General features: G+C 30.6%; 109 protein-coding genes, 1 tRNA gene, 2 other RNA genes and 1 riboswitch (1 of these 113 running past the window's edge). Of the genes, 34 read left to right on the top strand and 78 right to left on the bottom strand.

Annotated features, from left to right (window positions below; translation table 11 throughout):
• A protein-coding gene (locus tag CLAU_RS05645; protein WP_013239917.1) for a sigma-54 interaction domain-containing protein crosses the window boundary here: on the bottom strand, window positions 1–294 show its beginning. 1,350 nt of this gene lie to the left of the window's left edge; the window shows 294 of its 1,644 coding nt (coding positions 1–294); the start codon lies at window positions 292–294; its stop codon lies off the left edge, out of view.
• Between the two features lie 567 nt (window positions 295–861).
• On the opposite strand from CLAU_RS05645, the gene CLAU_RS05650 reads away from it, so the two are divergent.
• Window positions 862–2,244: an aspartate kinase gene (locus CLAU_RS05650; RefSeq protein WP_013239918.1), complete on the top strand. Its 1,383-nt coding sequence runs from the start codon at window positions 862–864 to the stop codon at window positions 2,242–2,244.
• A 126-nt stretch (window positions 2,245–2,370) separates the two neighbouring features.
• On the opposite strand, the gene CLAU_RS05655 is transcribed toward CLAU_RS05650, so the two are convergent.
• From CLAU_RS05655 to CLAU_RS05695, 9 genes are all read right to left on the bottom strand, one after another.
• Window positions 2,371–2,985 (bottom strand): methyltransferase family protein, encoded by a 615-nt coding sequence (locus CLAU_RS05655; RefSeq protein ID WP_013239919.1) that lies wholly within the window; start codon window positions 2,983–2,985, stop codon window positions 2,371–2,373.
• A 54-nt stretch (window positions 2,986–3,039) separates the two neighbouring features.
• Window positions 3,040–3,999 (bottom strand): DUF4097 domain-containing protein, encoded by a 960-nt coding sequence (locus CLAU_RS05660; protein WP_013239920.1) that lies wholly within the window; start codon window positions 3,997–3,999, stop codon window positions 3,040–3,042.
• A gap of 4 nt (window positions 4,000–4,003) precedes the next feature.
• Window positions 4,004–4,660, bottom strand: a complete 657-nt coding sequence (locus CLAU_RS05665) for a permease prefix domain 1-containing protein (RefSeq protein WP_013239921.1) — start codon at window positions 4,658–4,660, stop codon at window positions 4,004–4,006.
• Complete coding sequence (locus CLAU_RS05670; RefSeq protein WP_023162167.1) at window positions 4,653–4,994, bottom strand: PadR family transcriptional regulator; 342 nt, start codon at window positions 4,992–4,994, stop codon at window positions 4,653–4,655. The genes CLAU_RS05665 and CLAU_RS05670 overlap by 8 nt, the downstream gene beginning before the upstream one ends.
• Window positions 4,995–5,187: 193 nt before the next feature.
• Complete coding sequence (gene clpP / locus CLAU_RS05675) at window positions 5,188–5,772, bottom strand: ATP-dependent Clp endopeptidase proteolytic subunit ClpP (RefSeq protein ID WP_013239923.1); 585 nt, start codon at window positions 5,770–5,772, stop codon at window positions 5,188–5,190.
• A 165-nt stretch (window positions 5,773–5,937) separates the two neighbouring features.
• Window positions 5,938–6,288, bottom strand: a complete 351-nt coding sequence (locus CLAU_RS05680) for a helix-turn-helix transcriptional regulator (RefSeq protein ID WP_013239924.1) — start codon at window positions 6,286–6,288, stop codon at window positions 5,938–5,940.
• A 35-nt stretch (window positions 6,289–6,323) separates the two neighbouring features.
• Entirely contained in the window at window positions 6,324–7,787 is a 1,464-nt protein-coding gene (locus CLAU_RS05685; protein WP_013239925.1) for a HAMP domain-containing sensor histidine kinase, read from the bottom strand.
• Entirely contained in the window at window positions 7,777–8,469 is a 693-nt protein-coding gene (locus CLAU_RS05690; protein ID WP_013239926.1) for a response regulator transcription factor, read from the bottom strand. The genes CLAU_RS05685 and CLAU_RS05690 overlap by 11 nt, the downstream gene beginning before the upstream one ends.
• 51 nt (window positions 8,470–8,520) lie before the next feature.
• Window positions 8,521–9,774: a membrane protein gene (locus tag CLAU_RS05695; RefSeq protein WP_013239927.1), complete on the bottom strand. Its 1,254-nt coding sequence runs from the start codon at window positions 9,772–9,774 to the stop codon at window positions 8,521–8,523.
• 177 nt (window positions 9,775–9,951) lie between these two features.
• On the opposite strand from CLAU_RS05695, the gene CLAU_RS05700 reads away from it, so the two are divergent.
• The gene (locus tag CLAU_RS05700; protein WP_013239928.1) at window positions 9,952–10,686 is read left to right on the top strand and encodes a DUF434 domain-containing protein; all 735 of its coding nucleotides are present in this window, start codon (window positions 9,952–9,954) and stop codon (window positions 10,684–10,686) included.
• On the opposite strand, the gene CLAU_RS05705 is transcribed toward CLAU_RS05700, so the two are convergent.
• From CLAU_RS05705 to CLAU_RS05720, 4 genes are all read right to left on the bottom strand, one after another.
• Window positions 10,681–11,742 carry an ABC transporter permease gene (locus tag CLAU_RS05705; protein WP_013239929.1) on the bottom strand — a complete coding sequence of 354 codons (1,062 nt, stop codon included), beginning with the start codon at window positions 11,740–11,742 and terminating at the stop codon, window positions 10,681–10,683. The genes CLAU_RS05700 and CLAU_RS05705 overlap by 6 nt on opposite strands.
• A gap of 4 nt (window positions 11,743–11,746) precedes the next feature.
• Complete coding sequence (locus tag CLAU_RS05710; RefSeq protein ID WP_013239930.1) at window positions 11,747–12,484, bottom strand: ABC transporter ATP-binding protein; 738 nt, start codon at window positions 12,482–12,484, stop codon at window positions 11,747–11,749.
• Window positions 12,485–12,501: 17 nt separating this feature from the next.
• Complete coding sequence (gene splB, locus CLAU_RS05715; RefSeq protein ID WP_023162168.1) at window positions 12,502–13,524, bottom strand: spore photoproduct lyase; 1,023 nt, start codon at window positions 13,522–13,524, stop codon at window positions 12,502–12,504.
• 211 nt (window positions 13,525–13,735) lie between these two features.
• Window positions 13,736–14,149 (bottom strand): universal stress protein, encoded by a 414-nt coding sequence (locus tag CLAU_RS05720; protein WP_013239932.1) that lies wholly within the window; start codon window positions 14,147–14,149, stop codon window positions 13,736–13,738.
• 222 nt (window positions 14,150–14,371) lie between these two features.
• Window positions 14,372–14,473, top strand: a riboswitch (TPP riboswitch).
• 128 nt (window positions 14,474–14,601) lie between these two features.
• Between CLAU_RS05720 and thiD the strand changes: the two genes are divergently transcribed.
• From thiD to CLAU_RS05740, 4 genes are read left to right on the top strand one after another with little or no spacing between them, the layout of a single operon-like run.
• Window positions 14,602–15,405 carry a bifunctional hydroxymethylpyrimidine kinase/phosphomethylpyrimidine kinase gene (gene thiD, locus CLAU_RS05725; protein ID WP_013239933.1) on the top strand — a complete coding sequence of 268 codons (804 nt, stop codon included), beginning with the start codon at window positions 14,602–14,604 and terminating at the stop codon, window positions 15,403–15,405.
• 30 nt (window positions 15,406–15,435) lie between these two features.
• Window positions 15,436–16,245: a hydroxyethylthiazole kinase gene (gene thiM, locus CLAU_RS05730; RefSeq protein WP_013239934.1), complete on the top strand. Its 810-nt coding sequence runs from the start codon at window positions 15,436–15,438 to the stop codon at window positions 16,243–16,245.
• Complete coding sequence (gene thiE / locus CLAU_RS05735; protein WP_013239935.1) at window positions 16,236–16,847, top strand: thiamine phosphate synthase; 612 nt, start codon at window positions 16,236–16,238, stop codon at window positions 16,845–16,847. The genes thiM and thiE overlap by 10 nt, the downstream gene beginning before the upstream one ends.
• Before the next feature lie 33 nt (window positions 16,848–16,880).
• A complete protein-coding gene (locus tag CLAU_RS05740; RefSeq protein WP_013239936.1) occupies window positions 16,881–18,125 on the top strand; it encodes an HAD-IIA family hydrolase in 1,245 nt (414 codons plus the stop codon).
• A gap of 140 nt (window positions 18,126–18,265) precedes the next feature.
• Here CLAU_RS05740 and CLAU_RS05745 read toward each other — a convergent pair whose 3' ends face one another.
• The 3 genes from CLAU_RS05745 to CLAU_RS05755 form a co-directional block, all read right to left on the bottom strand.
• Entirely contained in the window at window positions 18,266–18,958 is a 693-nt protein-coding gene (locus CLAU_RS05745; protein ID WP_013239937.1) for an LrgB family protein, read from the bottom strand.
• Window positions 18,955–19,314 (bottom strand): CidA/LrgA family protein, encoded by a 360-nt coding sequence (locus CLAU_RS05750; protein ID WP_013239938.1) that lies wholly within the window; start codon window positions 19,312–19,314, stop codon window positions 18,955–18,957. The genes CLAU_RS05745 and CLAU_RS05750 overlap by 4 nt, the downstream gene beginning before the upstream one ends.
• Window positions 19,315–19,491: 177 nt before the next feature.
• On the bottom strand, window positions 19,492–20,862 hold the full coding sequence (locus CLAU_RS05755) for an MATE family efflux transporter (RefSeq protein WP_013239939.1): 1,371 nt from the start codon (window positions 20,860–20,862) through the stop codon (window positions 19,492–19,494).
• A gap of 399 nt (window positions 20,863–21,261) precedes the next feature.
• On the opposite strand from CLAU_RS05755, the gene CLAU_RS05760 reads away from it, so the two are divergent.
• From CLAU_RS05760 to CLAU_RS05775, 5 genes are all read left to right on the top strand, one after another.
• On the top strand, window positions 21,262–21,696 hold the full coding sequence (locus CLAU_RS05760) for a MarR family winged helix-turn-helix transcriptional regulator (protein WP_242825683.1): 435 nt from the start codon (window positions 21,262–21,264) through the stop codon (window positions 21,694–21,696).
• Window positions 21,697–22,034: 338 nt separating this feature from the next.
• On the top strand, window positions 22,035–23,003 hold the full coding sequence (locus tag CLAU_RS05765) for a LysR family transcriptional regulator (RefSeq protein WP_406541669.1): 969 nt from the start codon (window positions 22,035–22,037) through the stop codon (window positions 23,001–23,003).
• Window positions 23,004–23,263: 260 nt separating this feature from the next.
• Window positions 23,264–23,401 carry a winged helix-turn-helix transcriptional regulator gene (locus CLAU_RS19960; RefSeq protein WP_242825684.1) on the top strand — a complete coding sequence of 46 codons (138 nt, stop codon included), beginning with the start codon at window positions 23,264–23,266 and terminating at the stop codon, window positions 23,399–23,401.
• Window positions 23,402–23,490: 89 nt separating this feature from the next.
• On the top strand, window positions 23,491–24,297 hold the full coding sequence (locus tag CLAU_RS05770; RefSeq protein WP_013239942.1) for an amino acid ABC transporter substrate-binding protein: 807 nt from the start codon (window positions 23,491–23,493) through the stop codon (window positions 24,295–24,297).
• Between the two features lie 20 nt (window positions 24,298–24,317).
• Window positions 24,318–24,956 carry an amino acid ABC transporter permease gene (locus CLAU_RS05775; protein ID WP_013239943.1) on the top strand — a complete coding sequence of 213 codons (639 nt, stop codon included), beginning with the start codon at window positions 24,318–24,320 and terminating at the stop codon, window positions 24,954–24,956.
• A gap of 18 nt (window positions 24,957–24,974) precedes the next feature.
• Here the strand turns inward: CLAU_RS05775 and CLAU_RS21315 are convergent, their stop codons facing one another.
• Window positions 24,975–25,097, bottom strand: a complete 123-nt coding sequence (locus CLAU_RS21315; protein ID WP_023162169.1) for a hypothetical protein — start codon at window positions 25,095–25,097, stop codon at window positions 24,975–24,977.
• A gap of 193 nt (window positions 25,098–25,290) precedes the next feature.
• Between CLAU_RS21315 and CLAU_RS05780 the strand changes: the two genes are divergently transcribed.
• On the top strand, window positions 25,291–27,003 hold the full coding sequence (locus CLAU_RS05780) for a methyl-accepting chemotaxis protein (RefSeq protein WP_013239944.1): 1,713 nt from the start codon (window positions 25,291–25,293) through the stop codon (window positions 27,001–27,003).
• A 417-nt stretch (window positions 27,004–27,420) separates the two neighbouring features.
• Here the strand turns inward: CLAU_RS05780 and addA are convergent, their stop codons facing one another.
• From addA to thrC, 3 genes are all read right to left on the bottom strand, one after another.
• Window positions 27,421–31,143, bottom strand: a complete 3,723-nt coding sequence (gene addA / locus CLAU_RS05785; protein WP_013239945.1) for a helicase-exonuclease AddAB subunit AddA — start codon at window positions 31,141–31,143, stop codon at window positions 27,421–27,423.
• A 115-nt stretch (window positions 31,144–31,258) separates the two neighbouring features.
• A complete protein-coding gene (locus CLAU_RS05790) occupies window positions 31,259–32,323 on the bottom strand; it encodes a sensor domain-containing diguanylate cyclase (protein ID WP_013239946.1) in 1,065 nt (354 codons plus the stop codon).
• Window positions 32,324–32,696: 373 nt separating this feature from the next.
• Complete coding sequence (thrC, locus tag CLAU_RS05795; protein WP_013239947.1) at window positions 32,697–34,187, bottom strand: threonine synthase; 1,491 nt, start codon at window positions 34,185–34,187, stop codon at window positions 32,697–32,699.
• Window positions 34,188–34,697: 510 nt separating this feature from the next.
• On the opposite strand from thrC, the gene CLAU_RS05800 reads away from it, so the two are divergent.
• A complete protein-coding gene (locus CLAU_RS05800) occupies window positions 34,698–35,849 on the top strand; it encodes an aminotransferase class V-fold PLP-dependent enzyme (protein WP_013239948.1) in 1,152 nt (383 codons plus the stop codon).
• A 278-nt stretch (window positions 35,850–36,127) separates the two neighbouring features.
• Here CLAU_RS05800 and cbiM read toward each other — a convergent pair whose 3' ends face one another.
• The 3 genes from cbiM to CLAU_RS05815 form a co-directional block, all read right to left on the bottom strand.
• Entirely contained in the window at window positions 36,128–37,126 is a 999-nt protein-coding gene (gene cbiM / locus CLAU_RS05805) for a cobalt transporter CbiM (protein ID WP_013239949.1), read from the bottom strand.
• 281 nt (window positions 37,127–37,407) lie between these two features.
• Window positions 37,408–38,259 carry a lipoyl synthase gene (lipA, locus tag CLAU_RS05810; RefSeq protein WP_013239950.1) on the bottom strand — a complete coding sequence of 284 codons (852 nt, stop codon included), beginning with the start codon at window positions 38,257–38,259 and terminating at the stop codon, window positions 37,408–37,410.
• Window positions 38,260–38,331: 72 nt separating this feature from the next.
• Window positions 38,332–39,315 (bottom strand): lipoate--protein ligase, encoded by a 984-nt coding sequence (locus tag CLAU_RS05815; protein WP_013239951.1) that lies wholly within the window; start codon window positions 39,313–39,315, stop codon window positions 38,332–38,334.
• A gap of 165 nt (window positions 39,316–39,480) precedes the next feature.
• Between CLAU_RS05815 and CLAU_RS05820 the strand changes: the two genes are divergently transcribed.
• Together CLAU_RS05820 and CLAU_RS05825 are read left to right on the top strand one after the other, a co-directional pair.
• Entirely contained in the window at window positions 39,481–39,999 is a 519-nt protein-coding gene (locus CLAU_RS05820; protein WP_013239952.1) for a hypothetical protein, read from the top strand.
• Between the two features lie 450 nt (window positions 40,000–40,449).
• Complete coding sequence (locus CLAU_RS05825) at window positions 40,450–40,653, top strand: cold-shock protein (protein WP_013239953.1); 204 nt, start codon at window positions 40,450–40,452, stop codon at window positions 40,651–40,653.
• Between the two features lie 129 nt (window positions 40,654–40,782).
• Here CLAU_RS05825 and sdaAA read toward each other — a convergent pair whose 3' ends face one another.
• Together sdaAA and sdaAB are read right to left on the bottom strand one after the other, a co-directional pair.
• Window positions 40,783–41,655 (bottom strand): L-serine ammonia-lyase, iron-sulfur-dependent, subunit alpha, encoded by an 873-nt coding sequence (sdaAA, locus tag CLAU_RS05830; protein ID WP_013239954.1) that lies wholly within the window; start codon window positions 41,653–41,655, stop codon window positions 40,783–40,785.
• Window positions 41,656–41,658: 3 nt separating this feature from the next.
• Window positions 41,659–42,342, bottom strand: coding sequence for an L-serine ammonia-lyase, iron-sulfur-dependent subunit beta (gene sdaAB, locus CLAU_RS05835; protein ID WP_013239955.1), 684 nt, complete (start codon window positions 42,340–42,342; stop codon window positions 41,659–41,661).
• Window positions 42,343–42,530: 188 nt separating this feature from the next.
• Between sdaAB and aspD the strand changes: the two genes are divergently transcribed.
• Together aspD and CLAU_RS05845 are read left to right on the top strand one after the other, a co-directional pair.
• Window positions 42,531–44,162: an aspartate 4-decarboxylase gene (gene aspD, locus CLAU_RS05840; protein WP_013239956.1), complete on the top strand. Its 1,632-nt coding sequence runs from the start codon at window positions 42,531–42,533 to the stop codon at window positions 44,160–44,162.
• Between the two features lie 125 nt (window positions 44,163–44,287).
• Window positions 44,288–45,595, top strand: coding sequence for an aminotransferase class V-fold PLP-dependent enzyme (locus tag CLAU_RS05845; RefSeq protein WP_013239957.1), 1,308 nt, complete (start codon window positions 44,288–44,290; stop codon window positions 45,593–45,595).
• A 70-nt stretch (window positions 45,596–45,665) separates the two neighbouring features.
• Here CLAU_RS05845 and CLAU_RS05850 read toward each other — a convergent pair whose 3' ends face one another.
• Together CLAU_RS05850 and CLAU_RS05855 are read right to left on the bottom strand one after the other, a co-directional pair.
• Window positions 45,666–46,097, bottom strand: a complete 432-nt coding sequence (locus tag CLAU_RS05850) for a hypothetical protein (RefSeq protein ID WP_013239958.1) — start codon at window positions 46,095–46,097, stop codon at window positions 45,666–45,668.
• Window positions 46,098–46,119: 22 nt separating this feature from the next.
• The gene (locus CLAU_RS05855; protein WP_013239959.1) at window positions 46,120–46,992 is read right to left on the bottom strand and encodes a LysR family transcriptional regulator; all 873 of its coding nucleotides are present in this window, start codon (window positions 46,990–46,992) and stop codon (window positions 46,120–46,122) included.
• Window positions 46,993–47,123: 131 nt separating this feature from the next.
• On the opposite strand from CLAU_RS05855, the gene CLAU_RS05860 reads away from it, so the two are divergent.
• The 3 genes from CLAU_RS05860 (at window position 47,124) to CLAU_RS05870 (ending at window position 50,821) form a co-directional block, all read left to right on the top strand.
• On the top strand, window positions 47,124–47,960 hold the full coding sequence (locus CLAU_RS05860; RefSeq protein WP_013239960.1) for a sulfite exporter TauE/SafE family protein: 837 nt from the start codon (window positions 47,124–47,126) through the stop codon (window positions 47,958–47,960).
• A gap of 3 nt (window positions 47,961–47,963) precedes the next feature.
• Complete coding sequence (locus CLAU_RS05865; RefSeq protein WP_013239961.1) at window positions 47,964–48,350, top strand: DUF1634 domain-containing protein; 387 nt, start codon at window positions 47,964–47,966, stop codon at window positions 48,348–48,350.
• A gap of 314 nt (window positions 48,351–48,664) precedes the next feature.
• Window positions 48,665–50,821, top strand: a complete 2,157-nt coding sequence (locus CLAU_RS05870) for a YhgE/Pip domain-containing protein (protein WP_013239962.1) — start codon at window positions 48,665–48,667, stop codon at window positions 50,819–50,821.
• Between the two features lie 204 nt (window positions 50,822–51,025).
• On the opposite strand, the gene CLAU_RS05875 is transcribed toward CLAU_RS05870, so the two are convergent.
• Both CLAU_RS05875 and CLAU_RS05880 read right to left on the bottom strand, forming a co-directional pair.
• A complete protein-coding gene (locus CLAU_RS05875) occupies window positions 51,026–51,388 on the bottom strand; it encodes a GerW family sporulation protein (protein ID WP_013239963.1) in 363 nt (120 codons plus the stop codon).
• 16 nt (window positions 51,389–51,404) lie between these two features.
• Complete coding sequence (locus CLAU_RS05880) at window positions 51,405–52,007, bottom strand: DUF2953 domain-containing protein (protein WP_013239964.1); 603 nt, start codon at window positions 52,005–52,007, stop codon at window positions 51,405–51,407.
• 147 nt (window positions 52,008–52,154) lie between these two features.
• Between CLAU_RS05880 and CLAU_RS05885 the strand changes: the two genes are divergently transcribed.
• Both CLAU_RS05885 and CLAU_RS05890 read left to right on the top strand, forming a co-directional pair.
• Window positions 52,155–52,514 carry a hypothetical protein gene (locus tag CLAU_RS05885; protein WP_013239965.1) on the top strand — a complete coding sequence of 120 codons (360 nt, stop codon included), beginning with the start codon at window positions 52,155–52,157 and terminating at the stop codon, window positions 52,512–52,514.
• A gap of 151 nt (window positions 52,515–52,665) precedes the next feature.
• Window positions 52,666–53,478 (top strand): lecithin retinol acyltransferase family protein, encoded by an 813-nt coding sequence (locus CLAU_RS05890; RefSeq protein ID WP_013239966.1) that lies wholly within the window; start codon window positions 52,666–52,668, stop codon window positions 53,476–53,478.
• Here the strand turns inward: CLAU_RS05890 and moaA are convergent, their stop codons facing one another.
• Both moaA and CLAU_RS05900 read right to left on the bottom strand, forming a co-directional pair.
• Complete coding sequence (gene moaA, locus CLAU_RS05895; protein ID WP_013239967.1) at window positions 53,479–54,447, bottom strand: GTP 3',8-cyclase MoaA; 969 nt, start codon at window positions 54,445–54,447, stop codon at window positions 53,479–53,481.
• A 244-nt stretch (window positions 54,448–54,691) separates the two neighbouring features.
• The gene (locus CLAU_RS05900; RefSeq protein WP_013239968.1) at window positions 54,692–55,168 is read right to left on the bottom strand and encodes a spore coat protein; all 477 of its coding nucleotides are present in this window, start codon (window positions 55,166–55,168) and stop codon (window positions 54,692–54,694) included.
• Window positions 55,169–55,566: 398 nt separating this feature from the next.
• On the opposite strand from CLAU_RS05900, the gene CLAU_RS05905 reads away from it, so the two are divergent.
• From CLAU_RS05905 to CLAU_RS05915, 3 genes are read left to right on the top strand one after another with little or no spacing between them, the layout of a single operon-like run.
• Window positions 55,567–55,764, top strand: a complete 198-nt coding sequence (locus CLAU_RS05905; RefSeq protein ID WP_013239969.1) for a spore coat associated protein CotJA — start codon at window positions 55,567–55,569, stop codon at window positions 55,762–55,764.
• Between the two features lie 50 nt (window positions 55,765–55,814).
• Window positions 55,815–56,069: a spore coat protein CotJB gene (locus CLAU_RS05910; protein ID WP_013239970.1), complete on the top strand. Its 255-nt coding sequence runs from the start codon at window positions 55,815–55,817 to the stop codon at window positions 56,067–56,069.
• A 12-nt stretch (window positions 56,070–56,081) separates the two neighbouring features.
• The gene (locus CLAU_RS05915) at window positions 56,082–56,654 is read left to right on the top strand and encodes a manganese catalase family protein (protein ID WP_013239971.1); all 573 of its coding nucleotides are present in this window, start codon (window positions 56,082–56,084) and stop codon (window positions 56,652–56,654) included.
• Window positions 56,655–56,922: 268 nt separating this feature from the next.
• Here CLAU_RS05915 and CLAU_RS05920 read toward each other — a convergent pair whose 3' ends face one another.
• The 4 genes from CLAU_RS05920 to CLAU_RS05935 all read right to left on the bottom strand — a co-directional run bounded on the left by CLAU_RS05920 (window position 56,923) and on the right by CLAU_RS05935 (window position 60,819).
• On the bottom strand, window positions 56,923–57,897 hold the full coding sequence (locus tag CLAU_RS05920) for a D-2-hydroxyacid dehydrogenase (protein ID WP_013239972.1): 975 nt from the start codon (window positions 57,895–57,897) through the stop codon (window positions 56,923–56,925).
• A 305-nt stretch (window positions 57,898–58,202) separates the two neighbouring features.
• Window positions 58,203–58,655, bottom strand: coding sequence for a hypothetical protein (locus tag CLAU_RS05925; RefSeq protein WP_013239973.1), 453 nt, complete (start codon window positions 58,653–58,655; stop codon window positions 58,203–58,205).
• 1 nt (window position 58,656) lies between these two features.
• Window positions 58,657–59,460, bottom strand: a complete 804-nt coding sequence (locus CLAU_RS05930) for a DUF3100 domain-containing protein (RefSeq protein ID WP_023162172.1) — start codon at window positions 59,458–59,460, stop codon at window positions 58,657–58,659.
• 42 nt (window positions 59,461–59,502) lie between these two features.
• On the bottom strand, window positions 59,503–60,819 hold the full coding sequence (locus CLAU_RS05935; RefSeq protein WP_013239976.1) for a M20/M25/M40 family metallo-hydrolase: 1,317 nt from the start codon (window positions 60,817–60,819) through the stop codon (window positions 59,503–59,505).
• Window positions 60,820–61,099: 280 nt separating this feature from the next.
• Here CLAU_RS05935 and CLAU_RS05940 point away from each other — a divergent pair, with 280 nt between their 5' ends.
• Complete coding sequence (locus CLAU_RS05940; RefSeq protein WP_013239977.1) at window positions 61,100–63,103, top strand: oxidoreductase; 2,004 nt, start codon at window positions 61,100–61,102, stop codon at window positions 63,101–63,103.
• A 64-nt stretch (window positions 63,104–63,167) separates the two neighbouring features.
• On the opposite strand, the gene CLAU_RS05945 is transcribed toward CLAU_RS05940, so the two are convergent.
• Together CLAU_RS05945 and CLAU_RS05950 are read right to left on the bottom strand one after the other, a co-directional pair.
• On the bottom strand, window positions 63,168–64,862 hold the full coding sequence (locus CLAU_RS05945; protein ID WP_013239978.1) for a methyl-accepting chemotaxis protein: 1,695 nt from the start codon (window positions 64,860–64,862) through the stop codon (window positions 63,168–63,170).
• Window positions 64,863–65,116: 254 nt separating this feature from the next.
• Window positions 65,117–66,427, bottom strand: a complete 1,311-nt coding sequence (locus tag CLAU_RS05950) for a VanW family protein (protein ID WP_013239979.1) — start codon at window positions 66,425–66,427, stop codon at window positions 65,117–65,119.
• A gap of 270 nt (window positions 66,428–66,697) precedes the next feature.
• On the opposite strand from CLAU_RS05950, the gene CLAU_RS05955 reads away from it, so the two are divergent.
• On the top strand, window positions 66,698–67,423 hold the full coding sequence (locus CLAU_RS05955; RefSeq protein WP_013239980.1) for a phosphatase: 726 nt from the start codon (window positions 66,698–66,700) through the stop codon (window positions 67,421–67,423).
• A 60-nt stretch (window positions 67,424–67,483) separates the two neighbouring features.
• Here CLAU_RS05955 and CLAU_RS05960 read toward each other — a convergent pair whose 3' ends face one another.
• The 5 genes from CLAU_RS05960 to CLAU_RS05975 all read right to left on the bottom strand — a co-directional run bounded on the left by CLAU_RS05960 (window position 67,484) and on the right by CLAU_RS05975 (window position 70,895).
• On the bottom strand, window positions 67,484–68,503 hold the full coding sequence (locus CLAU_RS05960; protein WP_013239981.1) for a glycosyltransferase family 2 protein: 1,020 nt from the start codon (window positions 68,501–68,503) through the stop codon (window positions 67,484–67,486).
• On the bottom strand, window positions 68,469–69,680 hold the full coding sequence (gene glf, locus CLAU_RS05965; RefSeq protein WP_013239982.1) for a UDP-galactopyranose mutase: 1,212 nt from the start codon (window positions 69,678–69,680) through the stop codon (window positions 68,469–68,471). The genes CLAU_RS05960 and glf overlap by 35 nt, the downstream gene beginning before the upstream one ends.
• Window positions 69,681–69,935: 255 nt before the next feature.
• Window positions 69,936–70,126, bottom strand: a non-coding RNA gene (ssrS, locus tag CLAU_RS19965) — 6S RNA.
• A gap of 281 nt (window positions 70,127–70,407) precedes the next feature.
• Window positions 70,408–70,668, bottom strand: coding sequence for a spore coat protein (locus CLAU_RS05970; RefSeq protein WP_013239983.1), 261 nt, complete (start codon window positions 70,666–70,668; stop codon window positions 70,408–70,410).
• Between the two features lie 20 nt (window positions 70,669–70,688).
• Window positions 70,689–70,895 carry a hypothetical protein gene (locus tag CLAU_RS05975; RefSeq protein ID WP_013239984.1) on the bottom strand — a complete coding sequence of 69 codons (207 nt, stop codon included), beginning with the start codon at window positions 70,893–70,895 and terminating at the stop codon, window positions 70,689–70,691.
• A 216-nt stretch (window positions 70,896–71,111) separates the two neighbouring features.
• Between CLAU_RS05975 and CLAU_RS05980 the strand changes: the two genes are divergently transcribed.
• A complete protein-coding gene (locus tag CLAU_RS05980) occupies window positions 71,112–72,677 on the top strand; it encodes an FAD-dependent oxidoreductase (RefSeq protein ID WP_013239985.1) in 1,566 nt (521 codons plus the stop codon).
• Window positions 72,678–72,741: 64 nt separating this feature from the next.
• Complete coding sequence (locus CLAU_RS05985; protein ID WP_013239986.1) at window positions 72,742–73,779, top strand: alpha/beta hydrolase; 1,038 nt, start codon at window positions 72,742–72,744, stop codon at window positions 73,777–73,779.
• Between the two features lie 175 nt (window positions 73,780–73,954).
• Here CLAU_RS05985 and CLAU_RS05990 read toward each other — a convergent pair.
• The 4 genes from CLAU_RS05990 to polA all read right to left on the bottom strand — a co-directional run bounded on the left by CLAU_RS05990 (window position 73,955) and on the right by polA (window position 77,979).
• Window positions 73,955–74,039: transfer RNA gene (locus tag CLAU_RS05990), tRNA-Leu, on the bottom strand.
• 54 nt (window positions 74,040–74,093) lie between these two features.
• Complete coding sequence (locus CLAU_RS05995; RefSeq protein WP_023162173.1) at window positions 74,094–74,681, bottom strand: lytic transglycosylase domain-containing protein; 588 nt, start codon at window positions 74,679–74,681, stop codon at window positions 74,094–74,096.
• A 19-nt stretch (window positions 74,682–74,700) separates the two neighbouring features.
• The gene (gene coaE, locus CLAU_RS06000) at window positions 74,701–75,324 is read right to left on the bottom strand and encodes a dephospho-CoA kinase (protein ID WP_013239988.1); all 624 of its coding nucleotides are present in this window, start codon (window positions 75,322–75,324) and stop codon (window positions 74,701–74,703) included.
• A 24-nt stretch (window positions 75,325–75,348) separates the two neighbouring features.
• Window positions 75,349–77,979 carry a DNA polymerase I gene (gene polA, locus CLAU_RS06005; protein WP_013239989.1) on the bottom strand — a complete coding sequence of 877 codons (2,631 nt, stop codon included), beginning with the start codon at window positions 77,977–77,979 and terminating at the stop codon, window positions 75,349–75,351.
• Between the two features lie 325 nt (window positions 77,980–78,304).
• Here polA and CLAU_RS06010 point away from each other — a divergent pair, with 325 nt between their 5' ends.
• Window positions 78,305–78,955, top strand: a complete 651-nt coding sequence (locus CLAU_RS06010) for a hypothetical protein (protein WP_013239990.1) — start codon at window positions 78,305–78,307, stop codon at window positions 78,953–78,955.
• Between the two features lie 112 nt (window positions 78,956–79,067).
• Here the strand turns inward: CLAU_RS06010 and CLAU_RS06015 are convergent, their stop codons facing one another.
• Both CLAU_RS06015 and trhA read right to left on the bottom strand, forming a co-directional pair.
• Window positions 79,068–79,604 (bottom strand): MEDS domain-containing protein, encoded by a 537-nt coding sequence (locus CLAU_RS06015; RefSeq protein ID WP_013239991.1) that lies wholly within the window; start codon window positions 79,602–79,604, stop codon window positions 79,068–79,070.
• Between the two features lie 394 nt (window positions 79,605–79,998).
• Window positions 79,999–80,637: a PAQR family membrane homeostasis protein TrhA gene (gene trhA, locus CLAU_RS06020; RefSeq protein ID WP_013239992.1), complete on the bottom strand. Its 639-nt coding sequence runs from the start codon at window positions 80,635–80,637 to the stop codon at window positions 79,999–80,001.
• Window positions 80,638–80,830: 193 nt separating this feature from the next.
• Between trhA and CLAU_RS06025 the strand changes: the two genes are divergently transcribed.
• Window positions 80,831–81,499, top strand: a complete 669-nt coding sequence (locus CLAU_RS06025) for a DUF6483 family protein (RefSeq protein ID WP_013239993.1) — start codon at window positions 80,831–80,833, stop codon at window positions 81,497–81,499.
• Here the strand turns inward: CLAU_RS06025 and ssrS (CLAU_RS19970) are convergent.
• The 21 genes from ssrS (CLAU_RS19970) to CLAU_RS06125 all read right to left on the bottom strand — a co-directional run bounded on the left by ssrS (CLAU_RS19970) (window position 81,497) and on the right by CLAU_RS06125 (window position 102,127).
• Window positions 81,497–81,673, bottom strand: a non-coding RNA gene (gene ssrS / locus CLAU_RS19970) — 6S RNA. The genes CLAU_RS06025 and ssrS (CLAU_RS19970) overlap by 3 nt on opposite strands.
• A 59-nt stretch (window positions 81,674–81,732) precedes the next feature.
• On the bottom strand, window positions 81,733–83,505 hold the full coding sequence (gene aspS / locus CLAU_RS06030; RefSeq protein WP_013239994.1) for an aspartate--tRNA ligase: 1,773 nt from the start codon (window positions 83,503–83,505) through the stop codon (window positions 81,733–81,735).
• Between the two features lie 15 nt (window positions 83,506–83,520).
• The gene (gene hisS / locus CLAU_RS06035) at window positions 83,521–84,771 is read right to left on the bottom strand and encodes a histidine--tRNA ligase (protein ID WP_013239995.1); all 1,251 of its coding nucleotides are present in this window, start codon (window positions 84,769–84,771) and stop codon (window positions 83,521–83,523) included.
• A 78-nt stretch (window positions 84,772–84,849) separates the two neighbouring features.
• Window positions 84,850–86,280 (bottom strand): coproporphyrinogen III oxidase, encoded by a 1,431-nt coding sequence (locus tag CLAU_RS06040; protein ID WP_013239996.1) that lies wholly within the window; start codon window positions 86,278–86,280, stop codon window positions 84,850–84,852.
• Between the two features lie 535 nt (window positions 86,281–86,815).
• The gene (locus CLAU_RS06045; protein ID WP_013239997.1) at window positions 86,816–87,415 is read right to left on the bottom strand and encodes an MBL fold metallo-hydrolase; all 600 of its coding nucleotides are present in this window, start codon (window positions 87,413–87,415) and stop codon (window positions 86,816–86,818) included.
• 36 nt (window positions 87,416–87,451) lie between these two features.
• Window positions 87,452–87,901 (bottom strand): D-aminoacyl-tRNA deacylase, encoded by a 450-nt coding sequence (dtd, locus tag CLAU_RS06050; protein ID WP_023162175.1) that lies wholly within the window; start codon window positions 87,899–87,901, stop codon window positions 87,452–87,454.
• 14 nt (window positions 87,902–87,915) lie between these two features.
• Window positions 87,916–90,093: a RelA/SpoT family protein gene (locus CLAU_RS06055; protein WP_013239999.1), complete on the bottom strand. Its 2,178-nt coding sequence runs from the start codon at window positions 90,091–90,093 to the stop codon at window positions 87,916–87,918.
• A gap of 106 nt (window positions 90,094–90,199) precedes the next feature.
• Window positions 90,200–90,718 carry an adenine phosphoribosyltransferase gene (locus tag CLAU_RS06060; RefSeq protein WP_013240000.1) on the bottom strand — a complete coding sequence of 173 codons (519 nt, stop codon included), beginning with the start codon at window positions 90,716–90,718 and terminating at the stop codon, window positions 90,200–90,202.
• A 101-nt stretch (window positions 90,719–90,819) separates the two neighbouring features.
• Window positions 90,820–91,668 (bottom strand): DHH family phosphoesterase, encoded by an 849-nt coding sequence (locus CLAU_RS06065; RefSeq protein ID WP_013240001.1) that lies wholly within the window; start codon window positions 91,666–91,668, stop codon window positions 90,820–90,822.
• 158 nt (window positions 91,669–91,826) lie between these two features.
• A complete protein-coding gene (gene secF / locus CLAU_RS06070; RefSeq protein ID WP_013240002.1) occupies window positions 91,827–92,702 on the bottom strand; it encodes a protein translocase subunit SecF in 876 nt (291 codons plus the stop codon).
• 1 nt (window position 92,703) lies between these two features.
• Window positions 92,704–93,978 (bottom strand): protein translocase subunit SecD, encoded by a 1,275-nt coding sequence (secD, locus tag CLAU_RS06075; RefSeq protein ID WP_013240003.1) that lies wholly within the window; start codon window positions 93,976–93,978, stop codon window positions 92,704–92,706.
• Between the two features lie 142 nt (window positions 93,979–94,120).
• On the bottom strand, window positions 94,121–95,488 hold the full coding sequence (gene scfB / locus CLAU_RS06080; RefSeq protein ID WP_023162177.1) for a thioether cross-link-forming SCIFF peptide maturase: 1,368 nt from the start codon (window positions 95,486–95,488) through the stop codon (window positions 94,121–94,123).
• An 85-nt stretch (window positions 95,489–95,573) separates the two neighbouring features.
• Window positions 95,574–95,711 (bottom strand): six-cysteine ranthipeptide SCIFF, encoded by a 138-nt coding sequence (scfA, locus tag CLAU_RS06085; RefSeq protein ID WP_013240005.1) that lies wholly within the window; start codon window positions 95,709–95,711, stop codon window positions 95,574–95,576.
• Between the two features lie 98 nt (window positions 95,712–95,809).
• A complete protein-coding gene (locus CLAU_RS06090; RefSeq protein WP_023162178.1) occupies window positions 95,810–96,178 on the bottom strand; it encodes a TIGR04086 family membrane protein in 369 nt (122 codons plus the stop codon).
• Window positions 96,179–96,238: 60 nt separating this feature from the next.
• Window positions 96,239–96,565, bottom strand: a complete 327-nt coding sequence (yajC, locus tag CLAU_RS06095; RefSeq protein WP_029169891.1) for a preprotein translocase subunit YajC — start codon at window positions 96,563–96,565, stop codon at window positions 96,239–96,241.
• A 35-nt stretch (window positions 96,566–96,600) separates the two neighbouring features.
• Window positions 96,601–97,725: a tRNA guanosine(34) transglycosylase Tgt gene (gene tgt, locus CLAU_RS06100; RefSeq protein WP_013240008.1), complete on the bottom strand. Its 1,125-nt coding sequence runs from the start codon at window positions 97,723–97,725 to the stop codon at window positions 96,601–96,603.
• A 15-nt stretch (window positions 97,726–97,740) separates the two neighbouring features.
• Entirely contained in the window at window positions 97,741–98,766 is a 1,026-nt protein-coding gene (gene queA, locus CLAU_RS06105) for a tRNA preQ1(34) S-adenosylmethionine ribosyltransferase-isomerase QueA (protein WP_023162180.1), read from the bottom strand.
• 28 nt (window positions 98,767–98,794) lie between these two features.
• Complete coding sequence (gene ruvB, locus CLAU_RS06110) at window positions 98,795–99,841, bottom strand: Holliday junction branch migration DNA helicase RuvB (protein ID WP_013240010.1); 1,047 nt, start codon at window positions 99,839–99,841, stop codon at window positions 98,795–98,797.
• Between the two features lie 13 nt (window positions 99,842–99,854).
• On the bottom strand, window positions 99,855–100,451 hold the full coding sequence (gene ruvA / locus CLAU_RS06115; protein ID WP_023162181.1) for a Holliday junction branch migration protein RuvA: 597 nt from the start codon (window positions 100,449–100,451) through the stop codon (window positions 99,855–99,857).
• 188 nt (window positions 100,452–100,639) lie between these two features.
• A complete protein-coding gene (locus CLAU_RS06120) occupies window positions 100,640–101,242 on the bottom strand; it encodes a hypothetical protein (RefSeq protein ID WP_023162182.1) in 603 nt (200 codons plus the stop codon).
• A gap of 60 nt (window positions 101,243–101,302) precedes the next feature.
• Window positions 101,303–102,127, bottom strand: a complete 825-nt coding sequence (locus CLAU_RS06125) for a ComEC/Rec2 family competence protein (RefSeq protein ID WP_023162183.1) — start codon at window positions 102,125–102,127, stop codon at window positions 101,303–101,305.
• Between the two features lie 316 nt (window positions 102,128–102,443).
• Here CLAU_RS06125 and mltG point away from each other — a divergent pair, with 316 nt between their 5' ends.
• The gene (gene mltG / locus CLAU_RS06130) at window positions 102,444–103,238 is read left to right on the top strand and encodes an endolytic transglycosylase MltG (RefSeq protein ID WP_242825685.1); all 795 of its coding nucleotides are present in this window, start codon (window positions 102,444–102,446) and stop codon (window positions 103,236–103,238) included.
• A 476-nt stretch (window positions 103,239–103,714) separates the two neighbouring features.
• On the opposite strand, the gene CLAU_RS06135 is transcribed toward mltG, so the two are convergent.
• The 5 genes from CLAU_RS06135 to hflX all read right to left on the bottom strand — a co-directional run bounded on the left by CLAU_RS06135 (window position 103,715) and on the right by hflX (window position 110,039).
• Window positions 103,715–104,455 carry a YebC/PmpR family DNA-binding transcriptional regulator gene (locus CLAU_RS06135; protein ID WP_013240015.1) on the bottom strand — a complete coding sequence of 247 codons (741 nt, stop codon included), beginning with the start codon at window positions 104,453–104,455 and terminating at the stop codon, window positions 103,715–103,717.
• A 252-nt stretch (window positions 104,456–104,707) separates the two neighbouring features.
• Window positions 104,708–105,352: a YigZ family protein gene (locus CLAU_RS06140; RefSeq protein WP_013240016.1), complete on the bottom strand. Its 645-nt coding sequence runs from the start codon at window positions 105,350–105,352 to the stop codon at window positions 104,708–104,710.
• A gap of 283 nt (window positions 105,353–105,635) precedes the next feature.
• Window positions 105,636–107,057 carry a MocR-like pyridoxine biosynthesis transcription factor PdxR gene (pdxR, locus tag CLAU_RS06145; protein WP_023162185.1) on the bottom strand — a complete coding sequence of 474 codons (1,422 nt, stop codon included), beginning with the start codon at window positions 107,055–107,057 and terminating at the stop codon, window positions 105,636–105,638.
• 142 nt (window positions 107,058–107,199) lie between these two features.
• Window positions 107,200–108,096, bottom strand: coding sequence for a nucleotidyltransferase domain-containing protein (locus CLAU_RS06150; protein WP_013240018.1), 897 nt, complete (start codon window positions 108,094–108,096; stop codon window positions 107,200–107,202).
• 155 nt (window positions 108,097–108,251) lie between these two features.
• Window positions 108,252–110,039 (bottom strand): GTPase HflX, encoded by a 1,788-nt coding sequence (hflX, locus tag CLAU_RS06155; RefSeq protein ID WP_013240019.1) that lies wholly within the window; start codon window positions 110,037–110,039, stop codon window positions 108,252–108,254.
• Between the two features lie 308 nt (window positions 110,040–110,347).
• On the opposite strand from hflX, the gene hpt reads away from it, so the two are divergent.
• The gene (gene hpt, locus CLAU_RS06160; RefSeq protein ID WP_013240020.1) at window positions 110,348–110,869 is read left to right on the top strand and encodes a hypoxanthine phosphoribosyltransferase; all 522 of its coding nucleotides are present in this window, start codon (window positions 110,348–110,350) and stop codon (window positions 110,867–110,869) included.
• Between the two features lie 51 nt (window positions 110,870–110,920).
• Here the strand turns inward: hpt and yunB are convergent, their stop codons facing one another.
• The gene (yunB, locus tag CLAU_RS06165) at window positions 110,921–111,634 is read right to left on the bottom strand and encodes a sporulation protein YunB (protein WP_023162186.1); all 714 of its coding nucleotides are present in this window, start codon (window positions 111,632–111,634) and stop codon (window positions 110,921–110,923) included.
• An 81-nt stretch (window positions 111,635–111,715) separates the two neighbouring features.
• Between yunB and CLAU_RS06170 the strand changes: the two genes are divergently transcribed.
• A complete protein-coding gene (locus CLAU_RS06170; RefSeq protein WP_013240022.1) occupies window positions 111,716–114,067 on the top strand; it encodes a transglycosylase domain-containing protein in 2,352 nt (783 codons plus the stop codon).
• A gap of 77 nt (window positions 114,068–114,144) precedes the next feature.
• Here CLAU_RS06170 and sigF read toward each other — a convergent pair whose 3' ends face one another.
• Window positions 114,145–114,900 (bottom strand): RNA polymerase sporulation sigma factor SigF, encoded by a 756-nt coding sequence (sigF, locus tag CLAU_RS06175; protein WP_013240023.1) that lies wholly within the window; start codon window positions 114,898–114,900, stop codon window positions 114,145–114,147.
• A 9-nt stretch (window positions 114,901–114,909) separates the two neighbouring features.
• The gene (gene spoIIAB, locus CLAU_RS06180; RefSeq protein ID WP_013240024.1) at window positions 114,910–115,338 is read right to left on the bottom strand and encodes an anti-sigma F factor; all 429 of its coding nucleotides are present in this window, start codon (window positions 115,336–115,338) and stop codon (window positions 114,910–114,912) included.
• Window positions 115,339–115,343: the final 5 nt, after the last annotated feature.

Below are 115,343 nucleotides of genomic sequence, written 5' to 3' on the forward strand. Positions count from 1 at the left end.
TAAGCAGTCAAAAGCCGCCCTATATAGATCTTCATCACTTTCTGCCTGAGTTATGTATAAAATGTATCCTTTGCCTGTAAAATTCTCGGTTTTAAAATATCTAAGAAATAGCTCCCCCCATTTTATATAACCACTATCTATTTTCAAATCTACATCTAAAAAACTAGTGATTTCATTTCCTATATATTTTTTTAAAATATATATCCTCTTATCTGTTCTCGTTAAATCTCCAAATTTGACATGTCTTAGAACATTATCATTATCAATAAATAACATAATATCAATGGAAATCATACCTTTACCCCCTTAAAGTTGATTTCATATTTAGTAATTCTAAAAATCAATAATTATTGCATTTTTAGTTAAATGCATATTGTCTTCAATTTTTATATGATTATATCATTTTTACTAATATAAAACCACTTTAAGACACATTATTTATAGTTTGTAATTCATATTTTTTAAATATGCCTCTAGATTAATAATAATTTCATAAAATTATAAAGTAAATTTTGTCAAATTATTAACAAAATTTTATAAAGTCCTTGTATACCTTTTCATAATATCATATTCTATTAACAAATATAAAATAATCATTCTTACCTAAAAAGCGCGCACATACTGTAAAATGTTGTAATTGATAACATTTTACAATATAAATGAAAATAACCAATTGAATTTTTACAGATACCTTCTGCCTTTAAATTGCATAAAATATTATAGTACTTTATTCAAAAGCATTTTTAGCAATATTTCTAGCATTAAAAGCAATAAAAAGTGTAAAATTCTAAACTATAATATAATAAAGCTATAATAAAAAAATCTGATTTAATAAATTATAATTCATAGGAGACCTTAAAAATGAATAAATTAATAGTTGCTAAATTTGGAGGAAGCTCACTAGCTAATGATAAACAATTTAAAAAAGTAAAGGAAATCGTTTTGCAAGATAAAAGGAGACGATATATCATAGTTTCTGCTCCAGGAAAAACTTTTGAAAAAGATTATAAAGTCACAGATCTTCTATATAAATGCTATTGTTGTGTTGACAATAAAAATCTATTTGAAAATTATTTCAATATAATCGAAGGAAAATATGTTTCTATATGTAATAATTTAAAATTAGATTTAGATATAAAAAAATTCTTATATGGTATAAAAAATGATTTTTTTAACGGTGCCTCTAAGGACTATATTTTAAGCCGTGGAGAATATCTGAATGGTTTAATTTTTTCAAAATTTATGAATTTTACGTTTATAGATCCTTCAGATATAATCTCATTTAAGCAAAATGGCCAGTTAGATAAAGAAGCTACTAAAATGTTAATTTTGAGTAAACTTTCCCATATAGAAAAAGCTGTAATACCCGGTTTTTATGGTTCTAATAAAGATGGATCGATTAAAACTTTTCCAAGAGGAGGATCAGACATAACTGGTTCCATAATATCAAGTGTTATGAATGCTTCTATATATGAAAACTGGACTGATGTATCCGGCGTGTTAATGGCAAATCCAAAGATTGTAAAAGACCCTAAAAATATAAGAAACATGACATATAAAGAAATAAAAAATCTTTCTCATATGGGAGCAAATGTTCTTAATGAAGATTCAATTATTCCAGCTGAGGAAAGTAAAATTCCAATAAATATAAGAAACACCAATAATCCAGACGACATTGGTACTCTTATATCTGATAATTTACCCGATGAAGATTATAAAAATACTATTGCTGGAATATCCGGCAAAGAAAATTTTTCAATAGTAACATTGGAAAAGCTCAATTTGATAAATGATGGTTTGCATAATCTATTTTCCATTATAAACACTAATAATATTTCTATAGAACATTTATCTTTTAATTCAGATTCTGTATCATTAATTGTACCAGATTTCCAATTACGTAAATGTGAAAGTTCTTTTATTAGTAAAATAGAAACTCAGCTTAATCCAGGTTCCATAACTATAAATCATAATATATCTTTAGTCGGAATAATTATAAGAAATATAAATAAATTTAGGCAAATTATCCATAGGATTTTTCAAAATTTATCTAACCAAAATGTTAAAATAAAAATAATTATACAGCCATCTTGTGAATCCAATATTATTTTTGGAGTAGAGGACGCTGATCTTTCTAAGACAATTAAACTAATTTATGAATCAATTAATAATCCTGTATTAATTGAAAAGTCAAATACGGAAAATGAATCCCTTCCTATTTATTTTAATGTATTAAGTAAATAAATTTTTCAAACTTATTCAAAGCATGTACTCATTCTAATACTAAAAAGTTACCTGTACTGATAATACACTTAGAGGACTTGATTAGTTTGCAAAACAATTTTTGTAAACTAATCAAGTCCTCATATCTTACCACACAAATGGAAATAAACAATACGTACGCTTACAGTAATCTTCAAATTCTTTTTTAAATTGTTCCCTTAATGCCTTTTCTTCAACTTTTATTCTAATCCCATAACATAATACACAAATGACTAAAACAACTATAGGTGCCAATATATTTCTCAATGAAAATGCTATTCCCAAAAGACTTAGTATACTTCCTGTATAAGCAGGATTTCTTACATATCGATAAAACCCTTTTTGTATTAAATGTTGGTCAGATGTTGTTTGTACTGATAATGTAAATGCTTTTTTTAATGTCCACACAGAATAAGCCCTGATTATAGTACCTGCTATTATTAGGAAAATACCTAAATAATAAAATATGTGTGGGAATACAAGATTTCTTATAAATTCACTTACTTCTGAACCTGTGAAATAATAGCTTACATAAATACTTAACCAATATCCTAAAACTATTAACCAAATTGAACCTCTATCAGATTTTTTCCTATTTTTTTTATTTCCACTTGAAGCAAATATCCATATTATAAATTCACATAGAAACATAAATCCAATTGCAAAAATATATATATTATATTCAAACATATTTGAAAATTTTGCGAAGTCACTAATATCCAAGCCTTTCCACCTCCAACATTTTATTTAATCCCTTTTCTTTATTTTCCATATTCATCACTTGCTTGAAATATCTATATCACCTGATACTGTACCTACATTTATTGTCTTATATGGTCCATTTCCTACTTGTGCAGATGCTTTGCTTTTTCTACTATTTTCATAGGTTAATGGAAAATCTCCTTTTATATCTCCAGAAGTACACTTTCCTTCAAATTTAAAACTCAAATTTTGAGGAAGTACCATCTTCACATCTCCAGAAGTAGAGCTTGCCTTAGCATACTCATCAATGGACTTGTAATTCATTTTTATATCTCCTGATACAATTTTTGCATTTCCAGAGCCTGAAATAGACTTTACGAATATATCCCCTGATATAGCTTGTATATTATAATATTTAGAATCCAGGCTAGTTATACCTATATCTCCTGAATTTGTTTTTATATCGACATTATTTGCAGTAATACTACCATCCATCTTAAAATCTCCAGAACTTTGTATACAATTTATATCATTCAATTTCATGTCAGAGTTAAATAAGATATCTCCTGAAGTTGTACTTATATCTAAATCTTTAGCATAGCTTTTAGGTACATACAATTCTATTTTCTCATTTGTATTGAATCCATCGAATATATTAATAAATTTATTGTGAAAAACTTTATTTTCATCTCTCCTTCTAATTTCAATGTCATTTCCCTGTTTTTCTATTACAAACTTATCTCCATCTTTTAACTTTCTAGATGCACTTTGTACAACTTTTAAGTTTGATTCATCTGTTGCCTGTACAATCACATCTCCTCTAAAAAATCTCAAGCTTATCTTACTACAATTATTTACAGATGTGCTTTCACTTTTCTGTACAACATACCTAGCACCTGTTATTTTATTTCCATATTCAAATATTGGGAAACCCTCTCCGTGAGAAAATCCATATATTAAGAAAGATATGCCTGCTGCTGCAATGACAGCCCACATTACAATTAATACTTTTATTAGGCTTCTATTTCTATTCATATTTCTACTCCTTCAACTTAAAGCTCAAAGTTATAATTTTTTCTACGGCAGCACCTATTATAAATATAACCCAGGAATATCCCCAAGCATCAAAAACAAAACTCAATATAAAATATAGGGCAACTATAATTAGCCATGCTATAGATTTAATTGATTTAATAATTTCCATTTGGCTGTCATTAGAAGATTTCCACTGTTTGAATTCTTCCACGATAGTATCATCTCCTTTTACATATTTAGGCTTTGAAGCATGATTGTAGACTATAAGACATGTTGCAATAGCATCTATTGTAAGCATAAGACTTACGGATACAACATTATTTACCATAAAAACTTGATTTAACAGCATTAAAAGCACTACACTCATAATATATAATCCTACAGACACAGACAATACAAGTGCATTTTTCCTGCGATATTTTTGCTCCTCATCATAATCAAACATATTTTTATCTTTTAACCCCTCTAAGAGTTCATCCACATCACCTATACTTGAAATAGCTATTTTAAAGGCTTCTTCTTCACCTTTTCCTGAAGATACCAAATCATCATATTTATCTATAAGATTAGCTAAAAGCTCTTCTTTAAGCTCTGTTGCTCTATGAGTTTTAGGTGCATTTTCAAATAATTCTTCTACACTATTTCTCAATCTTTCATGCATTTTCATTACCTCCATTAATTAACTTATCTATTAATTCCTTTGATTCATTCCAATCTAGCCTATTTTGATTTAGTACTTCTTTTCCCAATTCTGTTATAGAATAATATCTCCTTCTTGCTCCTGTATTTTGATCTCCCCAATAAGAAGTTATAAGAGAAGCTTTTTCCAGCCTTCTGAAAGCAGAATAAAGAGTTGCTTCTTTAAGTTCATATTTATTATCCGTCTTTTCCTTTATAAATTTATTGATTTCATAACCATAGCTGTCCTTTTCAATTAAGTGCGCCAAAATTATGGTTTCTGTATGCCCCCTTATAACATTTGAAGTTATAGACATCTACTCACTCCTTACAACATATTAAATTGTAAACTAAATTACTTTAATAATTTAGTTATATTATATAAAATCATACCTCACCTGTCAAGGTATATTTTATTTGGACATATATATAATGTGAATATATGTCCAAATAAAAAAGCAGCAGCTGCATAATGAAGTTTTCTTCATTATGCAGCTGCTGTTTAAAAAACTATTTTGAAAGTATTTTATCCACTAATCCATAATCTAAAGCTTCTTTAGCTGACATAAAATAATCTCTCTCAACGTCCTTTTCTATCTTTTCAATAGGTTTACCTGTCATTTCACTGTATAATCTATTCATCTTTTTCTTTATTCCTAAAAGCCATTTTGTGTGAATTTCTATGTCTGTGGCCTGACCCTGCATTCCACCGTATACAGAGGGCTGATGTATTAAAATTTCACTGTTTGGGAGAGCAAATCTCTTTCCTTTTGCCCCTGCTGCAAGCAAAAATGAGCCCATGCTGGCAGCCATACCAACACATATTGTGGATACATCGGATCTTATATACTGCATTGTATCATATATTGCCATTCCAGCAGTAATAGATCCTCCTGGACTATTTATATAAAAATTGATATCACTGTCAGGATTATCTGATTCCAAAAATAAAAGCTGTGCCACAATTGAACTTGCAGCTTCATCTGTTACCTGACCATTTAACATTACTATCCTATCTTTTAAAAGCCTTGAAAATATATCGTAAGAACGTTCTCCTGCATTTGTATGATCAATTACTACTGGTACATAACTCATTATTCAAATCACCTCGTAAAAATATTGTCTTAATAAACAAAGTTCTTGGCATCAGATGGAGTTTTAACTCCACCTGATGCTTAGAAATCGTTATCCAGGGACGTAGCTGCTCTAATACTCCCACTTGGAGATGGAGTATTAGAGCAGGTAGTCATCGGATAAATATTAAGCTGCCATAGAAATACTACTTGCAGTTCTATTTCTTCTGAATTCCCTTGGAGGCATTCCATAAAGTTTTTTGAAGGCCTTTGTAAAAGATTCCTGAGAACTAAACTGATACTTTAATGCTATATCTACAATTTTATTACGTGTATTTAAAAGCTCATTTGCAGCTTCTTTAAGTCTTCTCCTTCTTATATATTCAGCTACAGGTTCTCCAACAACAGAATGAAAAATTCTATGAAAATGATATTTTGACAGGAAGACTTTGTGAGCAATATCTTCAAGTTCTATTTTATTTTCTAAATTATGCTCTATATATTCAATAGACTTCCTAATACAAGCATTGTAATTCATTTTAGAATACCTACCTCCTTAAACCTTTTCCTATATTATATATTAGCCTTTGATGTAAATCCTGTCTTTTTTTGCTCATTTATCCCATCGGTACCATTGCTAACAGTAAGTTTAGATGAATTATTCTTTAACTTAATATACATTTTAAAAATATTATCATTTTCTTCCGCCCAAACTTCTCCACCGTGCAGATCCACAATATTTTTAACTATGGCAAGCCCTAAACCAGAGTTGTTTTTATGAGAATTTCTAGACTTATCCCCCATATAGAATCTATCAAATATTTTATTCATATCTTCAGAGGACAACTCTCTACTTGATAAGTTTTGGAAACTAATTATAGTGTCATTTACATTATGGACAATATCTATATAGACTTCACTATTTTTTACACTGTACTTTATAGCATTTGATAAAATATTTTGAAATACCCTGCTGATGAGATATGGATCAATATTTAAATTCAACTTTGTAATACTATACTTTTTTACAAAACTTATTTGAGACTTGCTGGCAATTATAGAAAGCTCCCCTATGATTTGTTCTATAATTTCAATTATATTAACATTACATATTTCAAGACTTATTGCTCCACTTTCCAGTTTTGAATATTCAAATAAGTTCTCTATTAAAACTTTTAGTTTTTCCGCTCTCTCCATAGATTTTTTGCTGTATACCTCCTTATCTTCTATAGAAACATTCTTATCATTTATCAAATACAAATACCCCATTAATGAGGCAAGAGGTGTCCTCAAATCGTGTGATATATTGGTTATAAGCTCATCTTTAAACTTTTGGACAGACTTTTCACGATTTATCATATTATTTAAATTAAGTGACATGCTATTTATCTCATCTGCCAACGTTCCAAGTTCATCTGTGCCCTTTTTCTCCAACCTATAATTTAAATCCTCATGGGAAATTTTCACTATTCCATTACAGATGTACTTTATATACCTGGTCTTTCTATATGAAACTAAATATACAACTGCCAGTGAAATAATTATTGGAATTAGTATCATTGACGTATACCTAAAAATATTATGATACATACCTGTGCCTTTCCATGTAACAAGTATGTATTTAGTACCTGATATATTTATATTATACACCTGATATACTACATCTCCATCCCTTGGAGTAGTAGTAAGTATAATATTTTTTATATTATTCAGATCAATATACTTGCCTTCTACTTCACTTGATTTAAAAATTATACAGCCTTTGGTATCTGTAATAGCTATATTTACATTGTTTTCGTCAGCCAAATTATTTATATAACTTTGAACTTCAGTATTTGTAGATTGCACATATCTATTTACCTGAACATAAATGTCATTTGATGCATTTTCAATATTTTGAGGGTTATTTGTATCCTGCATTATAACACTAAGAGCACTAGTTATACCAATTATAAGTATAACAAAGCTAAGTATATTTATAATCAAAAATTCCCTTGATATGCTCTTAAATGCAAGCTTCTTTATTTTATTTATCAATTTTATAACCTACCCCCCAAACAACTTTTATATATTTGGGGTCCTTTGAATTTATTTCTATCTTTTCTCTTATATTTCTTATATGTACTGCAACTGTATTTTTAGCATTGTAAAAAGGTTCTTTCCAAACACTTTCATAAATACTTTCCGTGCTTAAAACCCTTCCCCTATTATTTGCAAGTACTTCCAAGATTGAAAATTCAATTGGTGTAAGTTCTATTAACTTTTCTCCAATAAATACTTCTCTAGATGCTGTATTTATTATCATATCATCTATAACAATTTCTTCTTTACTTTGTGGTCTTTCCATATTGAATTGAGAATACCTTCTAATTTGTGATTTGACTCTGGCAACTAGCTCCAGCGGATTAAAAGGCTTAGTAACATAATCATCTGCTCCAACATTTAATCCTAATATCTTGCTGCTTGAATCATCTTTAGCTGAAAGCATTATTATAGGTATTTTTTCTTTTTTTCTAATTTCAAGACATGCATGTATACCATCTAAGTTTGGCATCATTATATCGAGTATTATTAAATCTATATTATTTTTTTCAAGCTTGTCCATTGCTATTAAACCATCTTGGGCAGTAATCACATTGAAGTTATCATTTTTTAGATAAATTTCTATTATATCTAAAATATCCTTATCATCATCCACTACTAGTATAGTACTATCCATAAAAAATATCTCCTCTTAATGCTATATAAACTATTTTTATTATACACCACTTTAGTTGCCTAAACTTTTGCTTTTTTTAACAAATGGTATACTTATTTTCTCTCCAAAATATGAGAAAAAATAAACAACTATAAATATAGATGGAAATGAATAACGCGGCTGTCCCTCTGTTATAAAGTAAACACAAGAAAACATGTAAAAGCAAATTAAATTATATAGAGAGTATGAATCAATTTCTCTTTTTTTAATCAAATTTCTAATTACTTTTACACTGTACAAAGGCATTAAAATTATTGCGGGAATAAATATTACATACCTTGCTATATAAGTATAAACTGCAAATAATATTTTAAAGAACAAATTTAAATTTGTTCCATTTAAACTGTAAAATAAATCACCTCCATCAAGATAGGTCTTAAATAATCTTGTAAAACCTAACTTTACAAAGGATAATGGATGACTTAATATCCATTTTTTAGCTGCTTTAGACAGCATTTTATTTTTTTCTGTAGCATTTGCATTTATGTATTCTTTAGTATTGACAATAGAATTCTCAACATTTTTAGCATCCATCCAAACACCAGATTTATTTTGAGAATTGTTATTTATATAAAGTACTATTCCAGAGTTGTTTGATATAGATGTAAACTCACCAATTAACTTAGTATTTCTATATATCCATGGAGATATAGAAACACAGCTAACTATGAGTACTACAGCTGTATGTTTTAAAACATCTTTAAATTTCATCCTTAAACATATCTCCAATATGAATATAGCAAAAAAGAACACCATAAAAAATGGTTTTACCATAGCATCAGCAGCTGTTAAAATACCAATTATTACATATTTGTACTTAATATCGTAAAAATATATTAGTGTTATAAAAAGTAATACAGTGGTAAATAATATTTCCGTTGCCAAAACACTGTTATAGAAAATATTGCTTGGGAAAAATACAAATAACCCATAAATAATTTTACGCCTTTTCTCATTTAAATTTGCTTTTTGTAGTATAATATAAAACATTCCATAATTTAAAAATGTCAAAACCAAATTAAAAACTTTTGCTGAAGCTAAGCTGTTCCCAAAGATTTTATATATAAATCCAAGAACAATGGAATACCCGACAGAGGTATAAGTATCTCCCCATTGACCGCCACTTGCCACTTGATTTGCAATCCTATTGTAGTATGCAAAATCTGAAAATGGCTGGGTATTTACTAAAATAACCCACAATATGCTAATTAACATTGCTGCAAGTGTCATGTTTCTGTAATATCTGCTCATATGTATATCTTCCATTATAATCCTCCTGTACTGAATGCATACAAATTTTTGAATTAAATTCTAATTTATACACATAAATAAATTATCTGTAATTCTTAACTTTCAATTTGATTTTACAAGATATTTTTTAAGAATTGCCTATTAATTTTATGAAGATTTTATGAAGATTAATCTCAAAAGGAGGTTTTAAAAATGAACTATAATTTGAGAACAGTTAGGAGAGGAAGTGATCCCAGTGACAATAGATGGTTTTCAAAAGAATCCGTTTTGAAACTTCAAAAAGCACAGGTAGAAGTATCCTGGTTACTTGATAGAGGTTACAAAATGCATTCAATTATAGAGATGGTAGGTAATCATTACCAGTTTTCACTAAGACAGAGAAATGCTCTTCAGCGTTCAACCTCTTCTAAAGTAAGCTGCGAAAAAAGGAAATCAAAATGTCTGCCTTTTTCATGCATATCTGAGGACTGCATATACATAGACGGATTTAACCTTATAATAACTTTAGAAGTTGCCCTTTCAAAAGGAATATTAATATTATGCAGTGATAGTACCATAAGGGATATAGCAGGACTTAGGGGAACTTATAGTATTGTAGATAAAACCCACCTAGCCTTAAATTTAATTGGCCAGGAATTTATCACTTTAGGTATACCAAAGGTTAAATTTTTTCTTGATTCTGGAGTTTCAAATTCGGGCAGACTTAAAAATTTTATACTTGAACATTCAATTAAATGGAATATTCCTGTTGAAATAGAATTAATACCAAATGCAGACCCTCTTCTCTCCAAAATGGGCAGAATTGTAACAAGTGACTCCATAGTCCTTGACAGCTGTTTAAGTTGGTTTAATATAGCAAGAAAAATAATAGAAGACTATGTACCTGATGCTAACATAATAAATTTAAGTAGAGCAATTTCTTTATAACCGTCTGTATTTTTTTAGTGCCAATGAGTTTAATACTATAAACAATAGTGCATAACCAAAAAGTATTAAGATATCCATATAAACTTTCGAAAGTCCATACCCTCTAAGCACAATTCCCTTTAGGGCATCTGCACCATATGTTAGTGGAAATATTTTAGAAAGTATATTTACCCATATTGGCGTTTCTCTAAGGGGAAATAATCCACAAAACAATATTTGAGGTACTATGACTATAGGAATAAATTGAAATAATTGAAATTCATTTTTAGCAAATGCAGAAAGTAAAGTTCCAAGAGTCAATGATCCTGCTGCCAGCAGCACATTTACAAGTAAAACTAAAATTGGACTTCCTTTTATGATAATGCCAAGACCATATACCATAAACAGTTGAATCACTAGAGTTTGAAACATAACAAATATACCAAACCCTAAAAAGTATCCTAATACAATTTCTATTCTCTTAACAGGTGTTGCCATAAGTCTATCCAATGTACCGCTAATTCTTTCCCTTAAGAAAGATACCCCTGCCATAAGAAATACAAAAAAGAATATAAAAAATCCCATCATCAGCGGAGCAACCGTATCAAAAGTTGTCATATTCTCAGAACCGTTTATATATTTATACTCACTATCAATCATTCTAAAACCCAGCTGCTTCAGCATTGGATTTGATGCAATACTAGTATGCATATATTGGTTAAAAGCTTTTGAAACTGCTTTTTTAACTGAATTTGAAACTGCCATATCACTTCCTTCAACAGTCACTATAATTTTATCATTTTCAAATTTAACTAGTCCATCTATAACATTATTTTTTACTCTGTCAAGAGCCTTATTTTCATCTTTAACCTCCACTATATTTGTCTCATTTTTAAGTGATTCCATAAGTGTTTGTGGTAAATTTATTCCTTCTAAATTGGGCTTATCTATACCTGAATTCAACATTATACTTAGCAAATACAGAACAAATATTGGTGCCACAAATAATAATGCAAGAGATCGTCTATCTCCTAAGATTTGTTTTATAACTCTTTTTGCTACAGAAAAAGTATTCATATAACTACACCTCTTCCTTTAAAGAACTAAAGTATAGAAAAGCATCTTCAATAGTTTTTCCACCAGAACTTTTTATTACTTTATCTGGACTTCCTTCTGCTATTACAATTCCATTTCTTATTAGAAAAAGTCTATCACACTTATATGCTTCATCCATTACATGTGTAGTTATAATTATAGTTCCCTTATCTCGTTTTATTTTATAAAATTCATCCCAGAATTTTTTCCTAAGAACAGGATCTATGCCAACTGTAGGTTCATCTAAAATGAGCAATCTAGGTCTGTGTACTAGTGCTATAGCCAATGATAATCTCCTCTTCATTCCACCTGAAAAGTTTTTAACTGGATACTTATACTGCTCTTCCAAATTAACAAGTTTTAAAACATCCTTAGCTCTTTTTCTTATAATACTTTTTTTAATATTGTAGAGTTCTCCAAAAAACAATATATTATCAATTGCACTTAAATCATCATACAGTGCATCACTTTGTGCCATATATCCTATTTTTGAAGTTACACCAAGGGACGGCATTTTTTCACCAAGCACTTCAATAAATCCTTTAGATAATTCTTTCATTCCAATAATAGATTTTACAATAGTGGTCTTTCCTGAACCAGAAGGTCCTAAAAGTCCAACTATTTCTCCCCTTTTTATATCCATATTAATGCTTCTTAATACAACTTTTTTATCATATCTAACTTCTGCATCCTTTATTTTAACTACATTTTCTAATTCCTGCACGATTAAAATTCTCCTGTTTATATAATGTATTTTATATCTTCTTTTGAGAATCTACTTGAAAGTTCTCTTTCAAAAAAGGTTTTAATTTCTTCCACTTGCTCTTTCGTGTACAAAAATTTACCGTATCCAAATTGACCATACTTGAATTTTCTTTCACTATCCTCCATTGGCAGCGTCGTTTTAGGAAATACCTGTAGTATGATATTTTTAGCTTTAGTTGTATATCTATGCGATATGACTTCAAATCCAATAGGATTCTTTAAATTTTTAGGCATTCTATCATATAACATGTCTAAAACTTTTTCATATTCCTGCTTCCAATTTTCATATATGAATACAGGTGCTATTATAAAACCTATAGGGTAACCTGCTTCAGCAAGTTTAAAAGCAGATTCTATTCTTTTTTCTATTGAAGCTGTATAATGCTCATATTGTTTTATTATCTTATCTGTATTTAAACTAAATCTTATTTCCGTATGACCATTATGATTTATGTTTAAAAATCCATCTATATCATTGTACTTTGTTACGAATCTAAATCTTGCAAGCTTTTGATCTCCAAAGTATTCTATACTCTTTTTAAGTGAATTGGTATAAGGCTCCACAGGAACTGGATCGGAGGTTGCAGCACCTTCAAATACAGTTATTTCAGGATTTCTTTCATCTATATATTTTTGAGCCTGTTTTAAGATGTCATCAACATTGACATGAACTCTCACAAAAGGTTTTTCCCCTAATTGTGTATTTAAATAGCAGTACTCACACTGTCCAATACATCCACTAACTAAGGGCATTTGATAATGTTCCGAAGGCTTACAACTTTGAAATTTCAAGCTTTTTTTTACACCCACAACTAAAGTTTTTTTACCTTCCCTGTACTTTTCATATATATCTTTTCCTGGCACAGCTGACATAATTCTATTTGAAGACAATTTTATTATCTCAACCTTGTCATCATTTTTAAATCTATTATATATCTCATTTCCCAGAGAATATTCTAGGGTACCTTTTTCAAAAATAACTCTATGTGGAACAAACATTAATTACACACCTTCCTGATATAGAGTTTCTAAACAAAACTCAACTTATACCTCAAGCAATTCATAGGATGCTCATTAAAGTATGTGAAAAAATCAATAAAAATATTCTAAATAAAATCATCTATAATTCCAAGTCCCAGACAAATATTTTAATATGCAGATAAAAATAGCCATAATGCTTGTACAACATTATGGCTATTTTAAACCATTTTTATTCTGGAACAATCATAACTAAAACCTGTGAATTTTTTAATACTTTACTTGTTACAGATCCGATCATTCTAGCCAAACCCTTTTTATTAGATTTAGTCATAATTATCATATCAAATTCATCACAATTTGCCTTTTTCAGTATTTCATCTGCTACACGTCCAAAAACACAATATTTTTCAGGTTTATATTCTTGAATCTTTCTTTCAGCTCTATCTAAGATGTTTTCACCTTTTTTCCTTGCCATATCTACCATGCTATTTGATACACCCGTTTCATTTACTATAACTATTTCAGATACATACATAAGAGTTAACTGTACTTCATCTCTGGAAAACAATTTTTTTAAACAGTCAAGTGAATGCATACTTCTCTCTGTTTCATCTAATGGGACTAAAATTCTTTTCTTTTCCATATCAACACATCCTATCATTTTTATTAATTTGTTTTGTAACAAAAATCTTCAATTAATGCCATTATATCACACGTACTGCAAAAACTTTTATTTGGCTGCTATTGCTAACACCCTCCCACATTCCATTTATGTACATATGGGGAGACTTAGTCAATGAAGTAAATATTAAAATTTCATATTGCAAATTTTTATCACTGTAGTAAAATTAATGTATAAAACTTAATACTTTTGTGGGGGTGCTGCAAGGCTGAGAAGAGATCTTTCTCTAACCCTTTGAACCTGATCCAGATAAAACTGGCGTAGGGAAGCAACTTACATATTTTTGATTTTAAAGGTATATGCTTTTCTGCATATACCTTTTATTTTGACCTGATGGCTGCCTACTGTAATACTCCCACTAAGTAAAATTCAATTGATATTAATTTTAAAGTTACTAAATTAGGGGGGTAAAAATGAAAAAGGTATTAACAATTGCAGGTTCTGACAGCTGTGGTGGAGCTGGTATACAAGCTGATTTAAAAACTATGAGTGCCCTTGGCGTATATGGTATGAGTGTCATAACTGCTGTTACAGCTCAAAATAGCATAGGAGTACAGGACGTAATGGATGTAACTCCTGAAATTGTAGAAGCACAAATAAGATCTATATTTGATGACATACAAGTAGATGCAGTAAAAATTGGTATGGTTTCAAACAGCAAAACCATATCTGTAATAAAGAGGCTTTTAATAGAATACAAAACTAAAAACATAGTAATTGATCCTGTAATGGTATCAAAAAGTGGTTACTTTCTCTTAAAACCTGAAGCACAAACAGCTATAAAAGATCTGACAAGCATTGCAGACGTCGTAACTCCAAATATTCCAGAAGCTGAAGTTCTGACAGAAATGAAAATAAAAAGTAGCAGCGACATGGAAAAAGCAGCTTTTAGCATAAAAGAGCTAGGTGCTAAAAACGTGCTTGTAAAAGGAGGCCACAGATGCAATGATGCCAACGACGTTCTTCTTTATGAAAACAAAATATTAAACATAGACGGTCATAGAATAGATACTAAAAACACTCATGGAACAGGATGTACCTTATCTTCTGCCATAGCCTCCTTCTTGGCTAAAGGTGAAAGTACTGACAAATCCGTATATCTTGCAAAGCAATATATAACTAAGGCTATAGAAAATTCCTTTTCCATAGGAAGTGGCGTTGGTCCCGTGGGACATTTCATTGAATTATATAAAAAAGCTGATGTAGATTTCAAATAAACAGATTTCTAATATAAAGGAGTATGAAAAATGGATAATTTAAACTTAGACAGTGTGTCAAAAGTATTAACACAGGTAAGAAATAAAGTACCTCTTGTAGATTGTATTACAAACAGTGTCACTATAAATGACTGTGCAAACATTCTATTATCTTATGGAGCTTCTCCTGCCATGTGTGAAGCTTATGATGAAGTTTTTGATTTTGTAAAAATATCTTCTGCCCTATATATAAATTTAGGAACCCTCACAAAAGAACAGGAAGCTGCAGTAATCCTAGCAAGTACCTCTGCAAAAATCCACAATATACCTGTAATACTTGACCCTGTAGCTTGTGCTGCTATACCAAGGAAAGCTCAAGTTATAAATAGAATTATGCAAGTTGGTAAAGTAGATGTTATAAAAGGAAATGTAGGTGAAATTAAATTTCTTGCAGGACAATCTTCTAACGTAAGAGGAGTAGATTCCTTAGATAATGGAGAAGGAGCCTTGGATTCAGCTGTAGCTTTAGCCAAAAAGTACAACTGTGTAGTTGCTGCAACTGGCAAAGAAGATTTTATAACAGACGGTAAAAATAGTGTTGTAATTCAAAACGGGGTGGAAATGTTAACTAAAATAACTGGTTCGGGCTGCATGCTTGGAGCATTATGTGGTGCTGCCATAGGTGCCTATGAGGATAAATTTATAGCTACTGTAAGTGCTATATTTTCAATGAATATAGCTGGTGAAGAAGCCTATAAAGCAGCAAAAGCTCCTGGAACTTTTAGAGTTAAACTAATAGATTCTATATATGAATTAACTGAAGAAAAATTAAAGAAAGGAGGTAAAATAACTTGGAAGTAGATTATAGTTTATATCTTGTTACAGATAGAAGTTTTTTAAAAGACAAGTCTCTGCAGCAAGCCGTAGAGGAATCAATTTTAGGTGGAGTAACTCTTGTCCAACTTAGAGAAAAAGATGCGTCCACAAGAGAATTTTATGAAATTGCTAAGGAAGTTAAAAAAGTAACTGATCACTATAAAGTTCCTTTTTTAATAAATGACAGACTTGATATAGCCCAAGCTGTAGATGCAGATGGAGTTCACCTTGGTCAAAGCGATATGCCTATAAACACAGCTAGAAAAATATTAGGTAAGGATAAAATAATTGGAATATCTGCAGGCAATGTGGATGAAGCCTTAGAGGCAGAAAAAAATGGTGCAGATTACATTGGAATAGGTACAATTTTTTTCACAGGAACTAAAAAAGATATAGATACTCCTATAGGTATAGAAGGTCTCCGTAAAATATACAGTAGTATAAATATACCTGCTGTTGCCATAGGTGGAGTTAATGAAACTAACTTTAAAGAGGTATTTTCAACTGGAGTTGATGGTATTTCAGTTATATCTGCTATTTTAGGCAAAAGCGATATAACAGCTGCTAGTAAGGCTCTTTGCAAATAACTTTATAGGAATAAAATTTAAGGAGCGAATAATATGATATTTGATGCATTTGATGCATTTCTATTTGATTTAGATGGAGTAATTTATATAGGAAATAAGCCTCTTCCAGAAGCAGTAGAATCTCTTGAAATACTTCGTAAAAATCAGAAAGCAATTCGATTTTTAACAAATAATCCATGCACAACTCGTAAAAAAATAGCAAAACGATTAAATGCACTTGGAATAGAAGCAAATAGTAATGAAGTGATTACATCAGGCTGGGTGACCGCTCAGTATTTACAAAATAAGAATATAAATAATGTATTTGTTCTTGGTGATGAAAACTTAAAATGGGAATGTCATCAGGTAGGCATTAATACTAATGATATAGCTGATGCAGAAGCAGTTGTTATAGGTTGGGATGATGATTTACGCTTCCATGATATTAAAAAAGCAGTGCAATTAATTAATAACGGTGCAAAATTTATAGGCACAAACAGTGATAATAATTTTCCAAGTACAGATGGTCCATCACCTGCAGTTGGGTCAATTGTGAAAGCTGTTCAAGTAGCAGTAGAGAAAAAACCTTTAATTATAGGAAAGCCACATTCATATATGTTTAAAAAAGCTCTAGATAATTTAAAAACATCATCTAAAGTAGTAATGATAGGTGATAATCCCTATACAGATATTTTAGGGGCGCATCAGGCAGGAATATCAGCTATTTTAGTATCAAGTGAAAAAACAAACAAATTTCCATCTGCTAGGGATTTTCATAATGCTGATGCTACTATTGCAAACCTAAAAGGTTTATTTGACAATAATGTAACCATAAAAAAATGGAGTTCTCCTCATTTTCCATGGCCTAACGATGGTGTTAAGGCAGGAGTTGCCGGTATTATATTTGATAAATCTCAAAGGGTTCTTTTGATGAAACGTACTGACAATGGATTATGGGGAATCCCTTCAGGTCATGTTGAACCTGGAGAAACTGTAGAAGAAGCAATTATAAGAGAAATTAATGAAGAGACTGGTTTAAAAGTTAAAGTAAATCGATTAATTGGCATATATTCTGATCCTGTTTCACAAGTTTTTTCATATCCAAGTGGAAAAGTTAATCATTTTATTACAACTTGTTTTGAATGTGAAGTTGTAGGTGGTAAATTAATTAAAGAAGGAGAAGAAACCTTAGATGTAGATTACTTCGATTTTAATTATTTACCAAAAAATCTTTTACCAATGCATCCAAGATGGCTTAAAGATGCCTTAGAAAAAGAAAGAGTTTCATATATACGTTAATTAATGTTCTATACTCTATGTTAAAAAAATATATAAGGTACTTTATACTAAAGATGCAATTAAAAGCCTAAATATCATGCCAAAAGTACCATTTTTTAAAGGTATTTTTGACATGCTCATGTTTTTTATATGTATCATCTCTACATGAAATTAGCAAATATTGATGCACCAATTACTGTTAGCAAACCAGATACTACTATAGCCACACTACTCATGGCTCCTTCAACTTTTCCCATTTCCATTGCTTTTGATGTTCCAATAGCATGAGAAGCAGTTCCAATAGCAATTCCTTGGGCAATTGGTTCATTAATGCGAAATATCTTGCAAACTACTTCAGCAAGCATGCTTCCAAATATTCCTGTAATAATAATAACTGCTACTGTAATTGTTACATTTCCACCTAACTCCTCTGAAATACCCATACCAATTGCAGTAGTAATAGACTTTGGTAATAATGTTACATACTGTTCATGTGTAAATCGGAAAAGCATGGAAAACAAATATATACTCCCAAGACTTGATATTACTCCTGATAAAACTCCTACCATAATAGCTTTTATATTGCTTTTTAGTAATTCAAGTTGTTGATATAGTGGTATTGCCAGACATACCGTAGCGGGAGTTAACAAATAACTCAAATATTTTGCTTCATCATTATAACTTTTATAGTCTACTTTAAAAATAACTAAAATAGCCATTACAAATACAATCGAAATAAGTAATGGATTTAAAATTGGCTTACGAAACTTTTGATAAAGAAATAATCCTATTTCATACCCAATAATACTAACCAATACTCCAAAAAATGCCGAACTGCATAATAATTCTTTCAACTTTTGCTCCTTCTCTCAACTCTAATCATAAGCTGTGTAACTTTTCCTGCGATTACCATCACAATTACTGTAATTAATATCGTACTGACGATAACGGGAATACATATATCCTTTAGTGCTTTCCATGAAACTAATAAACCAGCCGCGGCAGGTATAAACATTAGCGGCATAATTTCTATTAAAAAATTTCCAGTTTCTTTTACTTCTTCAATGGGAATTATATTTTTCTTTAATGCAAAAAGCATAAGAATCAAACCATATATGCTTGCAGGAATAGGTAAAGGAATGATATATTTTAACACCTCTCCAATAAAGGTAACTGTCATAATAATTCCAAATTGCCAAATATACTTCATATAAACACCTCATCTAAATTGGTAATGACAATTCAGAATTGTACAACCTCTAACTTTCCATGTCAAGCAAATTTTAAAAATGGTACTAAAAAAAATATTTCACTAAATACACAGCACTTCTTGTAGTTCAAATTACAACTTTCAATTTGTAATCAAAATAAATTTAAATTTTGTACACTAATTCAAATATTCTTTTTGATTCATAAAATTATTCAATTTCTTGTTTACCCCAAGCATAAATAGTGCTGTTAAAATAACAGTTAGTAAATCTGCTGCAGGCTGTGCCCAAATTACGCCTTCAATCCCCAAAAATTGCGGCATAACCAAAATAGCCGGGATAAAAAACATTCCTTGACGGCTAATACTGAGAATTCCGCCTTCTTTTCCCATTCCAAGAGCAAGAAATAAGCACATATATACCTGTTCAAATCCAAACAAAATAAATATAATTCCATTTGCCCTAAGTGCCCTGCCTCCTATATTAATGAGCACTGCATCATTTTTAGAAAACAGTGACACGATCTGATCAGGAACCATAATCAGAATAAGTGCAATTACAGTACAGAATATCGTTGCCCACTTAAGTGATACTTTTGTGGCTTCATTTAACCGATCATAGTTTTTTGCACCATAATTGTATCCTGCAACCGGCTGATAGCCCTTCATAAATCCAAACACAACATAGCTTCCAAGTGCCATAATACGAGTTACCACTCCGATGGCTGCTACCGCTGAATCACCATAACTTCTTGCAGCAGTATTGGAAAGTCCCATTGAAGCACTTGATAGAAGTTGATAGACCAAAATTGGAATTCCCACTTTAAAAATTTGAATAAAAATCGTACTATCAAATCTAAAGTTGTATATAGAAAACCTCAGACTACCTTTTTTATTTAACATATACCAGATATATAAAATAGAAGCTAAAGCTTGTGATATAACAGTTGAGATAGCTGACCCCTTGATTCCAAAACCTAAAGAATATATTAAGATTGGGTTTAATATAATATTAAAAATACCACTGAGCAGCATAGAAGTCATTGTTAGTTTTGCCATTCCCTCAGATGTTACAATATTGTTCATAGTTACACTAAATATATTTAAAATTGAACCTGTAATGTATATAACTGCAAATTCTCTTGCATAGGGTAATATTGTTTTTGTAGCTCCAAGACCTATCAATATATTATCAAGAAAACACAGAGATACAGCTATGGAAATAATACCCACAATTAAACTGGAAACCAGTGCAGTAGAAGCTGTTTCATTTGCCTTAATTTCATTTTCCTCACCAAGAAGCCTGGAAATATAAGATGCAGCGCCATTACCAAATGTCATACCAAGTCCTACTATAACCTGCGCAATAGGAAATGTAATGGACACCGCCCCCATCTGGCTGGTTCCAAGGCCACCCACAAAGTAAGCGTCCACAACATTGTAAAGTGCAGAAACCATCATGCCTATCATGGTAGGTATACCCATTTTCAATAATACTTTAGAGATTTTCTCATCACGCATCATTTTAAGTTTTTCATTATTCAAATTCAAAATATCATATCCTTTCTTAAGTGTATATATGCTATACGATATATTTAAAAATATATCGTTGCTTCAATTTGCTGTTAAAGTAGCCAAGATTCAAAATTTAATTTTCATTACTTATAAGTATAGGTACTATACACTTTGTATAAGAAATTCCTTATTAAAAATAATAAAACCTACCCCCTTCATCTTTTCATTTCTCGATTATTTATTAAACAAATTGAAATTTTATATTTTCTATACAGATAGTGTATAGTACGTATACACTATTGTCAAGCAATACTTACCTTTTTTACTTGAAATTTCTCTTTCTTAATTAACCCCTATATTGACAAAAGTGTTTATATGCTATACGCTAATAATATGATGAATTTTAATTTTGATAATAAGTTAGAAATTAGCTACATGCTTTTAAGATTAGGTGTAAAGCTTTCTGAGCTTGATAAACAAACTAATTATTATGGAACAGATACTCCTCTTTTTTACGCTGAAATTCATATGATCAGAGCTATAAAAGAAAATGAAGGTATTCATGTTAGTGGTCTTGCAGAAAAACTGGGAGTGACAAAAGGAGCAGTTTCCCAAATAATCATGAGACTTCAAAAAAAGGGTATGATAATTAAAGAAGTTGATCCTCGTAATTCTTCAAGGTTGAATCTCCGTTTAACACCAAAAGGCGAAACAGCCAATATGTACCATAAAAAAATTCATAATAATTTTGATGACATTGTTAATGATATTTTAAAGGATGCTTCCGATACAGAAAAGTCTTTCTTGAAAAATTTTTTAAATTCTCTTGAAGAAAAGATTGATACTTTTGACAAAAGGAAAAAACAATAAAAAGATTTCTAAGCATGAGGTGGAGCAAAACTCCATCTGATGCTTAGAAATCTGCTTATGTTTTTAATTAGGCTATGTTAAAGAATAGTGTTGATAATGCAATATAAGGGAACTCCTAAAAAAGTTCCTTTAATAATAGTTAGTTTTTTTCATACATCCAAATTATTTTTAACGCAATCATCGCACCAAGTGGTGATTCTATCAATGATCATAGGATAATATACTGACTAATTTTCAATTCTCTTATAAACTTTACTAATAAATTGATATTATTATTTTTTTGATATATAATCAAATTTATATATTTTAGTTAATATATAAATTTCATTTATGCAGAGGTGAAGAAATTGTTTCAAATCATGAATTATGTTTATGAAGTATATAAGTGTGGAAGCTTCTCAAAGGCATCAAAAAACTTGCATATGACGCAACCAGCCTTGAGTATTGCAATTCGTAAACTGGAACAAGAAATTGGTCAACCTTTATTTCAGCGAAAAACATCACCACTTAAGTTAACTGATGCAGGACGCATATATATGGAGAAAGTGGAAAAAATTATATCAATGGAACAAGAATGCACTGATTACTTTCAAAACTTAAATGAGGTCAAAGTTGGAAAAGTTACAATTGGTGGTGCTATTATATCTATGACCTACTTACTTCCTGAACTTATTGTTGGTTTTTTTTATCAATATCCAGGAATTGAAATTGCTGCAAAAGAAGCATCTCTTCCAGTACTTAAAAGTATGCTAGCAGATGGAAACATTGATTTAATTTTAGACACTAATTGGTTTGAAGAAGACATCTTTCAATCCATTCCTTTATTTACAAACCAAGTTTTACTTGCCATACCTTTGAATCTTTCTGTAGATAGAAAAATTTTTGCTTGCGGCATGACATCCGAAGAAATCAGATCAAACAAACATCTTTCTCAGAATCAACCAGCCATTGACCTATATAATATGGGGAATCTTCCTTTTCTTTTGCTAGAGCCAACAAATGAAATTTTCGGAAGGTCAAAGGCAATTTTTAATTATTATCATATTGAACCATTAGTAAAGATGTCATTTAATCAACAGATGACTTCCTTTGAATTTGCTTCAAAGGGGCTTGGAGCCGTTTTTATTTCGGATACCCTTGTCAAGTGTTCCCCTAATGCACAAAATCTTCGCTTTTATAAACTTAACTGCCCCATGCCAAAACGGGAAGTCTCCATTGCCTATAGCAAAAAGATTTATGTTACCAAAGCAACTCAGCGTTTTATTGATTACACTACTGAATTTTATAAAAGGAAAATTAACCATTGAGCTAGTATTACTTTAGTAACTATTTTGTTGAGCCAGTGTTACCCGACTCAACAAAATAGTTACTAAAGTACAAAGAGAGTTTTAATTATACTTCTTGTATTGAGATAATACTCAATACCCCACTATAAATTGAAATTTATAAAAACGCTAACGGATGAAATTTGTGCAAGCGGATTTTTCTGTTGTAGGAATGTTAATACCTTGTTCCTTACCAAGTTGAATACACTTAAGAAGCCATTATCAATCGTGTTCTTTATCCTGTGGTTCCTCCTAAGACAGAATACTCACTTACTGAACTCGGTAAGACATTTGTTTCTATAGTAAAATCTCTTTGTAAATGGGGCGAAGACTACTTCAAATGCAATTACAGCATCATTATTAAACGTAATATTTTATAACTATAATTAATTTACTAGTTTACAAATTTAGCACGGTAAACTATAATATTTATTATAATTAATTTAATATAAATTGGGAGGTCTGTGAAATGAAAAAGAAATTAGGAATTTTAACTTTGGTAATATTTTTGCTTGGAATAATACTTACAGGATGTGGACAAGGCCAGAAATCAAGTGATAAATCCTGGGATGATATAAAATCAAAAGGTCAGTTTGTAGTTGGCCTAGATGATAGTTTTCCTCCAATGGGCTTTAGAGATGAAAAAGGTCAAATCGTAGGATTTGATATAGATATGGCCAAAGCAGCTGCACAAAAAATGGGGGTAAAGGTAGTTTTTAAACCAGTAGAATGGGATGGCATTATACTTAGCTTAAATAACAAAGACATAGATGTTATATGGAATGGTTTGACTATAACTGATAAGAGAAAAAAGCAAATAGCATTTTCAAAAGTATATCTTCAAAATAAGCAAATAATTGTAGTAAGAAATGATTCTAACATAAAGAACAAAAAAGACTTGTCGGGTAAAACAGTAGGTCTTCAAATGGGAAGCAGCAGTGAAACTGCATTGAATTCAGACGCTGCTACAGCAAAATCTCTAAAGAATATTAGAAAATATTCTAACAATACAGAAGCATTACTTGATTTAAACCAGGGTCGTATAGATGCAGTTGTTGTAGATGAAGTAGTAGGAAGATACTATTTACAAAAGAAACCTGGCTTATACAAAATACTTGAAGATAACTTTGGTAAAGAAGACTACGGTGTTGGTATAAGAAAAAGCGATGAAAGCTTTAAAGAAAAACTTGATGAAGCATTAGATTCAATGAAAAAAGATGGAACGGCAAATAAAATATCTCAAAAATGGTTTGGCAAAGATATAATTGCAAAATAATTGGTTAGGATGTGATTTATATGTCTGATATCATGGACATTACAGGATTTATACTAAGTGGAAGCTTAATAACTATACAACTATTTTTTATAACGGCTATTTTTTCTATCCCCTTAGGATGCCTAGTAGCCTTAGGGAAAATATCTAAAATCAAGCCCATAAAGGCTGTACTCAGCTTATACACCTGGGCTTTTAGGGGAACACCTTTACTTTTACAGTTGTTTTTCACCTATTTTGGTCTTCCTGTAATTGGCATAAGATTATCTCCCTTAGCAGCTGCAAGTATTGCTTTTACTATAAATTATGCCGCATACCTGGCAGAAATTTTTAGGTCAGGTATTGAATCAATAGACAAAGGACAATTTGAAGCTTCTAAAGTTCTAGGTATGAATTACTGTCAAACTATGATAAAGATAATAATTCCCCAAGCCATTAGAAATGTAATTCCTCCTGTTTGTAACGAAAGTATCAATTTAATAAAAGATTCTGCTTTAGTTGCAACTATAGGTGTGGGAGATCTTCTAAGGGCAGCAAAAGAAGTAGTTACTCGTGATTTTACAATTACTCCTTTTATAATAGCTGCTATACTATATCTTATTTTAACCTCAGTTTTAGTTATGGCCTTTAGAAAATTAGAAAAAAAATATTCTATTAATTAATATTTAAATCAAGTCCTGCTATTTGGTGCTAACAGGACTTGATTTTTCATTTTCTTTGTTTTCTTTGCTATTTTCCAAACATTCCTGTAAACATTCTTCTATTACTTCCATAGTAATCTCAAACTTATTATTATCCTCCAAATTTGGCCCTCCACATCAATTTAATATCATATTACTATAGTATTAACAATATCAAAAAGTGTTAATACTTATATTTAAATTATATTTATAAAATTTATCTTTATTTTAAGTTTATTTTAAGTTTCATGTTGGAAAATATACTCAACAAAATGTAACACAATAATTTATTGTAACTTAGAAAGGAAGATAAGAAATGAACTTTTTACAAAAATTAAATGTAAAATCCAGACTAATTATATCTTTTATAATCATTTCGATGTTTATTTTCATAGTTGGCATGGTAGGAACATCCAGCATTAAATTAATCAATACAAAAGGTCAAGATATGTATGATAAAAATTTTAAAAGTATTTACCTTCTTACTGATACAAAACAAAATTTAACAAAGATGAGTGCAGATCTTACAAAATTAGTTTATGAAACAAATGCTAATGAAAAAAGCTCTGCAATTAGCGATATGAAAAAAGCTAAAAATACTATAAATCAACATATGCAGGAATATAATAAATTGTCTTTAACATCTTCAGAAAAGAAAGAATGGTCATCTGTTCAAAATCAAGTTAAACAATATATGAGTGTTACTGAAATTGCAACTAATTTTGCAGTTAACTCAGATTATACTCATGCTAAATCAGGAGTTGAAAAAATGTCTACTCTTGAAACAAATACTTTTAAAAGCGTTGACAGCCTTATAAAGAGTACTGTCGAAACCTCAAGGATTACAAACGTTAATAACAATAATGTATCTAACTATGTAAATATATTAAGTATCGCATTATCTTTAATAGGCTTTATATTGTCCATATTAATAGGTTTATTTACAGCTAAATACATAAATGATCCATTATCCAGAATAGTAACTCTAGGCAAAAATCTTTGTAATTATGATTTATCACATGTGTATAATGTAAAAAGAAAAGATGAGTTTGGACAAGCTATTAATGAACTTGATAAAGCTCAAAGAAATGTAAAAGATCTTATATTAAAAATTACAAATAATTCTGAAGAAATAGGCGCCTCAAGTGAAGAGCTTTCAGCATCAGTACAAGAAATAACAGCAAAATTTGAAAGTATAGAAAATGATACTAAAAATATACTAAATGAACTTGAAGAAAATAGTGCTTCTTGTGAAGAAATAAGTGCCTCCGTTCAGGAAGTAGATTCTAGTGTAAATGAATTAGCAAAAAATGCTGATGATAGCAGTAAAGCTTCTATTAATTCAAAAAATAAAGCTGCTAATTTCAAAAAACATATAAATGACTCCTTAATAGAAATAAATAATATATATCATGAAAAACAAGAAAATATAATTAGGGCCATTGAAGATGGAAAAGTAGTAGAAAACATTAATAACATGGCAGATACCATCGCTGCAATTGCAGAGCAAACTAATCTTCTAGCACTTAATGCAGCTATCGAAGCAGCAAGAGCTGGAGAACAGGGAAAAGGATTTGTGGTAGTTTCAGAAGAAGTTAAAAAGTTGGCTGAACAATCCTCAAAAGCAGTGGCAAATATTAAAGATACAATTTCTAAAGTTCAATATGCTTTCAGAAATCTTTCAAATAACAGCAATGATATATTGGACTTTGTACAAAGTAATATAGCTCTAGAATTTAAAAATTTTGAAGAAATGAGCAATGAATATTATAAAGATTCTGAATTTATAAGTTCTATATCTGAAAGGGTAGCTGCAATGTCAGAACAATTAAGTGCAACCACAGATCAAGTAAGCACTGCCATTCAAAGCATGACAGAAAATATATTAAAAACATCTAATAACACTGATTCTATAGAAAAAGGTACTCGTGAATCCTCAATAGGTATAAATCAGATTTCTCTTACGGCACAAAGCCAAGCAGAGATGGCTCAAAACTTAAATGAAATAGTTCAAAAGTTTAAATTATAATCACATACAGTCTCTAGATTGAAAGTTAACTTATACAAATCATGTAATGACAAATTTTAACATCATAAAAACTTTTCGCAAGTCTAAAGCTTAGCATTTTGAAAATCTAAGAACCTTAGCTAAACTCGTACCTCAAACATATCTAAGCTCCTAAGATTTTCTAAAATGCTAAGCTAAGACTTATGGAAAAGTTTTTAAAGGTGCTTTCAATTTTGTCATTACATTTTATGTATAAGTTTAAATTTGAATTAGAAACCCTATAGATTGTAGAGTTAACTATCTATAATACATAAAGCTAAAACTTTATGTAGAATGCCTACTGTTTCATATCTTAAAGCAAGAGTAAAGAGCAGATTATTTCATCTATTTTGGCTATAAGCTGTACCTCTTTTTACATAGCAAAAGGTAGGCATACATTTACATTTCAACTAAGCTGTTGTTAAAAAATAAGTAGAGATATTTATTTTTTACTTTCTTACCAGTTAATTTTTCAAGTGCCCTTGCATAATAATAAATTTGGTTTTTGTATTTATCTTTTATATCATCTATATCATCTACATAATCTGTCTTATAGTCTATAAGCACTAATTCTCCATTTTCTTCAAAATAGCAATCTATTATTCCTTGAATAATTATTTTTTCATCTTTATATATTTTATCTGGAAGCTCTTTATATAATTCATTACTTTCTATTTCCATATAAAATGGAGTTTCCCTATAGATATTCTCTGCCTCTTTCATTCTGCTTCCAATTTCAGAATTAAAGAACTTCAATATTTTACCTAGGGGTATTGACTTAACTTCCTCTTCCCTTATAAATTCCCTCTGGACCAGTTTACCTACCTGTTCTTTTATTTCATCGTAAGAATTAACTTTTTTTATATCAATATGCTGCAAGATTAAATGCAAAAGAGTTCCTCTTTCAGCAGCTGTCATACCTTTTTTCTCTCTTAAAAAAAGTGGTTTTTTTAATTGTACCAATTCTACCAAATTCGCACTATCTTCTATATCATTCAAATCAAACCTTCTCTTTAACTCTGATACAGAAAATTTAGCAGGTATCTTACAAGCTTCCTCATATTTATATTTCCAGTTAAGCCTTCTATCCACTTTATCCATATATTGTCCATCATATTCGGTTAAATTAAGTTCTTCAATTTTACCCAGTATATCTACATCTTCCTTTTCTTGAGATACAGTTTTAAAGTCATCTTTTTTATAAATATTTATCTTCCATCTAGAACTGTCCCCTATAACTAGATTTAAATTATCTTCAATTTTAGAAATTTCTCTTATAGACTTTCCACATGGATGCTTAGCCAGTGCAGCCCCTATCCAATCCAAAAAATTTCTAGCACTTATAAGTGAATACTCAGGAAGTTTATTTCCTTTATAAGAAGCACATTCACACCATTTTTGAGTTGTTTTTTCAATATTATTTACCATTCCAGTTATTATAAGTTTTTCTTTTGCTCTGGTAAAGGCAACATATAATATTCTCATTTCCTCTGAAAGAGTTTCTACTTTTAGCTTTTTTCTAAGTACCTGTTTCATAACAGTAGGATAACATATATGCCTTTTTACATTTACATAATCCGGCCCGAGACCTAACTTTTCATGAAAAAGTACTCCTTTACTCATATCCATCAAATTAAACTTTTTTCCTGTACCAGAAAGTATTACTACAGGAAATTCAAGCCCTTTGCTTTTGTGAACACTCATTATCCTGACTACATCTTCATTTTCTCCTAGTATTTTTGCACTTCCTAAATCCCCACTGCTATTTTTAAGTTTGTTCATAAAATTTATAAAATTAAAAAGTCCTTTGTAACTGCTCTTTTCATACTGTTTTGCTCTTTCAAATAACATCCTTAGGTTTGCCTGCCTCTGAATTCCCCCAGGCATAGCACCTATAAAACCGTAATAGCCCGTTTCAGTATAAAGATGCCATATAAATTCATCTATTGGCATATACTTTACTTTTTTTCTCCAGTTGTTAAGTCTTTTCAAGAATTCACTTACTTTATATTTCAAGCCATTTTCCACATACTTTAATGATATATCTGATTCAGGGTCATTTTCCGAAATTATCTTTAATATATCATAAAAATGCATTTTTCTATCTACCATTCTCAAATCTATAAGTTCCTCTGGAGAGAAGGATTCTATAGGAGACCTAAGCACAGCTACAAGTGGAATATCCTGAAGTGGATTATCTATTATTTCAAGTACTGATATTATTGTCTTTACTTCTATATTCTCAAAATATCCGGCAGATATATCTGCAAATACAGGCACTTCTAAACTATTAAGTTCTTCTACAAAAATAGGAGCCCAATTTTGCGTGGCACGCATTAATATTACTATGTCTTTATACATTACATTCCTATAGGACTTCGTATTTTTGTCATATACTTTTAGTGGCTCTACTTCTTCTTTACCATTTATGAGCTCACTTATTTTCTCTGCTACAAGCCGTGCTTCTACCTGAACATTATCTAAAACTTCTTCATTTTCTTGAATTTCTTCACTTTCTTCTTTTTTATCTATTATATTAACCTCTATATCTCTACTATAGTTTCCAGATGAGTTTTCATAATCTGCTGAACTTTTTAAGCTTTCCTCATCCGTATAATCTAATTCTCCTACTTCTCTACACATTATTTGTTTAAACAAATAATTAGTACCTTCTATTATTTCTTTTCTACTTCTAAAATTTTCAGATAATTTTATTTTTCTGTTTTCAGCCGTCTTTTTTTCAGAATAACTATTATATTTCTGCAAAAAAAGTTCAGGTTTAGATTGCCTAAATCTGTATATACTCTGCTTTACATCTCCTACCATAAACAAATTTGAGTCTTTTGATTTTCTACTTATCATATTCATTATAACTTCTTGAACTTCATTGCTATCCTGATATTCATCTATAAATATCTCCTCAAAATATCTCCTATATTCTAAAGCTGCCTCCGAAGGAACTATATTTCCCTCCTCATCTCTATCTGTTAATATTTCAAGACAAAAGTGCTCTATATCACTAAAATCCAGTATCCCTCTTTCCCTTTTTTTCAAGCTGTAATTTTTATCAAACTCTATTACAAGAGAAACCAGACACTTCATCATAGGATATACTTCCTGCATATTTTTATACATATTATCAGAACCTAAAAATATATCTTCTTTTATACTATTTAACTTCTTTTTAACTTCATCCCTTACATTCTTAGCCCTTTCCTTCACTTCTTTAACTTCATCTTTTACTCTTTTAGTGGAAAGCTTGTCAAAACTCAATTGTAAAAACTTTTCTTTTAGTTCTTCCCAAGAATTTAAAAGCAATAATTCCTTTATATTTTCATAATCTTTTTTAAAAGTATCTGCATAGTGCTCAAGTCCCTCTATTCTTTGGATTATGGTAAGTTCTCTTTCTATTCTATTCTTGCATCCCTTAACCTCTACCTCTAGGCTGTGCATAATTATTTTTGCCCAGTGGGTATGTCCAAAATCAAAGTTTTCTTTTACATTAAAATTTTCTACTGCTTGCCTTAACCACTTTTCAGGCCAAGGATTACTTTTTGAAAATTCATAGAGAGAAAGTACCATGTCTTTAAGCTTAATATCATTTTTACTTTTAAAACCGTCTACAAGTTTTAAAAATTCTGTATTTTCTATATCATATTTCTCATCGAAAAGTTCCTCAAGTACATCCTGTTTTAAAAGAACTGCTTCTGTACTGTCGCATATTCTAAAATTAGGGTCTAAATCTATTAAATGAAAATTACTTTTTATAACCTTAAGACAAAAAGCATGTATAGTAATTATATTAGCCTGATTTAAAAGTGTCAGTTGTTTTTGAAGATTTTTTGATCCATAATTTGATTCTAACAGTTTAGAAATTGCCTCCGCTATTCTCTCTTTCATTTCAGAAGCTGCCGCATTTGTAAAGGTAACAACTAATAATTTATCTATATCCACATCTTCATCAATGCTTGTTATCTCCTGTATTATTCTCTCCACTAGCACTGCTGTCTTACCAGTTCCCGCACCCGCTGATACTAATAAATTACACTTAGGAGTAAAAATAGCTTCTCTTTGAGATTCTGTCCAATTTGTATCCATATGTACCACCTTACTAAAATTCATTGACGGTTTCCCCCTAAAGGATAGCGCCTTTCTAAGTGCTTAAAGCACTAATCATCTTGTTAATAGGCATCAGGAGGGAGTTAAAACTCCCTCTGATGCCAATAACTATACTTATTTAATAAACCACTTTATTTTTTCCAGAATTTTTTGCTCTGTACAAGTTCATATCAGCCCTTCTTATTGTATCTTCAACATCTTTATTCTTATTTGTGCATACTGCTATACCCATTGAAACCGTTACATAAGACGAGACTTCATTATACTCTACAGCTTTCTTTTTTATAAGCTCTCCTATATTTATCATTCTCTCATATACAGACATGGAATCTGTAATATTATACATATATATTATAATTTCTTCTCCTCCATATCTAGCTACCATATCCTCGTCTCTTATACTATCTTTTATTATATCACTTACTTTTCTCAGCACCCTATCTCCATATTGATGCCCAAATCTATCATTAAAACTTTTAAAATCATCAATGTCAATCATTACAATAGCAAAACCTTTGCCACAGTCTTTTACCTTTTCTCTTATCACCGAAAAAAAATAATTTCTGTTAAATAGCCCTGTTAAAAAATCCTTTTGAGAATTTTGTTTTATCTTGTTATAAAGTTTATTATTTTCTATACATATAGCTATCTGATTGGTAAGTGCAGTCAATAACTTCATATGTTCGTTATTTAGATAGTTATATATATGATGTTCAACCACGATAACACCTAATAGATTATCTTTTAAATATATAGGCATGAGTATGGAAGAGTGAATTTGAATATTATCATATATATATATATTATCAATACAATTTACTATGCTAGCATTTAGATTACTTATATTTCCTTTATTGTAATCGTTAATACTATAGTGATGTTTTGTATTAGGCAAGTTTGTAGATTTTAATTGAAGTTTTCTATTCTCTAAAAGATATACGCTTGAATAAGTTACCCCTAGAATGCCTATCATTATATCATTTATTATAGAAACTATTTCTCCTCTACCTATTCGCTTGTTTATATACTGACTTATCTCAACTATCAAAGACAACATATCTAGTTTTTTATCTAACTCTATAATCTTTATACTTTGTTTTTGTATAATTCCTTCAGCCATCTTTTGATAAGCTTCATACTCATTTTTAAGTTGATTATATTCATCTGATAATGATGTCAACATAAAACTCTCCCCTATTAAAAATACATATCTAAGCCAAAATTTTCTCTATAAAAGTATATATTCACAAGAAAATTTTTCCTCATGAATATATACAACAATTCCTCATACTATATTATTATAAATTAATATAAACTGCTCATGCTATTTTATTAGTTTCTCTACAAAAAATAATTTTACACTAATTTTCAACTACCTTCTAATTTTATATTATACTACTGTTTATAAATACATCCTAGCATTTTCATACATTATATATCGAATATTTATAACTTTAATTTTCAATATTCGACTTACTATTGTACTTATATTGATGTATATTTTATGTTATTATATGTAAATTACTTTTTCGTAAAAAATGGAAAGTTATCTCCAATTATACTAAGAATTTTCTAATCTCATCTTTCATCTGTTGTTTTTCACATACAGTACTGTGAATAACTTCACTTTTCATTAGTTTCTCTATAGGTTTAGGAATTTCGAGAGAAGCAGTTTTGCTCATTACTTCTATAAGGTCAAAATCTTTTTGATTCTTATACTTATCGTCTAAAGCACTCATTACGGATTTTGTAAATTTAAAAGGACTTGCAGTAGAAACAATAATGGTTTTTGTGTCATCTCCTGTATCCTGAAAATACTTTCTATACACGGAATAAGCCACTGAAGTATGTGTGTCCATTAGGTATTTATAATCTTTGAAGACATCACTTATGGAGTGAAGTGTTTCCCCTTCGGTCGCAAATCCACCATAAAATGGTTTTAATTCTTCTTTCATATTTTCACTTACACTATACTTCCTATTTTTATTTAAATCTTTCATTAATCCCTGTACAACTGAAGAATCCTTCCCACTTATATCATATATGAATCTTTCAAGATTACTGGATATGAGTATATCCATAGAAGGAGATATAGTTACTATAAATTCTCTCTCAGCATCATAAATTCCACTTTTTAAAAAGTCATATAATACTTTATTATCATTTGAAGCACATAAAAGCTTATTTATAGGTAGGCCCATTTTTTTTGCATAATAAGCTGCAAGTATATTTCCAAAATTACCTGTAGGAACTACAAAATTTATTTTTTCTCCTAATTTTATTTGCCCTTTCCTTAAAAGTTCCATATATCCATGAAAATAATATACTACTTGAGGTATAAGTCTTCCTATATTTATGGAATTGGCAGAAGAAAACATATAAGACTTTTCATCCAATTCTTTTTTTAATTCTTCATCATTAAAAATTTTCTTAACTTCAGTCTGGGCATCATCAAAATTTCCCTTTATTCCTATAACTTTAGTATTTTTGCCTACCTGGGTAACCATCTGTCTTTTTTGTATATCACTTACCCCTTTTTCAGGGAAAAATACTACTATTCTTGTATCCTCTACATCTGCAAAGCCTTCTAGTGCTGCCTTTCCTGTATCTCCAGAAGTTGCTGTAAGTATAACTATCTTTTTATGTAAATTTTGTTTTTTTGCAGCAGTCTGCATTAGATGTGGTAGAAGACACAATGCCATGTCTTTAAAAGCTAAAGTTGGTCCATGAAACAACTCTAAATAAAACACATCCCCAACCTTCTTTAGTGGCACTATTTCATCTGATTCAAATTTATTGTCATAAGCTAGGTCTATGCACTTCTTCAACTCATCTTCAGTAAAATCGGTGAAAAACTTTCCGATTATGCATAAAGCTAATTCCTTATAAGTCATATTTTTGAATTTTTGTAATTCTTCTTCATTCACAGAAGGTATGCTGTCTGGAACAAACAATCCACCATCTTCTGATATTCCTTTTAGTATAGCTTGAGATGCAGTATAGTTTCCATTTAATCCTCTAGTACTGTTATAATGAATTTCTTTCAAGTGTATCTCTCCCTTTTCTATAATTTTTACTAAAATATTTATACCTATATAATAACATACGAAATATAACTTGAAAATTACAGTTATATTAATTTATAAATTTATAATAATTCTACATATCCTTTACATATCAAATTTCCCCCTTTTAACTCCGCATAATAAAGTTATAATATATTTATAGGAGTTAAAAACAAAGCTTCTTCGCAAGTTAAGAATTAATAATGAAAAATTAATAGTGAAAGACGATTTTTAGCTATCGCAAAAAATCTTTAATTTATATAAATCAGCAATGTTTCGCTTTAGCGAAACAAGTGATGAAAAGCTTAATCAAAGATTTTTTATAGTGTAACGGAAAAAAATCCACATTAACTATTAATTCTTCATTCTTAACTATTAATTTAAAAAATTACGTCGCAATATTTTTATATTAAGTCAAAATTTCGTATGTACAAAAGTTGACTTAATTATATTTTATAAATCTAGGGAACCTAAAGAAAGGAGATAATCATATTGGGAATTTATTTAGACAATGCTGCTACATCTTACCCCAAACCATCTATAGTTATAGACAAAATTTCAGATTTTATGAAGAACATAGGAGCCACTGCAGGAAGAGGGGCTTACAAATCAGCTATTGAAGCTGATAGACTTGTATTTAACTGCAGAGATAATATATGTAAGTTATTTAACGGTAAAGACCCATCTAACATAATCTTTACTTACAACATAACAGATTCACTTAATCTAATAATAAACGGAGTTTTAAATCAAGGAGATCATGTTATCACAAGTAGCTTGGAGCATAATTCTGTATGGAGACCTTTAAAAACTCTTGAACGGGACAGAAGTATAGAAATATCTACTCTTCCCTGCACAAATGAAGGAATATCAAAAGCCTGTGACATAGAAAAATTAATAAAAAAAAACACTAAGCTAATTGTATTCACTCATGCTTCTAACGTGCTTGGAACTATTCAACCTATAAGGGAAATAGGAGCTATAGCCAGGAAACATAAAATTCTATTTTTAGTAGACAGCGCCCAGACAGCCGGAGCTTACCCTATAGATGTACAAAAAGACAACATAGATATTCTTGCCTTCACAGGTCATAAAAGTCTTTTGGGACCTACTGGTACAGGAGGGCTTTTAATAAATTGTGACACTAATTGTATAAGGTCATTAAAATCTGGAGGAACCGGTGAAGATTCGAAAAATCCATACCAACCTGATTATTATCCTAATAAATTAGAAGCAGGAACCTTAAATGTAGCTGGAATAGTTGGTTTAGGAGAAGGAATTAGATACATATATGATCTAGGAGTACAAAAAATAAGAGATAAAGAAAATGAAATAATTGAATATGCCCTTAAGAGATTAGAGGAAGTTCCAGGAATCCATATATATGGTCCAAAAGATGCGAAAAAAATAGTAGGTGTCATTTCGTTTAATATAGAGAATATGTCTGGTGAAGATATTGCTTTTAAGCTGGATAAGGAATATGACATAATGATAAGAGTTGGATTTCATTGTGCTCCAACAGCCCACAGGATAATGGGAACTTATGAAATTGGTGCTATGAGAATAGGTATTGGATATTTTAATGAAAAGCAAGATATAGATGCATTAGTAAATGCTTTAAAAAATATAGTTTCTGAAAAATAAAAAAGCCCCCTTTTTAATTTGTTTATATGTAAAAAGGGGGGCTTCCCATTTATCCGATGACTACCTGCTCTAATACTTCCACGCACTCTGTGAAAGCGACTATCACCAAATCAAAGATTTGGGATATCTGCTTTTCTCCAAGTATGAGTAAAAAGCAGCTATATCCCTGGATAACGAATTTCCCTAAAGGATAACGTCTTCTAAGTGCTGAAGCACTAAGAATCCTGTTAATAAGCATCATGTGGAGTCAAAACTCCATCTGATGCTTAGAACTCTGTTTATTTATTTACTTTAACATTTTTATTATCTATATCCACCGCGTTTTTTCTTAAAGAAGATATTATTTTAAACACAATCATTATAAGTGCAACTCCCGCCACTGCTGAAATAATATAACCTACAACATCATTCATTCCTTTTACAGAATAGTCCGCTGCAATAGCATTAAAGTGTATGCCATTTTGAAATCCTTTAGGTATGTACCCTATAAGTGACTTCATACCTTCTGAATCCCATTCACCCCACGCGTCTCCAGCTGCTAAAAGTCCTAGAGGACATAAAACTATTAAAATTGCCAAAAGTCCATAAAGTGGTTTTTTATTTCCAATTTTGTCTTCATATACAACATCTGGTGACATTTTCTTCACATAAGCGTATACTGCTGCAGTTATTGCCCCCTCAAGTATACCTACTAAAAGATGAGTTCCTACCATTGCTGGTACAGCCACATTTAAACCATAAGGACAATAAAGTGCCTTTCCAGCTGCATCTGTAAATAATAAAGGCTGTAGGCCAAATTCAATGGATGCCATAAAAGATGCCGCCACAATTCCTACATATCCACCTATAAAAGCTGCAATATATTCTCCTTTAGGGCTCTTTACTCTATTTTTTATAATACTATATATGGTATACCCTACAAAAGGCATTATAAAAGCCATGTTAAAAGTATTAGCTCCAAATGCAAGTATTCCTCCATCTCCGAAGAAAAGTGCCTGTATAAGTAGTGCTATAGTAACTGCAATAGTTGCTGCATAAGGTCCAAGTAAAATTGCTATCAAAGTTGCCCCTACTGCATGAGCTGTTGTTCCTCCTGGTATAGGTACATTAAACATCATTATAAGAAAAGAAAATGCTCCGCAAACACCAAGCATAGGCATTTTCTTGGGACTTATTTCACTTTTTACCTTTTTTACGGCCTTTGCCCAAACTGGCAGCATTACCACTGCCATAACAGCACAGGTTGATGGACTTAAATAATTATCTGGAATATGCATAATAAAGACCTCCTAGAATTTTAAAAAAAATATACGAATTTATCTTTCTCTTATATATCTAGCAATTTATATGCCAATTTTCTATATATTTTTAATAATTTTTCACAACCTTCTCAAATAGATGTTAATAGTGGGATAAGCTTTAATATTTAGTTTTAATATTTTGTGCTAAGAAATTTTTCTAAGTCCATTGGTATCAAAATGATACCAAATTTATATCAAAATGAGATTATGTTTCAATTTTATCTCATTTCGATATAAGTAGAGTTTTTGGCATCAGATTAGCTTTCAATCATTTCTTCTGCATGATAGGAACTTCTTACTAGTGGGGAAGATGATACAAATTTAAAACCCAACTCTAAAGCTATTTCTTTATACTTTTTAAATAGATCAGGATGAACATACTCTACAACAGGATGATGTTTTGAAGAAGGTGGTAAGTACTGACCTATTGTAACAATGTCACAATCCGCCCTTCTTAAATCCTTTAATACTTCTATAATATCTTCTTCTTTTTCTCCAAGCCCCAACATAAATCCTGATTTTGTTAAAATTGAGTTATCCATAATCTTAACTCTTTTTAAAAGTTCCAGTGAACGCTTGTAAACTGCCATTGGTCTTACTTCTTTATATAGAGCAGGTGTAGTCTCTACATTGTGATTTATTACATTAGGTTTTGAATCCACTACCTTTTTAAGTGCAGTTTCATTTCCTTTAAAATCCGGTATTAAAACTTCTACTGTTATATTTTTATTAAGCTTTCTTATTTCTTCTACAACATTAGCAAAATGAGAAGCTCCTCCATCTTCTAAATCATCTCTTGTAACAGAAGTTATTACCGCATATTTCAATTCTAGTTTATCCACTGCTTGTGCCACATTAAAAGGTTCTTTTTTATCAACTTTTTCAGGTTTGCCTTTAGTTACATTACAAAAAGTACAATTTCTAGTACAATTTTTCCCAAGTATCATAAAAGTTGCCCTGCTTTTATTAAAACATTCCATTCTATTAGGACAATTTGCCTCACCACATACAGTATTTAAAGAATATTTTTTAAGTATATCCTTTACATCCTGGGAAACTTGTCCGCCTCTTATTTTTATTTTTAACCACTCAGGTTTTCTCTTATACATAAAATACAATCCCTCGCTTCTTCTTTAAAATATGCTAATTTTTTAACACATCTCCACAAAATTAGTATACTACTATTTAAACATAACCTCCATAATATCTTTTTTGTTTATATTATGCATATATCTTTCCATGTCTACGTTTTCAAGTGATTTCAGAATTTCTTCTTTTTCATACTTAATTCCTAGAAACTCATTTTCCAATTCACTAATCTCGCAACTGCTGAAAAAATCTCCAAAAAATTTTATATTGTCTATAATACCTTTTTTTACATATATATTAACCTGTACAATTCCTCCTGGAAATTTTTTCTGGTTGGAATAATTAAACTTTTTAAGATGTCCATAATTCCATTCCCACGTCTTATATTTATGATAACATATTTCTTTTATTTTTTTCCATTCCTCTTTTGAAAATATATATATTTTAGGATTTTCATCTTCACTTATAACTGATTTCATTAAAAATTCTTTGAATTCAATTATAGTCATATCACTTTTAATATAATCATATATATTCGTAACCCTGCTTCTTACAGATTTAACAGCTTTATCTGAAAATTTTATAGGGTTTACGTAAAGAGCATCATTCAAATTTTTCATATTAACAGAAAACAAAATACTTCCATGATGCAAAATTTTATTTCCATGTTTATATTGGGCATTTCCTGAAATTTTTTTACCATCTATAACCAAATCATTTCTACCAGAAAGCTCTGCGTTTATAGATAGCTTTTTCAATGCTCTTATTATAGGATACGTAAACTTACTAAAATCCGCAAAAGCATTGTTTTCGCCTACAGATATAAAGGTAAAATTTAAAGTTCCCAGGTCATTGAATATAGTTCCTCCCCCTGACATTCTTCTTACTACTGATAAATTATGCTTTTTTATATAGTCTATGTTTATTTCTGAAAGGGTATTTTGATTTTTGCCTATTAAAACACAGGGTCTGTTTCTCCAAAGGATAAAACAATCCTCATTGAATGTTTGCATTACATATTCTTCAATTGCATGGTTCATATATGGGTTCGTATTTTGGTGCTCAATAAATAACATTTTCATTACTCCTTTTTTAGAATAGACTTTTCACTAGCGTTTATCTACAAAGCTACCTAAAATGAATTATACACAATAAGTTTAATATTTAAAAGTAATTATTCAGTAATTAAATTATATTTCGATACTTGTAATATATAGATAAAAATGTAAGAAGGGGTTATTGTGGATTCAATTACAATTAGCAAATTAATTTCCTGTAAAGCCAAGTGTAATGTCAGTGAGCATAAAACTTCATCTAGTAACAATAATACTACAAATTTTAAAGGCAAAGATGATTCAAATATATCCAAAGATGGAACTGTACTCTGTAACTTTTTTAACCGCATTGAAAGCTCTAGTAAAGACAATGCTAAGCTTTCTTCACTATCAAAATATACTTCAGAATATAAAAAGATAAAAAAAGAAATTTTATCTGGTGCTTATGGAAGTGATACTCAAAAGTACATGAGCTTACTTGACAATGCATTTAAAGATACCTTAAATAATTTTTCAAATTCACTTATCAAATCACTTACTAAAAACATTGCCAAAAACACTACGAAGATGTCTTATTCATCACTAATTAAATTTCAAAAACAATACGAAACGGGTACAACCTTAACCTGGATGTTTAGAGAAGAAAATAAAGAGGTACTACGTAAAATAGATTATTATAAGAGAAAAAAAATAGCCAAATGGTAACTTCTTTGACTCAATTAAGCCATACTTATAAACATATAATAAGCAATATCTCAAATACAACAACTATGATAATGGACAATATAAATGACTCTTTTAATTCAAATAAGCTTACATAAGAGATCCCTTTAACGCCTAATGTCTAAAAGGATCAAGTAAAAATATTTTTAATACATTACCGTAAATTAACAATGTATTAAAAAGTATTAAATGTTAAATACTAATACTAATAAAAAAGTTTTTAATTGCAGCAAAATTATTTTAAAAATTACTTTGATTATAGAGTCAAATTAATGTATAATATGTTTATTAGGTAACATCAATATTTAATGTGAAATTTTAAGATTTGTTGTTAATTTTACATTTTTGTGTTATACTAATGTAATAATAAACACCGATATACAAAATCAAGCTATATCAATTATAAGTGTTTTATCTTTAGGAGGATAATAAATGAAAATAGGAACAGTAAAATGGTTTAACTCAGAAAAAGGATTTGGATTTATTGAAGTACCTGGCGAAAATGATGTTTTCGTACACTTCACTGCAATCCAAAGTGATGAACCAAGAAAAAATCTTGAAGAAGGTCAAAAAGTTCAATTTGATGTTGAAGAAGGACCAAAAGGTCTTCAAGCTGCTAACGTTGTAAAACTATAATTTATAGCTTACAATATTAGAATAAAACATCTTAACATAAATGAATAGAATGTTTTACCACCTCTGAATAAAAGGTGGTTTTTTATACCTTTGAAAAAAGGGATATACAACTATTTGTATATCCCTTTTTTAATTTCCAAGTACCTGCTTTTTTAATTTAAGGCCAGTTTCTGTAACTGCAAGTCCTCCAAGTGCTGTCTCCCTAAGTGCACAGGGAAGTTGTTTTCCAACCCTATACATTGCCGAAACAGTATCATCAAAAGGTATTCTACTGTATACACCTGCCATAACCATATCTGCTGTAGTTAGTGCGCTTACAGTTCCTGAAACGTTTCTCTTGGCACAAGGTACTTCTACAAGACCTGCTACAGGATCGCAAACTAATCCTAATACATTTTTTATCACTATAGCACTGGCATTTAAGGCTTGTTCTGGAGTACCGCCCATCATCTCAACTACTCCTCCTGCTGCCATAGCAGCTGCAGAACCACACTCTGCCTGACATCCACCTTCAGCTCCTGACATAGTGGCATTTCTAGCTATTATCATTCCAATTCCAGTTGCTGTGAAGAGCGCTTGAATCAATTCATCCTCACTCTTGTTTAGCTTTTCTCCTGCACTTATTATTGCCGCAGGTATTATTCCACAGGAGCCTGCTGTAGGTGCAGCCACTATCTTTCCCATAGCAGCATTAACTTCCGAACATGAAAGCGCCCTTGCCATTGCTTTTATCATAAAATCTCCAGTTAAACTTTTTCCTTCCCTACAATAATTATTTAATATGTAAGCATCCCCACCTATAAGTCCGCTTATAGATTTTACTTTGTTTTTCATACCATATTCTGCAGCATTTTGCATTACTTTAAGATTTTTTCTCATCTTCCCTAAAATTTCTTCCCTACTAGAATCTCCCCTTTTAATTTCTTCCTCAACTGTATATTCCCATATTTTCATACTTTTTTCTCTACATATTTTTATAAGTTCATTTCCGGTATTAGCCATCTATTATTCCTCCTCTGTTATAGGATTTATAGCTCTTATCTTTTTTATATTTGAAATTTCATTTATTTCATTTACAACATCCTCAGAAATTAAATCGTCCACTTCAAACACCATAGTTGCTCCAGAACCTCTAGTGCTTTTTCTATACACTCTCATAAAAGCTATGTTTATTTTATGCTTATAAAGTATATCAGATACCTTTGCAACCATACCCGGTACATCCATATGATTTATCAATATAGTAGGGTAACTTCCTGTAAATTCTATTTTGTCTCCATCTACTTCACTTATTACTACATTTCCTCCACCTATAGATGAGCCTACCATTTCACAAGTTTCCCCATTATCCTTTTCTATAATAAATTTGACTGTATTAGGATGAACGTCTCCTAAATCTATTTCTTTAAATTCAATTTTAATTCCCTCTTCCCTTGCCAAAATAATAGATTCTTTTAGATTTTCATCCCAGGGATCCATCCCCAGTATTCCAGCAACTAAAGCCTTGTCTGTACCATGTCCTTTATAAGTTTTAGCAAAAGATCCATGAAGCAGAAATTGTACCTTTAAAATTTTGCCTCCTGCTATAGTCTTTGCAATTTTACCCAGTCTTGCTGCCCCAGCAGTATGAGAGCTAGAGGGTCCTATCATTATGGGTCCTAGAATATCAAAAGCACTATATTCTCGCATATTAAGCACATCCTTTCATTTTAGTCTAAAATATAACAGCTTTTATTATATTATGGTCATTCAAGAACTAGTATATAATTAAACTAAAAAAATTGCACTAGGCTGGTACTTTTTATGTGCATATTTTTGTTTATATTTGCAGAATATAAATTTTATAATATATAAAATTTTTGGAGGAAGCACATAAAATGTATTCAGATAAAAATATTCAACTACTAGAACTAGAGCGCATTTACGGTAAAATAAGTCCTTTTGAATTAAAAAACAAACTAATTAGTCTTGCTAAAGGTCAAAAGGTAAAAAGTGCACATGCTCTTTTAGATGCAGGAAGAGGGAATCCTAACTGGATATCCACTTCTCCCCGAGAGGCCTTTTTTGCTTTTGGGCAATTTGCATTAGAAGAATCACGGCGAATATGGAATGAAAAAAACTTAGGCGGAATGCCTGAAAAGCAAAATATACATATACGTTTTTATGATTATATTGAAAGTCACAAAACCTGTCCAGGCATAGATATGTTAAAAAAATTTATAGATTATGGTATAAATTATCAAGGATTCAATGCTGAAGATTGGATTTATGAACTGACAGATGGAATTATAGGTGATAACTATCCAGACCCAAGCAGAATATTAATCCATGTAGAAAAAATAGTAACTCAGTATTTACTCAAGGAGATATATCACTTACAGGAGTTTGATTCTAAGTTCAAATTATTTGCTGTAGAAGGTGCTACTGCTGCCATATGTTATATATTTGATTCATTAATTGCCAATGAACTTCTAAAAAAAGGTGATAAAGTAGCAATTATGACTCCTATTTTTACTCCCTATTTAGAGATTCCAATTATTCCAAGATATAATTTTAATTTAGTTAAGATAATGGCCTCTGAAGATCCCGAAGAAGGAAGTAGTCCGTGGCAATATCCAAAATCAGAACTAAAAAAACTAGGTGACAAAACTATCAAGGCTTTATTTTTAGTAGACCCAAGCAACCCGCCTTCAGAAGCTATAGAACCTGAATCAATTAAATACCTTATAGAAACTATTAAGGATTCCAATCCAAATTTAATGATTATATCAGATGACGTATATGGTAGTTTTCCAGACAAATTTAATTCTATAGTATCAGCTCTCCCCTACAATTGTATAGGAGTTTATTCATTTTCAAAGTACTTTGGTGTAACAGGCTGGAGACTTGGGACTATAGCTATTCATGAAAACAATGTATTTGATAAGCTTTTAAAAGAGCTGCCAGAAGATAAAAAAAATACTATAAAAAAACGTTATGAATCCATTTCAACCGATCCAACGGAAATTAATTTTATAGATAGGATCGCAGCAGACAGCCGTCAGGTAGCACTTCACCATACTGCAGGTTTGTCAACGCCCCAGCAGGTTCAAATGGCCTTTTTTGCAATATTCTCACTGCTAGATACTAAAAGCGAATACAAAAACCTGATAAAGGGCATATGTAAAAGGCGAAAAAAGTTGCTATTTAAAAGTCTTGACATAAATATACCAGAAGATCCTTATGACGCAAGTTACTATGCAGAATTTGACCTATTAAAATGGGCAAATACTCATTACGGAAAAGCCTTTGGAGATTATTTAGACATGAGCTATAAACCAATAGATATACTCTTTAAATTAGCCGAAAAATCTTCTATTGTATTATTAGGAGGCTCCGGATTCTATGCCTCTAAGTGGTCTGTAAGAATTTCACTTGCAAATTTAAACGACAGTGCCTATTCTAAAATAGGAAATGTGCTCCATAACATTTTACAAGAATATAAAGATACTTGGGAAAGCAGCAAATAAGGATAGTGTAAATATAGTCTATGCTTATTCCTATGTTTATTTTATTGATAAACTTTTCACTTATTTGGTACATTTAAAATCATACTACATATTATATATAAGTACCTTATAGGAGTGATTTTAATATGTCCTATGATAAAACAAATCATAATTACAGAGAATTAATAACCGGTGTAGATACAAAAATACCTTTAAAAAATGGAAAGCTGGTAACTGCTATAAATTTTGATAATGCAGCTACTACACCTCCCTTTAATTATGTTATGGAAAAAGTAGTTAGTTTTTCACCCTATTATTCTTCTATTCATCGGGGAACCGGTTTTAAATCTACATTATCCTCTGAAATCTATGAAACATCGCGGCAACTTATATGCAACTTTGTTCACTGTGATTCCGAAAAAAATACAGTAATCTATGTAAAAAACACTACTGAAGCTATCAATAAATTATCTTATATTTTTAATTATCTATATAAGGATGCTGTTATATTAGCGACTAGAATGGAACATCATTCTAATGATTTACCCTGGAGGAACAAATTTAAAGTAGATTATTTGGAGGTGGATGAAACCGGTAAACTAATTATTTCAGATTTAAGACGTAAATTAGAAAAACATGATGGCAAAGTTAAGTTGGTATGTGTAACTGGTGCTTCTAATGTAACAGGATACAAAAACCCTATATATAAAATTGCAAAAATTGCCCACAATTATGGATCAGAAATTCTAGTAGATGGCGCCCAACTTGTACCTCATTATCCTATATACATGAAGCAGAATTATGAAGAGGAATCTATTGACTATTTAGCTTTCTCAGCACACAAAATGTATGCACCCTTTGGTATAGGTGTATTGATAGGTCCCAAGGAGACTTTCTGTAGTGTATCACCTGAATATAGCGGAGGAGGTACTATAAAATTAGTTACAGATAACAGTGTAATATGGAATGATCCACCTGAAAAAAATGAAGCTGGTACTCCCAATGTACTTGGAGTAATTGCCTTAACTGCTGCTATTGAGATGTTAAACAAATTGGGAATAAAAAATATAGACAAAAGTGAAATGAAAATATACAATTATGCTTTGAATAAAATTACTAGTCTCCCAAACATCACCTTATATTGTGATCCCAATCCAAATTGCGATAAGGTTGCAATACTTCCTTTTAACATAAAAGGACTTTATCATGGTATTACAGCAAAACTTCTTTCAGATTTATCTGGTATTTCAGTCAGAAGTGGCTGCTTTTGTGCTCAACCTTATGTACAAAGACTTCTTAGGCTTTCTCGTAAAGATATAACCTACTTAAAACACAATTACAATGACATCTCCCACCCGGGTCTCGTTCGGTTGAGCTTTGGTTTATACAATACTTATAGCGAAGTAGATATTCTAATTGATACCTTAAGGAAAATAATTAAAAATAAAACTTAAACAAAAATATTACAGAACAAAAACAATTAAGCTTTAGGTGTTCTATCCCAAAGTTTAATTGTTTTATTTACTATTTACTTAAAAGTCCTGCTGATAATACAAATACCATGAGTATAGGAAAACCGTCACATATGATCCAACCTAAAATTATAATTATAAGGCTTAATAAATTGTATTTAAAATACTTGTAGATAATTAAATTATATATAAAAAACAAATTAGTCACTATAAAAGCAATAATTATAGGAATTGGATTGGATACTCCATATACCACTAAAACATGAAGTACAAATATAAGTGTTAAAACGGTAGCCATAAAAAAAATTATTCTAAGCCCGTCCCTATTTTTAAATTTAAAAAATATACAAAATCCATCGTACACACATAATGCCAAAGGTACGAGTGCAATTATTTGAAATTTATCTATGTAAAAATAAGCAGTGATTAAGACAGCAACAAAAAACAGTACCTTAACATTAAAGTTAAAATTTTTTTCATTCATTAAAATCGTCTCCTAAAATATTCTACTTTTTCATAGAAAAAATGCGTAAAAAATTTCTAGCTACTGATGACATATATCTATTCTTTACACATATAGCAGCTATACTAGTTTCCAAATCAATTTCATCTATCTTTTTTCTTTTCAAATCTACATTTTTAACCACATCAATAGATGTTCTTGGAACAATGGCCATTCCAATACCTGATTCTGCCCATAAAAGTGCTGTTCTTGCATCTTCAGTGTTACAAATTATATTAGGTACAAAACCTTCTTTATTGCAGCACTCAAATATCAACTTTTCAAATCTTCTGTATATAATTAAAGGTCTCCCTTTCAAGTCCTTTAATTTCACACTTTCTCTATCTTCAAACAAATCACTCTCCTTGTTAAATACAACAGTCATAGGCTCTTTAGGTAGTGCAGTTATTTCAAGCCCTTCCGTATTAAAAGGGGTTCTTACAATACCAACTTCTATCAATCCACTGTTTAATACTTCTAATATTCTAAAGGTATTTCCTTCCCATACATTAAAATTTACCTCTGGATATTCTTTATGGAAAATCTTTATTCTTTCTGGTAACAATGTAGCACCTGAAGAAGATACCGTTCCAATGGAAAGTGTTCCCTTTGCTCCTTCTTTAAAATCCTTTAGCTCCTTTGCAGTAAAACTTACTAATTTAAGTATTTGTTCAGCTCTATTTGCAAGTATTTCTCCTGCACTTGTTAAATGTATCTTATGACTTCCCCTATCCATAAGTTTAACGCCTAATTCTTCTTCTAAGAGTTTTAAGTGATAACTTAAAGGTGGCTGCGCCATATTTAGTTTTTTAGCTGCACTAGTTATTTTACCTTCTTTAGCAATAGTCAGAAAATACTTCAGCTGCTTAATATCCATAAAAAGATATCACTCCTACTATATAATTTCTATATACTTTGAATACTAATTATGTATTTTAAATATATAAGTTTCCTTGCTATAATAATACTTGAAAACAAAAATTTATTCAACATAGGAGGAATGACATTTTGTCAATATTAACATTAGAAATTCTCAGTGTATCCGTTATTGCAGGCATAGCAGGATCTATACTGGGTCTCGGAGGTGGAACAGTAATTACTCCAGCACTTACTCTTTTATTTGGAATAGATATAAAATACGCTATAGGTGCTAGCTTAATATCTGTTATTGCCACTTCAAGTGGAGCCGCTGCAGCTTATATAAAGGATAAAATAACAAATTTAAGAGTTGGTATGTTTCTTGAAATAGCCACAACTATAGGTGCTGTAACTGGTGCCTTTCTTGGAGGAATTATAAATCCAAAGTATCTTTACTTTTTATTCGGATTGCTGCTCCTATACTCCGCACTAGCTATGGCGAAAAAAGGCAAAAGTGAACTGCCTCAGGGTGTACAAACTCACCCTCTTGCAAAAAAACTTAAACTAAATGGTGAGTACTATGACAAAATTGTAGGCGAAACCGTATGCTACAACGTAGCTAATGTACCCAGCGGATTTGGAGTAATGTATGGTGCCGGTATCATTTCTGGTCTTCTTGGAATTGGAAGTGGTAGTTTTAAGGTCATGGCTATGGATTTATTTATGAAATTGCCTTTAAAAGTATCAAGTGCCACCAGTAATTTTATGATGGGCGTTACAGCTGCTGCCAGTGCAGGTGTTTACCTTTTAAGAGGCAATATAGATCCTAAAATTTCTGCTCCTGTTGCTCTAGGTGTACTAGCAGGAGCGACTATGGGCACTCGAATTATGCAAAATATGAAAAGCAAAACCATAAGAAAGATATTTGTACCTTTTCTTATTTATATATCTGTAGAAATGGTTTTGAAAGGATTTGGGGGTAGGTAACTAATGCCACAGCAAAATAGTACTATTGAAAAGAATGAAAAAAGTGCAGAAGAACTAGAACTTATAATAAGTACGTTTTTAAGGATAGGTGTCATATTAAGTTCAATTGTAATATTAACAGGGCTTTTAATGTTTTTAATATCTGGCCACAGTGGCTATGCTGGAAATTATTATCCAACTAAACCTATTGAAATATTAAAAGGTTGTAAATATTTTAAGCCTTATGCAATCATGCTGTTCGGTCTTTTGATCTTAATGGCAATACCTGTACTAAGAGTAGCGGTATCCATATTAGTATTTTTTAAAGAAGGGGACTACCTATATGTAAAAATTACTTCCTTGGTACTTGTAATACTTTTATGCAGTATTCTCATGGGAAAAGTAGGCTAAATCTTTAAACATCATAGAGTTTCTAAACGAAAAATGAACGTATACTCCAAATATTTTTACAATCTTCAGCTCCTTAAATTTTTTTCTAAGACTTATATGCAAAATACTAAAAAGAGCTTCATCATTGTAAAAATATTTCTACATATACGTTCATTTTTATGAATAATATTATATGAGATATTCTAATTGAAATTTTACCTTATACATAAAATATATACTATATATTATTTTTCATATCAGCACATAATAATCTTAGTTGAACTCACCATCACGGTTAATACTCATAGATGGAATTTAAACTAGGAGATAAACTTATGAAAAATATAATAAATATATACGTAACAGATATAATAAATATAATTACAAATTGGGTGGCCCTAGTAGTAGTAATAGCACTTATGATACTTCCTGCACTTTACGCCTGGTTTAATATAAAATCATTATGGAATCCTTATGAAAACACCAGTGGAATATCTGTAGCAATAGTAAATAAGGACAAAGGCGTAGAATTTAATGGCAGTAATGTAAATATAGGTAATAGCTTAGTAGAAAATTTAAAGAAAAATAAAAGTATGGGATGGAATTTTACAAATGAAAATGATGCAGCTAGTGGAGTAAAATATGGCAGTTATTACGCTAGTATTACAATACCAGAAGATTTTTCCTTTAAAATAAGTTCTCTTTTAAAATCAAATCCACAAAAAGCAGATTTGATTTATTCAGTTAATGAAAAATTAAACGCAGTGGCTCCAAAAATAACTGAAGCAGGAGTTACAAAAATACAGCAGCAGATAACTACAACCTTTGTACAAACAGTAGATGAATCAATATTTAGCGTATTTAATAGGCTAGGAATAGACCTTACAAACAGTAAACCTATACTACAAGAGTTTATAAATATAATATTTGACATCGATAGTAAAATACCTGAAATAAATCAAAATATAGAAAATGTTTATAACCAGGCTTCTAATTTAAATGATTTTATCAGTAAAATTCAAAATGAACTTCCTCTAATTCAAGATACTATAAATATAGCTTTAAATGTGGTATCAAGTGGAGAAGTTTTTCTTACAAAAGCAAGAGATTCAATGACTAATCTATCTCCTTTTATTAAATCTGAACTTACATCCATAAGGGATCTTAACAAAACTTTAGAAGGGCTTATTGATGAAGCCATAACCCTCATAAATACAGATCCTAAGTCAGCTAAAACAATACTAGCAACTGTGCGAGATCATTATACATCAAGCATTTCAAGAATTAACAATATAATAGACATTTTAAATTCTTTAAATAAACAAGATAATACGGTATTATCAAATTTTATATCAACACTAAACAATATAAAAAATATGATGCAAAGTCGTATTGAAAACATAAATTTGCTAATAACTGCTATAGACAACGGAGAACAAATTTCACTAGATGCTCTTGGTAATTTAAAACAAGGTGCTGCTTCCATCACAGTTTTTTTGGATAACATTATAAATAACTACGATACATCTTTAGCTCCTACCATAGACAACATAATGAAATCTTCTATCCAGGTGGCAAATAATACTTTGAAAATACTAAAAGATGCTAAAGGTGACCTTCCAACAGCACAAAACATATTGAAAAATGCATTTAGTGATACAAAAATAGCAGTAGAAGATATAGATAAGATTAAAAAAGTACTCCCTGGAGTGGAAAACACAATTCATAACATTGCTTCAAAACTTAGAAATCTAGATGAGGATGCCAAATTGAACGAACTCATAAAAATACTTGGTTTAAATGCAAAAAAAGAAGGAGATTTCATAGCAAATCCTGTTAATATAAAAATGAATAAAATTTTTTCTATACCTAACTATGGTTCAGCTATGTCACCTTTTTTCACCACTTTATCACTATGGGTAGGAGACCTTATTCTTGTTTCAATGCTTTCTACGGAAGTTAAAAACACAAAAATTAAAAATATAAAACTCAACCAAATCTTTCTTGGAAGATATCTTACTTTTGCGACTATATCAATTTTTCAAGCTTTAATAGTAACTTTAGGAGATTTATTTATATTGAGAACTTACGTAGCAAACAAATATATGTTTGTACTTTTTGCAATATTTATAAGTATTATATTTACCATGATAATCTATACTCTTGTATCTGTACTTGGAAATGTAGGAAAAGCTCTTGTAATGATACTCCTGGTGCTGCAAATTTCAGCATCTGGTGGTACTTTTCCAATACAGGTGACTCCTAAATTTTTTCAAATAATAAATCCTCTTCTACCCTTCACCCATGCTGTAGCAGGTATGAGAGAAACTGTAGGTGGTATTATTTCTAGCTTATTACTAAAAGATGCTTTAACACTCCTTGTATATTTCTTTATATTTTTAATTACAGGACTTATATGGAAAAAAGTATTTAAAAATATGGTAGAAAAATTTTTTAAGAAGTTTAGTAAAAGTGGTCTTTCAAATGAATAAATAAAGAAATGTAGATAAAAACTTGATACCTATCTACATTTCTTTATTTTATCTAATGACTAACTACTTTAATACTATCACACTCTATTTAAGCATTTAATATGAATTTTTGCAGAGCATAGGCTACCCCGTCTTCCACATTACTTTTAGTTATATAATCTGCTGCCACTAACTTGTACATGAGTATCTCCTCTTAGGTGTTTTCTATATGTTTTCCTTTTTTTCATTTTTCTTTTTCAACTTGCTAACTATATTGGGTACTAGTTCCATAAGTTTGCTAAGGTTATTCTTATCACCTATAGGCAACATTTGAATTGTATCTTCTTTTATTACAAGTACTGCATTTGGAGTTATTTTAGCTCCTGCACCAATACCTGAGCCTCCACCTTCCTGCTTATTTTTCGGATCTGTTCCCTCTCCACCACCGGTTCCACATCCAAAGGTAACTGTTATAAATGGTACAAGAGTTATATCTCCTACCTGTATTGGTTTACCTACAACAGTCTCTGTTTTAAAAAAGTTTTCCAATTTGGAAAATAAAACTTCTGTATTTTCTTTAATATCCATATAAATACCTCCATTTTTAATAGCTTATTTCTTTTTTTATACATGATATGTGAAATACTTTAAATAGTGTAATTACAATCAATATTATTCTACATTTTCCACTAACTTCTAAATGCAAATTAAAAACTTCATTAAAAAAATCTGGAATTACTCTTATAGAATTTTTAGGTAAAAATGAATAAATTACATTAAAAACTCCACACAACATACCTGTCATACTAGGATCATCAAATCCATAATTACCTTCTATCTTAACATACTTAGGCTTGATTATAGAAATAATCTTTATTATAGAATCTTTATACTCATAAAGTTTTTTAACACCTTGTATGATATGAGAAAATTTATAAGTTGATTCATCCTGTATCTTGTCTTTTTTAGAATTTATATTTGACTTTTTAGTAAAACACAATATTCTTACAGATAAATGGCTATCACTATTACTCCCTTTTAATATTATAGAAATAATATTAAAAAATAAACCAATTTCAAAATTATATATTATATTATTTTCTTCAAAAGTAGACTTTCCCCTATATGTTACATTACTTATCAACAAAAATATTAAAAGAATTATAAGGATTAAAATTATAGATCCCATTACTTTCAAAATAATCAAAATAAGGATTCCCCCCAGACTAAACTTAAAATATCCATTATTATCTACTATATATCTATAATACTTAAAAGTTTAACAAATTTATATATATTTTTATTATTTTTTTTGTTAAAATCTATATGTGACTTACGTTAGGAGAAATTAATTATGCTTTTTTTCTTATATTTATCAGGAATTTTAGCCATGCTACTTGGTGTAACCTTATTCCAAAGACAAAGTAAAAAAATAAAAAATAAAAATTATAGTGATGAACTTATATTACACTACTTTGCAAAAAAAGCGACTGAAAATATAATGATAATGTGCTTAGTGGTAATAATCGTATCACTTCTACTTCCTCTTTTAATATGGACATTATCACCTAAAGAGGTAGGGGGCGTAGATAAAATTATAGAAACTGACAATTTATCTCCTATTTTTCCTTATAATAAAAATCAATATATAAAAGAAGTAACCGATAAAGATGTTAAATCATATATTGTAAATGTGGGGGAACCATTTAAGTAAGATCTCCAAAGTTTCGACAGCAAATCTGCAGAAATAATAACTACTAATAAAGAAAATGCCAAGTGTGAAAAAGTAGCTGAATACACTATAATAAAACTATTTGTATCTGACAAATAGAACTAATTTAGAAACAGTATAAGGGATGGTTTAAATGAGAAATCATTTTTTTTTAAAATTAATATCTATATTTATAATAATTGCAGTTAGTTTTTTAGGCTATAAAATTTATACTTTAAATAATAGAACTACAACTATTTATAAATATAGCGAAATTCAAATACCTTTAAAAGATAAAATTATATGGGATGATACTTCTATAAAAAATATTTCTGTAAAAAGTAAAGACAATGAAACTATGGATACCTATGTTTTTCCATCTGTGGATGGCAAAACTCTCTTTATAAATCCACCTATAGATGGTTTTTACGATGATGATAAAATTTGCGTTACCTTATCTCCTAACTTACATTTTAAAAATTATAAAATGACGGAAGAAAAGAAGTTATATTTTCAGGTGAAGAGTGGAAATGATATTACCCTGTCCAAGGTACATAAAGAGCCTCAATATGGAGATATAATAGGCACTGAAGATACCTTTATGGGCTATCAATATACACATTATGGAATATATGTAGGTAATAATAAAGTTATTCATTACTGTAGTACTACGGGTAATTCTAAAGATGCCAAGATAAAGGAAACAGACATGTCCCCTTATTTTAGAAAAGGACATTATTTTATTTTAAACATAAAAGGTGGTTCACAATTTGATTCAAAAGAAACCGTTAAAAGAGCAGATATGCGAGAAGGTGAAAGAAGTTACAATTTATTACAAAATAACTGTGAACATTTTGTAATTTGGGCTAAAACAGGTTATTCAAGATCCTACCAGATAGACAGCCTGTCCCAAGAAAAATTAGCCCAACTAAAAATATTCACAGCCATGGGTATAAACTTACAGTAATCAACCACCTATTTGATACATCATCTTCTCACTTTCACTTTTGTGTTTAGAACTCATATTGTGCTCCTCGGGTTTTCCTAGTATTCCTCGTTTTAATTCTTCTAAAAGGAGTTTTTCGTCATTTAAGCAGTGTTTTAAATTTATAACTTTGTCCGAGTGAAGACATGGTTTTAAATCTCCTATAGACGTAAGTCTTAGTCTATTGCAATCTTTACAAAATTTACAGCTCATTGGACTTATAAAGCCTATGTTTCCCTTATATCCTCTCACCTTATATAGGGAAACAGTACTACTTTTAGAAGTAGGCTGGGAAATTACATCAAAATTATCCTGAATTTCCTTTAAAACAACTTCTGAAGAAAGATTATCATTCTCGTATAATTTTTTTCCTTCTCCTATAGGCATAAGTTCAATAAATCTAATATCTACTGGTAAATTCTTCGTAAACTCTACAAAATCCATAATTTCAGTATCATTAAAACCCTTTAATAAAACTGTATTTATTTTAACAGGAGTCAATCCTATACTTAAACATTTATCAATAGATTTTAATACTGCGTCCAAGTTTCCACACCTGGTTATAAATTTATACTTATCTGCTTTTAGGGTATCTAAACTTATGTTTACCCTTTTTAATCCTGCTTCTTTTAATTTATCTGCCATATCACAGAGCAGTATGCCGTTGGTAGTAATTGCCACATCCGTAATTCCTTTTATGTTAGCAGTTTCCCTTATTAAATACTCTATATCCTTCATTATAAGAGGTTCTCCACCAGTATATCTTATTTTATTTATTCCAAGAGTTGCTGCTGCTTTAATAATTTTTAATATATCTTCAAATCTTAACAGATCACCATAAGGTCTTTTTACTATTCCTTCCTTTGGCATACAATAGATACATCTTAAATTGCACCTATCTGTAAGTGAAATCCTAAGATAGTTTATACTTCTTCCATAGCTATCTTTCATACAATCAATCCCCCTAAGTCACTATAATTAATTTTTATATCTATTACGCTGTACTGCATAACTCAATTATACATGAAATTGTTTACAATTGTTAGTTCTATACTCAATAAAATTTCTCTATACCTTCCTTATAAGCTTTATATAGCCGGAAATTAATGAAAATTTAAACTTTAATTAACTTCCAGCTTTATTTGTATATAAACTAATTAGTGAACAACTTCATTAAAGCCAAGTGAACGTACTCTTACTGAATTTTATACATACCTTTGCTTTCCATATATTTATAAATGGATTCCCCATGCTGCTGTTCTTCTTTTTGTATATGGTTTAATACATTTCGGACATTCGTATCTCTAAATTCAAATATGGCTACATTATAAACTCCTGAAATATATTTTTCTGCCATAAGCATATCCTTACACATATCCTCGTCACGTACTTCACACATACCTACAGGTGACATAGACGGGCTAGCTATACCTGATGTATTCATTTTGCTTGTACCTTGATTACTGTTTAAATTAGGTACCTCACCGCCCAAAATACAGTTAATAGAATTTAAATGCTCTTGCTCAACTGATGCATTATTTATAAATAGCTGTTTCAACTGTGAATCATTTGTTTGATTAGCATAGTTTGTATATTTTTGTATACACATGGATTCATGACTTTTTTCATCTTCTAAAAGCATTCTTTCTTTATTGCTTAAAGTTATTGCCATAAAAACACCTCCAAAATTATTTTGTATAATTAGAAGTGAATTTATACAAAAATGCTTCAAACAAAAAAATATAATTTCATTTGAAGCAAAAAAAATATTTCAACCGTCTAAATAAATAGGAAGGTTTATGCAAACTCCTATAAAATACAAAAATATATAATTGGAGGGTACACAAATTATATAGTAAAAATACTACAGAAGCTTACACAAACTTGTTTACCAAATACGTGATTATTCAATTCCAGTCACTATATTTTAATACTATTAACAAGATGATTATACCATTAAACATCAGCATTTAAAACCTTTATTATAAATTTTACAAAGCAATTTATATTAACACAATTTATAAGTATTGAATATATTATCATTGTAAAGAGACTTAAGAGGTGAAAATAGTGTATTCAAAATTTGTTCCACATGTGAACTCAAGATCAATGCCATCTGCTGGCTTTCCTCATAATTCAGGTAAAAAATTAGCAAGGGCTTACGTTCCTATGCAGCCTTATATTGGACTGCTTCCTTTAAATATGGCATTAAAAAAAGGTACCATATTTCCAAATTTAGTTATGCCTTTCCCTGAAAACGAAGATTAAATAGTAGTCATTTAACTAGTTGTAAACCTATTATACGAGGAGGTACTAATATGAATGATCGTAAAAAACTACTAGATGAAATTCGCCAGCTTGAATTTGCCACAGTAGATTTAAATTTGTATCTAGATAATTTTCCTGATAACAAGAAAGCTCTGTCTGATTACAATATGTTCACAAATCAACTCATCCGTTTAAAAAGAAACTATGAAGACAGATTTGGTATTTTAACTAACTTTGGATATTCCGAGAGCCAGTTTCCATGGACTTGGATAAACGAACCCTGGCCTTGGGAATGTGGAGAATAGGAGGATTGGCATATGTGGATTTATGAAAAAAAATTAGAGTATCCTGTAAAAATTAAAACAAAGGATATTCAAATGGCTAAATATCTTACTGCTCAATACGGAGGTCCAGATGGAGAATTAAGTGCTGCTATCAGATATTTAAATCAACGTTATACTATGCCCAGCGGTAGAACTAAAGGATTACTTACTGATATAGGAACTGAAGAGTTAGCACATGTTGAAATTATAGCTACCATGATATATCAACTGCTAAAAGATGATACCATAGATGAACTTAAAGAAGCAGGATTAGCCTCCCACTATACCCAACATGGAAGGGCTACTTTTCCTCAAGATGCTAATGGCGTTCCATGGACATCTGCTTACATCCAAGCTACAGCAGATCCTATAACAGATTTACATGAAGATATGGCAGCTGAGCAAAAAGCTAGAACAACTTATGAACATCTTATAACTCTAACAGATGATCCAGATGTAATAGATGTGCTTAAATTTTTATGGGCAAGAGAAATTGTTCACTTTCAACGCTTTGGTGAAGCCCTTGTACATGTACAAGATAATATGGATGCTAAAAAGTGTTTCTAAATTGAAAGTTGGCTTATGCCAAATCATATAATAACAAATTTTAATATCTTAAGCGTAAATTAAGAGTGGATAGTTGAAAGTGGATAGTAAACTTAAAGCCTATTGAAGCTTTGCTTAAATAGCGCTATATTTAAACTTTCCGTAGTATTATCGAAGAAAGTCATCCCTAACTATCAACTTTCCACTCTCAATTTTTAAATGTATTTTATGTACAAACTTAAATTTTAAGCAGAATCACTTCAAAGGTCTTCTAATTCAAAAACACATATTACCTACTTACAACATTTACAGGAGATCCTTCCAAAAATCTTTCTAGATTCTCTGCTGCAATTTCCATAAGTCTCTGTCTTGATTCTTTAGGTGCCCAAGAAATATGTGGGGTAATTATACAATTTTTTGCCTTCATCAGGGGATTGCTTTCCTCTATAGGCTCTGTAGATACTACATCTAAAGCGGCTCCAGAAATTTTCCCACTATTTAACGCCTCTGCTAAATCTTTCTCTACAATTAAAGGTCCTCTAGCATTATTTATTATAATTACTCCATCTTTCATTTTACTTATGGAGTCTTTATTAATGATACCTCTATTACTATCAAATAGTGGACAGTGTAAGAAAATAACATCTGATTCTTGAAATAATTCATTTAATTTTACGTATTTCATACTATTACTTTCTAAGTTTTTATTCTCATGTTTATCATAAGCAAGTACTTTCATGCCAAATGCCTGTAGTATTTTTCCTGTTGATTGTCCAATTCTACCATAACCTATAATTCCTGCAGTTTTATTAGCTAACTCAATAAGGGGATATTTCCAAAAACACCAATCTCCATTGCTTGCCCATTCTCCGTTTTTTACTGCCTCACTATGAGCCCATACATGGTGACACAGTTCAAGAAGCAGTGCTACTGCCATTTGGCTTACGGAACTTGTCCCATATGTCGGAATATTTGTTACAGTAATTCCTAATTCCTTAGCTGCATTTACATCCACCATATTGTACCCTGTAGCTAATATTCCAATATATCGTAATTTAGGTGACTTTTCCAATATACCTCTAGATAATGTTATATCATTGGTAAAAACAATTTCTGCATCTTTTATTCTCTCCAATATTAAATCATTATTACCGTTATCATGGGAAGTACGATCATAGACATTCAAATCTCCAAGCTTTTCAAGGGGTTCCCAGCTTATATCTCCGGGATTTAACGTATATCCATCCAATACAACAATTTTCATGCTAACTCTCCTCATAATTATAAATTTTCTAAGTATAAAATAATTTTATACACATCAATATAGGATTATGTATAAATTAAAATACCTATAAACTCAACTTTCGCACATATAAAATTTTGACTTAATATAAAAAGCTTGCGAAGCAAAGCTTCGCAAGTTAAGAATTAATAATGAAAAATTGCTTCGCAAAGTTTTTAAACTGCGAGAGTTGAATTTTCTAAGTAAAAAGTAACTTTATACACCTTGATATATGGTGTAGATTAAAATACTTATAAAATAATTATAAGTATTTTAACCACAAAAATCTATATTTGGCCTGTAGCTTTTAAAACAATTTGTGCAATCATGGTAGCAAAAACAAAAGTACCTGTGTAAACAGTTAATGCTACAATAATTATCTTCCAACTTAAGGATTTAAAAAGTTTTAAATCCTTGCCTAGTGACAAACCGGCAAAAGCTAAAACTGGAGTAGTAAGAGCAATCATATCTATTTTTTCTAAATACTGTTTGTCCAAAAAAGCACCATAGGGATTAAGAGGGCTTGTAACCAAAACGGCTACTATAGATACCCAAAACACTGTAGGAATATTAGCAGGCACAATTTTTTTAATTATAATACCTAATAAAGTAATAGCTAATAATATAGCCATGCCAATAATTCCTATCTTTAAAGGAACTTTATTTTTTATAGTATTTCCTACTAAAGCAATTATTCCAACCCAAAATAAAATAAATGCCTCCTGAATAAGTCTTTTCATGCTAGATTTCCCCTCTCTTTTTGCTATTTCTTCCGATTTTAGGTTCTAACCAACCATATAATTTATTGGCAACTGGTAAAGAAACAAATAGCGTAAAATATATTCCCACTATGGTTGTTATTAAATTAGATGCTGCTGCAAAACTAGCTATTTCCTTAGCCTTTGCAGGGAAAACAGCAGTAATAGCTCCTGAAGCTGCAGCCATCATACTTCCAGATCCTACTCCTGATCCCATGGCTAGTGCCAATGGATTAAATATTTTTACTGATCCAATATATCCAGCAAGAAGTCCTATATAAATTGCACCAAATAAAGTTCCACAGATATAAATTCCCATTACTCCACGTCCTTCTGGAGAATCCATACCATACTTTTCTGCAATAATTGCAATATTAGGTTCACGATCAATAGAGAAAGTAGCTCCTACTGCTTCACGTTTAAGACCAAGTAAAAGAGCAATTGGAAGTCCTAAAATTACTGTACCTAAAAAGTGGCCGAGTTCCTGGAAACAAAGTGCCCATCCTGATTTAACCAACATAACAATAGAAGGTCCCATTGTAGCACCTATTTTGGCGACAAACAATATTACTACAATTCCCATAATATCATTTGACAGCTTCATTTCATCTTCCGACATAATTTTTAACTTAGGTAAACTTATAATTATTCCAATAACTAATGCATAGAGCATTGGTAGAAACACAAGATATCCTGGCCCTAGTTTTATTTTCTTTTGACCTATTAGCTCTGTTACTACAACTAATATAAGAGCTAGGATAAAAATTTTAAAATATTTTTTTAACATTATTTTGCCCCCTAATAATTTTTTAGCTAAAATGAATTTATGTTAATTATTAAACTCATCCATTACCTTTAGATATTCTTCTTTAGAAAACTTAGGCTTGAAATTTTTTACTATATCTTTACCTTTTTCTGCACCATTGACTAAAAGATCTATTACTGTCATTGCAAATAACTTAGCTGGCAGAATACAAGCTGCTCTATAATCCTCTACATTAAATTCCTTTGAATGCAAATTTCCACTTACACCGCCTACATAAGGGTGTATGCTTGGTATTAGCTGAGATATATCTCCCATGTCCGTTGAAGCAAAAAAATGTCCTCCATCTAAAATGCTTTCTTCAGGAAGAAATTCCTTACAATTATCTTTATATATATCATTTAATTTAGCACAGCACTCAAGAGGTAGATAACCTGGTATAGTTTTAATAACTGTTTTTGCACCTATTGCATCTCCCCCAGCTTTAAGAGCTCTATCAACTTTTTTGTTGGTTTTTACCATGGCATCTATAGTTCTTGCACGCACATAGCTTTCAATTCTTACATCATCAGGTACGCTGTTTACTACGTCTCCTCCTTTAGTAATAATAGGATGAAATCTTATGTAATCTTCATCTCTAAAAGTTTCCCTAAGAGCATTTACACCCATTAGTCCCAGCATTGCTGCATTTAGCGCATTTACACCTTCATCTGGTGCTTCAGCAGCATGAGCTACTTTTCCTATATATTGTATTGTCTTTGCAACAAATCCATTGCTGGATTTACCTATTGAAACAGTAGGTTTAGGACTATTTTTTAGAGAGTGCATCATCATAGCTATATCTACATCATCAAATTCACCTTCATATATGAGCTGCTGCTTTCCTCCAAAAAAATGAAGTTTGCCTTGCTTTCGAAGTTTTTCTCTATAGTCAAATTCAATGCATTCTTCTGAAGGTACTGCAAAAAAAGTCACATTTCCATCTAATTTGTTTGAAATTCCAGAAAGCTTTAATCCTACAGCAGCACCAATTAAAGCTCCTAGTTGAAGATGATGACCACAAGTATGAGCTGCTCCAGTTTCTGGATTTGAATTTTTATTTCCCCTACATATAACGGCATCTAACTCTCCAAGTACAGCTATATTTACACCTTCACACTGATCTTTTAATTTTGCCTTTACTCCAGTTAAAGCAAGACCATCTCGATATTTTAAACCTATTTCGTCAAAAATGCCTTTTACCTTCTTTGACGTTTTCTGTTCCTTGAATCCTAATTCTGGTTCCTTTTCTACAGATTTTGAAAAGTTTATTATTTTTTCTGCATTTTTTTCAATTGTACTACATACCAACTCCTTTAATTTTTTAATCTCTTCTTCTTCCATTATGTAATGCCCCCCTAAATTTGATTTATCAAGTAATTCTTAGGTTCAGATGGAGTTTGCTTATAAGGAAATACCTTTTCTCCATCTGAACCTTAGAAGAACTTATCCAGGTGCGTAGCAGTGCTTATCTCCCCATTTTGAAGAAGATGGGGAGTTAGCAATGGTAGCAATCGGATAAATACAATTATAGCACATTTTATGACAAATTCACTTTTAACGAAAAACAACATGGATTATGTCGAATAATTTAGGGAAAATAAATATATGGAGGTAAGTTATTATGAAAAATAAATCTTTGTTTCAACCTATTAAAATAGGGAAGATGGAAGTAAAAAACAAAATATCAATGGCACCTATGGGGGCTTTTGGACTTGTGGATAATGAAGGTTGCTATAATCAAAGAGCTATTGACTATTATGTAGAAAGAGCCAAAGGCGGTACTGGCCTTATTATAACAAGTATCACTAAAGTTGAAAATGAATTAGATAAGGTTGTACCAGGTATTATTCCTGTTATTTCAACAAACCCAGGAAGATTTCTAATGACATCTTCAGAGATGACAGAAAGAGTTCATGCTTATGGTGCAAAAATATTTTTACAACTAACAATGGGCTTCGGAAGAAGCGGGGCTCCAGGAACACTTTTAACATCCCAACCTGTCTCCGCTTCAGATATTCCAAATTATTGGGACCCAACTGTTACCTGTCGAGCACTTACTACTTCAGAAGTAGAATGGATAGTTTCAAAGTTCATTGAAGGTGCCGATATTGCTCAAAAAGCAGATTTTGATGGTGTTGAAATACATGCTGTACATGAAGGCTACTTGCTTGACCAGTTTACACTTTCCATATTCAATAGAAGAACAGATAAATACGGCGGAGATTTAAGAGGACGACTTCAGCTTCCTATAGAAATAGTTCAGGGCATAAAAGCAAGATTAGGAGATGACTTCCCAGTAGGCTTAAGATATAGTGTAAAAAGCTGCATAAAAGATTGGAGGCAGGGAGGACTCCCAGATGAAGACTACCTTGAAAAAGGTCGTGACTTAAAAGAAGGCCTTGATGCAGCAAAAATTCTAGAAGCAGCAGGATATGATGAACTCAATACAGATTTAGGAACTTATGATGCATGGTACTGGTCACATCCCCCTATTTACCAAAAGAACGGATTATATTTACCTTATACCAAAGAACTAAAAAAAGTTGTAAAAATTCCAGTTATAGTTGCAGGAAAATTAGGTATACCAGAAGATGCAGAAAAAGCTCTTGATGATAAAGCAGCAGATATGATTGGACTTGGAAGGCCACTTCTAGCAGATCCATACTGGCCAAAAAAAGTTCTCTCAGATAATTCTGAAAGAATTCGTCCTTGTATTGGATGTCATACTGGATGTCTTGGAAGAGGATTTGAAGGAAAACCTTTGAGCTGTACAGTAAATCCAGCTGTAGGTAGAGAAAGGTATTATGAAATAAAACCTACGCTTACACCAAAGAAAGTTATGGTTGTAGGAGGCGGAGTTGCTGGAATGGAAGCAGCTAGAATTATAAAAATGAGAGGACATGATGTTACAATTTATGAAGGTACAGATAAACTCGGCGGAGTAATTATTCCAGGTTCCGTACCTGATTTCAAAGTAGATGACAGAAGGCTAATTGATTGGTATAAAAGTGAAATAAAGGAGCTTGAAGTTAAAGTTAATTTCAATACAAAAGTAACAGAAGAGCTTGTAGAAGAAGAAAAACCAGATGTAGTTATAATTGCAACTGGTGCAAAAGAAATTAAAATAAATGTTCCTGGTATAGAAAAAGATAAAGTTATAACAGCTTTGGAACTTTTAAATGACAATAAAAAAGTTGGCAATGACGTACTTATGGTAGGTGGCGGACTTGTAGGCTGTGAAGCTGCACTTTATCTTGCAAAACAAGGTAAAAATGTCACCATTGTTGAAGCAAAAGATACATTATTAAATTCAAGTAAACCAATTCCACATATGAACAAAATCATGCTCATAGATCTTTTAAATATGTATAATGTGAAAGCCATTACAAATAATTCCCTCTTGGAAGTAACCGATAAAGGTGCAGTACTTATTAATAATAAATTTAAAAAACAAGAAGTATCTGCAGATACCGTTACAATTGCCGTCGGGTTTAAATCAGATAGAGAATTATACAACAAGCTAAATGGAAATATAGCTGACTTATACTTAATCGGAGATGCATACCAATCTGCTAATATAATGAATGCAATTTGGAGTGCCAACGAAATTGGGCTCAACTGCTAAAATATAAAAAACTTATAGAGTTTCTAGATTGAAAGTTAATTTCAATTGAGAAACTCTATAAGTTTTATTCTTCTGTTTTGAACTTATTTACATTTTCCATTACATTATTGACAATATGCAATAGCTTTTCAGCTGAATTAGTAACCTCTTCTGCAGAACTACTTAATTCCTCAGCTATGGCAGCTATATCTTTAGAAGATGTAGAAATTTCTTTTGCTGAAGAAGATGACGTCTCTAAATTATTTATTATAATAGATTTGTTATTGTCAGCCTCAATCATAGATTTATTAACTAGATTTATTCCTGGCAGCAATTTTTCTATATCATCAATTATTACCCTAAAAGAACTTGCAATGTTGTTTACAATACCAATTTGATTTGAAAATTGACAATCTACATTTTTAGTATCAGCAACAACAGCATTACTTTGATTAGAAACATTTTTTAAAAGTTCATTAATACTTTCAGATGAAGTTTTTGACTGTTCTGCAAGAATTCTAATTTCATCTGCCACTACACTAAATCCCTTTCCAGCTTCCCCAGCTCTAGATGCTTCTATAGATGCGTTTAATGCAAGTAAATTAGTCTGATCTGATATATCATTTATTAAATTTGTGATGTCACTTATTTTATCAATATTAGCGCCTAATCCTTGAATCTTTTCTGCAACAGATTTGAATTGAACATTTAAATCATTTATTGATTTTATTAGTAAATTCACATCTGCGCTGCTTTTCTTGGACTTTTCGCTAATATTATTTCCCATAACGCTAAATTCATTTATCATCTTAGTCGCATTTTCTATTCTTTTTCCAAATTCATCAAACACCTCTTCCATACTTACAATATGACAGACTTGTTTTTTGGAACTTTCTGACACTTTATGGATGATTAAAGAAACATTTTCTGCAGACAGCGACATTTCTTTAGATATACTATATAAATCATCAGAACTTCCATGGGCATTACTTACGTGTTCTTTTATATTTATTAAAATATTACTAACTTTTAATCTAAAATCATTTAAAGAATACATTATTTGTTCGATTTCATCCTTTGTCTTCAATTCCACATTCCCCTGCAAATTACCCTCACTCATATCTACTAATTTACTTTCAATTATGCCAATGTTATACTTTAATTTTTTTGAAAATAACCACACCGAAACTAAGGATATAATGACAGCAATTATAACTTGTAAGATGGAGAGATAAAAGAACAATTTTTTAATATTTTCAAATGTGGACACATCTTCATCTACTCCAATAGCAGCTATAACTTGTCCAGATGAATTTTTTATTGGAGCATAAGCTGACATATAAGTTCCCCATTTATCTGATGACGGTTCACTATCAACAGCAATACTACCATCAAAAGCACTGATCATTCCACCCTGCATTTCATAGCTTTCCAAATAATCTGCTGGATCAGGTGAAGCATCTATCAAAAATTGTGCAGTTTCATTATCTTTTTCTATGTAAACATAAAAATTTTTGATATCTTTTTTTGCCTTGAATACTATCATAGAATTTAATACTTCACCATATTCTTTAGAATTGTTAGATTTATCCTTTATTATCTTTTCTATCTTATTCTTGTCAATAATACTAATTGATTCTGTGACAGACTGTTTTGCTTTATCCCTCAGTTGTGATTCCGCCCTCTTAAGTATAACAGTACAACTTATCAAAGATATTGCTACAATAGCACCAACAACTACACATACTAACCTGAGAATTTTAGTCCCAAGTTTACTCATAATTTTAAAATCCCCCTAGCTTAAATGAAATCTATTAATGCTTTTTGTATTAAATTAAAAATATATACCTATAAATATTATAACTTGTTATAATATTTAAGTCATTAATAAAAATTTGTAAAAAACACCTCTAACTTCAATAGCACTGCATTTCAAATTTCTTGTTTAGCCTTATCAAAATATTTAGCGAGCTTGTGGCTTACCAAAATATCAGAGTATAAGTTGATTTTTCGTTTAGAAACTCTATAGAACTCCTAATTTGGGAGTCTATATTTATCAGTATTTATTTCTTGCTTAGAAATTTGTTTCCCATCCTTATAAGTAACTTTGTAAGCTTTTACCGTTAGTACTGTTTTATTATCTTCCTTTGTTGTTTTAACGCTATTTACAAGGTTATAGGTTTTTTCAGTTAATTTGGAATTAGAATAGATATTAAATGTTAAATTTCCATCCTCTACTAAGCATTCTATATATATTGGATAATTCAATGTATTTTTAAATTTATAATCTATATTTCCATAGTCTACTGTCGCATCCATTCCAAGTTCAACATAGCTAACAGGTAAATTATGATGATCCCTCTCTATAGGTACTATACCTGCTCTTACTACAGCATTATGAAGAGTACTTGACACCTGACATACTCCTCCTCCGAAGCCAGATTCTAACTTATCACCTACAATAACTCCAGCAGCTTGATATCCTCTCTTTTCTGTTCTTTCTCCTACTATATTATTAAAACTAAAGATTTGATTAGGCATTATTGTAATTCCATCTAAACTCTTTGCCGCCACATTAATATTATTAGCTCTACTATCTGTGGATGATGAAAAATCAGTTGTAAAACTAGATATTTTCGTATCTATCTTTTTTAAATCTGATTTTTTCATTACAGGCTGAATTTCTTTCATTTTAACATTAACCATTACATCTTTAGTATCTTTGCTATTAATTTCAGCTTCCATATCTTCAATAAGCTTGTCCTTATCAATCTCTTGGCCCTGCTTTTCCGAAGTAACTTGAAATTTATCATTTTTATCTCTAGTTATTTTGGCATCTATTGGTTTTTTATCAAAATCATTCTCTATTTTTGATATAATTTCTTCAGCCTCACTTTTATTATAACTGTACTTTAAACTAAACTGCTTTTCTTTTGCACTTCTTATAATTTTATATTTATCATAAATACTACCTTTTTTACCATATTTAAAAGCATCTTTTACAGTATCCTCTATGTTATAATTCATATTCAGCTTCGAATAGTTTATTTTATATACTTTATTTCCAGCTTTAATCAATATATTTTTTTTCAATGCTTCATTTACATATTTGTGCTTTAAAGTATCTACAGCCTCTTTTTCAGTTTTTCCACTTAAATTTATGCCCTCTACTTTAACTCCTGGATATATACGCTCATTATATCTATTAACTACAAAATGTACTAAGAATACATGTAAAACATAAATTGATAAGATCAATATGCATAGTGACCTTATCATTTTCTTTTTATTAATTTTAAATTTTATTGTCTTTTTCTCATTTTCTTTTTCTGTAATTTTTACCATTTACTATTGCAAATCCTCCTATAAACTAAAACTCTATTAAAATGGATTAATTTTATAAATAAATACACGAAACTTCACCTAAATTATATAATTATGTTATTTTATACTATATATAATACACCTATTTTGAAACCTTTACTATGGATTTTATCATATATTCATGCTTTTCCAATACTTTGAACTTTTATTGGATTTTAAATGACAAAAATGCAAATTCTAATATATAATTAATATAACAACATTTGTTGATTTTGAAAGGAGTTAATATAAATGAAATACGTTCTTGACGTACATACCCACACTATAGTTAGTGGCCATGCTTACTCTACTTTATTAGAAAATGCCAAATATGCTAGCGAAATAGGACTAGAGCTTTTAGGGTCAACAGAACATGGACCTTCTATGCCTGGTGCCCCTCATAAATGGTATTTTGAAAATCTTAAGGTACTTCCAAGAAAACTTTTTGGTGTAACTATGCTTTATGGATGTGAAGCAAATATTATAGATTATGAAGGAAATCTCGACTTATCAACAGATCTGCAGGAAAAATTGGATATAATCATAGCAAGTATCCACGAACCTATAATGGAGGCAAATAAAAATCCAGACCTAAATACCTCCGCTCTATTAAAAGTTATGGATAACCCTAATGTACATATTTTAGGCCATACTGGTAATCCAAAGTTTCCAATTCATGCAGAAGAAGTAGTTAAAAAGGCCAAAGAAAAAAGTATACTTATTGAAATAAACAATAGTTCCTTCGTAAGTTCACGAAAAGGCAGCGAAAAGAATTGTACGAAAATAGCAAGTTTATGTAAGGAATACGGAGTAAAAATAGTATTAAATAGTGATTCCCATTTTGCTTACCGCATCGGTGGCTTCGAAAGTGCAATAGAAATGTTAAAACAAATAGATATGCCAGAGGAACTAATCATAAACAGAAGTAAAAAGGATTTTCTCAGTTTCTTAAAAAGTAAAGGAAAAAACATTCAATAAACAGAGTTCTTGACATCAGATGGAGTTTTAACTCCACCTGATGCCAAGAATTCTGTTTATCTAATTAAATTTATATTTTTTATTGGTTAAACGATAGCCATATTCAACTACTTTTTTTCCAAAACTGCCATGAGCATTAGATATTATACCAAATAAACAGTATCTCATATCTGAATAGAGATTTTTATTTACACTCTTTAAATAGGACCACAAATCAGTTTTCTTTTTAAAGTTTTCCTCACTTCCCGAAACTATAAGGAGCACTGAAGAAATTGTCATCATCATAGAAAGATAGTTTCTCATGTACTTGTCCAAACGTTTATTAGGTATTTTATCAAATTTACAGTAAAAGTCTATCATACGTTTATTCACATAAAGCTGTTGATCTATCCTTTTTATCATGATTTTTTCATTTACAGATTGATCTTCCCTGCCAATAAAATATCTATATAAGTTGATATCCATGTAGTAAATTGTCTTCACATATGGAAGAGGTTCATAAACAAACAAGTTATCTACATAAAAAGTATGCTTTGGAAGCTCAAGTCCACATTCACACAAAAGAGATTTTCGATATATAACAGAATGCATGAGAATGTACTGAGATATCTTAAATTTACCTACATCATCCCATCCAAATATATGATTCTCAGGTAACACATTTTTATAGTTAACTACATGACTGGTATTATCTTTAGAATGCTCATAGACATAATTACATATCATCATATCTAGTATTTTTCCCTCTTTATAAAGTCTTTTCAGCACATCTATAACTTTCAACATTCCGGGTACATCAAGCCAATCATCAGAATCTACAACTTTAAAGTATATACCCGAGGCATTCTTAATACCCGTATTTACAGCCTGACCATGACCTCCATTCTCTTGATGTACTGCCTTTATAATATTAGGATATCTTGCTGCGTAATCATCTGCAATTTCTGCAGTATTATCAGAAGAACCATCATCAACAATTATTATCTCTACATCTTCTCCACCTGGAAGGAGAGTTTCTATACAATGTCCCATATAATCTGCTGAATTATAGCACGGAACTGTAAATGTTATTATCTTCATCAATATTATTTCCTTTCCTGCTACAAATAATTTCATCTGCCAAAATTAGTGCCCTCTCAATTATTGCATCCATGTTATAGTATTTATATTCTGCAAGTCTACCCAACAAATAAAAATCACGTAAACTATTAGTGAGTTGTTTATATTTTTCGTAAAGCTTAAAATTATCTGAACTAATTATAGGATAGTAAGGTGTCTCACCTTCAGAACCTGTATATGACTTTGGATATTCCTTCATTATAGTCGTCTTATTATAAACACTCTGACCTGTTAAATGTTTGAATTCCGTAATTCGTGTAAAAGGCTGGTCTACTGTATAATTTATAGTTCCCTTTGACTGATACCATGTTACATCATGTGTTTCAAATAAAAAATCTACAGTTCTATAGGGAAGACGTCCAAACTGGCAGTCAAAAAATTGATCTAAAGCACCAGTATATATTACTGTACCTTTAAACGGTCTATCCTCAAAAAATATATCATCTTCTATAATTTTCAAGAGTTCATTTGCATCAGTGTCAAGACGCAAACTTATATTAGGATGGTCTAATAACTTATCAAAAAGGGAAGTATATCCATTAGCTGGTATTCCCTGATATGTATCTTGAAAATAACGATTATCACGTGAAATTAGTATTGGGACTCTAGCTATAACAGACGAATCTATTTCTTCTGGAGTAACCCCCCACTGTTTTTGAGTATAATTGAGGAACACATTATTATAAATAAAATCAGCAAGTTCCTGAAATTCACTATCCTTATTATTTCCCAGTTCTGCAATGGTTAATCGCTGACCCATACCATAAGCAGAAACAAGCTTTTGTTCTAACCTATCTGCTTTTTTCAAATCGAAGGCCATATAAAGAGAATTTAAATTAAATGGGACAGGCATCAATTTTCCATATACATTTGCCAAAACTTCATGAGAATAATCCCTCCACTTTGTAAATCGAGAGACATAGTCAAATACACGCTTGTTATAAGTGTGAAATATATGGGGTCCATATTTATGTACTAGTATACCATCCTCATTTAAAAAATCATAAGTAGTACCTGCAATATGGCTGCGTTTTTCCATAATCAATACCTTTTTACCTGCCCGCTCTGCTAGTTCCCTAGATATCACCGCCCCTGCAAGCCCACAGCCTATTACTAGGCAATCATATGTTTTATTCATTTGTTCATATTTCCTCCATTCATTATGTATTGTGTCTTATGCAAAAAAATTATATACTTCATCTTAAAATAATCATTATTATATAAAATTAACCTCACTTATTTTTCATTTTTATAAGTACCCTTATAATTTAATAGTACACATACCTCTTGTTCATAGCAAGACTCTAGTACAATATTTATTTGTTTTTAAAAAAATGTTTACTTTTAATTGTAACAAAAAGAGAGATATAAATACCTCTCTTCACTTATCTAATGTTTATCCGAAATACCGCCGCTTTTTTCTTGAAACCTATCACACTGATAGGTGGGTGCCCTCACAGATGTTTCTATCTCTTAAATGCCTTAAAGGTCTCACAGAAGGTACATATACACATCAAAATATTGAACTCCCTTATAAATACTGTAGGATCAAGATAAGAAGCTAATCGAATATTTCAGAAATTATTTTCTTTTAATGTGACGAACGGAAGTTAAATCTCTAGTAATTACTCACACGTTCTTCAAACTTCACTTATTAGAAACTACCCTAAACTACTGTAAATCAATACCTTTAGTAAACTTAAAACAAGTTTGCTATCATTCTATATATGTATATTATCACATTAAATTAAACATTTCAATTTAATTTTAACACTACTTTAGATTCATTAAAATATACCTTCTGGAAAACACTTAGCAAATAAAAAACAATCTCAATTTTCAAATTGAGATTGTTTTTTATCTTACTATCTTAATGAGCTCATCATTTGATTAGATTCATTTTTTAATTGTTGTACATCCGATTCTGGGGCATCTTTTGTAGGATACCATCCCTTTTGTCTCATAGTATCAAAAATTTTGTATTGAATATCCTGGGCATTTTTAAAATTGTTTACTAAGGTGTTTCTTAAATTAGTACAAGAAGTTTCTGTTATTCCTGTACTATATGCTGAAATAACCTGTTTTTCACTAGCTAAAAGGTCGTGCATAAGTTCTTGTTCATTCATAATCTAATTCCCCTTTCTTTTTATTGATGTGAATCTAAATAGGATTTTAAAGATGTAAAATTTTGTTTGTGGACTTGAGCAGCTTCATTACACAAATTTTTTATTTGCGTATCACTGCATCTTCCTGAACAATCATTAAATTTCTTGTTCATCAATGCTTCGTATTCAATTTGATCCTTCAATACCTTTAAATTTCCAGTATCCAATTGTTTGTTGCCAGTTGTCATAATTTCTACCTCCCTAATTTTTTTTACAAGTATATTATTACCTTATAAATCAAATTTATGTATATAATATTCAAGATCATTGAACATAAGCTCTTAGGCATTTTCAAAGAAATAACCAATCATCATGCTAGTCTATTTTTTCAAATGCCTTATTGAATATTTTTTTATTAAAAGGAAAAATTAATCTTATCTGAATATATAAAGGAGCGTAGGTTTATGAATAAATGCTGTACTAATCCTAATGCTATAGAAGGAATTTTAGAGTCTTACTGGATAGACTCCACATCCAAAACAAATTACCCTTCTTTAAAAGAAGACATACAAGTTGATATTGCAATCATAGGAGGCGGCATAGCTGGAATTACCTGTGCCTTTCTACTAAAAAAAGAAGGTTTTAAAGTTGCTGTATTAGAAGCAGACAACATAGCAAACGGTACCTCCGGTCATACAACTGCTAAAATAACTTCCCAACATCATTTAATATATGATAAATTAATAAATGAATTTGGAATGGAAAAGGCAAGACAATATGCAGAAGCAAATGAAATTTCCATTAGATTTATAGAAAATTTAGTAAAAGAATACAACATAGATTGTGACTATAAACATGTACCTGCTTATATGTATACCCAGGACAAAAATTATGTAAAAAGTCTAGAAAAGGAAGTAAAAGCTGCCCAAAGTCTTGGATTAAAAGCAGAATACTTGGATAATATACCTCTTCCATTACCCATAGAAGGCGCTGTCTATTTTAAAGATCAGGCTGAATTTCATCCTAAAAAGTATCTTTTATCCCTTGCTGATAAAATACCTGGAAATGGCAGCTATATATTCGAAAAGACTACTATAATAGATGTAGAAAGCGAAGCTCCCTGTATACTTTTATCCCGTAATGGAAAAAAAGTAACCTCATCAAAACTCATTATAGCTTCACATTTTCCGTGTTATGATAACTTAGGTTTATATTTTACTAGACTTAAACCAGATAGGTCTTATGTATTAGCATTAAAAATTAAAGAAAAATTTCCAGAAGGTACATTTATAAATGCAGAAAGTCCCGGCCGCTCCCTTCGTTCTCAGACTGATAATGGAAAAGAAATTGTGCTTATTGGAGGAGAAGGTCATAAAACAGCCCATGGTGAAAACACTATAAATCATTATAATAATTTGAAATGCTTTTCTGAAAATATATTTAGTGTTGAAAAGATTTTGTATCAATGGTCTACACAGGATTACATAACCTTAGATGGGGTACCTTATATAGGCAAATTGACTTCATCATCAAAAAATATCTATGTAGCCACAGGTTTTGGAAAATGGGGAATGACGAACAGCACCGCTGCCGCTGTCCTATTAAAGGATTTAATTATGAATCATGACAATCCTTGGGAGCAAATTTATAACCCTTCTCGTTCTATAACACTTAATTCTACTAAAAACTTTTTTGTAGAAAACTTTGATGTAGCCAAACAACTACTGGAGGGAAAACTTAGTTATGCCTCCAGTGAACTCAAATTTAAAAAAGGGGAAGGAAAAGTTTTTACTTTTAATGGGAATAAGTATGGAGCTTATAAAGATGAAGATGGCATTACCCACATAGTAGATATCACCTGCACCCATATAGGATGTGAATTAGTGTGGAACGATGCTGAGAAAACCTGGGATTGTCCTTGTCATGGTTCTAGATTCAGCTACGAAGGTGATGTAGTAGAAGGTCCTGCACATCGCAGGTTAAATCATTTTAGGGAGAAACCAAATAAACCTGACCCAAACATTGTTTGATATATAATGTTCCAGCAGAAATACGCGTTACTGAATTCCACAATAGGCGGAGGATGTAAATAGAATGAAAAAATTTATTAAAATAACATCAGTTATCCTATTTATAATTATAGCAGCGGGTTTTTTTATTATTGAAAATTTAACTAAAACAAATAGTGGTAAACTTGATACTTATGTCGCAATAAAATTACACCTAAACAAAATTTTAAGCCCTAATTCAATAGATGCTAAATCAATAAAAGAAATCAGAGAATACTTAAATACCCAATCAACTAAATGGTCTAACAATCCCATACCATTTTCTAATATAAAAAACACTACTATAAAGGTAAACTCTGAAAAAATACCAGTACGTATATATACTCCTAAAGATAGCAGCAAACTTCCTATTATTATTTACTCTCATGGTGGTTTCTGGATTGCAGGAAGTATTGATAATTACGATAGTATTTGTAGAAAACTTTCGCAGAATACGAATGCAATAGTAATATCTGTAGGCTACCGCCTTGCTCCAGAAAATCCTTTTCCTGCTGCAGTTAATGATATGTATAATGTACTCCAATGGACTCATAAAAATGCATCAAGTATAAATGGAGATGGAAGATATATAGCACTTACAGGGGACAGTGCAGGCGGAAATCTTTCTGCTGCAGTTTCTCTCATGTCAAGAGATAAAAATGGTCCTCCTGTAACTTGTGAAGTGCTAATATATCCATCCACAAATATATTTCAATTAAATAGTAATTCCTGGTCTTATTTTGCCAATAATCTTAACATCTCAAAAACAGACATGGAAAAATATATCTCACTATATGTTCCCAAAAAAGAGGATAGAAAAAATCCTTATGCATCTCCTCTTTTAGCTAGAGACTTTAAAAAGTTACCTGATACACTTATAATAACAGCAGAAATTGATCCCCTCCGGGATGAAGGTGAAGCTTATGGTAAAAAGTTAAAGGATGCAGGAATAAATACACAAGTTACCCGGTACAATGGTGTACCCCATGGATTTATTTCAATGAGTAAAATAACAAATAAATCAGAGAAAGCCTTAAATGAGATTTCTCTCTACCTTCAAAAAGAGTTTCACAAACATAAATAATATAAACAGATTTCTAAGCATCAGATGGAGTTTTGACTCCACCTGATGCTTAGAAATCGTTATCCAGGGACGTAGCTGCTCTTTACTCCAACTTGAAGAAGTGGGAGTATTAGAGCAGGTAGTCATCGGACAAATAAAAAAAGGCAAGTTTTAAACTTGCCTAACATTTCTTAAATGGTGCGAAGAACGGGAGTTGAACCCGTACGATGTTACTCACACGCCCCTCAAACGTGCGCGTCTGCCTATTCCGCCACCCTCGCATTACAATAGTTATTATAATGACTTTTTATTAAACTGTCAACTAAATTTTAAAATTACAAAAAATTTACAATAATTATAGAAGTATTCATCTGCAAATTCTTGTATAAGTACTTATATACCCTGTAATTTACTTTTACACGTTTAATATATTTATCCGTTTCTTTAAAAGGTATGTACTGTATATTCTTTCCATCTTTAGAATGATCGGAATCCTTCAACCACTTTTTTACATTTCCCCTACCTCCATTGTAAGCTGCCAAAATTAAATCCATATTGTTATCAAACTCTGATTTTAAATTGTTCAAATACCAGCATCCCATTCTTATATTAAACTCAGGATCATTTAGCATGTTATCTTGGAAATTTGATACTCCCATCTTATCTGCCGCCCATTCTGCAGTATCTGGAGTTATCTGCATAAGTCCTATAGCATTTTTGTTGGACCTTACATTTTCTTTAAAGTTACTTTCTGTCTTAATTACAGCCATTACAAAGTAGGGATCTAAATCATATTGTTTTGCATATTCTGCTATATAAGTTGAATACTTTAATGGATAACAATATCTTGCAATACTTTTTACACATAATACAGCTACCATTATTAGTATTATAACTATTGCTACTTTTTTTAGAAACCTCAATTTTTTTGTGTCTTAAAAACTATATTTTAGGACACTTCACCCCCCCATATTTTCTGCTTATTCTTATAAATATCTCCTTTAATTGTGTTTTAGTTTCATCTAAAGTATTAGAATTATCTAGTACAAAGTCCGCATACTTTTTCTTTTCTTCCAAAGGCATCTGAGAGTTTATTCTGCTAAGCACTTGACCTTCCGTTAATTTATCTCTACTTTTTACCCTGCTTATCTGTACCTCTTTATTTACCCAAACTAATAGCATTTCATCCAAATAACTACAAAATCCATTTTCTATGAGGGTAGCTCCATCTATAACACAAATTTTTTCACATTTTTGTTCTAATTCTTCTACTTTTTTTAATATTTCCTTTTTAATGAAAGGCATTATAATACTTTCATATTTAGTTCTTTCTCCTTCATTAGAAAATATATAATTTCCAAATTCTTTTCTTCTAAGTTTACCTGAAAGATCAATAAATCTTTCTCCAAAAATACATTTAATTTTTTCAATTATTACAGGATATTTTTCAATTACTTCCCTAGCTATAATATCTGCATCCACTATACTTATATCGTGCTCTCTCAGTATATCAGAAACAGTGCTTTTTCCGCTTCCTATACCTCCAGTAAGCCCTATTTTAATCACAGTTTTCTTCCCCTTTATACTAATTTACTTAGCCTCATACCAATTACTTCCTACACTTATATCTACTTCAAGAGGGACTTTCAGTTGTAAAACTTTTTCCATTTCTTCTTTTACTACAGATTTTACATTATCAATTTCCTCTTTATACACATTTAGAATTAGTTCATCATGTACCTGAAGTATTAGTTTGCTTTTTAATTTATTTTCCTCTAATCTTCTATACACATTTACCATAGCTATTTTTATTATGTCCGCTGCACTGCCTTGAATAGGTGTGTTCATTGCAAGTCTTTCTCCAAATGACCTCACTATCTTATTTGAAGATTTTATCTCAGGTATAAACCTCCTTCTATTCATAAGTGTAGTAACATAAGAATTTACTTTAGCCTCTTTTACTATATCGTCCATATATAACTTTACCTTCGGATATCTTTCAAAATAAGTGTCTATATAAAGCTTTGCTTCTTTTCTAGATATTTTTAAATTTTTAGCCAAACTAAAGTCACCTATTCCATAGACTATACCAAAGTTTACTGCTTTAGCATTACTTCTCTGAGCAGATGTAACTTCATCTATAGGTACCTTAAACACTTCTGAAGCAGTTTTTGTATGAATATCACTATGATTTATAAACGCACTTATCAAATTTTCATCATCAGCAATATGAGCAAGTACTCTCAATTCTATCTGTGAATAGTCTGCTGAAAGTATAACACAGTCTTCATTTTCTGGAACAAATATTTTTCTTATCTCTTTACCCATCTCATATTTTATAGGTATATTTTGAAGATTAGGTTCTGTACTTGAAAGTCTTCCCGTAGTTGTTACCGTTTGATTAAAACTGGAATGAATTTTGTCATCTTCCTGTATTACTGCTTTAAGTCCTTCAATATATGTTGAATACAATTTAGTAAGCTGTCTATAGTAAATTATCTTTTCAACTATAGGATGTTTATCTTTTAATTTTTCAAGTACTTCTGCATTAGTGGAATATCCCGTCTTAGTCTTTTTTATTACAGGTAGATCCAACTTTTCAAATAAAATTTTTCCAAGCTGTTTTGGAGAATTTATATTGAATTCTTCTTCAGAAAGAGAATATATTTCTTTCTGTACTTTATCTATTTCAATTTTAAATTTACCTTCTTGTTCCACAAGCTTATCTTTATCAACCTTAAAGCCTTCACATTCCATAGATGCAAGCACGTATATAAGAGGCTGTTCTACTTTATACAAAAGCTCTTCCATATGAGCTTCTTCTATTTTCTTTGTAAGCTCGGAATAAACCTTACTAAAAAGCACAGTTTCCTTAGAAAAAAATTTTTCGTCATCTTCTGAAATTTCAACTCCCGTATACTGTCTTATAATATCCTTAAGCTCATAGTCAGATCTCGATGAATCTATAAGATAAGCTGCTATTTTTATATCAAATTCTAATTTTAAAAATCTTATACCCATTTTATATAATATGCTGCAAGGAACTTTTACATCATACCCTACCTTGGATATACCTTCATTTTCAAATAAAAGTTTAAAAAGTTCTACTGCTTTATTTTTATCTTCATTATATATTTCATTTATATGTATCTGAAAGTTTTTTTCATTTAAACTTATAAATACCTTATCTATATAATTTCTAGAATAACTTTCCTCGTCTTCTACTTTAAAGTTTATATATACTAAATCATTATTTTTTAAAGAATTTACAAAATCACTAAACTTGTGTAAAGTATCTATTTCCGTAAATTCAACATCAAATTCCTGTGCTTTATCCTTCTGGATTTCGTTAAGCCCATGAATTTTGCTTATCAAAGATTTAAATTCAAGTTTTTCAAATACCTTCTTTAATCCCTGTGCATCATACTCTTCCTTTGACTCAATGGACTCAAGATCCATTTCCACAGGTACATTAGTCATAATAGTTGCAAGTTTTTTACTAAAAATAGCCTGCTCCATATTATCTTTTAAGTTTTCCTTTAGCTTTTTTCCACTTATATCCTCTACATTTTCATATACATTTTCTATACTCTTATATTGTTTTATTAATTTAAAAGCAGTTTTTTCACCTACACCAGGAACCCCAGGTATATTGTCTGAAGTATCACCCATAAGTCCTTTAACATCTATAAACTGTGTAGGAGTTACCCCATACTCTTCTATCATCCTATTTCTATCATATATCTCTTTTTGAGTTATACCTTTTTTAGTTATAACTATCTTTACTTTATCTGTAGCAAGCTGAAGGGCATCCCTATCTCCTGTAACTATATAGACCTGTATACCATTTTTTTCAGCAAAGACAGATAGTGTTCCCATAAGATCATCTGCTTCAAATCCATCTATTTCAAAAATACTTACGGACATCATTTTTAATATTTCCTTGATTACTGGAAATTGCTCTGACAATTCAGGAGGCATCTTTTTTCTTCCAGCTTTATATTCACTGTATTTATTATGTCTAAAAGTAGGTGCACTTCTATCAAAAGTACATACCACATAATCTGGTTTAATTTCCTCCTTCATTTTAAGAAGCATATTTAAAAAACCATAAACTGCATTTGTATGGACTCCTTCTAGATTAGTTAGATCTGGGAGTGCGTAAAATGCCCGATGCATCAAACTATGTCCATCTAATATCAGCAACTTTTCATCATTCATTGAATTACCTCCAAAATTTCATTTATGAAGAAACTGTACACTCTATATATAGTATCATTTTTATTGTAAATTAGAAATAAAGTATTGTAAAAATTTTTATCTTATTCTAAAATTAATATAAACACATTAAAATTATAATTATATCATGTACAAGTTAATAATTCTATATTTAATTTTTACTTTCACTGCAATTAATAATTTCAACTAATTAAAAATCTTTAATATAGCAATTCAGATTCAAAATATTTTCTATTTAATTTCTATACTAAATATATAAATATCCTATATATTACTAATTGCAGTCTATTTTCAAGGAGGCTTTTATATGTTACTAAGCTATAAATTTTCGAACAACATTCCTCTATTTAAATGTGATATTTGCGGGAACTGCAGTAATTTTGTAGAATCCACATCCTATACAAATATAAAGAACAGAGGTTGCTGCTGGTACTTTCCAAAATACAATCTAGTAGATATTAAAAATATAATAAACAATGGGAACATAGATTTTATATACTATTTATCTTCTATTCCAAATTGTGTAGAAAATTATGATATCAGGGTAAAAGGAATCTTTTTTAAAAATCAATATGACAATTACACTGAAAACAATATAAAATACAGTGATTTTGACAATAGTCTCTTTTTTAGATTATGTCCTTTTTTAAAAAAAGATGGGTGCAAATTAAGTTTTTCTTTACGACCACATCCATGTAATTTATATTTATGTAGAGAGGTCCTTCAATTGGCAGGTAAAGTATACACCATGTATTCTCGAGAACGAAAGGATTATTATGCTTATTGTAACTATTTTAATGAGTGCTTAAAAGAAGACTTAGAATCTAATAATGCAACCTTATCAGATAATTTAGAGGAATCTTTAGATATATTAAATTCTTCCACATTACCTCCTTTTCAACCTAGAAAATTACAAAATATTTACATAAATTATTCTACATGTCACCATAGTGCCTAAACTTTAAATTTTTAAGAATACTTTTTGTTAATTTAGGTTAAACTTATACTGCCTTGATGATATGATAACTCCCATTAATTCTATGTAAAATGATCCTAGTTTAAAACTAGGATTATTTTACACTCACTAATTTTCTATTATATAGTCTATAATTATGAATTTTATAGGATTCTTTGATAACCTTTTCATTTATAAACCTTTTATTCTTTAAGTAATCTTCAAAATTATAAATACACATACAAGAAGCACTCATTTCTAAAATTATATTTAATATATTTCTATTAAAATTCAGAAAATTATTCTGGGAAGTATTATAGATGGCATAATCAACCTGTATAATAAATCTTACGCCTACATATCCCTCTTTATTAATTTTATCTATATACTTTAAAACTTCTCTTCTTATATTATTTACTTTCAACTTTGGATACTCATTAATCACTTGTGTCATATCAACGTATTCCACACAATTATTTTTTGTGTCAACATACTTTAATAATTTTTTATACAGTTTTAAATCCGTGTATACACAGATTTTCTCTTTTCTTTCAATACCTTCTTTTATATATTGACACATATTTATAATTAAATGTTCTAATCCAAAGTAATAAAATGAAGAATTAAGTCCAAAAATACTATGATTAATCATATCTTTTTATCCTTTACAAAATAAGTTTATTGTTTATGTATTCTACATAATATATACATACTCCTCTTAATATTCATAAGTATATTACAAAATATTTCGTCACATATCTGTATTTTTATACTTTAATTTTTATAAAGTATTTCATTTTTTACATCGTTCCACTCTATTCTACTTATTATATCATCAAGTGATTCTTAGGTTCAGGTGGAGTTTGCTTATAAGGAATCCTTTTCTCCATCTGAACCTTATTAACAGTATTCTTAGTGTCTTTAGCACTTAGAATACGTTATCCTTTAGGGAAAGAACTTATCCAGGGATATAGCTGCTCGCAACGTACACTTGGAGAAGTGGGAATATTAGATCAGGTAGTCATCGGATAAAACTTTCCTGTCATTTATAGATATAAAAGCACACAGAAGAAGTGACAGGCACTTCCACCTATAACAAAAAGGTGCCATATGGCATGATTATAAGGTATTTTATCTAACATGTATAAAAAAGCTCCCACTGTATATATGATTCCACCTGCCACCAAAAGAGCTATTCCAGCTGGAGGAAGAAGTAATAAAAGTCTTTTCATAGCAAAAATTATTATCCATCCCATGGCAATATATATTAGTGTAGACACAACCTCATGTTTGCCTATCCAAAATATTTTCATTACTATCCCACAAATAGCCATAATCCATACTATTCCAAATATCATCCAACCTATAGAATTTCTTAAAATAGTAAGTGTAAAAGGAGTATAAGTTCCAGCTATTAATAGATAAATAGATGCATGGTCAAATATTCTAAAAACCTTTTTTACCTTTAAATTAGTTATACTGTGGTATAAAGTGGATTCTAGGTATAGAATAAGCATAGAAACTCCATAGATAGTATAGCTTACTATATACCACTTATCTCCCATCCTAGCAGAAAATACAATCAATAATACAAGAGCTGCAATTGACAGAAGCGTACCTATTCCATGTGTTACAGCATTAGCTACTTCCTCTCCTCTTGTATAAAACTTAAGTTGATTATCCATATTAAACCACTCCTTAATAAATTTTGCATGTCTCATACGTAGTTATTAAAACTACTTTGTGATATGTATATATGATAACATGGTATATATATAAGTTCAATATCTATTTCTATTTTTATAGTAAATAGATTGATTTTTTAGTATAATAAGTATTGTTATATTATTATTTGCAAAATTTATGGAGGCATACAAAATGTTAAAAAGAACTATTACTGCTGAATTAATTAAAAAATTTAATGAAATGCTATATAAAATACTAGATGATATGGATAATGAAAATTATGAAGGAGCCTTAGATTTAATAGATACCGCTTTCAAAGACATTTTTAGATTGAGCATAAAATTTTTCAATTCCCTATCTCTAGAAAATATAATGGAAATGGTAAAAATTAATGGGAGCATAGTTACAGACAAGTGCATAATCATGGCTAAATTGTTGGAAGAAGAAGGAAACGCCTTAGAATTTCAGCACAAACTGGATGATGCCTTTTATATACATCAGAAATCATTAAATTTGTTTTTGGAAGCTTATTTAAATGAAAGCACCAATTGTGATTTAAAAAATTATTTTTCAGATATAGATCCTTTAATAAATAAACTTTGTGAATATAAGCTTTCTTTTACTCTTTTAAGTAAAATAGCAGATTACTATGCAGAGACTAAAAGATATGATAAAGCAGATGATATAATCTATGAAATACTTGAAGAAAATAATCATGATGCAAAACATATAAAATTCGCAATAAAATTTTACGAAAATTTACTTTTAAAAAATGATAATGATTTAAACTCTGGAAACTTACCAAGAGAAGAAATAGAAGAGTCTTTGTCTTCTTTAAGAAACATATTACAAAACAAATAAAATCCCACCATGCCGTATTATGAGTTATTTTGAACCCGCCCCAAAGCAGGTGGGAATCTCCTTCTTACTTCCTGTCTCCATTATAAATGGATATCATTCCACAAGAAGAGTCCGATTCCCATTTATAAAATGTTCGGTCAAGACTAACTCATTCCACGCACACAGCAGGAATATTAATAATTTTATTATACTACATTTTTTAATATTTATGTTTACCCTTTGAATAATTCATATTATTTTATAGATATACCCAATTCTTTTAACTGAGATTCATCTACTACATTAGGAGCTTCCGTAAGTGGACAAAATGCATTCTGATTTTTAGGGAAAGCTATTACATCTTTTATATTATCGGTTTTTGCTAAAAACATTACCATCCTGTCAAATCCATAAGCAAGTCCGCCGTGTGGTGGTGGTCCAAACTTAAATGCTTCAAGCAAATATCCAAACTTCTCCCAGGCATTTTCCTGTGAAATACCAATTACTTTAAACATTCTTTCTTGAAGTTTAGTATCATGTATTCTTATGCTTCCTCCGCCTAATTCTTCTCCATTTAGAACTATATCATAAGCTTTTGCTCTTACTCTTCCAGGATCACTCTCTAAATACTGTATATCTTCGTCCATAGGTGCTGTAAATGGATGATGCTCTGCCTGATATCTTTGTTCGTCCTCATTATAGGATAGAAGAGGGAACTCAGTTACCCATACAAATCTAAACTCATCATTTCCATCCAATATGCCTGTTTCTTTTGCCATATGAACTCTGAGTGCACCAAGGCTTTCAAACACCACTTTATTTTTATCTGCCACAACAAGAATAAGATCTCCTGGTACTGCTTCCAATTTATTTAATATATTTTTAGTATCTTCCTCAGTTAAGAATTTTGATATAGAAGATTTAATTCCATCTTCCTTATATGCTATCCATACAAGTCCTTTGGCACCATAGTCTTTTACAAATTCAACTAGCTTATCAATCTGTTTTCTTCCCATTTTAGCTGAATTTGGCACCTTTATGGCTCTTACAGAACCACCAGCTTCAATTGCACTTTGGAAAACCTTGAAATCTATATTCTTTACAACTTCACTTATATCATTTATTTCCATGCCAAATCTTAAATCAGGTTTATCTGATCCATATTTCTCCATGGCAATTTTATAAGGCATTCTCTCTATAGGTAGTTTTACATCTACATTTAGGATTTTCTTAAATACCCTTTGAATAAACCTTTCATTCAAGTTTATTACATCATCTTGCTCTACAAAAGAAAGCTCCATATCTATCTGGGTAAATTCAGGCTGTCTATTCGCCCTCAAATCTTCATCTCTAAAGCATTTAACTATCTGAAAGTATCTGTCATATCCTGAAACCATCAAAAGCTGTTTAAAAAGCTGTGGTGATTGAGGAAGGGCATAAAACTTTCCATTGTAATTTCTGCTTGGTACGAGATAATCCCTAGCACCTTCTGGTGTACTTTTGCCAAGCATTGGAGTTTCTATTTCTAAAAATCCTTCTTCATCTAAAAAGTCTCTTACTACCTTTGCTGTTTTATGTCTTGTCATAAGTATTCTCTGCATATCTGGTCTTCTTAAATCTAAATATCTGTATTTGAGTCTTATGTTTTCAGCTGCATCTAAGTTTTCCTTTATGTATATAGGAGGTGTTTGAGACTCTGAAAATATCTTTATATACTCTCCTTTTACTTCTACCATACCTGTTGGAATTTCCGTATTTGGGGATTCTCTTTTTACAATAGTTCCTGTAGCTGCTATGCAGTATTCAGATTTTACATTATCTGATTTTTCAAAAGCTTCTTTATTTATCTTCTCTCCAAATACAATTTGAAGTATTCCTGTTCTATCTCTTAAATCTACAAATATGAGTCCACCTAAATTTCTTTTTCTCTGAACCCATCCCATTACTGTAATTTTTTCACCTATGTTACTTTCTCTCAGTTCACCACACATGTTGGTTCTCTTTAGTCCATTTAATGATTCTCCCATGTTAACACACTCCGTTTATAATCTAATTAAATCTGAAATTTTGTCTAGTTCTTCTAATTTAATTTCAAATTGATTGCCATCTTCCATTCTCTTAAATTTAGCAATTCCACATTCTAGCTCGTTGTCTCCAAGTATTACTGTAAACCTAGCTCCAATTTTATTTGCATACTTCATTTCAGCTTTTACGCTTCTATTTGTATGGTCGCATTCACATCTTACATTTTTTTCTCTCAATTGATTTACTAAATTAAGAGCCTTTAACTTAGCGTCATCTCCCATAGCTCCTACATATAAGTCTATGTATGGCCTATTAGGTATCTCTATTTTATTTTCTTCCAGAGTAAGAAGTGTCCTCTCTATTCCCATTCCAAAACCTACAGCAGGCATTTTAGGGCCTCCAACTTCCTCTATTAGATAATCATACCTTCCACCACCGCATATTGTTATATCATTGTTTATTATTTCAAATACGGTTTTAGTATAATAATCAAGTCCTCTTACTATTAAAGGATTTATCTTAAACTCTATATTTACAGCAGACAAATACTTTTGTAAACTTTCAAAGTGCTCCTTACAGTCATCACATAAGTAATCAATCATCAAAGGTGCATCTTTTACTATTTCTTTACAGCTTTCCACTTTACAATCCAATATCCTCATAGGATTTTTACTGAATCTGCTTTTACAGGTGTCACATAATGCATCATAATTTTCCTTCAAGAATTTTTTTAATGCTTCATTGTACTTTTTTCTGCAAGTAGCACATCCTATACTATTTATATTTAATTCAATTCCCTTTACTCCCAGTTCCTTATATACTCGCATAGCCAAACTTATAACTTCAGCATCCAGTGAAGCATTTTCTGCCCCAAATGCCTCTATACCAAATTGGTGATGTTCTCTAAGTCTTCCTTTTTGTACATTTTCATATCTTAAAACCGGGGTAAAATAAAATAACTTAGTTGGCTGAACTTCATTATACAAACTGCTCTCCACAAAAGCCCTCACTGCAGGGGATGTACCTTCTGCTTTAAGGGTTAGGCTTCTGCCAGCTTTATCTTGAAAGGTGTACATTTCTTTCTGAACAACATCTGTAGTTTCACCTACTCCCCTTTCAAAAAGTTCAGTATATTCAAATACTGGCGTCCTTATTTCTCTATACCCATAAGAAGCTGCTATATTTTTGAATTTATCTTCTAAATAATGCCACTTATAAGACTCCGTAGGTAATATATCTTTAGTACCTTTAGGTGCTTGTATAGCCATATTAATTTACTCCTTTTTTATTTTATATTTTCTTAAATTATAAATTATAAGTGAAATTTAAAAGTACATTTAAAAATTTTAATACAAAGTATTTAAAAGATCTATCTTTTTTTTCACCATTTCATCTATTCTTCTCACATATTCTCCTACATCTTTTATATTTGCCTGTCTTTCGAATCTATTTTCATCTAAAAACATGACTTTTGTAACAGCATCTGCTCCACAAGCTATTATAGTCTGCCTTTCTTCAATCATTTCCACATTATAAAGCCCTCTATGTTTTCCTGAGGTATATCCTATGTTTTCCATATTACCTACCATATTTTTTTGTCTATACATATAATATGGTTTCATGTTCATTGATTTAGCCAAAAGTGCAGTTCTTTCATACATCAAATTTAATTCTTCATGACCTGCAATAGAATAACTTATATTATTCACTATATTTTCATATAGTCTAGATGCTCTTTTTACAGACATACCATGTACGGTTAAATTATCTGGCCCAAGTTTTTCAATTTCATCGCAGGTTTTATTTACCTCCTCTATTCCTTCCCCAGGCAATCCTACAATCAAATCCATATTTATGTTGTCAAATCCATATTTTCTTGCCATATGAAACTTTTCCCTTACCTCATTTACTGAATGATTTCTTCCAATAAATTTTAATGTGCTGTCATTCATAGTCTGTGGATTTATACTAATCCTATTTACTCCATATCTTTTCATGGTTTCAAGTTTATTTGAAGTAATACTGTCAGGTCTGCCACATTCTACATCAAATTCTTTTATTTTATAGTCCCGTACAAAACTATTATATATTTCATGCATTAATTTTTCAAATTTTTCATTATCTATAGAAGTTGGAGTCCCTCCTCCAAAATATATACATTCTATATTTAACTCATGTTGTTTTATGTATTCAGACATTTTCTTTATCTCATAAGTCAAACTTTTAAGATAGGGTTCTACTAATTCCTTACAACCTTTAATAGGATTAGACGCAAAGGAACAATAAAGACATTTAGTTGGACAAAAAGGCATTCCTACATATACGCTTATATTTCTGCTATTTGAATTCACTAAGTTTTTTTCCGAATTTGCTACATCTATACAAAGTTCTGCCTTACTTTTATTACAACAAAAATGTTTGTCAAAATATTTTATTATTTCATCCCTGCTCTTGCCATCCTTTATAAATTTTAAAGTTATCTTACTAGGTCTTATTCCAACTAAAGTTCCCCATGGTAAAGTCTTCCCTGTTCTATTGGTAAAATACAAAAATATTGCTTTTTTTATATTTTCTCTTTCACTTAAACCACTTTCAAATTCCATTTTGCATATGTCATTTTTATCATCTATAATAACTTCATTTTGTAATAACTCTATATTAAAATTCCAACTTTCATCTTCTACAAAATTTATATCTGCAAAATCATAAAATAAATTGATCATTTGAAATATGTGATATCTATATTCCTTACTATTTAGTTTAACTTTTATCTCCATATCAATTAAAATTGTCATCTCTTTTCTTCTTCATACATTGTAAAATTAAAACTTATTCTCCGTATATTTTTACAACATTCAGCACGTTAAATATTTTGATAAGTCTAAGCAAAAAATTTTTAAAAAATCTAAGAACTTTTGAAAACTCGTACCTCAAACAATTCAAAAGTTCTAAGTTTTTTAAATTTTTTTCTAAGACTTATAAACAAAATATTTAAATGTGCTTCATCGTTGTAAAAATAATCCTGCGAATAAGTTTAAGTTTTAAAAATGCTATGTAGAATTGTAAGTAAAATTTGACCTTATACTAGAAGATATGATGTCAAAATTGAAAACACCTTTAAAAACTTTTTTATAAGTCTTAGGGAGGTATTTTAGAAAACCTTAGGAGTTTAGCTATGTTTGAGGTACGAGTTTAGCTAAACTCCTTTAGATTTTCAAAATACCGAACTCTAGACTTACTAAAAGTTTTTATGGTGTTGAAATTTGACAGCATAGCCCTAGTATATGTCATTTTTTACTACAATGTTTAAAGCTATAAAAATGGATTATACATTTTTTCTTCTTTGATAGAAGTTTTAGAACCATGACCTGGAAATACAACCATTTCATCTGGTAAAGTCATAAGCCTATTTTTTATACTGCCCATGATTGCATTAAAATCTCCTCCTGTAAAGTCAGTTCTTCCTACAGATCTTTTAAAAAGTGTATCTCCTGTAAACACCATGTTTTCTCCTAAGAAGCTTACTCCACCAGGTGTATGTCCAGGTGTATAAAGTGCTTTTAACTTTATATTTCCAAATTCAAACACCTGGTTATCTTCAATATATATGTCAACTTCATCTATAAGCTTTCCATACATAAGTTCTCTTGATTTCATCATGTTATAGTCTTCTCTGCTTATTGCTATAGGTGCATTATATTTATTTCTTATTTCCTCAGCTGCGCTCGTATGATCTGCATGACCATGAGTCAGTAATATATATTCTACTTTTGTCTTTGAAGCATCTATAGCATCTATTATATCTTTTACATCATCACCAGGATCAATTACTACAGACTTACCCTCTTTTTCATCTGCCAATATATAACAATTAGCTGCATATACCCCTACTATGACTTTTGTCAGTTTCATAAAAATACCTCCTTATCTTTTCCTTTACTTTGATAATTAAAACTTCTTCTTGCTGTCTATCATAATAGTGACAGGTCCATCATTTTCTATACTCACTAACATATTTGCACCAAATTTTCCTGTCTCAACCTTGCCTACTAAATTTCTGCATTGATCTACAAACTTTTCGTATATTTTCTCGGCTTCATCCCCACCCAATGCTTCTATAAAACTGGGTCTTCTGCCTTTTCTACAATCTCCATATAAAGTGAACTGGGAAACTATAATTATTTCTCCGTTTACATCCAGTAAGGACTTATTGAGCTTTCCATTTTCATCTTCAAATATTCTGAGGTTCAATATTTTGTCCCTCATATAAATTATATCCTCATCTGTATCTTCTTTAGATATTCCAAGTAGTACATTTAACCCCTTTTGTATTTGTCCTATAACCTTTCCTTCCACTTCAACTTTAGAGCTATTGACTCTTTGAACTACTGCTCTCATAATAACATATCTCCTTAATTTTTGGTTCTATAAACCTGAATAACGCCCTCTAATTTTCTAAACTTTTTCATTACATCCTTTAAGTCATCTACATTTGATATTTTTAATTTTATATCTATAACAGCCAATCCATTTTTTACTGGCTTAGCATTTACAGCATAAAGTGCAGTCTTACTATTACTTATAACTTCCATAGATTCAGCCAAAAGTTTTCCCCTATCTTCAGCTTCTATTTTAATCTGAGCAATATACTCTGCTCCTTTTGGTCTTCCCCAGGAAACTTCAACCACCATGTTATCTTTATTCTTTAATAGGAATTCTGCATTTTTACAATCTTTTCTATGGATTGATACTCCTCTTCCCTTTGTTATATATCCTATTATGTCATCACCTGGAACAGGATTACAGCACTTGGCAAATCTAACTAATACATTGCTTTCACCCTTTACTATTATCCCTGGAGATTTTTTCTCTGCTTTATGAGACTTACCCATAGGTTGATCCAGATTCTCTTGAATCTTCTTCCAGTCAATTTCATCCATCTTTGAAGTTTTCATATAAATATCTTTTATTCTTGAAACTATAGTAGAAGAGGTTACAGCACCAATTCCTACAGAAGCATACAAGTCATCTGCAGAATTCATATTATACCTTTTAAGAACTGTATCTAGGATTTCCTTCTTAGCAATTTCCCCAAAATTATATCCTTGCTTTTTTGTTTCCTTTTCAAGAAGGTCCTTTCCTTTTACTATATTCTCTTCTCTTTTTGCCTTTTTGAACCAGGATCTTATCTTGCTTTTTGCCTGATTACTTTTCGCCATATTTAGCCAGTCAATACTTGGACCTTTGGGTGTACTTGATACAAGCACTTCTACAATTTCCCCTGTTTTCAAATGATAGTCAAGAGGTACCATCTTACCACTTACTTTTGCACCTATACAACTATTTCCTATCTCAGTATGTATCTTATATGCAAAATCTATAGGGGTTGCTTCATAAGGTAAATTTATTACCTTTCCATTTGGAGTAAATACAAATACCTCATCTGAAAACAAATCTATTTTAAATCTTTCCATAAACTCTTCTGCATCTGAAGTTTCTCTCTGCCACTCAAGTATTTCTCTTAACCAGGTAAGTTTCTTATCTATATCATTTGCTGTATCAACGCCCTCCTTATATTTCCAGTGAGCTGCTATTCCATATTCTGCTGTTTTATGCATTTCAAAAGTTCTTATCTGTATTTCAAAAGGTTTGCCTTGAGGCCCTATAACTGTAGAATGTAGTGATTGATACATGTTTGGTTTAGGCATAGCAATATAGTCCTTAAATCTTCCTGGCATAGGCTTATATATTGTATGTGCTATTCCCAGTGCAGCATAACAATCCTTCACTGTATTTACTAAAATTCTTACAGCAGTTAAATCAAAAATTTGATCTATAGTTTTATTTTTCTTTACCATCTTTCTATATATACTATAAAAATGCTTTGGTCTTCCTTCAATGTCTGAATCTATTCCCGACTTTTTAAGGTTATCTTTTAATTGAGATATTATTTCATCAATATATTTTTCTCTTTCTACTCTTTTTTCAGCAATTTTTCTAACTATAAAATAATATTCATTTTGATTTATATACCTAAAGGCTAAATCCTCAAGTTCCCATTTAATTTTAGACATTCCAAGCCTATGGGCAAGAGGTGCATATATGTCAAAAGTTTCTTTTGCTTTTTCTTTCTGTTTTTTCACAGGCATGTATTTAAGTGTTCTCATATTATGAAGTCTATCTGCTAATTTTATAAGTATTACTCTTATGTCATCTGCCATTGCAAGGAGCATCTTTCTAACGTTATCAGCTTGCTGCTCTTCCTTAGTTTTACATTCTATTTTACCTAATTTAGTAACACCTTCTACTAAATTTGCAACTTCTACACTGAATTCCCTTTTTATGTCTTCATAGCTAAATTGCGTATCTTCTATTACGTCATGAAGGAGTCCTGCTACTATGGTGCTGGTATCGAGTCCCATTTCTACCAATATATAAGCTACCTCTACAGGATGGCTTATATAAGGTTCTCCCGATTCCCTTTTCTGTTTTTTATGAGCTTCATCGGCAAAATAATAAGCCTTTTCTACTATTTTTTTATCTACATTATTACAGTTTTTATCTATTAACTCCATTAATTTTTCTAACATACCGATACTCCCTAAAATCAATGGCTGGTTTAACAAACCAGCCATTATTTTTTACTAATATTATATTATATACTAAAAAAACTTGCAATTTCAAATTTTATATATCCTAAACATTATATTTAGTAAGAGAAATTACATCATAGCCTTCTAATTTTTCCCTGCCTTTTAAATCCGTCAATTCTATAACAAATCCTATAGTAACAACTTCCCCACCTGCTTGTTCTATAAGTTTCACCACAGAAGCAGTAGTGCCACCTGTTGCAAGCAAGTCATCAATTATTACCACTCTATCTCCCTTTTTTATTGCATCTTTGTGCATTTCAAGTATATCACTGCCATATTCTAAGTCATAACTAACACTAAAAGTATCATAAGGCAACTTTCCCTTTTTTCTTATAGGAACGAAACCTGCACCTATGGCATAGGCTATAGGTGCTCCAAATAAAAATCCTCTTGCTTCAGGCCCTACTACTACGTCAATATGTTTATTTTTTAAATATCTAGCTATTTTATTTACTGTATGCTTAAAAGCTGTTTTATCCTGCAGCAAAGTAGTTATATCTTTAAAACTTATTCCTTCCTTTGGAAACCCATCTATTACTCTTATTTTATCTTTTAAATCCACCTGTAATCCCCCCTAAAAATAACTTAATCATTCCAATAGAAACCTACTTTACAATTATATATTAAATATTGATACATATTCAAGTTTAAGATATTTTACCTTTATATAATCTCATTTTTCAAATATTTAGCTATTTGTTCTGCCCTATCCATATTTTCAGTTATAAAAAGCTCTACTGCAATCCTTGCATTATCTATATATCTCTTGTTCTTAATTGAGCACATCATTTTATTTGACAATTCACGTACATTCTCTATATTCACACTAGAAATATCATTCACTTTAAGTAGTGCCCTTACTCCATAATTATTTGTACATTTTAAATAATACATACCTTCATTTACCATTATCTTATTTTCACCAGTTATATCAATTCCCCGAGAAAAAATACCTAAAGCTACAAGATCTAAATACTTACTTATGTACTTCATATCATAATACATTGATATAGCCTGAGATAACTTAAAGGTAACACCTACCGCTGTTAAATCTTTAAATGGATATGTACACTGCTTCTGATTGGGATTTACAATAATGGCTTTCGGCAAAATTTCCCCAGATTTATGGTAATCTGTTATTATAACATCAATACCCAAAGTTTTGCATAACTCTATCTGTGAAACGCTTTGAATTCCACAGCCAGCTGTTATTATAACCTTTGCACCTAAAAATTTTATGTGGTTTTTTATTATATCTGACTTTATACTATAATCATTAATTTTATCAGAGATAAAATATTCTACATCTGCATTTAAATATTTTAACACTAATAACATAAGTGACACCGAAGTTATACCATCCAAGTCACATGTACCATAAATTACAATTTTTTCTCTCTCATTTACTGCTTTTATTATTCTTTTTAAAGCTTTCTCCATATCCTTTAAAAGAAAAGGGTTATTCATACCTAAAAAATTAAAATCCTGTATATTATCTTTTTGCCTCTCCATAATAAAATCCTCCAAATTTATCGAAAGCACTTATATTATAAATGATATTGTCTTCTATTACAAATACATTATAGTTAGATTATGTGCAATAAAAAAATCCAGAGTACCAATATACTCTAGATTTTTTATTTTATCATATTTAATGTATATTTTATAGCTTATTCACTTACTGTATGCAACTTTTTTTTATTTCGAAGCATATGTTTCTTTATAATTACCCAACATGGACTAGCTATGCATATAGAAGAGTAACATCCTGTAATTATTCCTATAAGTATCGGTTCTGAGAAAACTCTTACAGAAGGTACTAAAACATATACTGCTGTCAATGTTATTACAACAGTCAATACTGTATTTATAGATCTTGCCAATGTCTGAGTTACACTGGCATCTGCAACTACTATAGGTTCCTGTCCTCTCATGTATTTTTGATTTTCTCTTATTCTATCAAAAACAACTATGGTATCATGGACAGAATAACCTATAACCGTAAGGGCTGCTGCTATAAAGTTAGAGTCTATAGGTACTCTAAGTACTGCGTATACAGAAAGCATTACAAGCACATTATGAGTTAATGATATAATAGCTGCTATACCAAAACTTAACTCAAACCTTATACCTATATATATAAACATAGCTATAATTGCCACTATAACAGCTTGCAGAGCTTTGGTCCTTGTTTCTTGGCCTATAACCGCACCTATATTTTCTTGATTCGTCAAACTACTTTTTTTATACTTTGCCTTTACAGCTTTTACAATATTACTAACATCATTATTGCTTAAAGTAGCAGCCTTTATAGATATAGACTTATTATCTACTTTATTGGATTGAAAATCACCGGAGTATTTCTTTACTATATTATCTACGTCCTGTTTATTAAAATCCTGACCCACATTTATTTCAACTACTGTACCACCTTTAAAATCCAGTCCATATTCAAGACCTTTAGTAGCCATAGTAAATATTCCAATAGCAATTATTATAAGGGATATAGTAAACCATATTTTTCTTTTTTCAATAATCTTATACATATTACTTTACTACCCCCTTTCTAAAGTCATGCACACCAAAGGTTCCAATTGTCTCCTTATGGTTAAACCAACCCATATTAGCTAGTAACTTCATAAGAGTTCTAGTTACCGTTATAGCCGTAAACATACTCAAAATTGTACCTATAATAAGGGTAAGTGCAAATCCTTTTACAGAACCTGTACCAATATTATAAAGGACACATCCTGAAATAATAGTAGTTATATTTGAATCCAGTATTGAAGTCATGGCTCTTCTAAATCCCGCATCTACAGAGGCCCTAATGGATTTACCGCTTTTAAGCTCCTCTTTAGTTCTCTCAAATATAAGTATATTGGCATCTACTGCCATACCTACTGTTAACAAAAACGCTGCAATACCAGCTAATGTCAAAGTTACATTTACGTTGGCAAAAGCTGCTAAAACTATATATACATATAGTACAAGTGCTATATCTGCAACAAGTCCAGGTAATCTATAATATAAAAGCATAAATATCATTACTAACCCTATACCTATTTTACCTGCCAATATACTAAGTGGAAGTGCATTTGCACCAAGAGAAGCTCCTACAGTTTTAACCTGTACTGGTTTTACTGTAACTGGAAGTGCACCTGATTTTATCAAATTTGCCTTTGTTTGAGCCTCTTTCATAGTCATGTGACCGCTTATAATAGCCCTACCATCAGTTATGTGTGCATCTACCTGCGGATCTGATAGTTTATCCTTATCTAAGTAAATGGTAATTTTTTGCCCCATAAATTTTTGAGTGGCATCTGCAAACTTCTGAGCACCTGATTGATTTAGCTCCAGATTTATTACACCTTGGCTGCCATTTTGAGGGTCAATAGAAGCTGTGGCATTTTTTACATCCTTACCTGTAAGTATAGTTTTGTTGTCTGGTCCAACAAACTTAAGATCACCAGTTTTTGCTACACCATCTACTACTTCTTTTGCATCAAATTTTCCAGGTATATCAATTCTTATCCTGTCTTTTCCTTCTCTTACAGTCGTAGTTTCACTTACTCCTAACTTGTTAACCCTTTGTGAGATCATGTCTACAGTTCTATTTACAGTATCTTGATCCACATTTTTAGACTGTATTTCTTCAAGTACAGAAACTCCACCTTGAAGATCAAGTCCTTTATTTATTACTTGGCTAAATGGCTTTAATTTATATCCACCAAAAGTTACTCCATATGCTCCCGTATAAGCTAAAAAGCCTATTAAAATTATGCATAGAAAGAAAACTACGGTACTTTTCGCCTTAGATTTCATTTTTATCCTCCTTCGTCAATAACCAACTACCTCTTATCCTCACCTATTTACATTAGCAATTATATTACTTAAGAAAAACACCGTCAATACACATATTACAAATAAAGTAATATGATGTATTAAGTTTTTGTAAATGTTATTACTATTTTTTCAAAATTCTACTTTTAAGTGCAATGGCACACTCAATTCTCTTTTTCTGCATTTTGCATCCAAGACTGTAAGGTATGTTCATATCCTTATTGAAATTGTAATTATTAGCCTGACATCCGCCGCTGCAGTAAAATCTTGCCCAACATTTCTTACATTCAGGTTTGTTATATATGTGGGCAGCCTTAAATTGTTTAGAAATATCCTGCCTTAGGTTATCAATATCACTTAAATTTCCCATTTTAAAAGCTTCATTACCTACAAATTGATGACAAGGATATATATCTCCATCTGGTGTTATAGCTACATACTCATGTCCTGCCCCACATCCTGATATTCTTTTATATACACAAGGACCGCCTGCAATGTCTATATTAAAATGGTAAAACTTAAACTTTCCTCCTTCCTTGTTTCTTCTAATCATTTCCTCATATAATTTATCATATTGTTCATAAATAATCGGAAGGTCTTCTTCTCTAAGAGACAATGGATCATCCTCCGGAAGTACTACGGGTTCTACAGATATTTCATCAAATCCCTGATCTGCAAGATATTTTATATCTTCGAAGAAATCAATATTATTTCTAGTAAAAGTTCCTCTAGCATAGTATTGCTTAGACTTGTCCCTTATTTTTACCATCTTTTTTATTTTAGGAAGTATAGAGTCAAAACTTCCTGTACCATCAACCCTAACTCTTACTTTGTCATTTACTTCTTTTCTTCCATCAATACTTAGTACTATATTTCCCATGTTTTTATCAAGATAATCCATTATCTCATCATTTAACAGGGTAGCATTGGTAGTCATTGTAAATCTTATATTTTTGTTGTGCAGCTTTTCCTGCTTCTTAGCATACTCTACGATTTCCTTTACTGCATCAAAGGCCATAAGTGGTTCTCCACCAAACAAATCAACCTCTATATTCTTCCTAGGTCCCGATTTTTCTATAACAAAATCAATAGCCTTTTTTCCTATTTTTGCAGACATGAGTTTTCTGCGTCCTTTATACTCACCTTCATCTGCAAAACAATATTTGCATCTCAAATTACAATCATGGGCAATATTAAGGCATAATGCTTTTATAAATGAAGGTTCACTCTCATGCTTTTTTGCAATTCCTTCATATAAATCTTTAGAATACAACATTTCTTTTTCAATTAGCTGTTGTATCTCACCATAAGCCTCCACAACTTCTTCTCTTTTATATTTATCATTAAGAAGTTCTACCACTTTTTCAAGTTCTGGCAGTCCTTCATCATCTAAAATATCATATACTAGTTCATCAATTTCATGAAGTGCACCAGAGTTTACATCTATAACATATCTATATCCACCCTGGACAAATTTATGAATATTAGCCAAATTGTTCTCCTCCTAATAAAAGTGTATAATTTTTCATTATATAAATTTTAGGCAGTAACTATTTTGTTACTGCCTAAAATTTATATTAGTTTTCACAAGCTAAATTGGCAACTGTGCAAGAAGTTTTACATGCTGATTGACATGAATTAGCACATTCCTTACATCCTGGTTTTTTTAAACTTTCTTTTATATTAGCATTATTTAAAGTTTTTATATGCTTCATTCTCTAAGCTCCTCCAATTAATAAAGTTATCTGTTTGATTATAACATAAAGCTATAATAAAATAAAGTTGTCCATTAAATACGAAGTCTAAGAGATTCTCATAAGTTAATTGCGATCATACCTGATAAAGCTCCTACTATAAGGTCAAGTAGCAATCGTTTTACTCCATAGGAACTTATAGCTGCAGAGTTTCCAGAAATTATAGAAACTACATACAGTATAAGCAAATATAAAAGAGTTACTCCAATACCCACAAGCCATCCTTTTTTACCTATTCTTCGCACTGCATAAATAACTCCATACATTATACTAAGTATGTTTGTAATAACGTAAAATATGTACCTTACTCTTGAACCTATATCTATAAAAGTCATTATAACTGCAAAAATTAAAAGTAAAATAACTGTAATTATAAAACCTCTAAGAACTCCTTCCACTGCAGAAAGGTAATTACTACCTTTTTCCAAATTAAAGCACCTCCCATCTAATAGTATTTATGTAGATAAAAGGTGCTTTATACCTAATTTCTAAACTTCTTTTTTTTCTTCCTTTTTTTCCTCTATTTTCTTAGAAGAACTTTCTTGACTTTTAGGTTCAGATAGAATATTTAGTACTCCTGTTTTATCTAACTTTATTCTTACTCTATCCGGTCCTGTTTGAATAGTTATATTTCTGTCCTGGATATTTACAACTTTTCCTATTATGCCACCCTTAGTCATAACTTCATCATTAACCTTAAGGCTTTCAAGCATTGCATTATATTTCTTTTTTCTCTTGCTTTCTGGTAGAAATATAAGTAAATAAAAGATTACTACTATAAATAAAAGTGGTACTAATCTAACCAATGAATCCAATTTTTTCACCTCCTTTTTTTAACAGAGTTTTAATTTTATTGATTCCATTGTTCAAGCTTTTCCTTTTTATATTTAGGGAAATAGTCTCCATCAATAGAATCTCTTATTTCTTTCATTAAATTATTATAAAAATACAAATTATGAAGCACACATAACCTCATAGCAAGCATTTCTTTTGCCTTAAACAAATGTCTTATATATGCCCTAGTGTAATTTTTACAAGTAGGACACTGGCATCCTCTGTCTATAGGGGAATCATCCAGCTGATATTTAGCATTTAAAAGATTTATTTCTCCCTCTGATGTAAATACATGAGAATGCCTTCCATTCCTAGCAGGAAGTACACAATCAAAGAAATCTACTCCTCTTTCTACTGCTTCAAGTATGTTTGCTGGGGTTCCAACTCCCATCAAATATATAGGCTTATCCTGTGGAAGGTGAGGAACTACTTTTTCTATAATTCTATACATTTCCTCATGAGTTTCCCCTACAGCTAAACCCCCAATAGCATATCCGTCTAAATTCATCTCACTTATTATTTTAGCGTGCTCTATTCTTATATCATCGTAGACACCGCCCTGGTTTATACCAAACAGCATCTGCTTATTATTTATAGTATCTGGCAAAGAATTCAATCTATCCATTTCAACTTTACATCTTTTGAGCCATCTTGTGGTTCTTTCAACAGAACGCTGAACATAATCTTTGGGAGACGGATTTTCTATGCACTCGTCAAAAGCCATAGCTACAGTAGATGCCAAATTACTTTGAATTTGCATACTCTCTTCAGGTCCCATAAATATTTTACTTCCATCTATGTGTGAATTAAAATATACTCCCTCTTCTTTTATCTTTCTAATCTTTGACAGAGAAAACACCTGAAATCCTCCAGAATCAGTTAAAATAGGTCTATCCCAATTCATAAATTTATGTAATCCACCAAGTTTTCTTATTATCTTATCTCCAGGTCTTAAGCTTAAATGATAAGTATTTGAAAGTTCCACCTGGCATCCAATTTCTTTTAAATCGCAGGTAGAAACTGCTCCTTTTATAGCTGCCAAGGTACCTACATTCATAAAAACTGGAGTTTGAACTACTCCGTGAGGTGTAGTAAATTCACCTCTTCTAGCACTTCCCTGTTTCTTTAGTAATTTATACATTCAAACACCTCAAATCTATTTTAAGAACATAGCATCTCCAAAGCTAAAAAATCTATATTTTTCTTTAACTGCACAGTTATATGCATTTAGTATTTTTTCTCTTCCACAAAGCGCACTTACAAGCATTATGAGTGTAGACTGGGGTAAATGAAAATTTGTTATAAGTTTATCTACTACTTTATATTTATATCCAGGATATATAAATATATCCGTCCAACCAGACTGTTCCCTAACTTTTCCGTTTTCATCTCCAATGGTTTCAAGTGTTCTACAGGAAGTAGTCCCCACTGCAATTATGCTTCCTCCTTTTTCCCTGGTTTCATTTATCATATCTGCAGTTTCTTTTGTCATACAGTAATACTCTGAATGCATATTATGTTCTTCTATATTTTCAACCTTTACAGGTCTAAAAGTTCCAAGTCCAACATGTAAAGTCAAGAACGCAAGTTTTATCCCTTTATCCTCTATTTTTTTCAGCAATTCCTTAGTAAAATGAAGACCTGCTGTAGGGGCTGCTGCAGAACCCTCTTCTTTAGAATACACTGTCTGATACATTTCCTTGTCCTCTAATTTTTCTTTTATATATGGAGGCAGAGGCATTTGACCTAGCCTATCTAGTACTTCTTCAAATATTCCTTCATATTCAAACTTAACAATTCGATTTCCATCTTCTTTCACTGAAACTATTTCTGCCTTAAGTTCTCCATCTCCAAAGTCAAACCTACTTCCTACCTTAGCTCTTTTTCCAGGCTTAACTAAAGTTTCCCAGGTGTCATCTGCATTTCTCTTTAGAAGTAAAATTTCCATTTTACCACCACTGCCTTCTTTTGAACCTATAAGCCTTGCTGGCAAAACTCTAGTATCGTTTAATACAAGGCAGTCACCTGGATTCAAATAATCCAATATATCTTTAAATACCTTATGCTCTATATCACCAGTTTTTTTATCAAGCACCATAAGCCTAGCTTCATCCCTTTGCATTAAAGGATGCTGTGCAATTAATTCCTCTGGTAAATAAAAATCAAAATCTGTAACTTTCAATATTTTCACTCCATTCATCTTGTGTAAATCACATTTTGTCGTCGAACAATGAAGACTGGTTAAAATTTTTTTTAGAATTTATACTTCTCTTTCTGTTAAAATGTCTATAAGCACTGTCCGATGCCACTCTACCTCTTGGGGTTCTTATTATAAAACCTTTTTGGAGTAGATAAGGCTCATACACATCTTGTATAGTATCTAACTCTTCTCCTATAAAATAGGCTAAGGTTTCTATCCCCACAGGTCCTCCATTAAAATTATCAATTATAGCTTTTAATATTTTATTGTCTATGCTATCAAAACCTTCGTTATCAACTTCCATCAATTCAAGAGCTGCTTGACTCGTTTTAACGTCTATTATACCATTTCCCTTAACCTCGGAATAATCTCTAACTCTTTTTAATAATCTGTTTGCAATTCTAGGTGTTCCCCTGGACCTTTTTCCTATTTCAAAAGCTGCATCCGTTTCTATTTTTACTTTAAGTATATCAGCTGATCTTACTATGATTTCACTGAGTTCATCTTCTCTATAAAACTCCATAGGACATAGTACTCCAAACCTATCCCTTAGTGGCGCTGTTAAAAGTCCCACCCTTGTAGTAGCACCTATCAAAGTGAATTTAGGTAGGTCCAATCTTATAGACTTTGCTGCAGCTCCCTTTCCTATAACTATATCTAGTGCATAATCCTCCATAGCAGGATATAATATTTCCTCTACACTTCTATTTAACCTGTGTATTTCATCTATAAAAAGTACATCCATATCATTTAAACTGGTAAGTATTGCAGCCAGGTCTCCTGCCCTTTCTATAGCTGGTCCAGAAGTAATTTTTAGGTTTCCTCCCATTTCCACAGCAATTATATTAGCAAGAGTAGTTTTTCCAAGACCTGGTGGTCCATAAAGAAGTACATGATCTAGTGCTTCCTTCCTATTTCTAGCAGCCTCTATAAATATCTTTAGTTTATCTTTTACCTTTTTCTGCCCTATATATTCATTGAGTCTCTTAGGTCTCAAACTATACTCATTTTCTGTATCCTCTTTAATGTTAAGGGGGGTAACTATTCTATCTTCCATACTATCACCTAACCTAATTCATTAAAAATTTAAGAGCTTTCTTTATCATATCCTCAGTAGAACTTTCTTTTGTTTTATCTATGGAAGCTAAGGCTTTATTTCCTTCCTTTTCCGAATATCCAAGTGCTATAAGAGCCTCCAAGACCTCAGAAGTATTTTGAGTTGCATTTATATTGTCAATATCATCCTCACTATTCGTAAGTTCACCTACATCTATCTTGTCTTTAAGTTCAAGTATGATTCTTTGGGCAGTTTTCTTACCTATTCCAGGTGCCCTTACCAAATTTTTTTCATCTTCAGATATTATAGCATATTTCAAATTATTTACGTCACTTATGGATAAAATCGAAAGTGCTGCTCTTGCCCCTATACCATTTATAGTAAGTAAAAGGTTAAACATACTCAATTCTTCTTTAGTTAAAAAGCCATACAATCCTATAAAATCTTCTCTCACTATCTGCTGCAAATACAACACTATATTTTTTCCTACCTTTGGAGTTTTTGCAATCGTACTGCCAGATGTATTTATTTTATAGCCAATTCCATTATTCTCAACTACTATATAATCTTTATTTACACCTTTATATATTCCCTTTATGTATTCATACATCTAAAATTCCTCCAAAATATCGAGACTTATTAAAATTAAGCAAAGCGTTATATTGTAACATATAATACTTTATCATTTTAAGTACTTTAGTTCAAGTACTGCAATTCACAATATGGAATTTGTTAAATAACAAATAATGATACTTTTTTCACTAACGTCAAAAAATATAGAAAAAGCCTCAAAGGCTATTATTCATAGTCTTCAAGGCGTGATTCTGCTTCATCTCTTGTATTACACTCAAAGTATTTATCTCCCTTAGTTAAAAGCCTTATATCTTCTTCTTTTAATTTGCTTGTCTTTATATCAGTTACATCTCTCTTTTCATTTTCTATAAACATATTCCCCTGATTGTCTGTCTTATATATAGCAATTAGACCATTCTTTATTCCAAGTACATATTTATTAGGCTCATATTTATCCACTTCTTTTACAAGTACTACTTCTTTTGTACCGAACTTATTAACCTTATATCCAGCAGTCTTGTATATATTTTCAACTTCATTTTTGCTTTTACCTGCTAATTTTCCAGCCAATTCTTCTTTTTCCGTCTTAAGTTCTCCACTTTTATTATATTTTATTTTAAATATAATTTTAGCTTTTTCAGGAACAGTTGTACTTATATTAGAATTTGTGTTTACAGTGTCATAAGTTTTATTTCCTTGTCTAACCTGTTTTATTTCTCTATTCATATTTACATTTTGAAATCCAACTACACATATGTAACAACTTAAACCTAAAATTAAAATAGTAAATATAACCAATACTACTGTACGAACTTTTCTATTATCCATAATATCCCTCCTTTTTGAATATTATGGACACTTATCCTAATTATATACACTATATTAGGATTATTTTAATTTTATAGTAGTATTATTTCTATCGGAAAATAGAATTTTATTTTTAATCACAATATTTCCCTGTCTGTCACTTCTCCATACTACAATCCCTTTACTTGCTAACCTTTTTTCAACTCGTTTATCTGGTGTATTTATTCCATCACTAGTTACAATTGCTACTTTAGGTTGTATCTTATTTAAAAATTCTACCATTGTGCTGGTATTAAGACCATGGTGCGGTACCTTTAGTACATCACATTTTTTTAGCTGTTTTGTCCTTATCATGTCATTTTCTTCTCTTTTTTCACAATCTCCCGCAAATAGATAATTCAAACCTCCTATTTTACCTTGAAGTACAATTGAATTGTTGTTCTCTACACTACCATCTTTATAGATAGGCCCAACAGCTTTAAGATTCACACCATAATGTTTCACACTCCAGCCTTTTCCTATGTATTCCACAGATACTCCCATTTTAAGCAATTTATCTGCTATAGAATATTTAATATTATTTTCATAGTCAGGTAAATATACTTTATGAGCCTTTGTCGACTTAGCTATATTATATATGCCATCATAATGATCATCATGATAATGAGTTAATATTATACCTTCTATTTTATTTACATTATTTGAATTTAAATATTTTATAACCCTATTAGTATAATATGCAGCTCCTGAATCTATTAAATAATTTTTATTACCTAATTTTATTAAAGTACAATCCCCTTGGCCTACATCTATAAAATGTACTTCACAAATACCATATTTAGCAAAAGTACTATTGCCCATGAACATTATAACAATAACTACTATAACAATTAATTTTTTCTTCAAATTAATACAAGCCTCCATCCATTAGGCATTTGAAAAAATAGGGCAGTATACTGACTAGTTATTTCTTTGAAAATGCCTTAATTACTATATTTATTTTTTGTATAAAAATCAGTTATATTCTAAAATTTCACAAAAAATAATCTAAGGTATATAAAAGAAAATAATCAGTAAAATATACTAGCATACTGACTAGTTATTTTTTTAATATGCCTGAGTAAAATATGGTATACTAATAATAAAAATATTTAAACAATAAAAAGGAGTGAAGTTGTTCTTATTAACCTAATAATTCATGGTTGATATAGACATTATAATTATGAAACTTAGAAAAATCATATCTATATTCGTTGTTATCGTTTTAGCATTATACGGTTCATTTTATGTAAGGAATAAATTAATTAATAGGCATAATAGAGTTAACAGAGCTGTAGTAAAAGTTGTTATACCTGAAGGATATACAAATGAACAAATAGGAAAGACATTAGAGAAATCAGGATTAGTTACAGAAAAAGATTTTATGAATACAGCAGAAAACTGGTCAGATAACAATTACTGGTTTTTAAAAGGTCTTCCTCAGGACAAGCATAAGCTAGACGGTTTTTTATATCCTGCTACATATACTTTTGAAAAAAACACATCAAGTAAAGAAATCATAAATGAAATGCTTAGAACTTTTGAAACAAATATAGAACCAAGTAAAAGTTATATAACTAAAAATAATTTAAGCATAAGAAATGTTATAATAACAGCTTCTCTAATAGAAAAAGAAGCGCGAAAAGATGTGGACAGGCCAAAGATAGCCAGTGTTATTTACAATAGATTAAATAAAAATATGCCCTTACAAATAGATGCAACTATTCTCTACATAATAGGACATAAAGATAAAGTATATAATAGGGATTTAACTGTAAAATCTCCTTATAATACCTACTTAAATAAAGGATTGCCGCCATCTCCAATATGTAATCCAGGAACAAAATCCATAAATGCTGCAATGCATCCTGAAAGAACTAATTACCTTTATTATGTACTGGACACTAAAACCAATACACATGTATTTGCAGAAACCTATGCCCAGCATATTAAGAATGTGTCTTTATATGGAAAGTAAAAAAGTTTTTTCTTGAATAACATTTATATTCGAGAACGTTCCTAGATTTGTGTAAATCAAATCTAGGAACGTTCTCTAAGGGTTATCAACAAACATGCCTGAATATTGCTGCATTTCAGTTAACACAGTATCTAATTTTCCTTTATAAAATCTGCATATTCGTCCATGGGTGAACCTCCTTAAAAATCATTGTACCTAAAAGACTCCGCCACACTTTTCCTACTATTTGTCAAGTCTTTTTAAAGATTTTGATAAAAATTATTATATAAAAAAGAACAGGTATGTATTTTTTAACACACTCTGTTCCATAACTATAATATTTATTTCTTAACTTAATAACATTGCTCCTCATGTAAACTTTTTATATTCATATGAAAAATGGTTGTCATAATCAATAAGTATTAAAACTTAAATGTTTATCTGCGGTAATGACAAACATTCAAGTTTTTGCTATATGTAAAACTACTTGAAATCTTTTATCCTTCAAATTCTTCAGGGAATTCAGCATTGTGATAAACGTCCTGAACATCGTCATCGTCCTCAAGTTTATCTATAAGTCTTTGAACCTTTCCTGCAGTTTCCATATCAACAGCTACAGTATTGTCTGGTATCATTGTAATATCTGCAGACAGGAATTCAAAACCCTGTTCCTCTAGTTTTTCCCTTACTGTACCAAAGTCTTCTACAGTAGTAATTACCTCAAAGACTTCTTCTTCAGCAATAAAATCTTCAGCACCTGCATCTAATACCTGCATCATTATTTCGTCTTCATCCATGTCTTCTTTTCTCTCTATTACTATCTGGCCTTTGGCCTGGAACATCCATCCTACACAGCCGTTAGCACCTAAATTACCACCATGTCTTGAAAATGCTGCCCTTACATTGCTAGCACTTCTATTTTTATTATCAGTTAAAGCTTTTACTATCATAGCAACTCCGCTTGGTCCATAACCTTCATAGGATATTTCTTCGTAGTTTACTCCTGTAAGTTCTCCTGAACCCTTTTTAATTGCCCTCTGTACTGTATCCTGAGGCATATTATTTGCCTTAGCTTTTGCTATAACATCTCTTAATTTTGAATTGGAATCTGGATTTGATCCGCCTTCTTTAGCAGCGATTGCCAGTTCCTTACCTATTTTAGTAAATATCTTGCCTCTTTTTGCATCTGCTTTACCTTTTTTTGCTTGTATATTATGCCATTTTGAATGTCCTGACATACAAATTTCCCCCTAACTTACGGTTATAATTATTTATATTAATTATGCAAATTGTATTATATCATATAAAAGCTGTTAAACACAAATGTACCCTACCTATAATTAATCATTTAAGAATTGAATATTGCAAAGTTTTTAAAAGTTTAAAGCTGAAATATCAAAGTTAGATAATGATGACTTCTTTCATACCTCAGGAAATCTATAATTTTAATATTTTCTGACGTTAGGAGGAAAATTATCATTATCTGCTATTTATTCTTTGATAAGCCTTGTATCAATCTTAAAATAAAATTCCTCATCTCCAACTATCACTTCACATTTCCCATTTGTCAGTTCTATAATCTCATTTATTAATTTATCTACATCTTCCGAAATATAGTTTATCGACACACAAATTTTTTCCGTATAGTCTATATTCTCTATATGAATCGACTTTTGTTCAAACATATATTGTAATTTTCCCAAAGTATCATACTCTATAAATATATCTAACTGACATCCTTTTACTTTTTCCACTATTCCAGATTCATCAATTGAGAGAGCAGCAGACTTTGTGTAAGCCTTTACTAATCCTCCTTTACCTAGAAGTGTTCCTCCAAAATATCTAGTAACTACTATTACCACATCTGTTATTCCCTTTTTCTTTATGACATCTAGTACTGGTATTCCTGCAGTTCCTTGAGGTTCTCCATCATCGCTGTATCTTTGTATATTCATTTTTTCTCCAATTACATAAGCATATACGTTATGTGTTGCTTTAATATTCTTTTCCTTTACTTTACTTATAAATTTTTTAGCCTCGTTTTCAGTATAAACTCTTTTTATACTTCCTATAAATATAGACTTTTTTTCCTCAAATTGACAACTAGCTTCATCCTTTACTGTAAAGTAACTCACAGATAACCCACCTTTCAAAATATCCCTCTAAACTATTTTAATATATACTATAAACAGAGTTCTTGGCATCAGATGGAGTTTTAACTCCATCTGATGCTTATTAACAGCCTTCTTAGTGCTTCAGCACTCAGAAGGCGTTATCCTTTAGGGAAAATCGTTATCCAGGGACGTAGCCGCTCTTTACTCACACTTGAAGAAAAGCAGATATCCCAAATCTTTGATTTGGTGATAGTCGCTTTCACAGAGTGCGTGGGAGTATTAGTGCGGGTAGTCATCGGACAAATTACATAATTATAAGTTCACTTAATATTTGAATTCCACTTTCTATATTTTTTTCATCCACATGTGAAAAACCAATTTTAAAGTACTTTTTACCTTCTGAAGGTACTTTATAAAACAACGTACCTGGTGTAATTAAAACTCTTCTATTTTTTGATTTTCTAAAAAGCTCTATAGAATCTATAACTATGTTCTGGTTTATTTTTAAATAAAAATGAAGTCCTCCACCTGGTTCTACAAACTCTACTTGATTTTTTAAATATTTATCTATACATTTTTTCATATATACATATCTTCTTTTATAGACTACATTTAAATCATTTATATAACTTCGCCACAAGCCTTTTCTTATATATAAATCCAGAGCCCTTTGCATAAGACTGGATGTAGATATATCTGTATTTATTTTTGAATTTTGAATGCTTTCTTTAAATTTCTTAGGAGGTATCAAATATCCAATTCGTATTCCTGGCAAAAATATTTTTGAAAAGCTTTTTATATAAACAACCCTGTCACTACTATCTAAGCTTTTAAAACTACTATATTTTATACTATCATCATAAATTAACTCTGAAAGATAATCATCTTCTATTATATAAAAATCATATATATCGGCTAATCTGAGTATTTGCCTTTTCTTTTCATTGCTATAGCTTATCCCAGTAGGATTTTGAAAATAACTCATTGTATAAAAACATTTCACTTTGTTTTTTTTAAGTATTTTTTCAAGGTTGTCTATATTAATTCCATCTTTTTCAATAGGAGTTTCGATTATTTCAGTTCTTCTCCATTTAAATACAGATAGTGCCCCACTATATGTTGGTTTTTCAACTATTACAGTATCATTTGTATTTAAAATAGCCTTTGAAACCACATCTATACCTTGCTGCGCTCCTGAAACTATAAGTATATCATCCTTATCTATGTTTCCATTCCAGAACACATCACTTATACTATTTCTGAGTCCATCATATCCGAGGGATTCTTGACATATCAAAGCCGATGAGCCATCCCTATCCAGAACCTCATTTAAAACACTTTTAAAGAAACTTATCTGAAAAAATTCACCACTTGGAGTTTCTCCGGTAAAATCTATATAATTTTTTACTTCATCGCTAGATATCTTCTTCAGAACCTTTGAGTATTCTCTACTAAAGTTCTTATTTATATCCCTCTTTTTAGCATAAGTTCCACTGCCAATTTTTTGAGCAGCATAGCCTTCAGCTTGAAGCCTTTTATATGCATTTACCACAGTGATTTTATTTACATTTAAAAATTCTGCCATTTCTCTTATAGAAGGTAGTTTCTCCCCGTCTTCAATTTTATTTGTATCTATCAATTTTTTTATATGTTTTTCTATTAATAGATATTTAACAGTTTCTTCTCTATTTAGATTCACAAAATATTTATTAGAAATAAAATTCACTTCCCTGCTATAATTTACAATAGATAATTGACAGTTGTCAATTGTTAATTGTCAACTGTCAATTATCACAAAACATTCCTAGTGCTAAATTCTATTTTATAACAATAACTGCATTATGTTAATACAAATTTAATTTATCCAATTAAATAAAATATACATTTTCCTTAAATAATACAGTTCCATCCTTTAACTTATAGTTTCTCGTTTCTTTTTTAAGTATATTTCTTTCCCATAACTTATTTAATATTTCTTCCATATTTATATTGTAATGATAAAATAACTCATCATTTTTTATATCTTCTGAACTTAAAAAACAATCCTTTTCTCTCATATAATTTAATAATAACTTAGTCGTATTTCTTATATCTCTATTTACATTTTCTGTTAAATAATCTATAGTACTATTTATAGAATCAACTACATTTTCATTTTTAAAAAATAATTTGTCTACACATTTTTTAAAGTTGTCATTTAAATTCATAGAAATAGTCATAGAATCTTTACTTATCATATGTCCTGAAGAATTTACATATAATCTGGAAAACTCTTCAACAGAACGTACTGCAGCAATATATGCAGTATATACATTGTCATTTTGAAGATATTTTTTACATATACCCATACTTTTAAATAACTCTCCAATATAGTACATATTCCATCTTTCTCTATCTAAATCTGAATAATATCTTCCAGTATCATATTTTGAAGTTATTTCCTTATCCTTTGAAAATACCAGTCTGGATGAAGATATTATTCTAGATATAAATCCACCCTTTAAATTTTTTTCAGGCATCTGCAGGAAGTTACTCTTGCTTACAAGTTTAACATGAATTTGAATTCCCTTTTCTTCAGTGTATATGTTTTTAATACTGCCCCTTTTATTATCAAACACTACAAGTAAGTCGATATCAGATTCATCCCACAAATCGCCAGTGACCATACTCCCAAAAACCATAACTGCAAGGACAAAATCATTTGCTTTAAGTCTATCAATGGTACTGTTAAAAGCCTTTTGATATTGTAATATAGTTTTTTCCAATTTAGTCTCCCCCTTTTGGACTTTATGAACTTGAATTTCTATATATTATATAATATATTTTTATAAAAATTCAATGGTAAAATTATTTTTTTGCTATTTTACCAAAAAAGAGCATCTAATATTTTCATACTAATACTCTCTTTTTTAATATCCAATTATTTTGGGTTAATTATGAACTTCTTAAATTTATTGTATGTTTTTTCATCTACAAGTGCATTTACATAGGTGCCATCTTCCCTATAATCTTCATTCTTTACCTTACAATATTTATGAATAAATGACACTGCAGACTGTTCTGTATAAGGAATTAAATATTCTGCTTTTTTTATATTATGAGGAAGCATTTCCAATACTCTTTTCAAGAGCTCATCTAAATTTGTACCATATTTAGCTGATATAAATATTGCATTTGAATTTTTGTATCTATCTTTTATACCGCTCAATTTAGTATCTTCTAATTTATCAATTTTGTTTAATACGATAAGTACAGGTTTATCATTTACGTCAAGTTCGCTCAGCACTTCATTTACTGCATCTATCTGTTCTTCTGCATAATCGGATGATGCATCTACTACATGTAATAATAAATCAGCATATTGTACTTCTTCTAAGGTAGATTTAAATGCTTCTACCAGATCATGGGGAAGTTTTTTTATAAAACCTACAGTGTCTGTCACTGCAATTGTTCTACCATCTTCCAATTCCACAGCCCTAGTAGTAGTGTCCAAAGTAGCAAATAACATATCTGCTTCAAATACCTTTTCTTTATTTACATTTTCTCTAGTGACAGCTACTTCACACAACTTATTTCTTAAAGTAGATTTACCCGAATTAGTATACCCCACCAGTGATACCTTATTTATCTCATCTCTCTTCTTTCTTTGAGTTTTTCTAACCTGCTTTATTTTCTTCAGTTCTTTACTAATTTCATATATCTTTTCTCTTATATGTCTTCTATCGGTTTCCAACTTCTTTTCACCAGGTCCTCTAGTACCTATTCCTCCTCCAGTCCTTGAAAGAACTATACCGAGTCCTGAAAGCCTAGCTAACCTGTATTTTAGCTGTGCAAGTTCCACCTGTAACTTAGATTCCTTACTCCTTGCCCTTGAAGCAAATATATGAAGTATGAGAGTAGTTCTATCTATTACTTTTATTCCTAGGTTTTCTTCTAAGTTTCTAACTTGAGAACCAGATAATTCATCATCAAAAATTACTATATTTGCACCACTGAGCTGTGCAATTAATGCTATCTCACTTACTTTTCCCTTTCCTACATAAAAAGCAGTATCTATAGTGTCTCTTTTTTGAAGTATTTTTTCTAACACATTAACATTACAGGCTTTTGCCAGTTCTTTTAATTCATCCAAGCTGTCTTCAGTATCTGTGCCCACAAGTAATGCTCTCTCTCCTGCTTCCTGCAGCACATATTCATCATTCATCGACTTTTCTATTTCATTTACTTTTTGTACTATATTAAAGTTAACTGCGTCCTCTAAAGTAAGCTTTTCTGAAACTTCACTTATAACTTCTCCATCTTTTACCTTACAAAATCCTATGGTAATACCCGTAATTCCATCCTTGTCAACCCCTATAGCCGCTATACAGTCTAATCTTAATTTTACTAAAGCTGAAATATCAATTTCGGAAAGTCTTGAATCTCCATTAGGATGGGTATGTACTATCCTAATACCACAGAGTTTATTTTGGTTTCCCTCAATTTCAGTAATACTCACAGTACTACTATCTCCAACAGATATGCTTACGATTATTCCTCTTTTATCAATTGCCAGGCTTAATTCTCTATTTAAATAAGTAGTAATTCTAGAAAGCACTTCTACAATTTCCCTGCTGCATATGCTTTCTTTTGAAACTCTTATATCATAAATCTTTTCCAATTCATCTAATGTCGAATTTTTTATTCCTTCTGTATTTCCATATATCAAAATATCATCTCCATATCTATCAATTCACAGTTTACAATTTCAGTAGGTTTTCTATTACAACAGAAAATAGTCCTTAATTGTGAATTGTTCATTATAAATTGATCACTTCATATTATTTTTATATTAAATTAAAATTTTGTATGCACAAAAATTGAGTTTATAGCTATCGTATAATTCTATACTAAATAAAAAACATTGTAAACACATTACTTCATGTCATTGAAAATTTTCAGAAATCTTGTTAATATTGATAATATAATTTTATATTATGGCAATCATTAATTTAATATACACCATGGAGGAATATTATGGAAAACAAATCGAAAAACATATTGATATCCCAAGAACGAATTGGAAAGAGGATAGAAGAAGTAGGTAAAATAATAACCACTAAATATAAAGATAAAAATTTATATGTATTATCCCTTTTAAGAGGAAGTTTTATATTTACAGCAGATTTAGTAAGACAAATAAAGCTTCCTGTAAAAATAGGATTTATGACAACTTCAAGTTATGGAAATTCTGAAACATCATCTGGTGAAATAAAAATTGTAAATGATATATTAGACGACCTGAAAGGGTATGATGTTTTAATTGTAGATGACATAACAGATACAGGTATTACTATGGACTTTGCTATAGACCATGTAAAATCTCTAGGTGCTTCCAGTGTAAAATGCTGCGTTCTTCTAGACAAACCTGACAGAAGAAAAATTTCATTGACCCCAGATTTTTGTTGTTTCGAGATTCCCGATGTATTTGTTGCAGGTTATGGATTAAATTATGGAGATTATTATCGGAATGTACCTTACATATTTAACTGGGAATAATTTTGTTTAAATAATGGCAAAGCTCTTTTTAACATTGAGCTTTGCCATTATTTAATTACCGGATTTTAACTTAACTCCAGTTTTATCAAGACCTAAATCTATGGCTGTTTCTGGTACTTTTCCCACTATAATTGTTTCTGATATGGGCACTTCATTTTTTACTTGTATATCCTCACTTCCAAAAGGAATCATCACCCTCATGTTTGTCTTTACCTGTACACTTATTTTATGTCTAGCTTGATTTATACCTGCACTTTCAAAGCTTGACAAATATTTAGTCTCTATGTAACCTATAGGCTGCATCCTAATTGTAATGCTAGGTCCAAAAAACGCTAGCAAATTGTTTTTCATTATATATCCCATAGGAATCTTCAAACCAACTTTTCCTACATTTCTTAGCTTGTTTTGGGATTCCAATGCCACATCGCAAGCTATTTTATTCATTTTTAGTGTATCTGCTCTAACCATAACTATATTATCTTCCTTATCTTTTTCCACCTGTATAATATCTTTATAAGTAAATTGTTTTGAATACTCCTGCATTATAACTGAGTTTATAGTTTGTGTAACTACAGCTCTTATTTCTACATCTGAAGCTGTAATTATAGCAGGAGTTATCCTTGAATTTACAAAATAAAGACACATTACTGTGGATATAGTTATAACAGATATTATTAATATAATTTTGATTTTCTTAATGGGAACTTTAAATTTTTTTATCTCTTCCACATCCTTATGATTTGATACATAATATATATATGACAATAACTTCGTGTATTTACCTAAAGATTTAATTTATGTTATAATAATTTAAAAAATGTACACTTCAAAATAAGGAGGAAATTTATGGTCAAAAAGCGTAAAAAGGCTCGAAAAAAGGTTTTTAAACATGGAGCTGCAATTTTATGTGGATTATTAGCATTGGTATTTGCTGCAGCATTGGGTTTAACTGCAGCTGTTATAAAAAATTCTCCTCCACTAGACATAAGCCAAATATCGAATTTAAACGAACCTTCCGTTCTATATGATGATAAAAATAATTCAATGGACGTACTAGTTACCCCACAGCAAAGGACGGTAATACCTTTTAGCAGTATGCCCCAAAATTTAAAAAATGCTTTCGTAAGTATAGAAGATGAACGATTTTATAAACATAAAGGCATAGACTTAAAAAGACTCATAGGTGTAGTATTTATAGATATTAAAAGCAAATTTAGTGGAAATACTGGAATTCAAGGTGCATCTACCATAACCCAACAATTAGTTAGAAATATATATTTATCTTCTCAAATATCTTATAAGAGAAAAATGCAAGAAATATATCTTTCCTTAAAACTTGAAAAGAAATTGAGTAAAACTCAAATACTTGAGGCTTACATGAATACAATTTATTTAGGAGGAAGAGCATTAGGTGTTGAAGCTGCTGCTAAACAGTACTTTGGCAAATCAGCAAAAGATTTAAACTTAATTGAATGTGCTTTTATTGCAGGTATGCCTCAAAGTCCTTCTGTATATTATCCTTATTCTCCTACAGCTAAAAAAAATCCATCTATATATTTAAACAGAACTACTACTGTAGTAAAAAAAATGTATGAGAATGGATATATATCAAAGGATCAGTACACAACTGCTGTAAATGACATTGCAAATGGTAAACTGGATATAATGTCTCAACCTACTGTAAATAATGGATATAACAATGAATGGTTTACTGTACCTGTTATAAATGCAGTAAAAAAAGATCTAAAATCTAAATACAAATATACAGATGAACAGATTGAGAATTTACTTATGTATGGTGGTTTAAAAATACATACTACTATGAATAAAGACCTACAGGAAAAAACTGAAAACACCTTAAATAGCGACAGTATTTTTAATTCTTCATCTCCAGATAAAAATGGAATAGTTCAACCTCAGGCTTCTGCTGTAGTCATGAATTATCATACAGGTGAGGTAAAGGCGCTAGTTGGTGGAAGGGGAAGCCAGCCAGCCAGATCTTTCAATAGAGCTGCATCTGAAAAATATTTAAGGCCTTCTGGTTCCAGTATAAAACCTTTAACTGTATACAGTCCTGCTGTAGATTCACAACAATTTACTGCAGCTTCTACAGTAGATTCTTCTCCATTATCACCTGAACTTGCCAATAAATATGCTTCTAATGGAGAACCTTATAACCCTAAAAATGATGAAGATACTGATTTCGGAACTGTAACTTTAAGAACTGCCTTAACTAAATCCTTAAATACGGTAGCCGTTAAAGTAGAAGATAGAATGGGTTTAAAAACTGGAGCTGATTATGCAGAAAAATTTGGTATAACTTTAGACGAGCATGATAGATCCAGTATAGCAGCACTTTCCCTTGGAGAGCTCCATCACGGTACAAATACACTTTTGATGTCTGCTGCCTATGGGACTTTTGGAAATTCTGGAAAATACACTACTCCAAAACTTTACACTACAGTAGTAAATAGAAATGGTACAGTTTTACTTGATAATAAAACTCAAACTAAAAAAGCACTTTCTCCACAAAGTGCCTATGTGCTATATCAAATGTTAAAAGGCCCTGTAAGTGCAGAAGGAACTGGTAGCAATGCTAACTTAGGAGATATGCCTGTAAGTGGTAAAACAGGTACTTCTGAGGATAGAAAAGACCTGTGGTTTGTAGGACTAACCCCTTATTATTCCGCTGCAGTGTGGATTGGTAATGATGATGATTCTGTATTAGATGGCTCCTTAAGCAGTAATTCTGCAGCCCAACTTTGGGCTAATATAATGTCTCCTTTCCATCAAGGTTTAGAGGCAAAAGATATTGAAATGCCAGATGGAGTTGTAACTTCTCCTATATGTTCTAAATCAGGAAAACTTCCTGTTTCAGATTGTCATACAGATCCTACAGGTAATAAAGTTTATACTGAATATTTTATAGATGGAACAGTTCCCTCAGATTATTGTAATGTATCTCATTCATGGAATGCACTTGATAACTTACCTGAGAATAAAAGCAAAAAAAATAATGCTTCTAATAAAAATAACTGGAATTCTGATAGTAATACAAATGATAATCCTAATAATACTAATACAAACACTAATACAACTACTGATACAAACACTAAAGATAAAAAAGACACTACCAACGATGAAAACTCAAAGGATGTTAATAATTTACCTACTACAATTCCTAGTACAGGAAATTAACTTTATACTGATTTAATTTAAAGGGGATGTTCAAAGCAATTTAAAAAATTGCTTTGAACATCCCCTTTTATCTGATGTTAACCTGTTAAAATTTCTCTCATAGTTTTTAACACTTTTTTTTCAATTCTAGAAACCTGTACTTGATTTATACCTAGCATCTTTGCTACCTGTACCTGAGTTTTATCTTTAAAATATCTCAGCATTATAATTTGTCTCGATTTCACATCTAAATTGTTCAAAGCTTCTTTAAGTGCAATTTTATCCACCATCTCTACATCTTCCTTTGGATTTTCACTTATCTTATCTATCAAAAGCACTGGTGAACCATCATCTTGATGTATAGTATCATACAGATACTGCAAACTGCTAGCAGATTCTGTGGCAAAAATCAGTTCTTCTACTTCTACTCCAGAATACTCTGCTAATTCCTGTATTGTAGGTTCTCTATTTAATTTTTTAGTAAGTGCTTCTCTGTCATAGTGGATTTTTTTTGCAGTATTTTTTACACTTCTGCTTACTTTTATCATTCCGTCATCCCTTAAGAAGCGCTTTATTTCCCCTAATATCATGGGTACAGCATATGTAGAAAATTTTACATTGTATTCTTCATTGAAATTATTTACTGCTTTCATAAGTCCCATACAACCTATTTGAAATATATCTTCATACTCGTATCCCCTATTTAGAAATTTTTTACTTATAGATGCCACTAATGGTAAATTCAATTCTACCAATTTATTTAGGGCATCTTTATCTCCTTTTTTTGCATATTTAATCAATTCCAAATTATCATTATAACTATATTTTAATTTTTTTGCTGTTTCCTCACTCATACTATTCACCTAACTTAATGAATTAAAAACTTTTTTCATAGTTAATCTTGTCCCTTTGTTTTTTTCAGATTCTACTTTAAGGGAGTCCATAAAAGTTTCCATTACAGTAAATCCCATACCTGATCTCTCAAGATCAGGTCTTGAAGTATAAAGGGGTTGTCTAGCGAGTTCTATATTTTCTATACCTACACCTTGGTCTTCTACTATCAACGTAAGTTCTTTTTCTTTAATAAAGGCTTGAATTTTAACTACACCTTCTTTATTTTCATAGCCATGAATAATAGAGTTTGTAACTGCCTCTGAAACTGCAGTTTTTACATCTGCCAATTCCTCCACTGTAGGATCAAGTTGTGACACAAAAGCTGCTACTGAGACCCTGGCAAAGCTTTCATTTTGTGATTTACTAATAAACTCTATTTTCATACTGTTATCGTACATAATTT

Origin of the sequence: Clostridium autoethanogenum DSM 10061, assembly GCF_001484725.1 — a bacterium.
Lineage (GTDB): Bacteria > Bacillota > Clostridia > Clostridiales > Clostridiaceae > Clostridium_B > Clostridium_B ljungdahlii.

Coding starts and splice junctions, on each gene's coding strand:
- CLAU_RS06135 (WP_013240015.1), bottom strand. CDS start 104,455: ATGTCAGGACATTCAAAATGGCATAATATACAAGCAAAAAAAGGTAAA.
- CLAU_RS05890 (WP_013239966.1), top strand. CDS start 52,666: ATGAGAAATCATTTTTTTTTAAAATTAATATCTATATTTATAATAATT.
- CLAU_RS05985 (WP_013239986.1), top strand. CDS start 72,742: ATGAAAAAATTTATTAAAATAACATCAGTTATCCTATTTATAATTATA.
- CLAU_RS06040 (WP_013239996.1), bottom strand. CDS start 86,280: ATGGAGATAAAAGTTAAACTAAATAGTAAGGAATATAGATATCACATA.
- CLAU_RS06045 (WP_013239997.1), bottom strand. CDS start 87,415: ATGAAACTGACAAAAGTCATAGTAGGGGTATATGCAGCTAATTGTTAT.
- addA (WP_013239945.1), bottom strand. CDS start 31,143: ATGAATTTTAGTAAGGTGGTACATATGGATACAAATTGGACAGAATCT.
- CLAU_RS05935 (WP_013239976.1), bottom strand. CDS start 60,819: ATGGAAGAAGAAGAGATTAAAAAATTAAAGGAGTTGGTATGTAGTACA.
- CLAU_RS05770 (WP_013239942.1), top strand. CDS start 23,491: ATGAAAAAGAAATTAGGAATTTTAACTTTGGTAATATTTTTGCTTGGA.
- CLAU_RS05815 (WP_013239951.1), bottom strand. CDS start 39,315: ATGTTATTTATTGAGCACCAAAATACGAACCCATATATGAACCATGCA.
- CLAU_RS05665 (WP_013239921.1), bottom strand. CDS start 4,660: ATGCATGAAAGATTGAGAAATAGTGTAGAAGAATTATTTGAAAATGCA.
- hisS (WP_013239995.1), bottom strand. CDS start 84,771: ATGGCTATACAAGCACCTAAAGGTACTAAAGATATATTACCTACGGAG.
- splB (WP_023162168.1), bottom strand. CDS start 13,524: ATGTTTGTTCCACATAGAGTTATTTTTGAAAAAGGTACCCTAGAATAT.
- CLAU_RS05920 (WP_013239972.1), bottom strand. CDS start 57,897: ATGAAAATTGTTGTATTGGATGGATATACGTTAAATCCCGGAGATATA.
- trhA (WP_013239992.1), bottom strand. CDS start 80,637: ATGGATAATCAACTTAAGTTTTATACAAGAGGAGAGGAAGTAGCTAAT.
- CLAU_RS05865 (WP_013239961.1), top strand. CDS start 47,964: ATGCCACAGCAAAATAGTACTATTGAAAAGAATGAAAAAAGTGCAGAA.
- CLAU_RS05700 (WP_013239928.1), top strand. CDS start 9,952: ATGAACTATAATTTGAGAACAGTTAGGAGAGGAAGTGATCCCAGTGAC.
- lipA (WP_013239950.1), bottom strand. CDS start 38,259: ATGTATAAGAGAAAACCTGAGTGGTTAAAAATAAAAATAAGAGGCGGA.
- CLAU_RS05775 (WP_013239943.1), top strand. CDS start 24,318: ATGTCTGATATCATGGACATTACAGGATTTATACTAAGTGGAAGCTTA.
- ruvB (WP_013240010.1), bottom strand. CDS start 99,841: ATGGAAGATAGAATAGTTACCCCCCTTAACATTAAAGAGGATACAGAA.
- CLAU_RS06015 (WP_013239991.1), bottom strand. CDS start 79,604: ATGATTAATCATAGTATTTTTGGACTTAATTCTTCATTTTATTACTTT.
- CLAU_RS05910 (WP_013239970.1), top strand. CDS start 55,815: ATGAATGATCGTAAAAAACTACTAGATGAAATTCGCCAGCTTGAATTT.
- CLAU_RS05980 (WP_013239985.1), top strand. CDS start 71,112: ATGAATAAATGCTGTACTAATCCTAATGCTATAGAAGGAATTTTAGAG.
- CLAU_RS05720 (WP_013239932.1), bottom strand. CDS start 14,149: ATGGAAAAGAAAAGAATTTTAGTCCCATTAGATGAAACAGAGAGAAGT.
- sdaAA (WP_013239954.1), bottom strand. CDS start 41,655: ATGGCTAATACCGGAAATGAACTTATAAAAATATGTAGAGAAAAAAGT.
- CLAU_RS05970 (WP_013239983.1), bottom strand. CDS start 70,668: ATGAATGAACAAGAACTTATGCACGACCTTTTAGCTAGTGAAAAACAG.
- CLAU_RS06120 (WP_023162182.1), bottom strand. CDS start 101,242: ATGGATAATAGAAAAGTTCGTACAGTAGTATTGGTTATATTTACTATT.
- CLAU_RS05750 (WP_013239938.1), bottom strand. CDS start 19,314: ATGAAGTATATTTGGCAATTTGGAATTATTATGACAGTTACCTTTATT.
- polA (WP_013239989.1), bottom strand. CDS start 77,979: ATGAATGATGAAAAGTTGCTGATATTAGATGGACATAGTTTGATGCAT.
- CLAU_RS05670 (WP_023162167.1), bottom strand. CDS start 4,994: ATGTCTATAACTTCAAATGTTATAAGGGGGCATACAGAAACCATAATT.
- CLAU_RS05950 (WP_013239979.1), bottom strand. CDS start 66,427: ATGGTAAAAATTACAGAAAAAGAAAATGAGAAAAAGACAATAAAATTT.
- CLAU_RS06025 (WP_013239993.1), top strand. CDS start 80,831: ATGTTAAAAAGAACTATTACTGCTGAATTAATTAAAAAATTTAATGAA.
- ruvA (WP_023162181.1), bottom strand. CDS start 100,451: ATGTATGAATACATAAAGGGAATATATAAAGGTGTAAATAAAGATTAT.
- CLAU_RS05940 (WP_013239977.1), top strand. CDS start 61,100: ATGAAAAATAAATCTTTGTTTCAACCTATTAAAATAGGGAAGATGGAA.
- sdaAB (WP_013239955.1), bottom strand. CDS start 42,342: ATGCGAGAATATAGTGCTTTTGATATTCTAGGACCCATAATGATAGGA.
- sigF (WP_013240023.1), bottom strand. CDS start 114,900: ATGAGTGAGGAAACAGCAAAAAAATTAAAATATAGTTATAATGATAAT.
- thiD (WP_013239933.1), top strand. CDS start 14,602: ATGAAAAAGGTATTAACAATTGCAGGTTCTGACAGCTGTGGTGGAGCT.
- clpP (WP_013239923.1), bottom strand. CDS start 5,772: ATGAGTTATGTACCAGTAGTAATTGATCATACAAATGCAGGAGAACGT.
- CLAU_RS05690 (WP_013239926.1), bottom strand. CDS start 8,469: ATGGATAGTACTATACTAGTAGTGGATGATGATAAGGATATTTTAGAT.
- CLAU_RS05760 (WP_242825683.1), top strand. CDS start 21,262: ATGCTTTTAAGATTAGGTGTAAAGCTTTCTGAGCTTGATAAACAAACT.
- CLAU_RS05780 (WP_013239944.1), top strand. CDS start 25,291: ATGAACTTTTTACAAAAATTAAATGTAAAATCCAGACTAATTATATCT.
- CLAU_RS05740 (WP_013239936.1), top strand. CDS start 16,881: ATGATATTTGATGCATTTGATGCATTTCTATTTGATTTAGATGGAGTA.
- CLAU_RS05915 (WP_013239971.1), top strand. CDS start 56,082: ATGTGGATTTATGAAAAAAAATTAGAGTATCCTGTAAAAATTAAAACA.
- CLAU_RS05930 (WP_023162172.1), bottom strand. CDS start 59,460: ATGTTAAAAAAATATTTTAAAATTTTTATCCTAGCTCTTATATTAGTT.
- CLAU_RS05900 (WP_013239968.1), bottom strand. CDS start 55,168: ATGGCAATAACTTTAAGCAATAAAGAAAGAATGCTTTTAGAAGATGAA.
- glf (WP_013239982.1), bottom strand. CDS start 69,680: ATGAATAAAACATATGATTGCCTAGTAATAGGCTGTGGGCTTGCAGGG.
- secD (WP_013240003.1), bottom strand. CDS start 93,978: ATGAAATCTAAGGCGAAAAGTACCGTAGTTTTCTTTCTATGCATAATT.
- CLAU_RS06055 (WP_013239999.1), bottom strand. CDS start 90,093: ATGTTAGAAAAATTAATGGAGTTAATAGATAAAAACTGTAATAATGTA.
- secF (WP_013240002.1), bottom strand. CDS start 92,702: ATGTATAAGATTATTGAAAAAAGAAAAATATGGTTTACTATATCCCTT.
- moaA (WP_013239967.1), bottom strand. CDS start 54,447: ATGAAAGATAGCTATGGAAGAAGTATAAACTATCTTAGGATTTCACTT.
- CLAU_RS06010 (WP_013239990.1), top strand. CDS start 78,305: ATGTTACTAAGCTATAAATTTTCGAACAACATTCCTCTATTTAAATGT.
- CLAU_RS05925 (WP_013239973.1), bottom strand. CDS start 58,655: ATGAAAAGACTTATTCAGGAGGCATTTATTTTATTTTGGGTTGGAATA.
- CLAU_RS05870 (WP_013239962.1), top strand. CDS start 48,665: ATGAAAAATATAATAAATATATACGTAACAGATATAATAAATATAATT.
- CLAU_RS05850 (WP_013239958.1), bottom strand. CDS start 46,097: ATGAATGAAAAAAATTTTAACTTTAATGTTAAGGTACTGTTTTTTGTT.
- CLAU_RS05660 (WP_013239920.1), bottom strand. CDS start 3,999: ATGAATAGAAATAGAAGCCTAATAAAAGTATTAATTGTAATGTGGGCT.
- CLAU_RS05945 (WP_013239978.1), bottom strand. CDS start 64,862: ATGAGTAAACTTGGGACTAAAATTCTCAGGTTAGTATGTGTAGTTGTT.
- cbiM (WP_013239949.1), bottom strand. CDS start 37,126: ATGCATATTCCAGATAATTATTTAAGTCCATCAACCTGTGCTGTTATG.
- CLAU_RS05790 (WP_013239946.1), bottom strand. CDS start 32,323: ATGTTGACATCATTATCAGATGAATATAATCAACTTAAAAATGAGTAT.
- scfA (WP_013240005.1), bottom strand. CDS start 95,711: ATGAAGCATATAAAAACTTTAAATAATGCTAATATAAAAGAAAGTTTA.
- CLAU_RS05845 (WP_013239957.1), top strand. CDS start 44,288: ATGTCCTATGATAAAACAAATCATAATTACAGAGAATTAATAACCGGT.
- CLAU_RS05875 (WP_013239963.1), bottom strand. CDS start 51,388: ATGGATATTAAAGAAAATACAGAAGTTTTATTTTCCAAATTGGAAAAC.
- CLAU_RS05955 (WP_013239980.1), top strand. CDS start 66,698: ATGAAATACGTTCTTGACGTACATACCCACACTATAGTTAGTGGCCAT.
- CLAU_RS05680 (WP_013239924.1), bottom strand. CDS start 6,288: ATGAATTACAATGCTTGTATTAGGAAGTCTATTGAATATATAGAGCAT.
- aspS (WP_013239994.1), bottom strand. CDS start 83,505: ATGGGAGAATCATTAAATGGACTAAAGAGAACCAACATGTGTGGTGAA.
- spoIIAB (WP_013240024.1), bottom strand. CDS start 115,338: ATGTACGATAACAGTATGAAAATAGAGTTTATTAGTAAATCACAAAAT.
- CLAU_RS05975 (WP_013239984.1), bottom strand. CDS start 70,895: ATGACAACTGGCAACAAACAATTGGATACTGGAAATTTAAAGGTATTG.
- CLAU_RS06170 (WP_013240022.1), top strand. CDS start 111,716: ATGGTCAAAAAGCGTAAAAAGGCTCGAAAAAAGGTTTTTAAACATGGA.
- CLAU_RS05825 (WP_013239953.1), top strand. CDS start 40,450: ATGAAAATAGGAACAGTAAAATGGTTTAACTCAGAAAAAGGATTTGGA.
- mltG (WP_242825685.1), top strand. CDS start 102,444: ATGAAACTTAGAAAAATCATATCTATATTCGTTGTTATCGTTTTAGCA.
- CLAU_RS05855 (WP_013239959.1), bottom strand. CDS start 46,992: ATGGATATTAAGCAGCTGAAGTATTTTCTGACTATTGCTAAAGAAGGT.
- CLAU_RS05885 (WP_013239965.1), top strand. CDS start 52,155: ATGCTTTTTTTCTTATATTTATCAGGAATTTTAGCCATGCTACTTGGT.
- CLAU_RS05650 (WP_013239918.1), top strand. CDS start 862: ATGAATAAATTAATAGTTGCTAAATTTGGAGGAAGCTCACTAGCTAAT.
- CLAU_RS06065 (WP_013240001.1), bottom strand. CDS start 91,668: ATGGAGAGGCAAAAAGATAATATACAGGATTTTAATTTTTTAGGTATG.
- CLAU_RS05960 (WP_013239981.1), bottom strand. CDS start 68,503: ATGAAGATAATAACATTTACAGTTCCGTGCTATAATTCAGCAGATTAT.
- CLAU_RS05705 (WP_013239929.1), bottom strand. CDS start 11,742: ATGAATACTTTTTCTGTAGCAAAAAGAGTTATAAAACAAATCTTAGGA.
- thiM (WP_013239934.1), top strand. CDS start 15,436: ATGGATAATTTAAACTTAGACAGTGTGTCAAAAGTATTAACACAGGTA.
- dtd (WP_023162175.1), bottom strand. CDS start 87,901: ATGAGAGCAGTAGTTCAAAGAGTCAATAGCTCTAAAGTTGAAGTGGAA.
- CLAU_RS05695 (WP_013239927.1), bottom strand. CDS start 9,774: ATGGAAGATATACATATGAGCAGATATTACAGAAACATGACACTTGCA.
- tgt (WP_013240008.1), bottom strand. CDS start 97,725: ATGTATAAATTACTAAAGAAACAGGGAAGTGCTAGAAGAGGTGAATTT.
- aspD (WP_013239956.1), top strand. CDS start 42,531: ATGTATTCAGATAAAAATATTCAACTACTAGAACTAGAGCGCATTTAC.
- hpt (WP_013240020.1), top strand. CDS start 110,348: ATGGAAAACAAATCGAAAAACATATTGATATCCCAAGAACGAATTGGA.